Source organism: Enterococcus sp. S183_ASV_20, assembly GCF_018919685.1.
In the GTDB taxonomy this organism is placed as follows: domain Bacteria; phylum Bacillota; class Bacilli; order Lactobacillales; family Enterococcaceae; genus Enterococcus; species Enterococcus faecalis.
Genome location: NZ_JAHLRI010000008.1, coordinates 1 through 85736, shown reverse-complemented (window position 1 = coordinate 85736; position 85736 = coordinate 1). Strand labels below are relative to the sequence as shown.

General features: G+C 39.5%; 94 protein-coding genes, 1 rRNA gene, 1 pseudogene and 1 riboswitch. Of the genes and pseudogenes, 80 read left to right on the top strand and 16 right to left on the bottom strand.

Features of this window, described 5'->3' with window-relative positions; translation table 11 throughout:
• The 4 genes and pseudogenes from KQI94_RS04890 to coaA form a co-directional block, all read right to left on the bottom strand.
• Positions 1 to 950, bottom strand: a pseudogene (locus KQI94_RS04890) (hypothetical protein); the annotation flags it as partial.
• Between the two features lie 102 nt (positions 951 to 1052).
• Positions 1053 to 1382: a hypothetical protein gene (locus tag KQI94_RS16520; RefSeq protein WP_002390241.1), complete on the bottom strand. Its 330-nt coding sequence runs from the start codon at positions 1380 to 1382 to the stop codon at positions 1053 to 1055.
• Positions 1383 to 1519: 137 nt separating this feature from the next.
• Positions 1520 to 3082 (bottom strand): glutamine-hydrolyzing GMP synthase, encoded by a 1563-nt coding sequence (gene guaA / locus KQI94_RS04885; protein ID WP_002368577.1) that lies wholly within the window; start codon positions 3080 to 3082, stop codon positions 1520 to 1522.
• A 311-nt stretch (positions 3083 to 3393) separates the two neighbouring features.
• Positions 3394 to 4317: a type I pantothenate kinase gene (gene coaA / locus KQI94_RS04880; protein ID WP_002356160.1), complete on the bottom strand. Its 924-nt coding sequence runs from the start codon at positions 4315 to 4317 to the stop codon at positions 3394 to 3396.
• 154 nt (positions 4318 to 4471) lie between these two features.
• Between coaA and KQI94_RS04875 the strand changes: the two genes are divergently transcribed.
• Together KQI94_RS04875 and KQI94_RS04870 are read left to right on the top strand one after the other, a co-directional pair.
• Complete coding sequence (locus KQI94_RS04875) at positions 4472 to 5059, top strand: SGNH/GDSL hydrolase family protein (RefSeq protein ID WP_002368575.1); 588 nt, start codon at positions 4472 to 4474, stop codon at positions 5057 to 5059.
• 14 nt (positions 5060 to 5073) lie between these two features.
• Entirely contained in the window at positions 5074 to 5682 is a 609-nt protein-coding gene (locus KQI94_RS04870; RefSeq protein WP_002368574.1) for a class I SAM-dependent methyltransferase, read from the top strand.
• 32 nt (positions 5683 to 5714) lie between these two features.
• Here KQI94_RS04870 and add read toward each other — a convergent pair whose 3' ends face one another.
• The gene (add, locus tag KQI94_RS04865; protein WP_002368573.1) at positions 5715 to 6728 is read right to left on the bottom strand and encodes an adenosine deaminase; all 1014 of its coding nucleotides are present in this window, start codon (positions 6726 to 6728) and stop codon (positions 5715 to 5717) included.
• Positions 6729 to 6886: 158 nt separating this feature from the next.
• Here add and KQI94_RS04860 point away from each other — a divergent pair, with 158 nt between their 5' ends.
• The 13 genes from KQI94_RS04860 (at position 6887) to deoD (ending at position 20517) form a co-directional block, all read left to right on the top strand.
• Positions 6887 to 7894 (top strand): substrate-binding domain-containing protein, encoded by a 1008-nt coding sequence (locus KQI94_RS04860; protein WP_002356164.1) that lies wholly within the window; start codon positions 6887 to 6889, stop codon positions 7892 to 7894.
• A gap of 140 nt (positions 7895 to 8034) precedes the next feature.
• Positions 8035 to 9336 carry a pyrimidine-nucleoside phosphorylase gene (locus KQI94_RS04855; protein ID WP_002368572.1) on the top strand — a complete coding sequence of 434 codons (1302 nt, stop codon included), beginning with the start codon at positions 8035 to 8037 and terminating at the stop codon, positions 9334 to 9336.
• A gap of 27 nt (positions 9337 to 9363) precedes the next feature.
• Positions 9364 to 10026 carry a deoxyribose-phosphate aldolase gene (gene deoC / locus KQI94_RS04850; protein WP_002359333.1) on the top strand — a complete coding sequence of 221 codons (663 nt, stop codon included), beginning with the start codon at positions 9364 to 9366 and terminating at the stop codon, positions 10024 to 10026.
• Positions 9995 to 10459 (top strand): cytidine deaminase, encoded by a 465-nt coding sequence (locus KQI94_RS04845; RefSeq protein WP_002383839.1) that lies wholly within the window; start codon positions 9995 to 9997, stop codon positions 10457 to 10459. Before deoC ends, KQI94_RS04845 begins: the two co-directional genes overlap by 32 nt.
• A gap of 95 nt (positions 10460 to 10554) precedes the next feature.
• Positions 10555 to 11628: a BMP family protein gene (locus KQI94_RS04840; protein WP_002356168.1), complete on the top strand. Its 1074-nt coding sequence runs from the start codon at positions 10555 to 10557 to the stop codon at positions 11626 to 11628.
• 53 nt (positions 11629 to 11681) lie between these two features.
• Positions 11682 to 12767 carry a BMP family protein gene (locus KQI94_RS04835; RefSeq protein WP_002356169.1) on the top strand — a complete coding sequence of 362 codons (1086 nt, stop codon included), beginning with the start codon at positions 11682 to 11684 and terminating at the stop codon, positions 12765 to 12767.
• Between the two features lie 205 nt (positions 12768 to 12972).
• Entirely contained in the window at positions 12973 to 14541 is a 1569-nt protein-coding gene (locus KQI94_RS04830) for an ABC transporter ATP-binding protein (RefSeq protein ID WP_002381361.1), read from the top strand.
• Positions 14534 to 15667, top strand: coding sequence for an ABC transporter permease (locus KQI94_RS04825; RefSeq protein WP_002356171.1), 1134 nt, complete (start codon positions 14534 to 14536; stop codon positions 15665 to 15667). Before KQI94_RS04830 ends, KQI94_RS04825 begins: the two co-directional genes overlap by 8 nt.
• Positions 15667 to 16620 carry an ABC transporter permease gene (locus KQI94_RS04820; RefSeq protein WP_002356172.1) on the top strand — a complete coding sequence of 318 codons (954 nt, stop codon included), beginning with the start codon at positions 15667 to 15669 and terminating at the stop codon, positions 16618 to 16620. Before KQI94_RS04825 ends, KQI94_RS04820 begins: the two co-directional genes overlap by 1 nt.
• Positions 16621 to 16895: 275 nt before the next feature.
• The gene (locus KQI94_RS04815; RefSeq protein ID WP_002359336.1) at positions 16896 to 17489 is read left to right on the top strand and encodes a TMEM175 family protein; all 594 of its coding nucleotides are present in this window, start codon (positions 16896 to 16898) and stop codon (positions 17487 to 17489) included.
• Between the two features lie 301 nt (positions 17490 to 17790).
• Complete coding sequence (gene deoB, locus KQI94_RS04810) at positions 17791 to 18957, top strand: phosphopentomutase (protein WP_002356179.1); 1167 nt, start codon at positions 17791 to 17793, stop codon at positions 18955 to 18957.
• 16 nt (positions 18958 to 18973) lie between these two features.
• On the top strand, positions 18974 to 19792 hold the full coding sequence (locus KQI94_RS04805; protein ID WP_002356180.1) for a purine-nucleoside phosphorylase: 819 nt from the start codon (positions 18974 to 18976) through the stop codon (positions 19790 to 19792).
• Positions 19793 to 19809: 17 nt separating this feature from the next.
• Positions 19810 to 20517: a purine-nucleoside phosphorylase gene (deoD, locus tag KQI94_RS04800; protein ID WP_002359338.1), complete on the top strand. Its 708-nt coding sequence runs from the start codon at positions 19810 to 19812 to the stop codon at positions 20515 to 20517.
• Between the two features lie 39 nt (positions 20518 to 20556).
• On the opposite strand, the gene KQI94_RS04795 is transcribed toward deoD, so the two are convergent.
• Complete coding sequence (locus KQI94_RS04795; RefSeq protein ID WP_002368568.1) at positions 20557 to 21495, bottom strand: iron-hydroxamate ABC transporter substrate-binding protein; 939 nt, start codon at positions 21493 to 21495, stop codon at positions 20557 to 20559.
• A gap of 229 nt (positions 21496 to 21724) precedes the next feature.
• Here KQI94_RS04795 and KQI94_RS04790 point away from each other — a divergent pair, with 229 nt between their 5' ends.
• From KQI94_RS04790 to KQI94_RS04775, 4 genes are all read left to right on the top strand, one after another.
• Positions 21725 to 22531 carry an ABC transporter ATP-binding protein gene (locus KQI94_RS04790; RefSeq protein ID WP_002356183.1) on the top strand — a complete coding sequence of 269 codons (807 nt, stop codon included), beginning with the start codon at positions 21725 to 21727 and terminating at the stop codon, positions 22529 to 22531.
• On the top strand, positions 22528 to 23538 hold the full coding sequence (locus KQI94_RS04785) for an iron ABC transporter permease (RefSeq protein ID WP_002368567.1): 1011 nt from the start codon (positions 22528 to 22530) through the stop codon (positions 23536 to 23538). The genes KQI94_RS04790 and KQI94_RS04785 overlap by 4 nt, the downstream gene beginning before the upstream one ends.
• A complete protein-coding gene (locus KQI94_RS04780) occupies positions 23535 to 24539 on the top strand; it encodes an iron ABC transporter permease (RefSeq protein ID WP_002368566.1) in 1005 nt (334 codons plus the stop codon). Before KQI94_RS04785 ends, KQI94_RS04780 begins: the two co-directional genes overlap by 4 nt.
• 113 nt (positions 24540 to 24652) lie before the next feature.
• On the top strand, positions 24653 to 25855 hold the full coding sequence (locus tag KQI94_RS04775; RefSeq protein ID WP_002390245.1) for an iron-containing alcohol dehydrogenase: 1203 nt from the start codon (positions 24653 to 24655) through the stop codon (positions 25853 to 25855).
• Positions 25856 to 25911: 56 nt separating this feature from the next.
• On the opposite strand, the gene gpmA is transcribed toward KQI94_RS04775, so the two are convergent.
• The 3 genes from gpmA to rpiA form a co-directional block, all read right to left on the bottom strand.
• Complete coding sequence (gpmA, locus tag KQI94_RS04770; protein ID WP_002359343.1) at positions 25912 to 26598, bottom strand: 2,3-diphosphoglycerate-dependent phosphoglycerate mutase; 687 nt, start codon at positions 26596 to 26598, stop codon at positions 25912 to 25914.
• Positions 26599 to 26772: 174 nt separating this feature from the next.
• Positions 26773 to 27348 carry a recombinase family protein gene (locus tag KQI94_RS04765; protein ID WP_002356188.1) on the bottom strand — a complete coding sequence of 192 codons (576 nt, stop codon included), beginning with the start codon at positions 27346 to 27348 and terminating at the stop codon, positions 26773 to 26775.
• A gap of 41 nt (positions 27349 to 27389) precedes the next feature.
• Positions 27390 to 28070, bottom strand: a complete 681-nt coding sequence (gene rpiA / locus KQI94_RS04760; RefSeq protein ID WP_002363468.1) for a ribose-5-phosphate isomerase RpiA — start codon at positions 28068 to 28070, stop codon at positions 27390 to 27392.
• A 344-nt stretch (positions 28071 to 28414) separates the two neighbouring features.
• Here rpiA and rpsL point away from each other — a divergent pair, with 344 nt between their 5' ends.
• From rpsL to truA, 42 genes are all read left to right on the top strand, one after another.
• A complete protein-coding gene (gene rpsL, locus KQI94_RS04755; protein WP_002356190.1) occupies positions 28415 to 28828 on the top strand; it encodes a 30S ribosomal protein S12 in 414 nt (137 codons plus the stop codon).
• Between the two features lie 55 nt (positions 28829 to 28883).
• On the top strand, positions 28884 to 29354 hold the full coding sequence (rpsG, locus tag KQI94_RS04750; RefSeq protein WP_002356191.1) for a 30S ribosomal protein S7: 471 nt from the start codon (positions 28884 to 28886) through the stop codon (positions 29352 to 29354).
• 83 nt (positions 29355 to 29437) lie between these two features.
• On the top strand, positions 29438 to 31519 hold the full coding sequence (fusA, locus tag KQI94_RS04745; protein ID WP_002356192.1) for an elongation factor G: 2082 nt from the start codon (positions 29438 to 29440) through the stop codon (positions 31517 to 31519).
• Positions 31520 to 31669: 150 nt separating this feature from the next.
• On the top strand, positions 31670 to 32857 hold the full coding sequence (gene tuf / locus KQI94_RS04740) for an elongation factor Tu (protein WP_002356194.1): 1188 nt from the start codon (positions 31670 to 31672) through the stop codon (positions 32855 to 32857).
• A 181-nt stretch (positions 32858 to 33038) separates the two neighbouring features.
• Positions 33039 to 33863: a bifunctional hydroxymethylpyrimidine kinase/phosphomethylpyrimidine kinase gene (gene thiD / locus KQI94_RS04735; RefSeq protein WP_002368563.1), complete on the top strand. Its 825-nt coding sequence runs from the start codon at positions 33039 to 33041 to the stop codon at positions 33861 to 33863.
• 271 nt (positions 33864 to 34134) lie between these two features.
• The gene (locus KQI94_RS04730; protein WP_024041516.1) at positions 34135 to 35301 is read left to right on the top strand and encodes a cyclopropane-fatty-acyl-phospholipid synthase family protein; all 1167 of its coding nucleotides are present in this window, start codon (positions 34135 to 34137) and stop codon (positions 35299 to 35301) included.
• Between the two features lie 350 nt (positions 35302 to 35651).
• Positions 35652 to 35960, top strand: a complete 309-nt coding sequence (rpsJ, locus tag KQI94_RS04725) for a 30S ribosomal protein S10 (protein WP_024041515.1) — start codon at positions 35652 to 35654, stop codon at positions 35958 to 35960.
• Between the two features lie 21 nt (positions 35961 to 35981).
• The gene (gene rplC, locus KQI94_RS04720) at positions 35982 to 36611 is read left to right on the top strand and encodes a 50S ribosomal protein L3 (RefSeq protein WP_002356199.1); all 630 of its coding nucleotides are present in this window, start codon (positions 35982 to 35984) and stop codon (positions 36609 to 36611) included.
• 25 nt (positions 36612 to 36636) lie between these two features.
• Entirely contained in the window at positions 36637 to 37260 is a 624-nt protein-coding gene (gene rplD, locus KQI94_RS04715; protein ID WP_002356200.1) for a 50S ribosomal protein L4, read from the top strand.
• Positions 37260 to 37550 carry a 50S ribosomal protein L23 gene (locus tag KQI94_RS04710; protein WP_002356203.1) on the top strand — a complete coding sequence of 97 codons (291 nt, stop codon included), beginning with the start codon at positions 37260 to 37262 and terminating at the stop codon, positions 37548 to 37550. The genes rplD and KQI94_RS04710 overlap by 1 nt, the downstream gene beginning before the upstream one ends.
• 39 nt (positions 37551 to 37589) lie before the next feature.
• The gene (gene rplB / locus KQI94_RS04705; protein ID WP_002356204.1) at positions 37590 to 38420 is read left to right on the top strand and encodes a 50S ribosomal protein L2; all 831 of its coding nucleotides are present in this window, start codon (positions 37590 to 37592) and stop codon (positions 38418 to 38420) included.
• Positions 38421 to 38462: 42 nt separating this feature from the next.
• Complete coding sequence (gene rpsS, locus KQI94_RS04700; protein ID WP_002356205.1) at positions 38463 to 38741, top strand: 30S ribosomal protein S19; 279 nt, start codon at positions 38463 to 38465, stop codon at positions 38739 to 38741.
• 21 nt (positions 38742 to 38762) lie between these two features.
• The gene (rplV, locus tag KQI94_RS04695; RefSeq protein ID WP_002356206.1) at positions 38763 to 39110 is read left to right on the top strand and encodes a 50S ribosomal protein L22; all 348 of its coding nucleotides are present in this window, start codon (positions 38763 to 38765) and stop codon (positions 39108 to 39110) included.
• A gap of 66 nt (positions 39111 to 39176) precedes the next feature.
• On the top strand, positions 39177 to 39833 hold the full coding sequence (gene rpsC, locus KQI94_RS04690; RefSeq protein WP_002356207.1) for a 30S ribosomal protein S3: 657 nt from the start codon (positions 39177 to 39179) through the stop codon (positions 39831 to 39833).
• A gap of 2 nt (positions 39834 to 39835) precedes the next feature.
• Complete coding sequence (rplP, locus tag KQI94_RS04685) at positions 39836 to 40270, top strand: 50S ribosomal protein L16 (protein WP_002356208.1); 435 nt, start codon at positions 39836 to 39838, stop codon at positions 40268 to 40270.
• A complete protein-coding gene (gene rpmC, locus KQI94_RS04680) occupies positions 40260 to 40448 on the top strand; it encodes a 50S ribosomal protein L29 (protein WP_002383858.1) in 189 nt (62 codons plus the stop codon). Before rplP ends, rpmC begins: the two co-directional genes overlap by 11 nt.
• A 23-nt stretch (positions 40449 to 40471) precedes the next feature.
• Positions 40472 to 40738 carry a 30S ribosomal protein S17 gene (gene rpsQ / locus KQI94_RS04675; RefSeq protein ID WP_002359348.1) on the top strand — a complete coding sequence of 89 codons (267 nt, stop codon included), beginning with the start codon at positions 40472 to 40474 and terminating at the stop codon, positions 40736 to 40738.
• Positions 40739 to 40795: 57 nt separating this feature from the next.
• Positions 40796 to 41164 carry a 50S ribosomal protein L14 gene (rplN, locus tag KQI94_RS04670; RefSeq protein WP_002356211.1) on the top strand — a complete coding sequence of 123 codons (369 nt, stop codon included), beginning with the start codon at positions 40796 to 40798 and terminating at the stop codon, positions 41162 to 41164.
• Positions 41165 to 41199: 35 nt separating this feature from the next.
• Complete coding sequence (rplX, locus tag KQI94_RS04665) at positions 41200 to 41511, top strand: 50S ribosomal protein L24 (RefSeq protein WP_002356212.1); 312 nt, start codon at positions 41200 to 41202, stop codon at positions 41509 to 41511.
• Positions 41512 to 41536: 25 nt separating this feature from the next.
• Entirely contained in the window at positions 41537 to 42076 is a 540-nt protein-coding gene (gene rplE / locus KQI94_RS04660; RefSeq protein ID WP_002356213.1) for a 50S ribosomal protein L5, read from the top strand.
• Between the two features lie 18 nt (positions 42077 to 42094).
• Positions 42095 to 42280, top strand: coding sequence for a type Z 30S ribosomal protein S14 (locus KQI94_RS04655; protein WP_002356214.1), 186 nt, complete (start codon positions 42095 to 42097; stop codon positions 42278 to 42280).
• A gap of 35 nt (positions 42281 to 42315) precedes the next feature.
• Positions 42316 to 42714, top strand: a complete 399-nt coding sequence (rpsH, locus tag KQI94_RS04650) for a 30S ribosomal protein S8 (RefSeq protein ID WP_002356215.1) — start codon at positions 42316 to 42318, stop codon at positions 42712 to 42714.
• A gap of 31 nt (positions 42715 to 42745) precedes the next feature.
• The gene (rplF, locus tag KQI94_RS04645) at positions 42746 to 43282 is read left to right on the top strand and encodes a 50S ribosomal protein L6 (protein WP_002356217.1); all 537 of its coding nucleotides are present in this window, start codon (positions 42746 to 42748) and stop codon (positions 43280 to 43282) included.
• A 160-nt stretch (positions 43283 to 43442) separates the two neighbouring features.
• Positions 43443 to 43799, top strand: coding sequence for a 50S ribosomal protein L18 (gene rplR, locus KQI94_RS04640; RefSeq protein WP_002356218.1), 357 nt, complete (start codon positions 43443 to 43445; stop codon positions 43797 to 43799).
• 20 nt (positions 43800 to 43819) lie between these two features.
• Entirely contained in the window at positions 43820 to 44320 is a 501-nt protein-coding gene (gene rpsE, locus KQI94_RS04635; protein ID WP_002356219.1) for a 30S ribosomal protein S5, read from the top strand.
• A gap of 14 nt (positions 44321 to 44334) precedes the next feature.
• On the top strand, positions 44335 to 44514 hold the full coding sequence (gene rpmD / locus KQI94_RS04630) for a 50S ribosomal protein L30 (RefSeq protein ID WP_002356220.1): 180 nt from the start codon (positions 44335 to 44337) through the stop codon (positions 44512 to 44514).
• A 47-nt stretch (positions 44515 to 44561) separates the two neighbouring features.
• Positions 44562 to 45002 carry a 50S ribosomal protein L15 gene (rplO, locus tag KQI94_RS04625; protein WP_216454325.1) on the top strand — a complete coding sequence of 147 codons (441 nt, stop codon included), beginning with the start codon at positions 44562 to 44564 and terminating at the stop codon, positions 45000 to 45002.
• Positions 45003 to 46301, top strand: coding sequence for a preprotein translocase subunit SecY (gene secY / locus KQI94_RS04620; RefSeq protein ID WP_002359350.1), 1299 nt, complete (start codon positions 45003 to 45005; stop codon positions 46299 to 46301).
• An 86-nt stretch (positions 46302 to 46387) separates the two neighbouring features.
• Positions 46388 to 47038 carry an adenylate kinase gene (locus KQI94_RS04615; RefSeq protein WP_002356223.1) on the top strand — a complete coding sequence of 217 codons (651 nt, stop codon included), beginning with the start codon at positions 46388 to 46390 and terminating at the stop codon, positions 47036 to 47038.
• A gap of 210 nt (positions 47039 to 47248) precedes the next feature.
• On the top strand, positions 47249 to 47467 hold the full coding sequence (gene infA, locus KQI94_RS04610) for a translation initiation factor IF-1 (RefSeq protein WP_002356224.1): 219 nt from the start codon (positions 47249 to 47251) through the stop codon (positions 47465 to 47467).
• Between the two features lie 32 nt (positions 47468 to 47499).
• Positions 47500 to 47616, top strand: a complete 117-nt coding sequence (rpmJ, locus tag KQI94_RS04605; protein WP_002288710.1) for a 50S ribosomal protein L36 — start codon at positions 47500 to 47502, stop codon at positions 47614 to 47616.
• A 19-nt stretch (positions 47617 to 47635) separates the two neighbouring features.
• Positions 47636 to 48001 (top strand): 30S ribosomal protein S13, encoded by a 366-nt coding sequence (gene rpsM, locus KQI94_RS04600; protein ID WP_002356225.1) that lies wholly within the window; start codon positions 47636 to 47638, stop codon positions 47999 to 48001.
• Positions 48002 to 48028: 27 nt separating this feature from the next.
• Positions 48029 to 48418: a 30S ribosomal protein S11 gene (gene rpsK, locus KQI94_RS04595; protein WP_002356226.1), complete on the top strand. Its 390-nt coding sequence runs from the start codon at positions 48029 to 48031 to the stop codon at positions 48416 to 48418.
• Between the two features lie 80 nt (positions 48419 to 48498).
• The gene (locus tag KQI94_RS04590; protein WP_002356227.1) at positions 48499 to 49437 is read left to right on the top strand and encodes a DNA-directed RNA polymerase subunit alpha; all 939 of its coding nucleotides are present in this window, start codon (positions 48499 to 48501) and stop codon (positions 49435 to 49437) included.
• 73 nt (positions 49438 to 49510) lie between these two features.
• Entirely contained in the window at positions 49511 to 49894 is a 384-nt protein-coding gene (gene rplQ, locus KQI94_RS04585) for a 50S ribosomal protein L17 (RefSeq protein ID WP_002356228.1), read from the top strand.
• Between the two features lie 45 nt (positions 49895 to 49939).
• On the top strand, positions 49940 to 50200 hold the full coding sequence (locus KQI94_RS16775) for a hypothetical protein (protein WP_002390254.1): 261 nt from the start codon (positions 49940 to 49942) through the stop codon (positions 50198 to 50200).
• Positions 50170 to 51369, top strand: a complete 1200-nt coding sequence (locus KQI94_RS04580; RefSeq protein ID WP_002356229.1) for a DUF819 family protein — start codon at positions 50170 to 50172, stop codon at positions 51367 to 51369. Before KQI94_RS16775 ends, KQI94_RS04580 begins: the two co-directional genes overlap by 31 nt.
• Positions 51370 to 51384: 15 nt before the next feature.
• Positions 51385 to 52560, top strand: coding sequence for an amidohydrolase (locus KQI94_RS04575; protein WP_002368556.1), 1176 nt, complete (start codon positions 51385 to 51387; stop codon positions 52558 to 52560).
• 201 nt (positions 52561 to 52761) lie between these two features.
• Entirely contained in the window at positions 52762 to 53601 is an 840-nt protein-coding gene (locus KQI94_RS04570) for an energy-coupling factor ABC transporter ATP-binding protein (protein ID WP_002359354.1), read from the top strand.
• Positions 53577 to 54446 (top strand): energy-coupling factor ABC transporter ATP-binding protein, encoded by an 870-nt coding sequence (locus KQI94_RS04565; protein ID WP_002381364.1) that lies wholly within the window; start codon positions 53577 to 53579, stop codon positions 54444 to 54446. The genes KQI94_RS04570 and KQI94_RS04565 overlap by 25 nt, the downstream gene beginning before the upstream one ends.
• Positions 54443 to 55240, top strand: coding sequence for an energy-coupling factor transporter transmembrane protein EcfT (locus tag KQI94_RS04560; RefSeq protein ID WP_002373841.1), 798 nt, complete (start codon positions 54443 to 54445; stop codon positions 55238 to 55240). Before KQI94_RS04565 ends, KQI94_RS04560 begins: the two co-directional genes overlap by 4 nt.
• A gap of 18 nt (positions 55241 to 55258) precedes the next feature.
• A complete protein-coding gene (gene truA / locus KQI94_RS04555; protein WP_002368555.1) occupies positions 55259 to 56008 on the top strand; it encodes a tRNA pseudouridine(38-40) synthase TruA in 750 nt (249 codons plus the stop codon).
• A 50-nt stretch (positions 56009 to 56058) separates the two neighbouring features.
• Here the strand turns inward: truA and KQI94_RS04550 are convergent, their stop codons facing one another.
• The 3 genes from KQI94_RS04550 to KQI94_RS04540 all read right to left on the bottom strand — a co-directional run bounded on the left by KQI94_RS04550 (position 56059) and on the right by KQI94_RS04540 (position 58440).
• The gene (locus tag KQI94_RS04550; protein WP_002381365.1) at positions 56059 to 56370 is read right to left on the bottom strand and encodes a heavy metal-binding domain-containing protein; all 312 of its coding nucleotides are present in this window, start codon (positions 56368 to 56370) and stop codon (positions 56059 to 56061) included.
• Positions 56371 to 56502: 132 nt separating this feature from the next.
• Positions 56503 to 57858, bottom strand: coding sequence for a branched-chain amino acid transport system II carrier protein (gene brnQ, locus KQI94_RS04545; protein WP_002356239.1), 1356 nt, complete (start codon positions 57856 to 57858; stop codon positions 56503 to 56505).
• Positions 57859 to 57948: 90 nt separating this feature from the next.
• Positions 57949 to 58440 (bottom strand): GNAT family N-acetyltransferase, encoded by a 492-nt coding sequence (locus KQI94_RS04540; protein WP_002368553.1) that lies wholly within the window; start codon positions 58438 to 58440, stop codon positions 57949 to 57951.
• 173 nt (positions 58441 to 58613) lie between these two features.
• Here KQI94_RS04540 and KQI94_RS04535 point away from each other — a divergent pair, with 173 nt between their 5' ends.
• Entirely contained in the window at positions 58614 to 59198 is a 585-nt protein-coding gene (locus KQI94_RS04535; protein ID WP_002390257.1) for a TIGR00730 family Rossman fold protein, read from the top strand.
• 44 nt (positions 59199 to 59242) lie between these two features.
• Here KQI94_RS04535 and KQI94_RS04530 read toward each other — a convergent pair whose 3' ends face one another.
• From KQI94_RS04530 to KQI94_RS04520, 3 genes are all read right to left on the bottom strand, one after another.
• Positions 59243 to 59983, bottom strand: coding sequence for an amino acid ABC transporter ATP-binding protein (locus KQI94_RS04530; RefSeq protein ID WP_002356242.1), 741 nt, complete (start codon positions 59981 to 59983; stop codon positions 59243 to 59245).
• 11 nt (positions 59984 to 59994) lie between these two features.
• A complete protein-coding gene (locus KQI94_RS04525; protein ID WP_002381368.1) occupies positions 59995 to 61578 on the bottom strand; it encodes an ABC transporter substrate-binding protein/permease in 1584 nt (527 codons plus the stop codon).
• Positions 61579 to 61772: 194 nt separating this feature from the next.
• A riboswitch (Lysine riboswitch) is annotated at positions 61773 to 61947 on the bottom strand.
• A gap of 189 nt (positions 61948 to 62136) precedes the next feature.
• Positions 62137 to 62433 (bottom strand): hypothetical protein, encoded by a 297-nt coding sequence (locus tag KQI94_RS04520; protein ID WP_002356244.1) that lies wholly within the window; start codon positions 62431 to 62433, stop codon positions 62137 to 62139.
• Positions 62434 to 62605: 172 nt separating this feature from the next.
• On the opposite strand from KQI94_RS04520, the gene KQI94_RS04515 reads away from it, so the two are divergent.
• The 5 genes from KQI94_RS04515 to KQI94_RS04495 all read left to right on the top strand — a co-directional run bounded on the left by KQI94_RS04515 (position 62606) and on the right by KQI94_RS04495 (position 68198).
• On the top strand, positions 62606 to 63319 hold the full coding sequence (locus KQI94_RS04515) for an NAD-dependent protein deacylase (RefSeq protein WP_002390258.1): 714 nt from the start codon (positions 62606 to 62608) through the stop codon (positions 63317 to 63319).
• 4 nt (positions 63320 to 63323) lie between these two features.
• Entirely contained in the window at positions 63324 to 64169 is an 846-nt protein-coding gene (locus KQI94_RS04510; protein ID WP_002363448.1) for a chorismate mutase, read from the top strand.
• A gap of 10 nt (positions 64170 to 64179) precedes the next feature.
• A complete protein-coding gene (locus KQI94_RS04505) occupies positions 64180 to 64692 on the top strand; it encodes a transcription repressor NadR (RefSeq protein ID WP_002356248.1) in 513 nt (170 codons plus the stop codon).
• A 227-nt stretch (positions 64693 to 64919) separates the two neighbouring features.
• The gene (locus KQI94_RS04500; protein ID WP_002368549.1) at positions 64920 to 66431 is read left to right on the top strand and encodes a glucosaminidase domain-containing protein; all 1512 of its coding nucleotides are present in this window, start codon (positions 64920 to 64922) and stop codon (positions 66429 to 66431) included.
• A gap of 276 nt (positions 66432 to 66707) precedes the next feature.
• Positions 66708 to 68198, top strand: coding sequence for an aldehyde dehydrogenase family protein (locus KQI94_RS04495; protein ID WP_002361555.1), 1491 nt, complete (start codon positions 66708 to 66710; stop codon positions 68196 to 68198).
• Positions 68199 to 68431: 233 nt separating this feature from the next.
• Here the strand turns inward: KQI94_RS04495 and KQI94_RS04490 are convergent, their stop codons facing one another.
• Positions 68432 to 69415, bottom strand: a complete 984-nt coding sequence (locus KQI94_RS04490) for an L-lactate dehydrogenase (protein WP_002356251.1) — start codon at positions 69413 to 69415, stop codon at positions 68432 to 68434.
• 335 nt (positions 69416 to 69750) lie between these two features.
• On the opposite strand from KQI94_RS04490, the gene pth reads away from it, so the two are divergent.
• The 13 genes from pth to KQI94_RS04425 all read left to right on the top strand — a co-directional run.
• Entirely contained in the window at positions 69751 to 70317 is a 567-nt protein-coding gene (gene pth, locus KQI94_RS04485) for an aminoacyl-tRNA hydrolase (protein WP_002368547.1), read from the top strand.
• A gap of 79 nt (positions 70318 to 70396) precedes the next feature.
• The gene (gene mfd, locus KQI94_RS04480; protein WP_277751191.1) at positions 70397 to 73876 is read left to right on the top strand and encodes a transcription-repair coupling factor; all 3480 of its coding nucleotides are present in this window, start codon (positions 70397 to 70399) and stop codon (positions 73874 to 73876) included.
• A 15-nt stretch (positions 73877 to 73891) separates the two neighbouring features.
• Complete coding sequence (locus KQI94_RS04475; RefSeq protein WP_002368546.1) at positions 73892 to 75481, top strand: polysaccharide biosynthesis protein; 1590 nt, start codon at positions 73892 to 73894, stop codon at positions 75479 to 75481.
• Between the two features lie 14 nt (positions 75482 to 75495).
• A complete protein-coding gene (locus tag KQI94_RS04470) occupies positions 75496 to 75759 on the top strand; it encodes an RNA-binding S4 domain-containing protein (RefSeq protein WP_002356255.1) in 264 nt (87 codons plus the stop codon).
• A 254-nt stretch (positions 75760 to 76013) separates the two neighbouring features.
• Positions 76014 to 76493, top strand: coding sequence for a septum formation initiator family protein (locus KQI94_RS04465; protein ID WP_002356257.1), 480 nt, complete (start codon positions 76014 to 76016; stop codon positions 76491 to 76493).
• A gap of 44 nt (positions 76494 to 76537) precedes the next feature.
• Complete coding sequence (locus KQI94_RS04460; RefSeq protein WP_002356258.1) at positions 76538 to 77017, top strand: S1 domain-containing RNA-binding protein; 480 nt, start codon at positions 76538 to 76540, stop codon at positions 77015 to 77017.
• A gap of 85 nt (positions 77018 to 77102) precedes the next feature.
• Entirely contained in the window at positions 77103 to 78491 is a 1389-nt protein-coding gene (tilS, locus tag KQI94_RS04455; RefSeq protein WP_002367649.1) for a tRNA lysidine(34) synthetase TilS, read from the top strand.
• 18 nt (positions 78492 to 78509) lie between these two features.
• A complete protein-coding gene (gene hpt / locus KQI94_RS04450) occupies positions 78510 to 79055 on the top strand; it encodes a hypoxanthine phosphoribosyltransferase (protein WP_002356260.1) in 546 nt (181 codons plus the stop codon).
• 93 nt (positions 79056 to 79148) lie between these two features.
• The gene (ftsH, locus tag KQI94_RS04445) at positions 79149 to 81305 is read left to right on the top strand and encodes an ATP-dependent zinc metalloprotease FtsH (RefSeq protein WP_002368543.1); all 2157 of its coding nucleotides are present in this window, start codon (positions 79149 to 79151) and stop codon (positions 81303 to 81305) included.
• A gap of 161 nt (positions 81306 to 81466) precedes the next feature.
• Positions 81467 to 82363, top strand: a complete 897-nt coding sequence (hslO, locus tag KQI94_RS04440; protein ID WP_002368542.1) for an Hsp33 family molecular chaperone HslO — start codon at positions 81467 to 81469, stop codon at positions 82361 to 82363.
• 11 nt (positions 82364 to 82374) lie between these two features.
• Positions 82375 to 83373, top strand: coding sequence for a tRNA dihydrouridine synthase DusB (gene dusB / locus KQI94_RS04435; RefSeq protein ID WP_002356263.1), 999 nt, complete (start codon positions 82375 to 82377; stop codon positions 83371 to 83373).
• 93 nt (positions 83374 to 83466) lie between these two features.
• Complete coding sequence (lysS, locus tag KQI94_RS04430; protein ID WP_002359372.1) at positions 83467 to 84963, top strand: lysine--tRNA ligase; 1497 nt, start codon at positions 83467 to 83469, stop codon at positions 84961 to 84963.
• A gap of 651 nt (positions 84964 to 85614) precedes the next feature.
• Positions 85615 to 85736, top strand: a 16S ribosomal RNA gene (locus tag KQI94_RS04425); the annotation flags it as partial.

Below are 85736 nucleotides of genomic sequence, written 5' to 3'. Positions count from 1 at the left end.
TTTTTCCCACTTGTACCAGCTATTTCACCATTCTTGACAACCCCTTGCCAACCAATATTTTGCACGTGTGTTTGATAATTGACAGTTGGTTTGATTTCATCTGGACGTTTTGCTTCATTTCCAATTAAAAAGGCTTTTCCAGATCCTTCAGGTGCCGCTTCGCCCTTCTTCACTAATTTAATTTGAATGGCTTCTAATCTTTTAGCGGCGCTTTGACTACCTGCGGACTCACTGTTTTTTGCCCAATTCAACCAACCTTTATCTTCTATATGCACACGATAATAAACATCATATGCGTTAGCTATTTCTCCAGTTAAGCGAATTTGAATCGCTTCGAGCCGCAAAGACTTTCCGCTTGTACCAGACAATTGATTATCTTTCACATATCCTTGCCACCCAATTTCTTGGACATGTGTTCTATATTCTACAGATCCAGCCAAATCTGAATTTGAAATATTCATTTTAATTCCTTCAAGACGTAAAGAGCGTCTGCTAGTCCCAGAAATTTCCCCGTTTTTGACAACCCCTTGCCATCCGATGTCTTGGATATGTGTCTGATAATTAATATCAGGAACTTTTTCTTCTGCTTTTGCCGGTGCTACAGGTGTGTCCTCATTACTTTGTGATGTTTCCAAAGTAGTTTCAGTATCGTCGCTACTATTTTCTGTATCATTAACAGTTGTTACTTCTGATGTAGAAACTTCAGTGGTGGAATCGGAGGTTGAGGAAGTGGAAGTTGTTTCTGTTTCCTCTTGAGAATTTATGATGCTTGGATTCATTTCTTCAGTGACACCGCTACTCATTTGTTGCTCCGTTAGAGATGTTTCTGAAGCCACCGTTTCTTCAGTAGTTCCCTTAGAGCGTTCCAAAGCGTAAGCAGAAATAGGGGTAACGAGAAATCCCGACAATAAAACCGCTAACATAGAACTAGTTATAACACTTTTTTTCATTAATTTACTCCTTCATAGCTTATTTATTATTTATAGTATACGACAACGTCAAAGGCCAAACAAGAACGTCTTGTTTTTATAAGAACAATAGTGAAAAAGTGTCTATAAAATGACTGAAAAAATTACCAGAAGTAAACCAATCAATAAACTGACAAGACCAGAAAGTTGACCTAATCGTTGTTGGGTAGAAGAAGGTTGATTGGTAACAGTGAGCAAACTTGAGAAAAAGTTCATTTTTTTCACGAGTATTAAATACGCAACAATAAGCAAAAGAATACCCGAAAAAAGGTACGAAAGGGGTTCAGAAATAAATTTTTGGGCACGAAGTAAAAAAATTCCTATGAAGAGGACAACAAAACCATACTTAAGAAAAGTTTCTTTTGACATGTTGAAATCGCTTCCTTTTAATTGATGAATTTTATTAATAGTCACTATTCTTATGATTAAATTATAGGACTTTGAGGGCGGTGGAGCAAAGGAAAAATGGAGAATGGTGGGAGGAAAGTGTGATAACACAAAAGAAAACCCGCTAGAAAACCTAATTTATAGGTTTTCTAGCGGGTTTATTGTTATTCCCACTCCACAGTTGCAGGTGGTTTTGAAGTAATATCGTACACGATACGGTTTACATGTGCGACTTCGTTCACGATGCGCACAGAGATTTTTTGTAAAACATCCCAAGGGATACGGGCAAAGTCAGCGGTCATGCCGTCGATAGAAGTCACAGCACGGATACCGACTGTGTAATCGTAGGTACGGCCATCGCCCATAACGCCTACTGAGCGGATGCCAGGTAAGACAGTAAAGTACTGCCAAATGTCACGATCTAAGCCAGCTGCTGCGATTTCTTCACGTAGGATAGCATCTGAATCACGAACGATTTGTAATTTATCTTCTGTAATTTCACCAAGCACACGAATACCTAATCCTGGTCCTGGGAATGGTTGGCGCCAAACGATTGCATCAGGCATGCCAAGTTCAGTTCCTAAGGCACGAACTTCGTCTTTGAATAATGTATTTAAAGGTTCAATTAATTCAAATTGCATGTCTTCAGGAAGACCACCAACATTGTGATGTGATTTAATTGTTTGCGCAGTTTCTGTACCAGATTCGATGACGTCTGTGTAAAGAGTTCCTTGTGCTAGGAATGAAACGCCTTCTTCCCCAGCAAGTTTAGTTGCTTCGTCATCAAAAACATACACAAATTCGTTACCGATGATTTTACGTTTTTGTTCAGGGTCAGAAACGCCTGCTAATTTGCTTAAGAAGCGTTCTTTTGCATCTACTTTAATAATGTTTAAGCCAAATTTACCGCCTAAACTTTCCATTACTTGCTCTGCTTCACCTTTACGTAATAATCCATGGTCAACGAAGATACAAGTTAATTGGTCGCCAATGGCTTTTTGTAAAAGCACGCCGACAACACTTGAGTCAACGCCACCTGATAAACCAAGTAAGACTTTTTTATCGCCTACTTGTTCACGGATTTTAGCGACTTCCATATCGATGAAGTTTTCCATGCTCCAGTCACCAGTACAGCCACACACCTCAAAAGCAAAGTGACGTAATAAGTCGTTACCATATTCTGAATGACGAACTTCTGGGTGAAATTGTACGCCGTAGAATTTGCGGTTGGCATCTTCGATAGAAGCGATTGGACAATCGTTGCTTGTCCCAACTTTTTCGAATCCAGGAGCGATTTCTGTTACTAAATCACCGTGGCTCATCCAAACGGTTTGTTTCGCAGGTGTTCCTTGGAATAATGTCGCATCACCAAGGATTTCTAATTCTGCTTTTCCGTATTCACGGTTTGCGGCAGGTTCTACTTTTCCGCCTAAGTTATGAGTCATTAATTGCATACCGTAGCAGATGCCAAGAATGGGAATTCCTAACTCATAAATTTCTGGATCAATGCTAAAAGCATCTTTGTCATACACGCTGTTTGGTCCACCTGAGAAGATGATTCCTTTAGGCGCGATTTTGCGAATTTCTTCTGCCGTAGTTCGGTGGCTTAATAACTCAGAGAATACGCCAAATTCACGAATACGACGAGTAATCAATTGGTTAAACTGACTACCAAAGTCTAAAACAATAATTTTTTCGACAGATGTCAAATCGGCAACGTTAGTCACGTCTATTACCCCTTATCCATTTAAATTTATCTAAAGAAAAGGCGGTTAAAAAGTGGTCAGCACCAAGAATTAAGAAAGGATTTTCAAAAATTGTTTTACGATTTTTAGAAAATTTTGGCTTAATTCTGCAGGGGCTACTTTTAAACAGCCGAGAATCAGGCGGTTAAAAAGTGGTTCACTTTTGTTCCGTACTCTTCTTTGTCTAGCTATACTTATTAAAACATTTTACTCCTTGAAAGTCATGCATTCTGCTGAAAATTTTCAAGGATATTTCTACAAAAGATACAGGATATTTCTTAGCTCGTCAACCCTTAATATTTACGTAGATAGATTTGGTCAATCAAATGATTTTCCGTTTTATGCAAAATAATGTCCGCACGTCCGCGCGTTGGCAAGATATATTCCTCCAAGTTCGGCAAGTTCACGGTTTTCCAAACATTCCGTGCCATGGCGAAAGCATCTTCTCGTTTGCCAATTGCATATTGGTAATAATAATTATTAGGATCTAAGAAAGCCGTATCTAATAAGGCCCCAAAACGTTCTAGGTACCATTTTTCAATTAAGGCTGGATCGGCATCCACAAAAATAGAAAAATCAAAAAAATCACTCACATAAATTTGTTGATTGGCGGGTAACTGTAATGTGTTAATGCCTTCAACAATCAGAATATCTGGTTGTTGAATCAACTCATATTCGCCTTCGATAACATCGTAGACACTGTGAGAATAGACGGGTGCTTTAATTTCGTCTTTGCCGCTTTTGACTTCGTTTAAGAAATTAATTAGCTTCTCCATGTCATAACTTTCAGGAAACCCTTTTCGGTCCATAATTCCCTGTTCTTCTAACACTTTATTGGGATACAAAAATCCATCCGTTGTAATGAGTTGAACGTTTCTTCGTTTAAACGTTCGGGCCAGAATTCTTTGCAAAAGACGAGCGGTGGTGCTTTTACCAACGGCGACACTGCCGGCAATTCCAATGATGAATGGTGGTACAGAGACATATTCATGTAGGAATAATCCTTTGCTAAGTGTTAGCGATTCAAATTCTTTCATGTATAAATGAATAAGATGCGTTAAGGGTACATAAATTTCTTGTACATCTTTTAGTGAAATTTGGTCGTTCACACTTTTAATGTTATCCAATTCTGCTTCGGTTAACGGTGCTTTGCCGTCATGATAAAACCCATGCCATTCTTCTCTGGAAATTGGGTAGTAATTCATTTTATCGTCCATTGTTCCTCCACCAAACCCTGTTCAATCTTTGTACATTTTACCATAATTTCACAAGGGAAACACAGGATTTTACAAAAGAATTCCCTTCTTCGCCAATTTATGATGAAAATGGTATCATGAAAAGAGAAAACTGTTAGAAAAGAGGGGAAAAGCCATGAGAAAAATTGTATTATTTGGTGATAGCATTACTGCTAGTTATTTAGACGAAGCCGTCTCACCTGTTCTTGTTGACTTAGTGAAACGGGATATTGCTGCGATGGGTCTAGAAGAAGTGGCTGTCATTAATGCTGGAATGCCTGGCGATACAACAGAAGATGGTTTAAAACGATTAAATAAAGAAGTACTGATTGAGAAACCTGATGAGGTGGTGATTTTCTTTGGCGCCAATGATGCGTCACTGGATCGAAATATAACAGTAGCCACGTTTAGAGAAAACCTTGAAACAATGATTCACGAAATTGGTTCAGAAAAGGTGATTTTAATTACGCCACCATATGCGGATAGTGGCAGACGTCCAGAACGTCCACAGACGCGTATCAAGGAATTGGTCAAGGTTGCACAAGAAGTCGGGGCGGCACATAACTTGCCAGTTATTGATTTGTATAAAGCGATGACTGTTTATCCTGGAACGGATGAATTTTTACAAGCGGATGGTTTGCATTTTTCACAAGTGGGCTATGAATTATTAGGTGCCTTGATTGTTCGAGAAATAAAAGGTAGACTAAAACCAAAACAAGCATAGATAGGAAGAACAAAATGGCGAATCATTATTATACAGAAAATCCAGAATTAGCACATGATTTAGAAAGCTGGTCTTTTCCATTACGTGGTCGGACCTTTCAGTTTACGACCGATAGCGGGGTCTTCTCAAGAGGAACAGTGGATTATGGTTCTCGTGTGTTGATTGATGCCTTTGAATGGGAAAATTTACCATCAGGCCGTTTGTTAGATGTTGGTTGTGGCTATGGACCAATTGGGTTGTCCTTAGCAGCGGCGACTGGTCGACTGGTGGAAATGGTAGATGTCAACCAACGGGCAGTTGGGCTAGCTCAAATGAACGCCCAACGCAACCAAATTACTACTGTGGATATTCATTCTTCCAATGTGTATGAAACCTTAAACGAAACGACCTACGCGGCGATTGTTAGCAATCCGCCCATTCGTGCAGGCAAAAAAGTTGTCCATGGCATTTTAACAGGGGCTTTTCCGTTGTTGAAAGTTGGTGGCACACTAACGGTAGTTATTCAAAAGAAACAAGGTGCACCTAGTGCAGAAAAGAAAATGGCTGAAGTATTTGGCAATGTTGAAATTGTGACAAAAGACAAAGGCTATTATATTTTACGAAGTGTTAAAGAAGCAGAGTAAAAAAGAACCGCCACTTTAGTGGAGGTTCTTTTTTAGAATAGATATGCTTGATCAATTTTTTGGTTCAACAGTTTTTTTTCGTCTGGCGATAAAAAAGCACCTGCAAGCGCATTTTTAGTGAGTTGCTTCATTTCGTCATAACTTAATTGATACCAAGTGGCCAATTTCATGAATTCCTTCGTTAACGTAGTATCTGAAACAGTGCGATTATCGGTATTGATGCAGACGGCTAAGCCAGCCTCTATAAATTGTTGAAAAGGGTATTCAGCCAATGTTTTGACGGTGCCTGTTTGGAAGTTGCTAGTTGGACACATTTCTAAAAGAACCTTTTTTTCTTTTAAGAGCGCCAAGTATTCGGGTGTATCTTTCAAAGCAATACCGTGACCAATCCGAGTAGCACCTAAAGTGACAGCATCAGCGACGTTTTTGCCACAGCCGCATTCCCCAGCGTGGAGTGTTAATGGAATTGACAATTGGTTGGCTAAAGCTAATACGTCTTCAAATGTGTATGGAGGGAAATCGACTTCATTGCCAGCTAAATCAAAGCCGACAACGCCTGTCTCTCTGAAATCATGCGCTAAGTGAACGATTTTTTCTATGGCTTGTTGTTGGTCATGTCGCATGCCGCATAACAGTGCATTGCTTTTTACACCAAAATCTTCTTCGCCTTGTTTTAAGCCAGTTAAAACAGCAGTCACGATTTCAGGTAACCGTAAGCCTTTTTCTGTATGTTGCGAAGGCGCAAAACGCACCTCTATGTAAGCCACGCCATCTTCGGCAGCTTGGCTAATCACGTCATACGCCGCTGCTTGCAAAGCTTCAGCTGTTTGTAGACAGGTTAGCACGAAGTCGAACCGAGTTAAATAATCATTCAAATCGGTGCATTTTTCAGGGGCAACCACTAACTCTTTCAAGGCTTGTTCGTCTTGGGGTAATGGAATGTTTTGTTTTTCAGCAATGGTGCGTAAAGTGGTTGGTCGAATCGACCCATCTAAGTGACAGTGCAGCTCGATTTTTGGTAATTGACGGACACGGGATTCTTCCATGAAAAAATAGCCTCCATTTTCTTTTGTTTTTTAATCTTTTTAGTCTATTTCTTTTGTCTTTTTTTTGTTAAAATGTAAAAGATTCGATAAGTATTTTGAAGACTGTAACACGTCTACAAATGTCTGTCAATGCAAAAGGAGACGTTGGGAGGGGCGCGATGAAACTAACGATTAAAGAAATTGCTGATATGGCTGGTGTTTCTGTCACAACCGTCTCACAAATTCTGAATAATAAAGGGAGTCGTTTCAGTGAAAAAACCCGCAACAAGGTGTTGGCGGTAGTCGCTGAAAATCATTACAAACCAGATTACTTTGCTTCGAATGTAATCAACCGTCATTCCAAAACCATTGGTATGATTGTGCCAGATGTGACGGATTTCTTTTTCTCAAAAGTGATTGAAGGTGTGGAAACATATTTAAATTCGTTAGGCTACATGATTTTGTTATGCAATTCAAAGCATGATTCCGAGCAAGCGATGCAATATGTTAGCGAGTTGATTCATCGGTCGGTGGATGGCATTATTTTTGCCACGCCGAATGTTTTGCCAGAAAATCATATTTTAAAAGACCGACGAGAACATCCGATTCCTGTCATTCTTGTCGATCGTGGGATTAATCCACGAGATAGTGGACGATTAATCGTTAAAGAGTACGAAGGTGCTTATCAAGCGGTCCATCATTTGATTCAACAAGGGCATCAGCATATTGGCATGTTACGTGAAAGTGCCGGCTATTATCGTTTAACGGAACGAGTGACGGCGTATCAGCATGCGTTACAGGACAACAATTTACCTTTTCGTCCGCATTATGTTTGTGCTGGGGAATTGAACTTGCATGGCGGCTATGCTGCGGCGAAAGAAGTTTTGAAAAATGAAGAAATCACAGCAATTTTTTGTGGCAATGATGAAATGGCGATGGGAGCTTATCAAGCCATTGAAGAAGCGGGCAAGAAAATTCCTGACGATATTTCGGTGGTTGGCTTTGATGGCTTGGAAATTTCCGAATATTTGGTGCCGAGTTTAACAACCGTCTATCAGCCGAGTTTTGATATTGGCTATTATGCAGCAAAATTTTTGGTGGAAGCTATTGCAGATCCAACAGGGAAAGTTCCCAATAAAGTTTTTGATGCGACGTTTATTGCTAGAAAAAGCACAAAACCGATTTAAAAAACAGCTTAGAAATAGAATGTTCGTGTTGTTTGCGTTTTCACAAGAAAAAAATAATAGTAAACTGGTTTACTAAATGGTTTAAAGCTGAACGATTTTGTTGTATAATACATTATCGGGAAATCGGAGGGAACGAATTCATGAGAATGGTAGACATTATTGAAAAGAAACGTGACGGGCATCAACTAACAAGCGAAGAAATTCAATTTATTATCAACGGATACACAGATGGTTCAATTCCAGATTATCAGGTAAGTGCCTTTTTAATGGCTGTTTTTTACCAAGATATGACAGACGAAGAAATTACACAAATGACGTTAGCAATGGTCCATTCAGGCGAAATTGTGGATCTTTCTTCTATAGAAGGAATCAAAGTCGACAAGCATTCTACAGGTGGCGTAGGCGACACTACGACGCTTATTTTAGCGCCATTAGTTGCTAGTGTCGGGGTCAATGTAGCAAAAATGTCTGGTCGTGGCTTAGGCTACACGGGCGGTACGTTGGATAAATTAGAAGCGATTCCTGGTTTTAAAGTTGAATTGACAGAAGAACGTTTTATTCAATTGGTGAACGATACAAAAGTGGCAGTGATTGGTCAGTCAGGTGATCTAGCACCAGCAGACAAAAAACTTTATGCGTTACGCGATGTGACCGCCACTGTTGACTCAATTCCATTAATTGCAAGTTCCATTATGAGTAAAAAAATTGCCGCAGGGGCAGATGCGATTGTCTTAGACGTGACTACTGGTGAAGGGGCCTTTATGAAAGACCTAGCAAGTGCTCGTCGATTAGCGGAAACAATGGTTCGCATTGGGAAACTGGCAAATCGCCAAACGATGGCAGTAATTTCAGACATGTCACAACCTTTAGGGGAGGCCATCGGAAATAGTTTAGAAATCGTTGAAGCAATCGAGACCTTGCAAGGAAATGGGCCAGAAGATTTAGTGGAGATGTGCTATGTCTTAGGAAGTCAGATGGTCGTTTTAGCTAAAAAAGCCGAGACGTTAGACGAAGCACGGGCTTTATTAGAAGAAGCATTAACAAGCGGTCGAGCGCTCGCAAAATTTAAAGAAATGATTGAAAATCAAGGCGGCGACAGTTCCGTTGTTGACCAGCCAGAAAAATTATTAACCGCGATTTATCAATTTGATTTACCTGCCAAAGAAACAGGCGTGGTACAAAAAATCGTTGCCAATGAAATTGGCGTTGCCGCAATGTTGCTGGGCGCTGGTCGTGCTACGAAAGAAGATACGATTGATTTTGCAGTTGGCTTGAAACTTCACAAAAAAGTGGGGAGCCCAGTTGAAAAAGGCGAATCATTATTGACCATTTACGCCAATCGTGAAGACGTGACAGAAGTTGAACAATTGCTTTATAAAAACATTGAAATTGGACCAACCGGCGAAGAGCCTATTTTGATTCACGATATTATTACGGAATAAAACAAAAAGAAAAGAGGAATTCTCATCATGGAATTAAACCGCATGATTGACCACACTATTTTGAAACCAGAAGCGACAGAAGCCGCTGTCCAAAAAATTATTGACGAAGCTAAGGAGTACAACTTTTTCTCTGTATGTATCAATCCTTGTTGGGTCGCTTTTGCTAGCGAGCAATTAGCAGATACCGACGTCGCTGTGTGTACCGTTATTGGCTTTCCTTTGGGGGCAAATACACCAGAAGTTAAAGCATACGAAGCAGCTGATGCAATTAAAAATGGTGCGAATGAAGTGGATATGGTGATTAATATTGGTGCATTAAAATCACAACAATACGATCACGTACGTCAAGACATTCAAGGCGTAGTAGATGCAGCCAAAGGAAAAGCGTTAGTCAAAGTGATTATTGAAACAGCATTATTAACAGACGAAGAAAAAGTTAAAGCTTGTGAATTAGCCAAAGAAGCAGGGGCCGATTTCGTTAAAACATCTACTGGCTTCTCAACAGGCGGCGCTAAAGTAGCAGACATTCGTTTAATGCGTGAGACAGTTGGTCCTGACATGGGCGTTAAGGCTTCTGGTGGCGTGCATAATGCAGAAGAAGCGTTAGCAATGATTGAAGCTGGGGCAACACGCATCGGTGCAAGTACGGGTGTAGCAATTGTTTCTGGCGCAACTGGCGAAGGGTATTAATTCGTATTTCAAATTAAACGAAGGTGTGGCGAAAAAGATGACAGTAAAACAAGAATGGCTTGATTGTGCCGTAGAAGCATTGGCACACGCCTATGTACCGTATTCTAACTTTCCTGTGGGCGCTTGCTTAGTGACTACAGACGGGAAAATGTATCAAGGAGTCAACATTGAAAATGCCTCCTTTGGTTTAACAAATTGTGCAGAAAGAACGGCGATTTTTAAAGCCATTTCAGAAGATGAACGGACCTTCCAACATTTAGTTGTAGCAGGTAATACAGAGGCACCCATTTCTCCATGTGGCGCTTGTCGTCAAGTAATGGCTGAATTCTTTGATCCACAAATGCCGGTCACGCTAGTTGGTAAAGATGGCGCGACTAAAACAATGACAGTTGAGGCATTATTGCCCTATTCATTTACAGATAAAGATTTTTAAAAAAAGGACATAAGGTTTCGTTGGGCTCAAAGTAGATTTCAATAGCATAAATGCGAATGAAATAATAGATAAAATAGTAGGGGGCTTTTCGGAAAGTGAAACAAGCAAAATTTTTAGGTCTAGGATTGGCAGCAGTTGCCTTAACCATTGGGTTAGCTGCATGTGGCGGCAATAGCAAAAAGAACGCCAACACAAAAGGTGATCCACAACATAGTGTCGTAATGGTCACAGATACAGCCGGCATTGATGACAAATCTTTTAACCAATCTGCGTGGGAAGGAATGCAAGAGTGGGGCAAAGAGCACAAACTTCCAGAAGGACCTCAAGGGTATGCGTATATTCAATCAAATGAAGCATCTGATTATACATCAAACATTGACCAAGCCATTTCAAGTCAATTTAAAACGATTTTTGGCATTGGCTATTTACTAAAAAATGCAGTAGTAGATGCAGCGGACGCCAACCCAGAAACGAATTTCGTTCTAATCGACGATACAGTTAATGGGAAAAACAACGTCGCTTCTGCAACATTTAGAGATAATGAATCTGCGTATTTAGCAGGTGTGGCAGCAGCTAACACTACGAAAACCAACAAAGTAGGATTTATCGGCGGGGTTGAAGGACCTGTTATTGGCCGTTTCCAAGCTGGTTTTGAAAAAGGTGTAGCAGACGCTGGCAAAAAATTAGGCAAAGATATTCAAATTACGTCTACTTATGCAGGGACATTTGCAGACGCTTCAAAAGGACGGGCCTTAGCTTCTTCTATGTATCAAGCAGGTGCCGACATTATTTATCACGCAGCGGCGACTACAGGACAAGGAATCTTCCAAGAAGCCAAAGCGCTAAATGAAACAGGTTCAAAAGATAAAGTTTGGGTGATTGGTGTTGACCGTGACCAAAACGAAGACGGTAAATATACAACCAAAGATGGCAAGGATGATAACTTAACGTTAGCTTCAACCATTAAAGGTGTAAATATTGCTGTGAAAAAAATCTCTGATCTTGCATTAGAAGATAAATTCCCTGGCGGCGAACATTTAACTTATGGATTGAAAGATGGCGGTGTTGATTTAACAACAGAAGCCCTAAGCGATCAAGCCAAAACGGCAGTTAAAGAAGCCAAAGAACAAATCATCTCTGGTGACGTAAAAGTCCCAGACCAACCTTAGAAACAACTTAGTTGTTTAAATACATTAAACTATTTTTAGGAGGCTTTACAGAAATGAAAAAAGCAAAATTATTCGGTTTTAGTTTGATTGCATTAGGTTTATCAGTTTCACTTGCAGCATGTGGTGGTGGCAAAGGTAAAACCGCTGAAAGCGGCGGTGGCAAAGGGGATGCAGCGCATAGTGCTGTAATCATTACAGATACAGGCGGCGTGGATGACAAGTCGTTTAACCAATCTTCTTGGGAAGGATTGCAAGCTTGGGGTAAAGAACATGATTTACCAGAAGGTTCAAAAGGGTATGCATATATTCAATCGAATGATGCAGCTGACTATACAACGAATATTGACCAAGCGGTATCAAGTAAATTCAACACAATCTTTGGTATTGGCTACTTGCTAAAAGATGCAATTTCTTCTGCAGCAGATGCCAACCCTGATACAAACTTTGTTTTAATCGATGATCAAATCGATGGCAAAAAGAATGTCGTTTCTGCAACATTTAGAGATAATGAAGCAGCTTACTTAGCCGGTGTTGCTGCTGCAAACGAAACAAAAACGAACAAAGTCGGTTTTGTTGGTGGTGAAGAAGGGGTCGTAATTGACCGTTTCCAAGCTGGTTTTGAAAAAGGTGTGGCTGATGCTGCGAAAGAATTAGGTAAAGAAATTACTGTTGATACAAAATATGCGGCTTCATTTGCTGATCCTGCCAAAGGGAAAGCTTTAGCTGCTGCAATGTACCAAAACGGCGTTGATATCATCTTCCATGCTTCTGGTGCGACTGGACAAGGGGTCTTCCAAGAAGCAAAAGACTTGAATGAATCAGGTTCTGGCGACAAAGTTTGGGTAATCGGTGTTGACCGCGATCAAGATGCTGATGGCAAGTACAAAACAAAAGACGGCAAAGAAGACAACTTCACGTTAACTTCAACGCTTAAAGGTGTCGGCACAGCGGTTCAAGATATTGCCAACCGTGCGTTAGAAGACAAATTCCCTGGTGGCGAACATTTAGTTTATGGATTAAAAGATGGTGGCGTTGACTTAACAGACGGCTATTTAAACGACAAAACAAAAGAAGCTGTTAAAACAGCAAAAGATAAAGTAATCTCAGGTGACGTAAAAGTCCCAGAAAAACCAGAATAATTTAAGCTCCTAAATGAAAAAAGAAGGGCTCATTATTGTTCCTTCTAAAAATAAAGTGGTCCTTGGCAGCGACGGCTGCCAAGGAAACCCTTTATGATGTTTGGATTTTTAACTAAATAGTTGAGGTTCTTCAACTACTTAGTTAAGGGTCAAAATTACCCTCTAAAGTATTGCCAATATAATTTTGTTAGGAAGTGAATAGACCTTGTCTCAAGAAGAAAACGTAATTGAGATGCGTAAAATCACCAAAGAATTTGGGACGTTCAAAGCCAACGACCAAATTGATTTACAAGTAAAACCTGGTGAAATCCACGCACTGCTAGGTGAAAATGGTGCAGGCAAGTCGACCTTGATGAATATCTTATCAGGGCTATTGGAACCGACCTCAGGTGAGATTTATATGAATGGCGAAAAAGTCAACATTACAAGTCCTACTGCAGCCAATCGTTTAGGAATCGGAATGGTCCATCAGCATTTTATGTTAGTTGAAGCCTTTACTGTGACTGAAAATATTATCTTAGGTAGTGAACCTACCCATGGCGGTATTTTAGACCGGAAAAAAGCGAAAAAAGAGATTGAAGAAGTGTCTAAGCAATACGGGTTGGATGTAAATCCCAATGCCTATATTCGCGATATTTCTGTGGGTATGCAACAACGGGTTGAAATTTTAAAGACCTTATATCGCGGTGCGAACGTTTTAATTTTTGACGAACCAACCGCAGTATTAACGCCACAAGAAATTGATGAATTAATGATTATTTTGAAAGAACTAACCGATGAAGGCAAATCGATCATTTTAATTACACATAAGTTAGATGAAATTAAAAAAGTGGCGGACCGTTGTACGGTTATTCGCCGGGGGCAAAGTATTGGCACCGTCAATGTGAAAGATGTTTCTTCGCAACAGTTAGCCGATATGATGGTGGGTCGTTCTGTTTCTTTCAAAACAGAGAAAAAGCCAGCGCAACCGAAAGAAACAATTTTATCAATTAAAGATTTAGTAGTGAAAGAAAGCCGCGGCTTAGATGCAGTGAAAAATCTTAGCTTAGATGTCCGAGCAGGGGAAGTTGTTGGGATTGCGGGGATTGATGGCAATGGACAAACAGAATTAATCCAAGCCTTAGCAGGATTAACCAAAGTCGAAAACGGCTCCATTCATTTGAATGAAAAAGAAATTACTAATCGCAAACCTCGGGAAATTACGGAAATGGGTGTCGCCCACGTTCCTGAAGACCGACATAAATATGGCTTGGTATTAGAGATGACATTGGCTGAAAATATTGGCCTACAAACGTATTACCAAAAACCATACAGTTCAACAGGTATTTTAAACTATCGAATGATTAACAAACACGCCCGTGAATTAATTGAAGAATATGATGTACGGACTCCTAATGAATTAGTACCAGCTCGGGCGCTTTCAGGTGGGAATCAGCAAAAAGCGATTATTGCCCGAGAAGTTGACCGCGATCCAGATTTGTTGATTGTTTCTCAACCAACACGCGGTTTAGATGTCGGAGCTATTGAATACATTCATCGTCGACTAATTGAACAAAGAGATAAAAATAAAGCTGTTTTATTAGTAAGTTTTGAATTAGACGAAATTTTGAACGTTTCTGATCGTATCGCTGTTATTCATGCGGGGGAAATCGTCGGAATTGTTGATCCGAAAGAAACGACAGAAAATGAATTGGGCTTGTTAATGGCTGGCTACTCATTGGAAGAAGCCCGTGCTGAGTTATCAAAAGTAGAGGCAGGTGAAACTGTTGAATAATCGTTCTGAAAAAATAAGAAATATTTTAGTCCCTGTGTTATCTGTTATTATGGGTTTCCTCTTAGGGGCAATTATTATGGTTATCTTTGGCTATGACCCAGTGGCTGGGTATCAAGCGATGTTTGAAACAGCTTTCCAAGGAAAGAAAAGTATTGGTGAGATTTTTGTCACCGCAGCACCGTTGATTTTTACCGCTTTAGGATTCTCGGTGGCAAATTCGGCTGGATTCTTTAATATCGGGCTTTCTGGACAAGCCTTATGTGGTTGGGTGGCTAGTATTTGGGTCGCTTTATCCATGCCTGATGCCCCCCGGATGATTGCGTTGCCGGTGGCGATTATTGTTGGGGCAGTTGCAGGAGCTTTAGCAGCAGCCATTCCAGGTTTCTTGCGTGCCTATTTTGGGACGAGTGAAGTTATTGTTACGATTATGTTGAATTATATTTTATTATACACAGGAAATCATATTGCTAATAATGTCATGAAACCAAGTATTATGGCGAACAAAGGGATCACCAAAATGATTGGTGCGAATGCATCATTACGCTCACCGTTTTTAACAAGTATCAGTGATGGCTCTCGTTTGAACATCGGCATTTTCTTGGCCTTCATTTTCCTTATTCTTGTGTGGTTCTTGATGAAAAAAACAACGCTTGGTTTTGAAATTCGGTCGGTGGGGTTAAATCCATTTGCTTCTGAATATGCTGGAATGAGCAGCAAGCGAACGATTATTTTATCCATGATGATTTCAGGAACGCTGGCTGGTTTAGGTGGTGCGGTCCAAGGATTGGGGACTTTCCAAAACTTCTTTATTCAAAACACATCGTTGAGCATTGGGTTCGATGGTATGGCCGTGTCTCTATTAGGAGCAGGTAGCTCAATCGGGATTTTACTTTCCGCATTACTGTTTGGAATGTTAAAACTTGGTGGACAAGGAATGCCGTTGATAGCTGGTGTACCAACCGAATTAGTTGATGTTGTTATTGCAGCAATTATTTTCTTTGTGGGAATTAGTTATTTAATTCGTTTCTTGTTAGCAAAAGCGTCTGGTAGTAAAAAAGAAGTAGCGATTGTAGAAACAATTGAAGCGGCGCCAGACAAAAACAATCAAGAGGGGGGAGACATCTAATGGATTTAGCAACAATTTCCTCAATCATCACGCAAACATTAGTGTATGCAACTCCGCTCATCTTGACAGCATTAGGCGGAACGTTCTCAGAACGAAGTGGTGTGGTTAACGTTGGTTTGGAAGGTATTATGGTAATGGGCGCTTTCAGTTCGGTCGTTTTTAACTTGACGTTTGCTGATACATTTGGCGCGGCGACACCATGGATTGCTTGTTTAGTAGGAGGTGTTGTCGGGATTGTCTTTTCTCTCTTACATGCCGTTGCAACTATTAACTTACGAGCAGATCATATTATCAGTGGTACTGTCATTAACTTGATGGCACCGGCGCTAGGGGTTTTCCTAGTAAAAGTTATTTATCAAAAAGGACAAACAGATATGATTACACAATCATTTGGCTATTTTTCTTTCCCAGGATTGTCAAAAATTCCAGTGATTGGTGAACTATTCTTTGCAAAAACCTCTTTGCCAGCTTTCGTAGCAATTTTGATTGCGATTTTAGCTTGGTTTGTCATTTATAAAACACGTTTTGGCTTACGGTTACGTTCTGTGGGGGAACATCCACAAGCGGCAGATACATTGGGAATTAATGTCTACTTAATGCGTTATTCTGGCGTCTTGCTATCCGGCTTCTTAGGCGGTATGGGCGGAGCTGTCTTTGCTCAAAGTATTGCGGGTCGTTTTGGGATTACCACAATTGCAGGACAAGGGTTTATTTCAATGGCCGCAATGATCTTTGGTAAATGGAATCCACTTGGGGCAATGGGCGCAGCCTTATTCTTTGGCTTTGCACAAAACTTAAGTATTGCTGGGGAAAACCTACCAATTATTTCAGAAATTCCAAAAGTTTATCTACAAGCAGCACCATACGTATTGACCATTTTAGTCCTAGTTGTGTTCTTCGGAAAATCATCGGGACCAAAAGCGAACGGGAAAAATTACGTCAAAACGAAATAATAAAATAAATAGGCCCTCCGTCAAAGCGACGGGGGGCCATTTCTTTTCTTAAGATAATCAGTTGAACACAAGCGACATTAGGCACTGCTTCACTGCAAAAAAGCGAGTTGATAAAGATAACTTTACTTTTTTCTTTTGGCTGTTTTTTACAATTCGAAGGAAGTGTCGAAATTTTGAAAAAAACCAAACAGGTCTAGCAGCTTTTTTTCAAAAATCGTTGGTTTTTCTGCTATACTTTTGTTTGTAGTAAGCATAGGAAAAGTGGAGGACGTTCAATGAATAAAACACGCGTAGAAGCATTTAGTGATGCAGTCATTGCCATCATCATGACCATCATGATTTTAGAAATTAAAACCCCTCAAGTGGGTGTTTTGGCAGGTTTGATAGAAAATATCCCATATTTTTTATCGTTTATTGTCAGTTTTATTTTTATCTGTATCGCTTGGTACAATCATCATTACATAATGTCCGTAACTCATTGGTTTTCTAAAAAAGCGTTTTGGGCAAATAATTTTTGGTTATTCTCCATGGCCTTCATTCCGGTAGCAACTGCTTGGGTGAGTGAATTTTGGTGGATGCGGGCACCCGTTTATTTTTATCTTGTTGTGTATACGGTTTGGGATTTTGCTTACTTCTTGCTAACAAGGATCATTTATGAAGACAATGCAGTGAAAGATCCACAAGGTGCAGCTAAGTTAAGAAAATCGAAATCTTATAGTAAGGCAACAAAAATCATTCATCTTTGTCTTTTCGCAATCGGATATATCGGCATTTATTTTTATCCGCCCATTGGCATTGGTGTGATTTTATCAGAAGCGGTTATCTGGTATTTAAATGTGCCAAAAGAGGGAGACCGCTTGGAGTGTTAAAAGTTTCGATTGGATAAAGAGTCGTGTTCTTTTTAAGGAGCAGGCTATTCGAAAAAAACAATAAAAAAGTTTCCTAATTACGGTGGGAGACTTTTTTTCTTTCAGTTTTTAAGCCCTGCTAAAATCGAAGGAATCAGTGAAAATTTTAATGCTCTTTCAGGCAATAATAGCGGATTCATGGTATAATTGAAGAGCTGAGAATAAATAGATTATTCTGTTTGATTCTCGAGACTATTTAAAAGGCTAGCGTAAAATAATTGTCATTCTTGACGTATTTACGACCTTAGAGGAGGAAGCAAGTGTGTTTAAACGTGTTCATTTAATCGTACTAGATTCAGTCGGTATTGGTGAAGCACCAGATGCTGAAAAATTTGGAGATGTCGGCAGTGATACACTAGGTCATATTGCCAAAGAAGCGGGACTAACCATTCCTCATTTAGAAAAACTTGGATTGGGAACTATTGCTCCTTTAACAGGTGTCAAAGCAGTGGCAGACCACGATGGCTATGCCACCAAATTAGAAGAAATTTCTGTTGGAAAAGATACTATGACCGGTCACTGGGAAATTATGGGCTTGAACATCAAAAAACCTTTTCGAGTATTCCCAAACGGCTTTCCTGAAGAATTGCTGAAACAAATTGAAGATTTTTCTGGGCGAAAAGTTGTTTGTAACAAACCATATAGCGGGACAGCAGTCATTGATGATTACGGCGAACATCAAATGAAAACAGGGGATTTAATCGTTTATACTTCAGCGGACCCTGTTTTACAAATTGCGGCGCATGAAGACATTATTCCATTAGAAGAATTGTATAAAATTTGTCAATATGTTCGTGACATTACGAAAGACGAACCTTATATGATTGGTCGGATTATCGCTCGCCCGTATGTTGGTGAACCAGGTAATTTCACTCGAACCAGTAACCGTCATGACTATGCTCTAGATCCTTTTGGCCATACTGTTTTAGATTCGTTAAAAGAAAACGGCAATGATGTGATCGCTGTTGGGAAAATTAACGACATCTTTAATGGACAAGGAATTACTGAAGCTATCCGCACGAAGAGCAATATGGATGGGGTGGATCAATTATTAACGGTCATGAATAAAGATTTCACAGGTTTAAGTTTTACTAACTTAGTGGATTTCGATGCGCTGTATGGCCACCGTCGTGATGTGAAGGGCTATGCAAAAGCCATCGAAGATTTTGATGGTCGTTTGCCAGAGATTATGGCAGCTATGGCCGAAGATGATTTGCTTTTAATTACAGCAGATCACGGGAATGACCCAACTTTCCCAGGAACAGACCACACACGTGAATATGTGCCTTTATTGGCTTATAGTAAAAAAATGACAAAACAAGGCAGCTTGCCACAAGGATTTTATTCAGATATTTCAGCAACGATTGCTGAAAACTTTGAAGTTCCTGCAACGGAAAACGGTCAAAGCTTTTTAAATCAATTACAATAATTCGAGGAGGCAACACATGACAACGTTAACGAACCATTTAAACGAAACAACTGAGTTTTTGAAAGAAAAAGGGGTGCAACAAGCAGACTTCGGTCTAATCTTAGGTTCAGGGTTAGGTGAATTAGCTAATGAAATAACCGATGCGATTGCTATTCCTTTCTCTGAAATTCCCCATTTTTCTGTTTCAACAGTCGTTGGACATGCTGGACAATTAGTTTACGGAACGCTTTCTGGAAAAAAAGTTTTGGCGATGCAAGGACGTTTTCATTATTATGAAGGACATTCGATGCAAACGGTCACTTATCCCGTTCGTGTGATGGCTGCTTTAGGCATTCATTCAATGATTGTAACCAACGCAGCTGGTGGCGTAAATGAAACATATACACCGGGGAATTTGATGTTAATCAATGACCACATTAATTTTACAGGCGATAATCCGTTAATTGGTGAAAATGATGAAGAAATCGGGCCGCGTTTTCCAGATATGAGTCATGCTTACACGCAAGAATATCGGGAAGTGGCAAAAAAAGTGGCTGCGGAACAAAATATTGACTTAAAAGAAGGCGTGTATATGGGCTTTTCTGGCCCGACATATGAAACGCCTGCAGAAATTCGGATGTCACGGACGATGGGTGCAGATGCAGTTGGCATGTCAACTGTTTCGGAGGTCATTGTAGCTGTGCATAGTGGCATGAAAGTACTAGGCATCTCTTGTATTACGAATTTAGCAGCTGGTATGCAAAGTAGCTTAAATCATGCAGAAGTAGTTGAAACAACTGAACGCGTTAAAGGACAATTCAAAGAGTTAGTGAAAGCAACACTAGCAGCTTTATAAAAAAGGAGTAAACCAGAATGAGTGTGCATATCGAAGCAAAACCAGGTGAAATTGCCGATAAAATTTTACTACCAGGGGATCCCCTCCGAGCAAAATATATTGCGGAAACTTTTTTGGAGAATCCTGTCTGCTATAATCAAGTTCGTGGGATGTTAGGTTACACAGGAACGTATAAGGGACAGCGTGTTTCGGTCCAAGGAACAGGGATGGGGATGCCTTCAGCAGGTATTTATGCCCATGAGTTAATTAACTCTTACGATGTGAAGAAGTTAATTCGTGTTGGTACGTGTGGTTCTATTTCAGAAAAAGTCAACGTTCGTGAATTAGTTATCGCACAAGCAGCAGCGACACCTTCTTCCGCGATTCGCAATGATTTTCCTAAATATGATTTTCCACAAATTGCGAGCTTTGATCTTTTACTCAAATCTTACGAAATTGCTAAAGCAAAAGGCTTTACTACCCATGTTGGTAACGTATTGTCAGATGATGTTTTTTACAAAGATAGCTTAGATGATGTCTTTCGTTTAGGTCGATACGGGGTATTAGCGATTGAAATGGAAGCGGCAATGTTATATTATTTAGCAGCAAAATTTGATGTAGAAGCATTGGCGATTATGACGGTGAGTGATAGCTTGGTGACAGGCGAAGAAACAACGGCAGAAGAACGCCAAACGACGTTTAATGAAATGATTGAAGTTGGTTTAGAAACGGCAATTGCTAATTAAAAAAATGCTTGGATGATTATTTTCATCCAAGCATTTTTTTTAATTTAAGAGCGCTTTTTTTACATCTTCAACAATTTGAGTATTCGCAATAGGTCCATTGTATAACCAACTACTTTTTTTATCATAGGTATGAACTTGGTTATTTTTCACAGCAGGTAAGTTCTTCCAAATTGCTTCTTGGAAAAGAGGTGCTGATTCATCGCTGTTTACAAGGAAAATGTGGTCTGCGTCAAGCTCAGCTAATTTTTCTAAAGAAACTTGATTCCAATCCGCATTGGCGTTTTTAGAAATTTCTTCCACTAATTTTGGAACTTGGAGGCCTAAGTCCTGATAGAGCACGGTTCCGCTTGAGCGATTATCGCTAACCATAAAGACTTGGTTGTTGGTTACCCATAAGACTGCCGCAGATTTGCCAGCATCTTTTTTGCCAAGGTCTTCTTGGACGCCTTTGGTTAAGGTATCATAATCTTCTAACACTTTTTTCGCTTGTTCTTTTTTATCTAAAACAGTAGCAATATCTTCCAATTGATCACGCCAGGTGACATTTTCGCCGTTTTTGACTACATAAGTTGGCGCAATTTTACTGTATTCTTTGTATTTACCGCCTTCAACTAGAGCAGATGAACTGATTAATAATAAGTCAGGTTCAAATTTTAAAACCGCTTCATATGGCAAGTCATAGGAAATAGTGGGGACATCTTTCAATTCTTTCGCTAAATAATCTTGAATGCTGCCTTGTCCAACTGTCCATTGTGCCACTGGTTTTTCTCCTAGTGCAACTAGATAATCTTCTAAATAACTCGCAATAATCCGTTTGGGTTTCGCGGGGACGGTTACTTTATTGCCTAAGGTATCTGTTACTTCATGTGTTTTGTCAGCGTTGTTGGCTTCTTTATTCGTATTACCACAAGCTGCGAGTAAGAATGAACCAAGAAGAAGGGTGGTACCAATTAGGACCGTCTTTTTTAAAAGTTTCATTGTGTAACTCCTTTATTTTTAGTTGATAACGATTCTCATTATCATTTAAAAACGACCGTTTGTCAATCATCGCTTGCTTTTTTGAGCAAATAAGTTGCATTTTTTAGATAATTCGTTTTTTGATTGGAAGAAACATTGCTTTTTAAGGAAGGGTCTTTTATAATCAAGGAACAATGAGTGAGAACGATTATCAATAAATGTAAAATAACGACAGAAAAATTAAAGAGGAATGGTTATGAATTATTTAGAGGCAGAGGACTTAACTACAGGATATGGTCGTCAAGTGATTAGTGAAGCGCTGAACTGTTCATTTGAAGCGGGAACTATTACAAGTATTATTGGACCAAATGGTTGTGGCAAATCGACCTTGTTAAAAACACTTGCGCGTATTTTGCCAGCTGAGAAAGGCAAGGTGTTCATTAAGAACCAAGAACTTCAACATTTTTCTTCAAAAGAAGTGGCGCAAGAACTAGCGATCTTATCACAAACGCCAGAAAATACAATCGATTTATCTGTTTTTGACCTCGTCTCTTTCGGGCGATATCCTTATCAATCGGGCTGGAAAAGTGTCACCACAGAAGATCAAGAGTACATACAATGGGCATTAGAATTAACAGGCTTAACTGAGTTAGCTAGAGAGTCTGTGGCAATTTTATCAGGTGGGCAACGCCAACGGGTTTGGATTGCTATGGCGCTAGTGCAGGATACAGATATTTTAATTTTAGATGAACCGACCACCTATTTGGATCCAGCGCATCAGCTAGAAATTTTAAATGTGTTAAAACGAATTAATCAAGAACATCAGAAAACTATCGTGATGACGATTCATGATATTAATTTAGCTTCTCGTTTTTCTGATCGCGTGATTGCGATGAAAGAGGGAAAGATTATCAATGAGGGAACACCGCAAGAAGTGATTACTGTTACTGGCTTAGCAGATGTTTTCGCTATTCAAGCAGAAATTAGTTATCATAGTCAGACACAGCGGCCACTAGTGCTTTCTTATGAGTTGATGGAAATGGAGCTGGATGGATGAAAGGCATAAGCGGATTTTATAGACACCAATGGCAAGTGTTACTTGTCTGTCTTTTTTTGCTAATTGGGACAATGCTTCTGTCATTGATGTTTGGTGCGACGTCGGTTTCGATTCAAACGATTATTGAATCATTTACGCACTTCGATGCGACCAATCAAGCGCATCAAGTCATCCAAACGGTTCGGTTGCCGCGGATTTTAGGGGCCGCTTTTGTGGGGGCAAGTTTAGCAGTGAGTGGGGCGTTAGCGCAAGGGATTACGCAAAACCCATTGGCAGATTCTGGCTTGCTGGGTATCAATGCTGGGGCTGGCTTGGGCTTAGCGCTTGTTTTTGCTTTCCTCCCTCAGGCAAGTTATTGGTGGCTTTTAGTTGTTTCTTTTCTTGGTGCCGGCGTGAGTGTGGCACTGATTTATTATCTTTCTAATCATTCAATTCGAGGAGCAAGCCCCATGCGTCTGACCTTAGTGGGAGCTGGTATTAGTGCCCTTTTTTTATCATTTAGTCAATTCTTAGCCATTCAGTTCAATTTGAGTCAAGAGTTAACGTTTTGGTTTCTTGGCGGTGTCAGCGTTATTTCTTGGGCACAATTAAAAATAGTCGTCCCGATCTTTCTGGGCGCATTTGCATTAGCAATTCTGATTAGTCCGTCGGTGACTATTTTACGTTTTGGCGATGATGCAACAATTGGTTTAGGGCGAAATCCGCAGCGTATTCGGTTGTTTGCCAGTATAACGATTTTGCTTTTATCAGGATTGTCTGTGGCGCTGGTTGGCTCGGTCAGTTTTGTTGGTTTGGTGGTGCCTCATGTGATGCGAACAGTTTCTGGAGAAAATTACCGTCGCTTGATTCCGTTCTCGGCGTTAGGCGGTGCGCTCCTCGTTTTGGTGGCAGATTTAATCGCTCGAATGGTGAATCCGCCTTTTGAAACACCATTTGGGATTATCACGGCCTTAATTGGCATCCCATTCTTTCTTTATTTATTTCGTAAAGGAGGGCAACTAGGATGACACAGAAAAAAGTGTCTCGTTGGGTGGCTATCTTAATAGTTGGGCTTATCCTAACTGCTTGTATCAGTTTAACGCAAGGGGAATTATCTGTTTCCGTCATGGATTTAAAAGCCCTTCTTTTGGGACAGGGAAGTCAGGCCAAACAACTGTTAGTTTGGGATTTTCGGTTACCACGGATTGTGCTTGCGGTCCTAGCGGGCGCAGCTTTAGGCTTAAGCGGCGCTATTCTTCAAGGGATTACTCGGAATCCGTTAGCAGATACTGGGATTTTAGGCATTAATGCGGGTGCGGGTTTGGCAGTGATTTTGTTTATTAGTTTTGTTGAGACGACAAGTATCACAACGTTTGCACTTCCACTCGTGGCCTTAGTTGGCGGCTTGCTAGCGGCTGTTGGGATTTTAGTAATCGCGTATCATCATCGTTTAGGATTGACGCCAGTTCGAATGGTCTTAGCGGGTGTCATTTTGAGTACGGGTATTTCAGCACTCACCTTATTAATTACATCAAAAATTGACACTGAAAAGTACCGTTTTGTTACAATGTGGCAAGCAGGCAGTATCTGGGGCAGTAATTGGTTCTTTGTGGGCGCTTTGTTGCCTTGGCTAGTCATCGGGTTCTTTTTTGCGATGAAGCGTCATCGTCTGTTGGATATTTTACAATTGGGGGACGAAACAGCTATTTCTGTAGGTATTGCTGTGAAAAAAGAACGAATCGTTTCGTTGCTGTTAGCGGTGATGTTGGCGGCTTCAGCGATTTCCGTTACAGGGGGAATTAATTTTTTAGGTTTACTTGCGCCACATATTGCTCGCAAATGTGGTTTTACGCAACAAAAACAGGTATTGCCATTGGCGGCGTTGTTTGGGAGTTTACTTTTATTGGTTAGTGACACGATTGGTCGGCTATTGCCTGGCAATGGAGAAATGCCTGCAGGGATTATTGTTGCGATCATCGGTGCGCCTTATTTTCTTTATTTGTTAATCAAAACAAGCGATTCGTTATAAAAAAGAATCAAAAGCTGGGTCAAGCGATCGTTGTGAAAGCAACTGTCATTTGCTCGGCTTTTTTATTGGCGGATTTTTGAAAAAATAGTATGATAAATGCGTAAGAGGATTGAATGGAGGATGAAAGAATGGAAAACTTTAATTTTTATGTACCAACAGACATCCGTTTTGGGAAAGATCGTTTAGACGAATTACCTGCTGTGTTAGATCAATTTGGCAAAAATGTCTTACTTGTTTATGGTGGCGGTAGTATCAAACGTAATGGCTTGTACCAACAAATTACTGATTTGGCCCAAAAAAACGGGCATACACTGATTGAGTTGAGCGGTGTCGAACCAAACCCGCGCATTGAAACCGTTAGAAAAGGAATTGAGTTGTGTAAAGAAAACCAAGTCGATGTTATTTTAGCAGTTGGCGGTGGTTCAACCATTGATTGTTCCAAAGCAATTGCTGCGGGCTTTTATTCGGAAGAAGATATCTGGACAGTTATTGCAGCCAGAAAAGGGTATACTGGTCCTGCTTTACCAATCGTGACCATCTTGACTTTAGCAGCGACAGGTAGTGAAATGAACGCAGGTGCTGTCATTTCTAACTTAGAAACCAATCAAAAATTAGGCTTTGGTGGTCCGAATATGATTCCAAAAGTTTCGTTCTTGGATCCAACGAATACTTTTACGGTTCCTAAAAATCAAACAGCAGCTGGCTCAGCGGATATTTTCAGTCATTTGATTGAAAACTATTTTAGTATTTCGACAGGCACGGACGTCCAAGATTTTGTGTCGGAAGGCTTAATGCGAACGGTTATCAAAAATTGTCCCATTGCTTTAGAAAATCCAGAAGATTATGATGCACGTGCTAATTTAATGTGGGCAAGTAGTTTAGCCTTAAATGGTTTAACAGGGCGCGGCAAACAAGGTGTTTGGTCTTGTCACCCCATGGAACATGAATTAAGTGCGTTTTATGACATTACGCATGGGATTGGCTTAGCAATTTTAACGCCTCGTTGGATGAATTACGTTTTGTCTGAACAAACCGTTGGCAAGTTTGCACAGTTTGCTCGAAATGTTTGGGGAATAGTCGAACAAGAAGAGGAAGTAGCAGCGAAAAAAGGTATTCAAGCATTGTATGATTACTTTGTGGCTTGTGGCATTCCAATGACATTACCAGAAGTTGGCATCGAAGCAGATAAATTTGAAGAAATGGCACAACAAGCTGTGGCCCATAGTGCAATTGCTGAAAAGGCTTATGTACCATTGGATGCAGCGGATATAGTAGCGATTTATAAAGATTGTTTAACCGAAAGTCAATTTATTTAATCCATAAAAAAGCGGTTTGCCTTGGCAAACCGCTTTTGTTAATAAGAAACAAGTTCTTATAAGTAGTATTTTTCTTTCACAGTTAAATCATCGTTTAATTCATAAACTAATGGTTTACCTGTTGGGATTTCAAGATCCATAATATCTTCATCAGAAATGCCTTCGATGTGTTTAGCTAAAGCACGTAATGAATTACCATGAGCCGCTACTAAGACAGTTTTGTTGTCTTTTAAAGCTGGCGCAATTTCATCTTGCCAGAATGGTAATGCACGTTCCAAAGTAACTTTCAAGTTTTCGCCACCAGGAATATCGCGTTGGTCTAACATTGCATAACGACGGTCGTTTGCTGCAGAACCTTCATCTGTTGCTTCCATTAATGGAGGAAGAGTATCGTAAGAACGACGCCAGATGTGGACTTGTTCGTCTCCGTATTTTTCAGCAGTTTCTTTTTTGTTTAGTCCTTGTAATTTACCATAGTGACGTTCGTTTAAGCGCCAAGATTTGATTTGAGGTACCCATAATTGATCTGAGTATTCTAGTAAATAGTTACAAGTTTTGATGGCACGAGTTAAAACAGAAGTATAAGCAACGTCGAATTCGATGCCTGCTTCTTTAATTTTACGGCCGCCTTCTTTTGCTTCTTCAACACCTTCAGGTGCTAAATCTACGTCAGCCCATCCAGTAAATTGGTTTAAGGCATTCCATTCGCTAAGTCCATGACGAGAAAAAACTAATTTTGGCATGTATAAGCTCTCCTTTGAGTTTAGTTTTCTGAAAATAAGATTTCCACGTTTATTGTACACCGTTTTGCGCAAGATTTCCAATGGAAAATAGTAAAAAAACGTGAAAGTTGCTGAAAAATTAGAGTGAAATCGAATCAAAAAAGAAGCCCCATCTGAAGGACTTCTTTTTTATTCTTAGGAATACAGCCGCTCGACATCTGTCTCAGGTAAATTGATGTACTTATAACAAGTGCCCACCGAAACGCCGCATTTATTAGAAATAAATTGGATTGTTTCTTTGTTTTCGTAATATAATGCACGTATTTTGCGGACGGTGCGTCCATCGATTTTTGGACGTCCACCTACTTTTCCGTTTTCACGAGCTTTGTGGAGCCCGACGAGTGTTCGTTCTTTAATTAGTGCACATTCCATCGCAGATAAGCTCTCCATTAATTGGAAATAGGCTTCACCTGTTGGAAGGTGAGTATCAATTCCTTCTGAAATGCTGACAAAATCAACTTGTTTTTCCTTTAACATTTTCATAAAGTCTGTTAATTGGCGGGTTGTTTTACCTAAATGGTGCAATTTACAAACAATAAGTGTATCCCCAGCAGAAAGAAGTTTTTCGACTTCGTCTAAGACACTGATCTCCGCTTGAGGATCAAATGTCTCTTGGAAAATATCATCACAACCAAACGATTGGAGAGTGGTTAGTTGATTTTTTAAATCGTCTTCAATAATAGTTGTGCGTGCATAACCAATTCGTTTCATATATTATCCTTCCTATATAAATAATCTTTTTTCACACATTCTTAACGTGCGGGAACATGTAAGGTTTTCGGTCCATCTTCATAACCGACGATTACCATAGAAACCATATTTAAAAATAAGCCGTGTTCAACGACGCCAACCAAGTTGTCTAAATAAGAACCTAAAGCTTCTGGATCTGTAATTTTTTCTAAATGCAAATCGATGATATGGTGGCCTCCATCTGTTATTAATGTTTCGCCAGCAGCGTTTAAACGAAGTGTTGGGTGATAGCCTTTTTCTTCAAATAAATGCACTAGTTGGCGGCTGCCATAAGGAACAACCTCAACTGGAAGTGGGAAAGCCCCTAAATCGTCCACCATTTTTGATTTATCCACAATCCAAATACATTTCTTTGAATAAGTGGCCACAATTTTTTCAAAAAGTAAGGCAGCGCCACCGCCTTTGATTCCTTGAAAATCAGCGCTGATTTCATCGGCGCCATCAATCGTAAGATCCACATACGGAACCTCATCAATACTTTTTAAAGGAATGCCCAAGGCCAAGGCTTGTTTCTCTGTTTCTTTTGAAGTAGTAACCCCTACGATTGACAATCCTTCTTCTTTTACGCGACGACCAATTTCGTCTACCATAAATTTTGCTGTTGAGCCAGTACCCAAACCGACAATCATGCCGTCTTCTACATATTTTGCAGCTTCGATTCCTACCATTTGTTTCAGATTCATCGCTGTTTTCCGCCCCCTTCAATAGTCAAAGATATTGTACCGTTATTTAACTAAAAAAGATAGAAAGTTTTTGAAAAAGTCATAAAAATTTTTAAAGGAAAAGTACGTTTAAATAGAAGGAAAATCTTTTTTTCGAAAGGCGAAAGAAGAGGGTTGACAGCTGATACTTATCGTGGTATCCTAACAAAGGTGCTTTATCTACAGGTTCCTTATAGGGACGTGCTGACTGTCTATCAAAGCATATTTGATAAAGAGTGCAGAGATTGCATTATTTTTTATCGCGAAAAAAGAACCACCTGGATGTGTGGAACTAGAAGCGAAGTAAGGAAGGAGGAGAACAAGGAATGCCTACAATTAACCAATTAGTACGTAAACCTCGTAAATCTAAAGTAGAAAAATCTGATTCACCAGCCTTAAACAAAGGATATAACAGTTTTAAGAAAACTCAAACAAACGTTAACTCTCCGCAAAAACGTGGAGTTTGTACACGTGTGGGTACGATGACACCTAAAAAACCGAACTCAGCTTTACGTAAATATGCCCGTGTTCGTTTGTCAAACTTAATCGAAGTTACAGCTTATATCCCAGGTATCGGTCACAACTTACAAGAACACAGCGTGGTATTATTACGTGGTGGACGTGTAAAAGACTTACCAGGGGTACGTTACCATATCGTTCGTGGTGCGCTTGATACTGCCGGTGTTAACGACCGTAAACAAAGCCGCTCTAAATACGGTACAAAACGTCCTAAAGCTTAATTATAATAAGACAATAACAACTTGAAAAATCATATTTCGGAAGGAGGAGTTACGGATGCCTCGTAAAGGTCCTGTTGCAAAACGTGATGTTTTACCAGATCCAATTTATAACTCAAAATTAGTAACTCGCTTAATCAACCGTGTAATGGTTGACGGTAAACGCGGGATTGCTGCTAACATTATCTATAATTCATTTGATATCATCAAAGAATCTACAGGTAACGATCCATTGGAAGTTTTTGAACAAGCAATGAAAAACGTTATGCCTGTTCTTGAAGTTAAAGCACGTCGTGTTGGGGGTTCTAACTACCAAGTACCAGTTGAAGTTCGTCCAGAACGTCGTACAACTTTAGGTTTACGTTGGGTAGTTAACTACGCACGTCTACGTGGTGAACACACAATGGAAGAACGTCTAGCGAAAGAAATCATGGATGCTGCTAACAACACTGGCGCTTCTGTTAAAAAACGCGAAGACACACACAAAATGGCAGACGCAAACCGCGCATTTGCTCATTATCGTTGGTAAGATCCTCTCTGTCTGTCGCGTAAAGTGGCAGCAGAAAGTCAATTTACAATCGATTTAAATAAAGAGAGGAGTAAACATACAAAATGGCAAGAGAATTTTCACTTGAAAAAACTCGTAACATTGGTATCATGGCCCACGTTGATGCTGGTAAAACAACAACAACTGAGCGTATCTTGTACTACACTGGTAAAATCCATAAAATCGGTGAAACCCATGAAGGTGCTTCACAAATGGACTGGATGGAACAAGAACAAGAACGTGGTATCACGATTACATCCGCTGCGACAACTGCACAGTGGAAAGGCTACCGTGTAAATATCATCGATACTCCAGGACACGTGGACTTCACAATTGAAGTACAACGTTCTCTACGCGTATTAGATGGTGCGGTAACAGTTCTTGACTCTCAATCAGGTGTAGAACCTCAAACAGAAACTGTTTGGCGTCAAGCGACTGAATATAAAGTTCCTCGTATTGTATTCTGTAACAAAATGGATAAAATCGGTGCGGACTTCTTCTATTCAGTAGAATCATTACATGATCGTTTACAAGCAAACGCTCATCCAATTCAAATTCCAATCGGAGCTGAAGAAGACTTCACTGGAATCATTGACTTGATTAAAATGAAAGCTGAAATCTACACAAATGATTTGGGAACAGATATTCAAGAAACTGATATTCCTGAAGATTATTTAGAAAAAGCGCAAGAATGGCGCGAAAAATTAGTTGAAGCTGTTGCTGAAACTGACGAAGACTTAATGATGAAATATCTTGAAGGTGAAGAAATCACTGAAGAAGAATTAGTCGCTGGTATCCGTCAAGCAACAATCAACGTTGAGTTCTTCCCTGTATTAGCTGGTTCAGCATTCAAGAATAAAGGGGTTCAATTAATGTTGGACGCTGTTCTTGATTACTTACCATCTCCATTAGATATCGATGCTATCAAAGGGATCGATACTAAAACAGACGAAGAAACAACTCGTCCAGCTGATGACGAAGCACCTTTCGCTTCATTAGCATTTAAAGTTATGACTGACCCATTCGTAGGTCGTTTAACTTTCTTCCGTGTTTATTCTGGTGTCCTTGAAAGTGGTTCATACGTATTGAACGCTTCAAAAGGCAAAAAAGAACGTATCGGTCGTATCCTACAAATGCACGCCAACACTCGTCAAGAAATTGACAAAGTGTACTCTGGTGATATCGCTGCTGCTGTTGGTCTGAAAGACACAACAACTGGTGATACATTATGTGCATTAGATGCACCAGTTATTCTTGAATCTATTGAATTCCCTGATCCAGTTATCCAAGTCGCTGTTGAACCTAAATCAAAAGCTGACCAAGATAAAATGGGCGTGGCTCTACAAAAACTTGCTGAAGAAGATCCATCATTCCGCGTTGAAACAAACGTTGAAACTGGTGAAACAGTTATCTCTGGTATGGGTGAATTGCACTTAGACGTTTTAGTAGACCGTATGAAACGTGAATTCAAAGTTGAAGCTAACGTAGGTGCTCCTCAAGTATCTTACCGCGAAACATTCCGTGCTGCGACTAAAGCAGAAGGTAAATTCGTTCGTCAGTCTGGTGGTAAAGGACAATACGGTCACGTATGGGTTGAATTTACACCAAATGAAGAAGGTAAAGGCTTCGAGTTTGAAAACGCAATTGTCGGTGGTGTGGTTCCTCGTGAATACATCCCAGCAGTTGAAAAAGGGTTAGAAGATTCTATGAACAACGGTGTTCTTGCTGGTTATCCATTAGTTGATATCAAAGCAAAACTTTACGATGGTTCATACCACGATGTCGATTCAAATGAAACGGCCTTCCGTGTAGCTGCTTCTATGGCATTGAAAGCTGCGGCTAAAAATGCAAACCCAGTTATTTTAGAACCAATGATGAAAGTTACAATTACTGTTCCTGAAGATTACTTAGGTGATATCATGGGACACGTAACAAGTCGTCGTGGACGTGTTGAAGGTATGGAAGCACACGGTAACTCTCAAATCGTTAATGCGATGGTACCTTTAGCTGAAATGTTTGGTTATGCTACAACATTACGTTCAGCAACACAAGGACGCGGTACATTTATGATGGTATTTGACCACTATGAAGACGTACCTAAGTCTGTTCAAGAAGAAATCATCAAGAAAAACGGCGGCAACGCATAATTTTCCTTGAGAATAAAAGGTTTGTTTTTAGAACTATCCTTTTTTCAAGATTTCGTGTAAAATAGCTTATGATGATCAGACGATTTTTAGTAACGTCTATCACATATAAAACAAACAATAAAATTTATATTTTTAGGAGGAACATTCAAAATGGCAAAAGAAAAATTTGACCGTTCTAAATCCCATGTTAACATTGGTACTATCGGACACGTTGACCATGGTAAAACTACATTAACAGCTGCAATTGCTACTGTATTATCAAAACACGGTGGCGGGGAAGCACAAAGCTACGATTCTATCGATAACGCTCCAGAAGAAAAAGAACGTGGAATCACAATCAACACTTCTCATATCGAATATGAAACTGAAACTCGTCACTATGCACACGTTGACTGCCCAGGACACGCGGACTACGTTAAAAACATGATCACTGGTGCTGCTCAAATGGACGGAGCTATCTTAGTAGTTTCTGCTGCTGATGGTCCTATGCCTCAAACACGTGAACATATCTTATTATCACGTAACGTTGGTGTACCATACATCGTTGTATTCTTAAACAAAATGGATATGGTTGATGACGAAGAATTATTAGAATTAGTAGAAATGGAAGTTCGTGACTTATTATCAGAATACGATTTCCCAGGCGATGATGTTCCAGTTATCGCAGGTTCTGCTTTGAAAGCTTTAGAAGGCGACGAGTCTTATGAAGAAAAAATCTTAGAATTAATGGCTGCAGTTGACGAATATATCCCAACTCCAGAACGTGATACTGACAAACCATTCATGATGCCAGTCGAAGACGTATTCTCAATCACTGGACGTGGTACTGTTGCTACAGGCCGTGTTGAACGTGGTGAAGTTCGCGTTGGTGACGAAGTTGAAATCGTTGGTATTAAAGACGAAACATCTAAAACAACTGTTACAGGTGTTGAAATGTTCCGTAAATTATTAGACTACGCTGAAGCAGGCGACAACATCGGTGCTTTATTACGTGGTGTAGCACGTGAAGATATCGAACGTGGACAAGTATTAGCTAAACCAGCTACAATCACTCCACACACAAAATTCAAAGCTGAAGTATACGTATTATCAAAAGAAGAAGGCGGACGTCATACTCCATTCTTCACTAACTACCGTCCTCAATTCTACTTCCGTACAACAGACGTTACTGGTGTTGTAGAATTGCCAGAAGGTACTGAAATGGTAATGCCTGGTGATAACGTTGCTATGGACGTTGAATTAATTCACCCAATCGCTATCGAAGACGGAACTCGTTTCTCTATTCGTGAAGGCGGACGTACTGTAGGTTCAGGCGTTGTTACTGAAATCGTTAAATAATTAACTTTTTAACTATAGCTTTAACCAGCGTAAAAAACTGGGGTATTCGGACGTAAGGCCAGAGAATTTATTCTCTGGTCTTTTTTTTGTTTAGAAATTGGCTGGCTAAAAAATAAGCCAATTGGCTGTTTTAGCAGACTTGTTTCTTCCGTATACTTGGAGAAAAAGGTTAGGTGATTTAATGGAAAAAGTATTGACGATTGCAGGCTCCGATTCAACTGGAGGGGCAGGGATTCAAGCAGATTTAAAAACATTTGAAGAGTATGGAGTTTTTGGGTTTTCAAGTTTAACCTCGATTGTGACGATGGATCCTACGACAGGCTGGTCGCATGAAGTGACTGAATTGCCAGAAACGCTCTTAGAAAAACAATTGATTTCGGTTTTTGCAGGCGGTCCAGTAGCGGCTTTGAAAACAGGGATGATGGGTAATGAACAAAATATTAAAATGGCTAGTAAGTACATTAAACAAGAAAAAATTCAAAAAGTCGTGATTGACCCAGTCATTGCTTGTAAGGGAACGGCGCAAATTCTGCAACCCAAAAGTGTGGAAGGCCTAAAAAACGATTTACTGCCATTAGCATTAGTTGCCACGCCTAATTTAATTGAAGCGGGCATCTTATCTGGTTTAGGCGAAATTTCTTCCGTGGCGGAGATGGAAGAAGCGGCAAAACGAATTGTACAAATGGGAGCCAAACATGTCGTGGTTAAAGGGGGACATCGCTTAGCTGGGGAAAAAGCACTGGACTTATTTTACGATGGTCACACCGCGCATCTTTTGGAAAATGAATTATATCCTACTGATTATAATCATGGTGCAGGTTGTACTTTTTCAGCGGCGATCACAGCTGGCTTGGCGAAAGGTTATTCGGTGTTAGAAGCAGTAACTTTAGCGAAAAAATTTGTAGCGGCGGCGATTAAACACGGTATTCAAGTTAATCCTTATGTGGGGCACGTGTGGCATGGCGCATACACTCATGCGGAACAACGGATGCGTAAGAAAGAATAATATTTAGAACTAGAGGAGTCTGTCAAGGACTGGCTCTAGTTTTTTTGTGATAAAGAATAACAATAGTAGGTATTACGTTAAAAGAATGTTCAAATTTTTAAAAGAGGAGTAGAATAGAACTGTAATTGCAAAAAAAGAAGCGGAACATAGAAGGGGTGTTAACTTTTCTGTGCTTCAGTTTAGAACGGACTGTGGTGTTTGTTTTGACGAACTACCGGAAAGCGACTTCTTTTTGTTTTGGCTTCAAATGGTATTTAATGGAGGGAATGCAATGTTAGAAAAAGAAACGTACAGTCAACTGTTTAAATGGTCTTTTTCAAAAAAGACACAAGTCACATACTGGGATGGTACCGTCAAAGAGTATGGGCAAGGGTCGGGGGATCCGGTTTTTAAAATTGTATTCAATGAAAAAATTCCTGTGAAGGATTTACTGAATAACGCTTCGTTAACTTTAGGGGAAGCCTACATGGATCGCAAAATTGAAATCGAAGGCGATATCCAAGCACTGATTTATGATGTGTATAACCAAAAGGATAGCTTTTTACACAATGCTAAATTTATTAAATGGCTTCCTAAAGAAAGTCATTCAAAAAAACGCTCGCAAGAGGATATTCACAGCCATTACGATCTAGGAAATGATTTTTACAAAAAATGGCTTGACCAAACAATGACGTATTCATGTGCTTATTTTAAAACGCCTGAAGATACATTAGAACAAGCGCAAGTGAATAAAGTTCATCATATTTTAGATAAATTGTTTATCAAAGAGGACGACACTTTACTGGATATTGGCTGCGGCTGGGGCACGTTAATTTTAACTGCGGTGAAAGAATACGGAGCCAAAGCAACTGGGATTACATTAAGTGAAGAGCAATTTCATCATATTCGCCATATTATAGAAAAAGAAGGCCTACAAGATCGAATGACTGTCAAGTTGATGGATTATCGTGATTTAAAAGGAGAGTCTTTTGACCATATTACGAGTGTTGGGATGTTTGAACATGTCGGTGCGGAAAATCTACATGAATATTTTGATGTCGTTCAGCGGAATTTAGCGCCTAAAGGTACGGCGTTGATTCATGGGATCAGTCGCCAACAAGGTGGGGCTAAAAATGCTTGGATTAATCGTTATATTTTCCCAGGTGGCTATATTCCTGGTGTCACTGAGCTAGTCGGCCATATGACAGAAAACGACTTGCAAGTGATTGACTTGGAAAGTTTGCGCAGAGATTATCAATTGACGTTGGAACATTGGACAAAAAACTTCCATAATATAGAAGCAGAAATTGTTGACGAAAAAGGCGAGCGCTTCTATCGAATGTGGGACTTATATTTGCAAGCATGTGCAGCCTCATTCCAAGCAAGCAATATTGATGTTATTCAATATTTATTGGTTCATCCAGATAACAATGATATTCCAATGCGCCGGATTGGTTAATAGAATAAAAAAGAAAGAATTTGAGATTCTGGTAAAAAAGGAATCTCAAATTCTTTTTTTTTTAAAAAATAGAATGAAAAGAATTGAAAAACAAAACAAATGCTTTTCAAAACAAGAAAAAATTCTTTCAAAAAAACGCAGAAAATCCTTGCTAACACTATCCTTTCATAGTATAATCAAAAAGGTGCTGTTTACAGGAGTGTAAAAAGCATTGGTAGATCAACGATTTGATTTGCCGGCTGTGAAGCGAGAGGTTGCGACACGCTCGGACGCTTTGCCATGAACGAGCATGCCGGATAAATTTTCGTGGAGCTATGTCTACTTTTAAAATAGGCGAAGGAGGGAACAAGATGGCAAAACAAAAAATTCGTATCCGTTTAAAAGCGTATGAACACCGTATTTTAGATCAATCAGCGGATAAAATTGTGGAAACAGCAAAAAGAACTGGAGCTGACGTATCAGGTCCGATTCCATTACCAACAGAACGCTCACTTTACACAGTTGTTCGTGCGACTCATAAATACAAAGATTCTCGCGAACAATTCGAAATGCGTACTCACAAACGTCTAATTGACATTGTGAACCCAACACCAAAAACAGTTGACGCTCTAATGAAGCTTGACTTACCGTCTGGTGTTAATATTGAAATCAAACTATAAAATTAAGATGGAGGTGTACTCATGACCAAAGGAATCTTAGGGAAAAAAGTGGGAATGACACAAATCTTTACTGAGTCTGGTGAATTAATTCCAGTAACAGTAGTTGAAGCTACGCCAAACGTAGTTTTACAAGTGAAAACTGTTGAAACTGACGGATACGAAGCTATCCAAGTTGGTTACCAAGACAAACGTGAAGTTTTATCAAACAAACCTGCGAAAGGTCATGTTGCAAAAGCAAACACGGCTCCTAAGCGCTTCATTAAAGAATTCAAGAATGTTGAGCTAGGAGAATATGAAGTAGGTAAAGAAATCAAAGTAGATGTTTTCCAAGCAGGAGACGTTGTTGATGTTACAGGTACTACGAAAGGTAAAGGATTCCAAGGGGCAATCAAACGTCACGGCCAAAGCCGCGGACCTATGTCTCATGGTTCTCGTTATCACCGTCGTCCTGGGTCAATGGGTCCAGTAGCGCCTAACCGTGTATTTAAAAATAAACGACTAGCCGGCCGTATGGGTGGCGACCGCGTAACAATTCAAAACCTTGAAGTTGTTAAAGTGGACGTAGAAAGAAATGTTATCTTAATCAAAGGAAACATTCCTGGAGCGAAAAAATCTTTAATCACAATCAAATCAGCTGTGAAAGCTAAATAAGTGTAGGGAAAGGAGGAACTAAGGAATGCCGAATGTAGCATTATTCAAACAAGATGGAACTCAAAACGGTGAAATCACTTTAAATGAAGAAATCTTCGGAATCGAACCTAATGAAAGTGTTGTCTATGATGCAATCATCATGCAACGTGCTTCATTAAGACAAGGAACACACGCAGTTAAAAACCGTAGCGCTGTTCGTGGCGGTGGCCGCAAACCATGGCGTCAAAAAGGAACTGGTCGTGCTCGTCAAGGTTCAATCCGTTCACCACAATGGCGTGGAGGTGGCGTAGTCTTTGGACCAACACCGCGTTCATACAGCTACAAACTTCCTAAAAAAGTTCGTCGCTTAGCAATGAAATCTGTATTATCAGATAAAGTTGCTGAAAATAACTTGGTAGCAGTAGAAGGTTTAAGCTTCGATGCACCAAAAACAAAAGAATTCAAACAAGTTCTTGCTAACTTGTCTATCGATACTAAAGTATTAGTTGTTTTAGAAAATGGTAACGACTTTGCAGCTTTATCAGCTCGTAACTTACCAAACGTTTCTGTAGTAACTTCTGATAACGTTAGTGTGTTAGATGTTGTGTCAGCTAACAAAGTCTTGGCAACACAAACAGCTCTTACTCAAATTGAGGAGGTGCTTGCATAATGGAATTACTAGACGTAATCAAACGCCCAGTGATCACTGAAAAATCCATGTTAGCTATGGACGAAAAGAAATATACTTTCGAAGTGGACACTCGCGCAAACAAAACTTTAGTAAAACAAGCTGTTGAATCAGCATTCGATGTTAAAGTAGCAAACGTAAACATCTTAAACGTGCGTCCAAAATTCAAACGCATGGGTAAATATGCAGGTTATACAAAAAAACGTCGCAAAGCGATCGTTACATTAACTGAAGATTCAAAAGAAATTCAATTATTCGAAGCTGCTGAATAAGCAGTCCTGAACAATATCAACGTAGGAGGGAAATAAGACGTGGCGATTAAAAAGTACAAACCTACCACAAATGGCCGTCGTAACATGACAAGTTCTGATTTCGCTGAAATCACAACTTCAACACCAGAAAAATCATTGTTACAGCCATTAAAAAACAATGCCGGTCGTAACAACAACGGTCGCATTACGGTTCGTCACCAAGGTGGCGGTCACAAACGTCAATACCGTGTGATTGACTTCAAACGTAATAAAGATAACGTCGCAGCGGTTGTTAAAACGATCGAGTACGATCCAAACCGTTCTGCTAACATCGCGTTAGTTCATTACGAAGACGGGGTTAAGGCATACATCTTAGCACCAAAAGGATTAGAAGTAGGCATGCGCCTAGTATCTGGTCCAGAAGCAGATATTAAAGTAGGTAACGCATTACCATTGGAAAACATTCCAGTTGGTACAGTTATCCACAACATTGAAATGAAACCTGGTAAAGGTGGACAATTAATCCGTTCAGCTGGAACAAGCGCGCAAGTACTTGGTAAAGAAGGCAAATACGTATTAATCCGCTTAAACTCTGGCGAAGTTCGTATGATCTTAGCAACTTGCCGTGCAACAATCGGTTCAGTTGGTAACGAACAACACGAATTAATCAACATTGGTAAAGCTGGCCGCTCTCGTTGGATGCGTAAACGCCCAACTGTTCGTGGTAGCGTAATGAACCCTAACGATCACCCACACGGTGGTGGTGAAGGTAAAACACCAATTGGACGTAAAGCGCCAGTATCTCCATGGGGTCAACCAGCAATTGGATACAAAACACGTAATAAAAAAGCTAAATCAGACAAACTTATCGTTCGTCGTCGTACTAAATAATTTTTTTGACCATGTGTCGTACATTTTGAGAGGAGGTTCACCATGGGTCGTAGTTTAAAAAAAGGACCTTTCGTCGATGATCATTTGATGAAAAAGGTCGAAGCACAACAAGGTGCCGAAAAGAAAAAAGTAATTAAAACTTGGTCTCGCCGCTCTACAATTTTTCCATCATTCGTAGGTTTCACAATCGCTGTATATGATGGACGGAAACATGTCCCTGTTTACATTCAAGAAGACATGGTAGGACATAAATTAGGTGAATTTGCACCAACTAGAACTTATCGTGGCCACGTTGCTGACGATAAAAAAACTAAACGCTAATTTTGAGGGGAGGATATGCAAATGTCAGAACAAATTACATCAGCTAAAGCAACTGCAAAAACAGTTCGCACTTCACCTCGTAAAGCACGTTTAGTAATCGATCTTATCAGAGGGAAAAGCGTTGCGGATGCAATTTCAATCTTGAAATTCACACCGAACAAGTCTGCTGGAATCATTGAAAAAGTTTTAATGTCAGCAGTTGCTAACGCAGAAAACAACTTTGACTTAGACGTTGAAAGCTTAGTCGTATCTGAAGCATTTGTTAACGAAGGACCAACAATGAAACGTTTCCGTCCTCGTGCAAAAGGTTCAGCTTCACCAATCAACAAACGTACTAGTCACATCACAGTAGTTGTAACAGAGAAATAAGTCTCATGAAATAGGCTGTTTTCTTTATGAAAACAGAGCTTAAACATTTAAGAGGAGGGACAATCAGTGGGTCAAAAAGTACATCCAATTGGAATGCGTGTAGGCATCATCCGCGACTGGGATGCGAAATGGTATGCTGAAAAAGAGTATGCTGAATTCTTACACGAAGATTTAAGAATCCGTAAATTTATCGCAACAAAACTTGCTGATGCTGCTGTATCTACAATTGAAATCGAACGCGCTGCAAACCGTGTTAACATTTCAATTCACACAGCTAAACCAGGTATGGTTATCGGTAAAGGCGGATCTGAAGTCGAAAACCTAAGAAAAGAATTAAACAAATTAACTGGCAAACGAGTTCACATCAACATCGTTGAAATCAAAAAACCAGATTTAGATGCAAAATTAGTAGGCGAAGGAATTGCACGTCAATTAGAAAACCGTGTTGCTTTCCGTCGTGCTCAAAAACAAGCCATCCAACGCGCAATGCGTGCTGGCGCTAAAGGAATCAAAACTCAAGTATCAGGTCGTCTAAACGGTGCGGATATCGCTCGTTCAGAAGGATACTCTGAAGGAACTGTACCACTTCACACATTACGTGCGGACATTGATTACGCATGGGAAGAAGCGGACACTACTTACGGAAAACTAGGAGTTAAAGTGTGGATCTATCGTGGAGAAATTCTTCCAACGAAAAAAAACACTGAGAAAGGAGGGAAATAATCATGTTAGTACCTAAACGTGTAAAACACCGTCGTGAATTCCGCGGAAAAATGCGCGGTGAAGCTAAAGGCGGAAAAGAAGTAGCATTTGGTGAATGGGGTTTACAAGCAACTGAATCTCACTGGATTACTAACCGTCAAATCGAAGCAGCCCGTATTGCAATGACTCGTTACATGAAACGTGGCGGGAAAGTATGGATTAAAATTTTCCCTCACAAGTCTTACACAAGTAAAGCTATCGGCGTACGTATGGGTAAAGGTAAAGGGGCACCAGAAGGCTGGGTATCACCAGTTAAACGTGGTAAAATCATGTTTGAAATCGCAGGCGTTCCTGAAGAAGTAGCTCGTGAAGCTCTTCGTCTTGCATCTCACAAATTGCCGGTAAAAACTAAGATCGTAAAACGTGAGGAAATGGGTGGTGAATCGAATGAAGGTTAAAGAAATCAGAGAATTAACCACTGCCGAAATGCTAGATAAAGAAAAACAATTAAAAGAAGAATTGTTCAACTTAAGATTCCAATTAGCAACAGGTCAATTAGAAAACACTGCACGTATTAAAGAAGTACGTCAATCGATTGCACGCATCAAAACAGTATTGCGTGAACAAGCTAACTAATAGTGGAAGGAGGCCAAACGCGTATGACTGAAGAAAGAAATCAACGTAAAGTTTACCAAGGTCGCGTGGTATCAGACAAAATGGATAAAACAATCACAGTTGTCGTTGAAACAAAGAAAAACCACCCTATCTATGGCAAACGTATGAAATATTCTAAAAAATATAAAGCGCATGATGAAAACAACACAGCGAAAGTTGGAGACATCGTAAAAATCATGGAAACTCGTCCATTATCAGCTACAAAACGTTTCCGTTTACTAGAGGTAGTCGAAGAAGCAGTTATTATCTAATAAAACGAGAATTTCCTAATAGATTGAAGCACAAAATCTGAAAGGGGGATACACATCGTGATCCAACAAGAAAGTCGTTTAAGAGTCGCTGACAATTCTGGCGCACGTGAAATTTTAACGATCAAAGTCCTAGGCGGATCTGGTCGTAAAACTGCTAACATCGGTGACGTTATTGTTGCTACTGTCAAACAAGCAACGCCAGGTGGGGTTGTTAAAAAAGGTGAAGTAGTTAAAGCCGTTATCGTTCGTACAAAATCTGGCGCTCGTCGTGCTGACGGTTCTTACATCAAATTTGATGAAAATGCTGCGGTAATTATCCGTGACGATAAAAGCCCACGCGGAACACGTATCTTCGGACCAGTTGCACGTGAATTACGTGAAAACAACTTCATGAAGATCGTTTCTCTAGCACCAGAAGTATTATAATCTCGAGCCCACGTTAAAGGAGGTGCGAAACAGTAATGTTTGTTAAAAAAGGCGATAAAGTAAAAGTTATCACTGGTAAAGATAAAAACAAAGAAGGCGTTGTCTTAGCAGCGTTTCCTAAACAAGATAAAGTTATCGTTGAAGGTGTCAACGTCGTTAAAAAACACCAAAAACCAAACCAAGCAGCCCCACAAGGTGGAATCCTTGAAGTGGAAGCGCCAATTCATGTTTCTAATGTAATGGTGATTGATCCTTCAAACGGAGAAGCTACTAAAGTTGCGTTTAAAGAAGTCGACGGCAAAAAAGTCCGCGTTTCTAAAAAAACAGGTGAAGTTTTAGATAAATAAAAATTGCGGAAGGAGGGCTTACTGAATGAACCGCCTGAAAGAAAAATATATTAAAGAAGTAACACCATCATTGGTGGAAAAATTTAATTACAGCTCAGTTATGCAAACACCTAAAGTTGATAAAATCGTTATCAACATGGGTGTGGGTGATGCAGTATCAAATGCTAAAAACTTAGACAAAGCTGTTGAAGAATTAGCATTAATCACTGGTCAAAAACCACTTATCACAAAAGCTAAAAAATCTATCGCTGGATTCCGTTTACGTGAAGGAATGCCAATCGGTGCGAAAGTAACGCTACGCGGCGAAAGAATGTACGAATTTTTAGATAAATTAGTAACAGTTTCTTTACCTCGTGTACGTGACTTCCACGGTGTCAGCAAAAAAGCTTTCGATGGTCGTGGTAACTATACTTTAGGTATTAAAGAACAATTAATCTTCCCAGAAGTTGATTATGATTTAGTAGATAAAGTACGCGGTATGGACATCGTAATTGTTACAACAGCGAACACTGACGAAGAGTCTCGCGAATTGTTGGCACAATTAGGTATGCCATTCCAAAAATAATATAAGGAGGCGAACTACGTGGCTAAAAAATCAATGATTGCTAAAAACAAACGTCCTGCTAAACATTCAACACAAGCTTATACTCGTTGTGAACGTTGTGGACGTCCACATTCAGTTTATCGTAAATTTCATCTTTGCCGTATTTGCTTCCGCGAACTTGCCTATAAAGGTCAAATTCCCGGCGTGAAGAAAGCTAGCTGGTAAACAAGTAAACTCGCATAAAGGAGGTAAATAGTTCAATGGTCATGACAGATCCAATTGCAGATTTTCTAACTCGCATTCGTAATGCGAACATGGTTAAACATGAAACTTTAGAAGTACCTGCTTCAAAAATCAAACGTGATATCGCAGAAATCCTGAAACGTGAAGGATTTATCCGCGACGTAGAATACATCGAAGATGACAAACAAGGCGTAATCCGTGTTTTCCTAAAATATGGTAAAAACGAAGAACGTGTTATCACAAACTTAAAACGTATTTCTAAACCAGGTTTACGTGCATACGTAAAAGCTGACGAAGTACCAAAAGTATTAAACGGTCTAGGAATTGCAATCATCTCTACATCAGAGGGTGTAATTACTGACAAAGAAGCTAGAGCGAAAAATATCGGCGGCGAAGTAATCGCCTACGTATGGTAATTCTAAAAAATACACAAGGAGGTGTCTCTAAGTGAGCCGTATTGGTAATAAAGTTGTTGTTCTTCCTGCTGGTGTTGAAATCAAGCAAGACGGAAACAACATTACAGTTAAAGGACCTAAAGGTGAATTAACACGCGAATTTTCTTCTGATATCAAAATGAACATCGAAGGAAACGAAGTGACATTCACTCGTCCAAACGATTCAAAAGAAATGAAAACAATCCACGGAACAACTCGTGCAAACTTCAACAACATGGTTGTTGGTGTTTCTGAAGGTTTCCAAAAAGCACTTGAACTTATCGGGGTCGGATACCGTGCCCAAGTACAAGGCAACAAATTAACTTTAAACGTTGGTTATTCTCATCCTGTCGAAATGACAGCACCAGAAGGCGTAACATTTGAAGTACCTGCGAACACACAAGTTATCGTTAAAGGCATCAACAAAGAAGTTGTTGGTGAATTAGCTGCTAACATCCGTGGCGTTCGTCCTCCAGAACCTTATAAAGGCAAAGGGATTCGCTATGTTGGTGAATTTGTACGCCGTAAAGAAGGTAAAACTGGTAAATAATAACAGCTGTGTAGAAAACAGAAGTCAACAACAAGCAACTGTCATTTTATGGGATTTTTCCAATAAAATGCTTTTGTCTTGTCTGCCAGCTTCTCTTTTCCGTAATCTGCTGACTGCTTGAAATATTAGTAGTAAACATTAAATCAAAGAGGTGAAAATTGTGATTACAAAACCAGATAAAAACAAAACACGTCAAAAGAGACATCGTCGTGTACGTAACAAAATCTCTGGTACTGCTGAGTGCCCACGCTTGAACATTTTCCGTTCTAACAAAAACATCTACGCGCAAGTCATTGATGACGTAGCGGGTGTGACGCTAGCAAGTGCCTCTGCCTTGGATAAAGAAATTTCAGGTGGAACAAAAACAGAAACAGCTGCAGCTGTTGGTAAACTAGTTGCTGAACGTGCCGCTGAAAAAGGCATCAAAAAAGTAGTCTTCGACCGTGGTGGATACCTTTACCATGGCCGCGTGCAAGCTTTAGCTGAAGCTGCTCGTGAAAATGGACTAGAATTTTAGGAGAAGGAGGAACACCATTCATGGTTTATATTGATCCAAAACATTTGGAATTAGAAGACCGCGTTGTAGCGATCAACCGTGTAACAAAAGTTGTTAAAGGTGGACGTCGTTTACGTTTCGCAGCTTTAGTTGTTGTCGGTGACAAAAACGGACACGTTGGTTTCGGTACTGGTAAAGCACAAGAAGTACCTGAAGCTATCCGTAAAGCAATCGAAGACGCGAAGAAAAACTTAGTTGAAGTGCCTATGGTTGGTTCTACTATCCCGCACGAAGTAATTGGCGTATTCGGTGGCGGCCGTATCCTTATGAAACCTGCAGTAGAAGGTTCTGGGGTAGCTGCTGGTGGACCAGTTCGTGCCGTATTGGAATTAGCTGGTGTAGCAGATATTACATCTAAATCACTAGGTTCAAACACACCTATTAACGTTGTTCGCGCAACTGTTGAAGGTCTAAAACAATTAAAACGTGCCGAAGAAGTGGCAGCACTTCGCGGTAAATCTGTAGAAGAAATTATCGGTTAAGGAGGACAAAAATAATGGCTGAATTAAAAATTACTTTAAAACGCAGTGTTATCGGACGTCCTCAAAACCAACGTGCTACAGTTAAAGCGTTAGGTTTAGGTAAAGTGAATAGTACTGTTACAAAACCTGCCAATGAAGCAATCAAAGGTATGGTTAACACTATCTCACATTTAGTGGACGTAGAAGAAGTTTAAGATTTATAGATTTGTAATAGAAGATTGCTTAAGGAGGTGCCAAACCTATGAAACTTCATGAATTAAAACCTGCTGAGGGCTCACGCCAAGTACGTAACCGTGTTGGACGTGGTACTTCATCTGGTAATGGTAAAACAGCTGGCCGTGGACAAAAAGGGCAAAAAGCCCGTTCAGGCGGTGGTGTTCGTTTAGGATTTGAAGGGGGTCAAACTCCATTATTCCGTCGTTTACCAAAACGTGGGTTTACAAACATTAATCGTAAAGATTACGCTGTTGTGAACTTAGATACTTTAAACCGTTTTGAAGATGGAACAGAAGTAACTCCTGTTGTCCTAAAAGAAGCAGGAATCGTTAAAAACGAAAAAGCGGGAATCAAAGTTCTTGCAGATGATGAGTTAACGAAAAAATTAACTGTGAAAGCAGCTAAATTCTCGAAATCAGCACAAGAAGCTATCGAAGCTGCTGGTGGTTCAATCGAGGTGATCTAATTGTTCAAGCTATTAAAGAACGCCTTTAAAGTCAAAGACATTAGATCAAAAATCTTATTTACAGTTTTAATCTTGTTTGTATTTCGCCTAGGTGCGCACATTACTGTGCCCGGGGTGAATGCAAAGGGATTGTCTGATTTAAGTAGCTTACCCTTTTTGAATATGTTGAATATGGTGAGTGGTAGTGCCATGCAAAACTTCTCTATCTTCTCGATGGGGGTTTCGCCATACATTACAGCCTCTATTATTATTCAACTATTGCAAATGGATATTGTGCCTAGATTTGTAGAATGGTCAAAACAAGGGGAAGTAGGGCGTAAGAAATTAAATCAAGCAACAAGATATCTAACGATTGTCTTGGGTGTGGCTCAGTCAATGGGGATCACTGCTGGTTTTAATAGCTTAAGTCAAACTGGGATTGTCAACAATCCAACCTTAGGTACCTTTGTGATGATTGCAGTTATTTTAACTGCTGGGACGATGTTTGTGACTTGGATGGGTGAACAAATTACAGAAAAAGGAATCGGAAATGGTGTTTCAATGATTATCTTTGCCGGGATTATTTCTCGTTTGCCAGGAGCAGTCAAAGAAATCTATGAAGATTACTTCGTCAATATCGAGTCTTCTCGTATTTGGCAATCTGTTATTTTCATTGCAATCTTAGTTATTGCTATTTTGGTGATTGTTACAGTCGTAACGTTCTTCCAACAAGCAGAGCGTAAGATTCCAATCCAATATACAAAACGTGTTTCTGGTGCACCAACAAGTAGTTATTTACCGTTAAAAGTAAATGCTGCTGGGGTTATTCCAGTTATCTTTGCCAGCTCGTTAATTGCAACACCAAATGCCATTTTACAAGCTTTCTCATCAAAATTCGCTGGTGAAAATTGGTATGACATTATGACAAAAATCTTCAGTTATAACACAGTTCCAGGGGCAATCATCTATACTGTCCTAATCGTTGCGTTTACGTTCTTCTATGCATTTGTTCAAGTAAACCCTGAGAAATTAGCGGAAAACTTACAAAAACAAGGAAGCTACATTCCAAGCGTGCGACCAGGTAAAGGTACAGAAGAATATGTATCTGGCGTGTTAATGAGATTAAGTGTTGTCGGCTCAATTTTCCTAGGACTTGTTGCTTTACTTCCAATCATTGCGCAAATGGTTTGGAACTTACCTCAATCAATCGGTTTAGGTGGAACAAGTTTACTAATCGTTATCGGGGTTGCATTAGAAACAACGAAACAATTAGAAGGATTAATGATGAAACGTCAATATGTCGGCTTTATCAATAAGTAAGAATCGAGTGTTGAGGTTTTACCTCAGCACCATTCTCACATATGGCTAGCTTCATAAGCCGGTCTTTAAAATTAGGAGGAGAATATATGAACCTCATTTTAATGGGATTACCTGGAGCAGGTAAAGGCACCCAAGCAGAAAAAATCATTGATACGTATGGCATTCCACATATTTCTACTGGAGATATGTTCCGTGCAGCAATGAAAAATGAAACTGCCTTGGGCCTAGAAGCGAAATCTTATATCGATAAAGGTGAACTGGTTCCTGACGAAGTAACAAACGGAATTGTTAAAGAACGCCTTGCTGAACCAGACACAGACAAAGGATTCCTATTAGATGGTTTCCCACGTACACTGGATCAAGCAAAAGCATTAGATACAATGCTTAAAGAATTAAACAAAAAAATTGATGCTGTCATTGACATCCATGTAGAAGAAGATGTATTAATCGAGCGTTTAGCTGGACGATTCATCTGTCGCACATGTGGCGCAACGTATCATAAATTATTCAACCCGCCAAAAGTTGAAGGCACTTGTGATCGCTGTGGCGGACATGAATTCTACCAAAGAGAAGATGATAAGCCCGAAACGGTTAAAAATCGTTTGGCAGTCAACATTGAAAGTAGCGCACCAATCTTAGCTTTCTATAAAGAACAAGGCTTGATGCATACAATCGATGGCAATCGCGAAATCGATACTGTTTTTTCTGATGTGAAAAAAATCATTGACGAAAACTAATTTCCAATTGCCCGCAGTTTAACCCTGTTGTTGTATTCAGTTTCTCTTGCCAAAACATAACTAAATATGGTAGAATATATCAGTCCGACTTCTACAGTTTTGTGACATCAAAATGAATAACGAAGTTAGTTGAGAATTTCTAGGTGGGAGCTGGAGTTTCCGCCGTTTTATCGTGTGAAAACGCGAAACAAGTACAAGGAGGTACTGTGCGTGGCAAAAGAAGATATGATTGAAGTCGAAGGTACAGTCGTCGAAACTTTGCCGAATGCAATGTTTAAAGTCGAACTAGAAAATGGACACCAAGTTCTTGCTACTGTTTCAGGTAAAATCCGTATGCACTACATCCGTATCTTACCTGGTGACAAAGTAACAGTTGAATTATCACCGTATGATTTAACGCGTGGCCGTATTACTTATCGCTTTAAATAATTGTACTCCGTAAAACCACAGGAGGTATTATCATGAAAGTAAGACCATCAGTAAAACCAATGTGTGAACATTGTAAAGTAATTCGCCGTAAAGGACGTGTTATGGTTATTTGCCCAGCAAATCCAAAACATAAACAACGTCAAGGATAATTAGGAGGTGTAACGAATAATGGCTCGTATTGCAGGAGTAGACATCCCTCGTGACAAACGTGTAGTAGTTTCTCTTACTTACATTTATGGTATTGGTAACACTACAGCTAAAAAAGTTTTAGCAAACGTTGGCGTATCTGAAGATGTTCGTGTACGTGATTTAACAAACGAACAAACAGATGCGATTCGTGCGGAAATTGATAAGTTAAAAGTTGAAGGGGATCTTCGTCGTGAAGTGAACTTAAACATCAAACGCTTGATGGAAATCGGTTCATACCGTGGAATCCGTCACCGTCGTGGATTACCAACTCGTGGACAAAACACGAAAAATAATGCACGTACTCGTAAAGGCCCTACTAAAACAGTAGCAGGCAAGAAAAAATAATTCCTAAGTGAAGGAGGTTAGAACTTCATGGCAGCAAAAAAAGTTAGTCGTAAACGCCGTGTCAAAAAGAATATAGAATCAGGTGTAGCACATATCCATTCTACATTCAACAATACAATCGTAATGATTACTGATACACATGGTAATGCATTAGCATGGTCATCAGCAGGATCATTAGGCTTTAAAGGAAGCAAAAAATCAACTCCTTTTGCCGCTCAAATGGCTGCAGAAGCCGCAACTAAAGTGGCAATGGAACATGGACTTAAAACTGTAGACGTAACAGTTAAAGGACCTGGTTCTGGACGTGAAGCAGCAATTCGTTCATTACAAGCAACAGGTTTAGAAGTGACTGCAATTCGTGACGTGACTCCAGTTCCTCATAATGGATGCCGCCCTCCAAAACGCCGTCGTGTTTAATGAGCGCCACTCATTCTGAGTTTGAATTAGGAACGTCATTGAACAAGACACTTTTCGTTTTGAAAGGGGTATAGATAAGAATGATTGAATTTGAAAAACCAAGAATCGAAAAAATTGATGAAAATAGAGATTATGGTAAGTTCGTCGTTGAACCATTAGAACGCGGTTACGGAACTACTTTAGGTAACTCTCTACGTCGTATTTTATTGTCTTCTTTACCAGGAGCTGCAATTACGAATATTCAAATCGATGGTGTTTTACACGAATTCTCAACCATTCCAGGTGTACGAGAAGACGTAACACAAATTATTTTGAATATTAAAGGCTTAGCATTGAAATTATATGCTGAAGAAGAGAAAACCCTTGAGATCGATATTACAGGACCCGCTACCGTGACTGCCGGCGATATTATCGTAGACAGTGATGTTGAGATCCTAAATAAAGATTTAGTTATCTGTAGTGTTGCTGAAGGAGCTACTTTCCATGCTCGCTTAACAGTGAAACCTGGTCGTGGCTATGTTCAAGCAGACGAAAACAAAAAAGAAGATATGCCAATCGGTGTACTTCCAGTTGATTCCATCTACACACCCGTTCGTCGTGTTAACTACCAAGTAGAAAATACACGTGTTGGTCGTCGTGATGATTTCGACAAATTAACAATGGAAATATGGACAGATGGTTCAATCATTCCTCAAGAAGCACTAAGTTTAGCTGCGAAAATCATGACTGAGCATTTAGATATCTTTGTAAACCTTACTGACGAAGCGAAAAACGCTGAAATCATGGTGGAAAAAGAAGAAACTCAAAAAGAGAAAATGCTAGAAATGACGATTGAAGAACTTGATTTATCAGTTCGTTCATATAACTGTTTAAAACGTGCAGGCATTAATACTGTACAAGAACTTACAAACAAATCTGAACCAGAAATGATCAAAGTACGTAATTTAGGTCGTAAATCTCTTGAAGAAGTAAAACTTAAATTGCATGATCTAGGATTAGGATTACGTAAGGACGATTAAGACTTTTACGAAGTTTCCAGTCCTGCTTAACAGCAGTGGCTCGTGAGAACAGAAACGAAGGAGGGAACCCAACGTGAGTTACCGTAAATTAGGACGCACATCAAGCCAACGTAAAGCTATGCTACGTGATATTACAACTGATTTAATCATCAACGAACGCATCGTAACTACTGAAGCTCGTGCGAAAGAAGTACGTTCAACTGTAGAAAAAATGATTACTTTAGGTAAACGTGGAGATCTTCATGCACGTCGTCAAGCAGCTACTTTCGTTCGTAATGAAGTTGCTAGTGTTCGTGAAGAAGATGAGTCTATCGTTGTTGAATCAGCTTTACAAAAGCTATTTAACGATTTAGGACCTCGTTTCGCGGAACGCCAAGGTGGTTACACTCGTATCTTGAAGACAGAACCAAGACGCGGCGATGCAGCACCAATGGTAGTTATCGAATTTGTTAAATAATTAATAAACCGATCACTTTATAGATGTTTCTTTTAGAGTGTTATGATGTTGGAGGCGACTCCGAGTCTAGCTCTGCTTTCCCTGCTAAAGATGGCTTTAGCAGGGGAGCACTCATCATATAAAGGTGATTTTTTTTTGCTTTGGGAAAACGCTGTTTTCTCAAAGCTTTTTTGTTTCTTAAAAGCATTGCAGAAGCTTTTCCGGTTTGTTATACTGATTATTAATTGGAATTTTCAGATAATTAAACAATCTGAGTTAGTAGAAGGGGGAATTATATGTCGCAAATGTTTGCTTTTTCGTTGCTGATGGTTATTTTATACATTGGTGATGTAGTTTCTATCAAAACAAAAGCGTGGATTCCATCCGTTTTTGTTTGTGGTGTTTTATTTATTCTTGGTTATTGGACTATTTTTCCACAAAATATTGTGGAAGTGGCAGGGATTCCTACAGTGGTTGCCACTTTATTAATGTATCTGTTGATTACTAATATGGGCACTCTGCTCTCTGTTAAAGAATTGGTTAATCAATGGAAAACGATTGTGATTGCTTTGTCAGGTATTCTGGGCATTATTGCCTTGTTGTTAGCTGTGGGGACTTTTGTTTTTGATTTAAAAACAGTTTTAGTTGCAATCCCGCCGTTAGTAGGAGGTTTAGTTTCTTCATTAGTAATGTCAGAAGCGGCTCAATCAGCTGGTTTAGCCTCACTTTCGGTTTTGGCAATTTTAATTTATGTCATTCAAGGGTTTGCAGGTTATCCCTTAACTTCAATTGTTCTAAAAAAAGAAGGAAAGCGGAAGCTTCAAGAATATCGAGCAGGGACATGGCAGCCGGTTCATGAACAAGAGGGGCAAGAAACAGGAGCAGAACCAGATGTGCCTAAACTATTTGAAAAAGTACCCAAACGATATCATACAGATTATTCACGAATTTTACGTTTAGCCTTAGTTGCCACACTTGCTTATTATGTTTCTGTGTGGACGGCACCGTTTGTGACGATTAGTCCTTTTGTGCTGTGTTTATGTTTTGGCGTGATTGCAACGTCTTTAGGCTTTTTAGAAAAGCAACCATTGCAGAAAGCAAATAGCTTTGGTTTTGCGATTTTAGGGTTAATGCTTTTTGTCTTTGATGGCTTAAAGCAAGCCACACCTGAAATGTTGATGGATTTATTTTTACCAATGATTGGGATTATTGTGATTGGTGTTATCGGGATGTACATCTTTTCAGCAATTGTTGGTCGTGTATTAGGTGTGAGTAAAGAGATGGCATTCGCTGTTTCGTTGACAGCTTTATATGGCTTTCCAGCCGATTATATTATTACGAATGAAGTGATTCAATCATTGACAGAAGATGAACAAGAACAGGCGGCTTTAACGAGCCATTTAATGCCACCGATGTTAGTGGCAGGTTTCGTAACAGTCACTATTGTTTCGGTTATTTTAGCGGGTATTTTTTCAAGTATTTTATTAAGTTTGTAGAAACGGGGCGTAAGTATGAAAAAAATCAAAGCACTAGTCAAGCAGCATGCACAAGAAATGATTGCTTTTCGACGGGATTTACACCAACATCCAGAATTACAATTTGAAGAATTTCGAACGACAGAAAAAGTCGCGGCAGTTCTTGATCAATTAGGAATTACTTATCGCAAAACAGAACCGACGGGTTTAATTGCTGAAATTGTGGGCGGCAAACCAGGCCGAGTGATTGCGCTGCGGGCGGATATGGATGCCTTACCTGTACAGGAATTAAATGAAGATTTAGCTTATAAATCTTTAGAAGCTGGCAAGATGCATGCATGTGGGCATGATTCCCATACCGCGATGTTAGTAACAGCAGCTAAAGTATTAAAAGAAATCCAAGAAGAACTTCAGGGAACAGTAAGGTTAATTTTTCAACCATCTGAAGAAAATGCGCAAGGTGCTAAAGCAATGGTTGCGCAAGGCGCAATGACCGGTGTTGATGATGTATTTGGCTTACATATCTGGTCACAAATGCCTGTAGGAACCGCTTCGTGTCGAGTGGGCTCAAGTTTCGCATCCGCAGATATTTTTTCTGTTGATTTTACAGGCCGTGGTGGCCATGGTGCCATGCCAAACGCTTGTATTGATGCGGCAGTCATAGCTTCTTCTTTTGTGATGAATTTGCAAACGATTGTTTCTCGGGAGACAGATCCTTTAGATCCAGTAGTTGTCACGATTGGACGGATGGATGTGGGGACCCGTTTTAATGTGATTGCTGAGAATGCACGTTTAGAAGGAACGGTTCGTTGCTTTAGTGTAGCAACGCGTAATCGAGTAGAACAGGCGCTGCAACGCTATGCGGAACAAACAGCCGCTATCTACGGTGGGACGGCTTCGTTAGATTATCAATATGGAACATTGCCAGTGATTAATGATGAGCAAGATGCCTTGTTTGCTCAAACACTAATTAAGGAAAATTTTGGTGAAGCGGCCTTAAGACAAGAAGAGCCGACAACCGGTGGTGAAGACTTCAGTTATTATACTGAACATGCTTCTGGTTGTTTTGCCTTAGTGGGAAGTGGTAATCCAGAGAAAGATACGGAATGGGCACATCACCATGGTCGTTTTAATATTGATGAAGATGCGATGGCAATGGGTGCTGAGTTATATGCCCAATATGCGTTTGAATATTTGAAGACACATTTTTAAAAGAAAATCAGTAACTTCTTGTTTTATGAGAACAAGAAGTTATTTTTATGAAAAATAGACCTGTCAAGACAGATAAGAGCTCCCATAATGACCGTTCTTTTGGTATAATAAAAAATAGTGTGAAGAATCAGAACAGATGATTGAAAAAACGCTACTTTTTTGGTAGTGTTAGAAAGAATAAATAGATTGAGGGAGTACGCGATGCAACCAATCATTGAACTAAATAATATCCAATTTAATTATCAACCAGAAGATGCTTCTCCCGCTTTAAAAGATGTGTCTTTTTCCATTCAACAAGGCGAATGGGTCGCTATTATTGGCCATAATGGTTCTGGTAAATCAACGTTAGCCAAAACGATCAATGGGCTGTTACTGCCAGCTGCTGGGACTATCAAAGTTGGCGGCAAAGAATTAAATGAAGCAAACGTCTGGGATATCCGGCGTATGGTAGGAATGGTCTTTCAGAATCCAGATAACCAATTTGTCGGTTCAACAGTCGAAGACGATGTGGCTTTTGGTTTAGAAAATCAAGGTATTCCGCGTGATGAAATGGTCGAACGTGTTCACGATGCATTAGAACGGGTTCGTATGTTAGATTTTGCCAAGCGAGAACCTGCTCGGCTATCTGGCGGCCAAAAACAACGAGTAGCTATCGCTGGTGTGGTTGCTTTGCGACCAGATATTATTATTTTAGACGAAGCGACAAGTATGTTAGATCCAGAAGGTCGTGCAGAAGTAATTGCTACCATTCAAAAGATTAAAGAGGAAAGCAATTTAACAGTTATTTCTATTACCCACGATATTGATGAAGCGGCTAATGCGAATCGTATTTTAGTGATGCGCCAAGGACAATTGACAAACGAAGGAACACCAGAAAAGATTTTTTCTGCAGGAGAAGCGCTTGTTGAAATGGGCTTGGATTTACCGTTTCCTGAAAAATTAAAAGTAGCTTTGAAAGAGCGCGGCGTTGTTGTGCCAACGAATTATTTAACAGAAGAAGGGATGGTGGATTGGTTATGGACATCCGTTTTAAACAAGTAGATTTTACTTACCAACCCAATACTCCTTTTGAGCAACGGGCATTATTCGATATTAATTTAACGATTCAAGACGGCTCTTATACAGCGATTGTCGGACATACTGGCAGTGGCAAATCAACGTTATTACAACATTTGAATGCTTTGGTGAAACCAACTAAAGGCCAAGTGACAATTGGAGAGCGTGTAATTACGCCAGAAACTGATAATAAGAATTTAAAACCAATTCGTAAAAAAGTTGGGATCGTTTTTCAATTTCCAGAAGCACAATTGTTTGAAGAAACAGTGGAGCGAGACATCGCTTTCGGACCGAAAAACTTTGGTGTTTCAGACGAAGAAGCGAAAAAATTAGCTAAGAAAATGCTTGATTTAGTCGGCTTAGATGAAAAATACTTACAACATTCTCCGTTTGAGTTATCAGGTGGTCAAATGCGCCGTGTCGCAATTGCTGGTGTGCTAGCGATGGAACCAGAAGTCTTAGTATTAGACGAACCGACTGCTGGTTTGGATCCTAAGGGTCGTAAAGAAATGATGGAGATGTTTAGCCGTCTGCATAAAGAACACAATATGACCATCGTTTTAGTAACACATTTGATGGATGACGTGGCTAATTACGCAGATCATGTGATTGTTTTAGAAAAAGGACAAATCGTCCGAGCGGGAGCACCACAAGAAGTATTTCAAGAGACACAATGGTTGAAAGAAAAACAATTAGGTGTGCCAACTGCAGCCGAATTTGCTGAAAAATTAGTGGCAAAAGGCTTTTCTTTTGAGCAATTACCATTAACGGCCGATCAATTAGCCGATCAGCTTCTGAAAAAAATGCAGGAAGCAGGTGAGGCAAAATGATGAATAAATTGATTTTTGGGCGTTATATTCCAGGCGATTCTTTTATCCATCGTTTAGATCCGCGTGCAAAATTATTAGCTAGTTTTTATTTTATTGGGATTATCTTTTTAGCAAATAATTGGCAGAGTTATGTTTTAATAGCAGCCTTTACTGCTTTTGCTATTTCATTATCAAAAATCAGCGCCCGCTTCTTTATCCGCGGTGTTCGGCCATTATTATGGCTAATTCTGTTTACTGTGGCTCTTCAAACCTTGTTTACACAAGGGGGCGAAGTGTACTTTCAGTGGGGAATTATTTCCATTACCCAGTTTGGTGTGACGAATGGGCTGTTTATTTTCTGTCGTTTTGTTTTAATTATTTTCATGTCAACGTTATTAACTTTAACGACGGCACCATTAGAGTTATCAGATGCGATTGAATATTTGTTACGCCCACTTCGTGTGGTGAAATTTCCAGTTCATGAAGTTTCATTGATGTTATCAATTGCCTTACGTTTTGTCCCAACATTAATGGATGAAACGGAAAAGATTATGAATGCCCAACGTGCCCGTGGTGTTGATTTTGGTGAAGGAAACTTACTTCAAAAAATGAAAGCTATTGTTCCACTTTTAATTCCGCTTTTCGTAAGTAGTTTTAATCGTGCGGAAGACTTAGCGACTGCCATGGAAGCAAGAGGTTATCAAGGTGGCGAAGGACGGACAAAATACCGCATTCTTCATTGGCACCTACGAGATACAATAGTAATGTTTGGCTTTGTCTTGTTAACCATTGGCTTATTTGTATTAAGAACTTAGAAAAGGTGAAGAAAAATTATGCCCCGCTATAAAGCAATCATTGCCTATGATGGCACTCATTTTCATGGCTTTCAAAAGCAGCCTAATGAGCGTACCGTTCAAGAAGAAATAGAAAAAACGTTAGCACGCATGAATAACGGACACTCCGTGACGGTTTTTGGTTCAGGACGAACAGATGCAGGTGTTCATGCAATGGGCCAAGTGATTCACTTTGATTATCCGCAGGAACGTCCGTTGGAAAAAATGCGCTTTGCGTTAGACACACAAACACCAGAAGACATTGCTGTGCGCAGCGTGGAACGTGTTTCAGAAGACTTTCATGCACGTTATCACGTGATCGAAAAAACCTATCAATTTAAAGTGGATATTGGCAAACCGCGAAGTCCATTTCGACGTTTTTATGCTAGTTATTTTCCGTATCCCATTGATCTCGAAAAAATCCAACAAGCTTTGCCTGATTTATTAGGCACCCATGATTTTACCTCTTTCTGTGCCTCAGGAAGTTCGGTAGAAGATAAAGTCCGAACTATTCATGAAGCCAGTGTTCATGTCAATAAAACGGGGGATGAATTAACATTCACTTTTCGGGGCGATGGTTTCTTGTACAAAATGATTCGGATTTTAGTTGGTACGCTATTGAAAATCGGCAATGGGCGGCTGGAACCAACCGCGATTCCAGCAATTATCGCAGCCAAAGATCGAAATTTAGCAGGTCCGACTGCTCATCCAGAAGGATTGTATTTAGCAGAAGTGAAATATGAAAACTAAAAAGACGTAGACCTTACAAGAAAAGGTCTGCGTCTTTTTAGTTGCAAAATTTAGATGTATTTAACAGCTGTTCCGTAAGCCACGACAGATTGCATGTCTGTGCCAATTGTGCCAGAATCAAAACGCATCATCACAACGGCATCTGCACCTAATTTAGAGGCTTCTGCTTTTAAACGTTCGATTGCTTGGTCGCGTGCTTCTCGTTGCATATCAGTGTAACCTTTGATTTCACCGCCAACTACGCTTTTTAGTCCAGCACCTAAATCTTTAAACATATTTTTAGAACGTGTGGTTAACCCGAAAACTTCTCCAATAATTTCATATTCTTGACCGCTAATTCTCTCGGTTGTTGTAACTAACATGGGCAATTTCCTCCAGTACTTGTTGGTAACTTCAATTTACCATAGTCAAGAGTTTGGTACAACGAATATACATAAAAACGACACTAGAAAAGATGCGCTTCCGCATTTTTTCTAGTGTCGTTTTGGTAAGAATTAATCAAGGATAGGATCTTTTTTAGAAATCATGACCCAAACCCAACTAATTAGAAAAGCAACCGTTGCTGGAACGACCCAGCCCATGCCAATAGTGAACAATGGTAAGTATTGGCCGGCTTTTTCTAAAAGCGTTGTTACAAACGCCGTATCTTTGATAAAGGCGGGGGAGCTATTTAATGCATCTAAAACAGCAGCAATCAATGTGATATAGGTCGTTGCTTGATAGACTTCCCGTCGATGTTTGAAAATAGGACTGATGATTACCAAAAGCATTAAAGTAATCGCCAATGGATAAAGGAACATCAAGACTGGAACGGCAAATTGAATGATGTTGGTTAAGCCAACATTTGCAAAAATAGCTGGTAAAATAACAACAATTGCCAAGAATTTTTGATAGGAAACTTTCGGAAACATTTCTTCAAAAGTCTCAGAAAAGGCTGTGCTTAAGCCGATACCGGTTTTTAAACAAGCAAGAACTACGATAAAAGCCAGTAAAATACTCCCTGGTAGGCCTAAATAGTAATTAGCAATTTGGGCTAAGGCAATCCCGCCGTTTTCACTGATTGGAAAAGCCCCGATACTCATTGTTCCCATATAAGCAAGTAAGGTATAGATAATCCCCATCAATACAACACTGAAAGCACCTGATTTAATCATTCCTTTAGCGATATCTCCTGGTTTTTCGACGCCCATATTTCGTAAAGTGGAAACGACAACAATCCCAAAAGCTAATGAAGCTAAAGCATCCAACGTATTATAACCTTCTGTAAATCCTTTAAAAAAAGGACTTGAAATATAATTTTCACCAACAGCGGCACTGGCCACATGACCTAATGGTTTTACAAAGGCTAAAACAATCAAAATTCCTAGCAATGCTAAAAATAACGGATTTAAAAATTTACCCACATAATCTAAGATTTTACTTGGCTTTCTAGAGAAGAGCCAAACAGCTAAGAAAAATAATGCGGAAAAGCCAGCAAGAACCAGCCATTGCAAGTCTTTAGGAACAAATGGTGCAAGACCAATCTCAAAAGAAGTAGTTGCTAACCTTGGTAAAGCAAAGAAAGGACCAATCGTTAAATATAATAGTAAGGTAAAAATAAGAGCATAACGACGATTAATCCGAGAAGCTAAGTCAAAAACACCTGAACTTTTAGAAACACCCATAGCAATGACACCAAGAAAAGGTAAGCCAATTCCAGTGGCTAAGAAGCCCAAGTTTGCTAAAAAGACGGAAGCCCCCGCTTCTTGTCCCATATGTACAGGGAAAATTAAATTTCCAGCACCGAAAAACAAACCGAATAACATTGAACCAACGTATAGATAATCACGCCAAACTAACTTTTTTTGCATAGATTCACACTCCTTAATATTGTCTTATTATTTAAAATAACAGAAGAAGAAACAGAGAGCAACCAGTTTTTATAGAAAACATTGGTTTTCTTATTTTTCTATGAAATAAGCATACTGATAATCATCACAATAGTGTCCATTTATATAAAATTCTTCTTTAAAATGTGCTTCTTGCATAAAACCATGTTTTTCATAGAATCGAATGGCTTCTTGATTGGTAGCCATTACTCGCAAACTCAGCTTATGAATCCCGCTTATCTGAGCCATATCTTTGACATACGACAACAAAGAACCACCAATCCCTTGACCTTGGAAATCTGGCGAAACGCCAATACTTAGTAGCCATTGCTTTTGATGAGCTGCTAACGAAGTGGGCGGGTGGACTTCAATAAATCCAGCAAGTTGTTGTCCGCTGATGGCAACGAAAATCGTTTCATCTTTCATTTTTTCTTGATATGCCGCAAGCGAGAGTGGTTGTATCTCGGCAGGGGTATTCTTTTTTGTCCAAATGATTTGGTCCAAGGCATGTAATGCGGGCCAATCTGCTTCGGCAACTAAGCGAATAGTGAGTGAGGTAGACAAGATAATAGGGCTCCTTTTTCTGAAATTTTAAAATATAAAAAGACTATAGCATTTATTGTCTGAAAATTCAAATACTTTTAAAACGAAAAGAAAAATGGCTGCACCTTTTCGATAAAATCAAAATATGCTACCATAGCTACCAGAGGATAGATGGTAAAAAAGAATCTATCTAAATGGAGGGTATGTTTGTGAAAAAAATGGCAGTATATTGTGGCGCCAGTCTGGGGAATGAGCCAATCTATCAGCAAGCTGCAGTAGCGTTAGCCTCTTGGATGAAAGAAAATCACTATGATCTAGTTTATGGCGGCGGCAATGTTGGTCTAATGGGTACGGTGGCTGACACGCTTTTAGCAGAAGGTGGAGAGGTAATTGGTGTTATGCCCACTTTTTTAATGGAGCGGGAGATTGCACATAATGGCATTACAAAGATGCATACAGTTAGCGATATGCATGCGCGTAAGAAAAAGATGATTGAATTGGCAGATGTATATTTAGCTTTACCCGGTGGGCCCGGCACGCTAGAAGAAATTAGCGAGGTGATCTCTTGGGGCCGAGTCGGTGAACATATGAATCCTTGTATTTTATACAACGTGAATGGTTACTATGATTTATTAGCTGCTTTTTTTGATAAAATGGTAGAAACTAATTTCTTAACAGCGGCGGATCGAGCTAAAATTTTCATTTCAGATTCCTTAGAAGAAATTGGTGCATTTATTGATTCCTATGAACCGCCAATGATTCGTCAATACAAAAAATAACAAAAGAGGCAGTCACTCTAACCAGAATGACTGCCTCTTTTTTACTAGTTTTTCGTTAGAATCCGATGTAAGAATTCTTTTGTTCGAGCTTCTTTTGGATGGACAAAAATATCTTCAGCGGTCCCTTCTTCGGCAATGACACCTTTATCCATGAAAATAACACGATCGGATACGTCCCGCGCAAATTCCATTTCATGTGTTACAATCACCATTGTTAGCCCAGTGTGGGCAAGATTTTTCATCGTTTTTAGCACTTCGCCAACCATTTCAGGATCCAATGCAGAAGTTGGTTCATCGAAAAGTAAAACATCTGGATCCATTGATAATGCTCGAGCAATGGCTACCCGTTGCTTTTGTCCACCAGATAATTGAGCAGGTTTGGCATCAATAAAACGAGCCATGCCAACTTTTTCTAAATTTTCTAAGGCAATTTTTTTGGCTTCTTCTTTGTTTCTTTTTAGGACAGTCATCTGACCAGAAGTACAGTTTTCTAAGACATTCATGTTATTAAATAAATTGAATGATTGGAAAACCATGCCTAAATGGGTCCGATATTTGGGCAAACTATAACCACGTTCTAAAACATTTTTACCATTATAGATGATTTTGCCATCTGTTGGTTTTTCTAACAAATTAATACAACGTAGTAACGTTGATTTACCAGAACCAGAAGAACCGATAATGGTGACAACTTCTCCTTTATTGACGTTCATATTGATATCTTTTAATACTTCGTTTTCGCCAAAGCTTTTTCGTAAATGTTCAATTTCAATAATTGCACTCATCTGTTTGCCTCCTAGCTTTCTTTTCCTTCTTCAGTTAATTCTTCTACTTTAACGTAAGCAGAAGGGCCATCCATTTTACGTTCCACAACACGTAAGATTCGTGTAATCACAAAAGTCATTACCAAGTACATGATGCCGACAATTGTAAAGGTTTGGAAGAACTGGAAGTTTGCGCCAGAAGCAGCATTCCCTTGGAAGAATAAATCTGCGACACCGATAACACTTAACACGGCTGTATCTTTGATATTAATGACAAATTCATTCCCTGTTGCAGGTAAAATATTACGTAATACTTGGGGAATAACGACTTTACGCATTGTTTGTCCATGGGTCATCCCAATCGCTTGTGCTGCCTCGAATTGTCCTTTATCTACTGCGAAAATACCTCCGCGAACAATTTCAGACATATAGGCACCAGTATTCACAGAAACGATAAATAATGCGGCCACTGTTCGGTCTAAAGAGATGCCAAAAGCTAGAGCTAAACCATAGAAAATAACCATTGCTTGAACCATCATTGGTGTACCACGGAAAACTTCAATATAAATAGAAAGAATTAAATTTCCTAATTTTTGGAAGAAACGAGCGACTGGGTTTTCAGAATCTGGAATTGTACGGAAGACACCAATTAGTAAACCAAGGGTTGTTCCGACAACTGTCCCAATTAACGCGATAAATAGCGTTAAACCAGCACCACGTAAAAACATGTCGCCATATTGATTCCAAATATTTTTGAAATCGTTAATAAGTCCTGTTTTTTGTTCATCACTATCTGTTGCTGCAGGTTGATCCTTGATTGCTTGGTCCATAATTTTTGTCCGTTCATCTTGAGAAATACCTGCTAAAATTTTGTTTACTTTTTCAATGTCTGGATCGCCTTTACGCATGCCGACTGCTACTTGCGAGTCTTCAGCGCTAGCATCAAAGCCATTTTCTTTTGGAAATTCTAACATTTTTAATTCTTTATTGACACTAGTTGCTGTTATGCCTTCAGGGCGTTCACTAACATACCCATCAATCATGCCAGAAGCAAGTGCTGTTCGCATAGCTGAAAAGTTATCCATTGCTTGCTGTTTATTGACATTTGGAATTTGATCAATTAATCCGTAATGGAATGTATTTAGTTGAGCTGTAATTTTAGCATCAGCTAAATCTTTCAAGCTTTTTGCATTAGCGTATTTGCCATCTTTTTTTACAATTACGACAAATTGTGATTCATAATAAGGGTTTGTAAAAGCAATTTCTTTTTTTCGTTCAGCGGTTGGGCTCATTCCGGCGATAATGGCATCAATTTTTCCAGATTGTAAGGCGGGCGCCAAGCCATCCCATTTGGTTTGGACGATTACTAATTTACGACCTAAACCATCGGCAATTTTTTTAGAAATTTGAACATCATAGCCGCCTGCATAAGAGTTGCCTTGAATAGGCACTGCGCCATGTGCGTCATTTTTCTGTGACCAGTTAAAAGGGGCGTAGCCAGCTTCCATGCCGACACGAAATTCACCATTTTCCTCCGCCGAAGCGTTGGTTGTCATGCCAAGTAACGAAAATAGCGTGACAAGTAGTAGACTGAATGAAAAAACTTTTTTGTTCATCTTTTTCTCTCCTTTAAATTTCTTGTCTGATTGATCGTTTTGTCTTTTTTCAATCAACAAGCTTTGATAATCAGCTGAGCAAAAGCGATTCTGTCTTTTTAAAGGAGAATACTTCTGTCACAACCTATTTTTGAATACAAAAAAACAACCAAACAGATGTAAGGTTGCTAGGTAATGTCGAAAAAAATTCCTCAACGAAACATAGCACAACTTAGCATCACTACTAAGACAGTCCGCAAGCTCTTAACTTACGTCCCAACACACAACAGAAGAGGCTCCGTTATGCATTTCGGCGATTGATCCTAAACTTGCTTCCCAGTGTCCTCTCACTCCACAAGCGTAATAAAAACCGCGACCTCTACCTCTTTTTTGAGGCACTATTCAGTTATTAAATTCAGTTATTAATTTTAGGATAAATCCAGAAGAAAGTCAATATGTTCCAGCAAAGGAATTTATCAAGAGGACACAAACAGCATGAAATTAGCGTAACATTTTCCCTACGAAATAGAAACTAATACGAAAAAAGCAACCATTCCTAAAGGAACAGTTGCTTTTTACTTAAGCTTTGACAGCTTTTGGTTCACGACCTAAAATAGCTTGAAGAACAGTCAATACACCTAAAGAAGCTAAAATTGTATAAATTAGACTTGAGTAAGTTAAGATACCGAAATCCCAAGTTTTGTAAACTAATAAAACAATTGCTAAGGCGATAATAGCGATAACGTTGAAGAACGCAAAAGCCCAAAGATTTCCGTTTTCTTTACGAGAAAGATAAAAAACAGAGAACCAAATGCTTAAAACGCCCCAAGCGATGCAGGCAATAATTGCAGCCCAATAAATAATAAATGCGACCATTGTTGTTTCACCTCACTTTTACTCATGCATATTTTACCACGAGTTGAGAAATTTGTCACAAACTCTTTCAAGATAAATCAATATATAGGTAAGAAGTTTTCAAAAAGTGGAAAAACTTTTGGTGCTAATGTTAAAATACGTTATAATATAGAAGATTAGGAGCTGAATCGATATGCAAGATATCACGCAAGCCGAAGCAATTCATTGGTTGGCAACCCAACAAAAAATCACATTTTTAACAGGTGCGGGTATCTCGACAGCCTCAGGTGTGCCAGATTATCGTTCCTTAAAAGGTGTCTATCAAGGAATCCAGCAACCGGAATACTTATTGAGCCGGACTTGCTTAAAAACAGAGCCAGAAAAGTTTTATCAATTCGTTAAAACGCTCTATCATCCAGACGCACAACCTAATATCATTCACCAGAAAATGGCCCAATTAGAGCAAATGAAACGGGGAAAAATTGTTTCACAAAATATTGATGGGCTTCATCGAAAAGCAGGTAGCCAAGAAGTGGTGGACTTTCACGGTAATTTATATGAATGTTATTGCCAAACTTGTGGTGCAACGGTTCCTTGGCAAGACTATTTGCTTAGTGATCGGCACGCAGACTGTCATGGACAAATCCGTCCAGCTATTACTTTGTATGAAGAAGGATTATCCGAAGAGGCAATCGAAAAAGCCATTCAGGCCGTTGCTTCTGCCGACTTAATCGTGATTGTCGGCACGAGTTTTCAAGTGCATCCATTTTGCGATTTGATTCATTATAAACAACCAACGGCAGCTATTTTAGCCATTAATCAAACGCCGCTATTTTTACAACAACCTTATTATTTTTTAGAAGCGAAAGCCGAAACGATATTTGCAGAATTAACGATAAAGGAGTAACGGAATGGAAGAATTTAAATCAGAAAAAGAAAAAATGATCGCAGGTGCACTATATTTTGCCTCAGATCCTGAATTAGTGGCTGATCGCAAAAAAGCCCGTGAACAAATGGCGTTAATTAACCAACAACCAGACACTTATATTCGTCGTCAATTAATAGAAGAAACATTTGGAAAAGTGGGTGTCGGGACGTACATCGAACCGATGATTCAATTTGATTACGGCTACAACATTTCTGTGGGAAAAAATTTCTATGCCAATTTTAATAACGTTTTTTTAGATGTTTGTCCAATCGAAATTGGCGATAACTGTATGTTTGGACCCAATGTGCAACTTTATACAGCCGAGCATCCATTACAAGCGGCCAAGCGTAATAGCGGAATGGAATCAGGGAAACGAATTATCATTGGCAACAATGTTTGGATTGGCGGTGGAGCGATTGTCCTTCCTGGCGTAACATTAGGCGATAATGTAGTGGTGGCAGCAGGTGCTGTTGTGACCAAATCGTTTCCAGAAAACTGTGTGATCGCAGGTAATCCAGCACGGATAATTAAAGAATTGACTGAAGATGACGCCCCAACAACTTCTTTAGAACAACAACGAGCAAAGATTAACCAAATCGATAAGGAACTGGTCCGTTTATTAGAACAGCGGATGGACGTCGTCGCAGAGATTGCTGCAGTGAAAAAGAAAGCAGGTCATGCGGTTTTTGATTCTGAAAGAGAACAACAAGTATTAGAAACTATTCTGAATCATGTTGAAAATGCCGAGTATGAAGAAACATTATCTGAGACTTTCCAGGGAATTATGGACGCCTCTAAACGTTTCCAAGAAAAACATTTAGGAGAGTGAGGCGAAGGTCGTGGATGGAGAAATCAGAAGAAGAGAGATTGTTAAAAGATTAAGAGAGACCGAAAAGCCAATTAGTGCCACTCGTTTTGCAAAAGCTTTTGATGTCAGTAGACAAATTATTGTAGGAGATGTCGCTCTATTACGGGCGACAGGGGTCGAAATTGTCGCAACAGCTCGAGGGTATATGTTGGAACAACCTTTAGAAGGAATTGAACGGAAAATTGCTTGTCAACATACACCTGAACAAACGAGAGAAGAATTGTCAGTCATTGTTGCCAAAGGTGGAGAAGTGGTAGATGTGAGTATTGCACATCCGCTTTATGGGGAATTAATTGGCAGTTTGCGCATTCAATCAGAGAAAGATATTGATAAATTTATGGACAAGTATCAAAAAGAGCATGCTACATTACTATCAGTTTTAACAGGAGGCGTCCATCTGCATACTATTCGCTGTGCAGACGAAGAAACTTTCCAAGAAATCAAAGAGGCACTTCGAAAAAAAAGTATTTTGTTTGAAGGATAACGAGAAAAAGAGAGGACGTTGATGTTTGTTCAAGCCCTTTCTTTTTTTTCTTAGAAAATTACCAAAAAAAGATAGAAGAATTTGTGAATTTTCTTCTATTTTTTTAACTTTTTGCTAGAAATTTTTTATGAAACAGTATACTATTAAAAAAGGAGCCATTTAAACAATAACTATGTCAATTATTATGTTGGTACATAAAAATAAATGGAGAAAAATAAAAAAGGAGAATGAGTATGAAAAAACAATTTGCCCTGTTCTCTACCTTATTACTTTTAGGTTCATCAATGCCAGTAGGCGCATTTGCAGAAGGTAATAACTTGGTAGCTGAAAATAGTTCTGTCGCAGAAACAACCGCAGAAGCAACGACTGCTGAAGACACTGAAACGACAGCGACTAGTGAAACAACAGAAGCGACAGAAGAATCAACAACTGAAACAGAAAGTTCAACCGAATCAAGTGAATCTGCAACCACGGAGTCCACGGAAACGTCAGGAACCGAAACGACAGATTCCACAACTGATTCAACATCCACAAGTACGACAGAATCGACTACTGACTCCACCTCAACGAGTACAACAGAGTCAACCACAGATTCTACGTCAACAAGTACAACTGAATCAAGTACCACGCCGACGACTACACCAAGTTCTTCTAAAGAACAGCCAAAACCTGGCACGAGTACTTCTGAATCAAAACAGCCGGCGAAACCAGTGACACCAACAGCGCCAGCTGAAAAGCCAGTAGAACAACCAGTAGCGTCAACACCGCAGCCCGAAATAGTCCCACCAGTTACAAATGAAACGGTTGGGTTAGTGGAAGACGATGAGACGTTTACGGTCAGCAAAACGAAGAAGACAGAAGAGTTTATTCAAGAAATCGGTGAATCTGCTCGGAAAGTGGCCAAGGACAAAAACTTATATGCTAGTGTGATGATTGCTCAAGCAATTTTAGAAAGTGGTAGCGGCAATAGTAAATTAAGCCAGAAACCAAACTACAATTTGTTTGGTATTAAAGGCGATTACAAAGGTCAATCTGTTTCTTTTATTACCTATGAAGACAATGGTTTCGGTAACCTATACACAGTAGAAGCAAAATTCCGTCAATATCCAACGTATAAAGAATCAATGGAAGATTATGCGAAATTATTGAAAAATGGTTTAGATTCCAATAAAGATTTCTATCATGGTGTCTGGAAAACGGAAGCCAAATCATACAAAGAAGCGACACGTTTCCTAACAGGAAAATATGCAACGGACAAAGATTACCATAAGAAATTAAATGCGTTAATTAAAACATACGATTTAACTTATTATGATAAAGAAAAAGCAACCGTTGAACCAATGGAATCAAATTTCCCAGCCTATAATGGCAAAAACTATGACACCTTTAATAGTTATGCTTGGGGCAACTGTACACAATATGTCTACAACCGTATTACGCAATTAGGTAAACGTGTGGACTTAACAATGGGGAATGGTCAAGATTGGGGCGAAACAGGTCGTGCACGCGGGTACAAAGTAAGTCGTACACCAAAAGCAGGCGCAGCGGTTTCCTTCCCAGCTGGCGTTTTAGGCGCAGACAATACTTATGGTCATGTCGCATTTGTGGAAAAAGTCTTTAAAGATGGTAGCATCTTAATTTCTGAAATGAACGTGAAGGGATTAAACGTTGTTTCGACACGTACAATCTCAGCCGATGAAACACATTTAATGAACTATATCGTTCCAAAAGATAAATAAAAAAATCAGCTCTTTGTCAATAAGAACGAATGAGTTGGAAAAATCAAAGCTAGCACTGAAGAAGCAATTTTAATTCTTCAGTGCTAGCTTTTTTTGTGGCAAAAGTTTTCTCCAATAAAGTTTAATACATTCAGTTATTGCCAGGAGGCTTCAGGTCGGGATGAGTTAGCAACAGTCGCTGAGAGCTATATTTTTTTTAGGTAGAATCATTTACTTTTAGGTTAAAGATGTCTTATAATTGTAAGCGGATACAAAAATAAAAAAAGAGGTGGGTAAATGAGTAAAAAAGAAATAAATCAAGTAGTTGCCAGTAGCTATCAATTGTATATTAATGGAGAGTGGACAACAGGTAGTGGTAACAAAATGATTGCTAGTTACAATCCTAGTAATGGCGAAAAATTAGCAGAATTTGTTGATGCCACAAATGCAGATGTAGATCGAGCTGTAGAAGCAGCTCAAGAAGCGTTTCAGACATGGAAAGATGTTGACGTTGTAACAAGAAGCAATCTTTTGTTGAAAATTGCTGATTTGATTGAAGAAAATCAAGAACATTTGGCTATGGTGGAGACTTTAGATAATGGAAAACCGCTTCGGGAAACGCAATCGATTGATGTCCCTGCCAGTGCAGACCATTTTCGGTATTTTGCTAGTGTGATTCGTGGAGAAGAAGGATCTGTCAAAGAATTTGATAAGGATACGTTATCCATTGTTGTGAAAGAACCCATCGGTGTTGTGGGTCAAATTATTCCGTGGAATTTCCCCTTATTAATGGGCGCTTGGAAATTAGCGCCAGCGTTGGCAGCAGGTAATACGGTTGTGATTCATCCGTCCTCGAGCACATCATTAAGTCTGTTGGAATTGTTTAAGATTTTTGATCAAGTCTTGCCGAAAGGAGTAGTGAATTTAATCACCGGTCGTGGTTCTGATTCAGGAAATTATATGTTGGCACATCCAGGGTTTGATAAGCTAGCTTTTACAGGCTCAACAGAGGTGGGGTACACTGTCGCTAAAGCGGCGGCCGACCGCCTAATTCCAGCCACTTTAGAACTTGGCGGAAAATCAGCCAACATTATTTTTGAAGATGCCAATTGGGAACGTGCATTAGAAGGCGTGCAGTTAGGGATTTTATTCAATCAAGGGCAAGTTTGTTGTGCTGGGTCGCGTGTGTTCGTTCAGTCAGGTATTTATGATCAATTTGTAGAAGCTTTAAAGGAAAAGTTTGAACAAGTGAACGTTGGTTTCCCGTGGGAAAAAGATGTTGAAATGGGCGCTCAGATCAATGAGCATCAATTGGAAGAAATTTTAAAATATGTCGAAATTGGTGTGAAGGAAGGAGCTACGCTGATTACTGGTGGGCAACGTTTAACAGAAAATGGGCTAGACAAGGGGGCGTTTTTAGCACCTACGTTATTAGCGAACGGCACGAATACAATGTGCGTGGCCCAAGAAGAAATCTTTGGTCCTGTTGCAACAGTGATTAAATTTGAAACGGAAGAAGAAGTCATTCGTTTAGCTAATGATTCTGAATATGGTCTAGGTGGTGCCGTCTTTTCTCAAGATATCAATGTGGCATTACGGGTTGCTCGTGGTGTACGGACAGGTCGGATGTGGGTCAACACATACAATCAATTGCCTGCGGGCGCGCCATTTGGCGGTTATAAAAAATCAGGAATTGGTCGAGAAACGCATAAATCAATGCTAGATGCTTATACGCAAATGAAAAATATTTACATTGTGACAAAAGAAGAAGCAGATGGACTGTATTAAGTAGTGTAGTGAATTTTAGATAACAAACTTATTTTTGGCTATTGTTATTTTTCGAGCTAAACAAAACAATAATTTTTTGAAAAAATTGGGTGATGAGTAAAGTAAAACAAATTAAAAGTAAAGCCTGGTACAAAAATCACTTTGGATTTTTGTACCAGGCTTTAAAGCGGAGTAACAATAGTGTTCACTCTTGGTTGTTTTTAATTTTCGAATATTGAATATTATAGAAGGAGTTATTTTGCTTCTTCTGCTTCAAATTTAGCAAAAGCTGTTTCAATAACTTCTTTTAATGCAGAAGCAGAAGCTTCCATTTTTTCTTGTTCAGCATCTGTTAATGGAATTTCAATGACTTGTTTAACTCCTTGGCGGTTGATGATCGCTGGTGCACCGATATAAATATCGTTTTGACCATATTCACCTTCTAAATAAACAGATAATGGTAACACAGAGTTTTCATCGTTTAGGATAGCTTTAGTGATACGCGCTAGTGCAACCGCGATTCCATAGAAAGTAGCTCCTTTTTTCTCGATGATTGTGTAAGCAGCGTCGCGTACGTTGAAGAATAAATTAACCATTGCTTCTTCATCGACGTCAGGATTATTTTTCACCCATTCGTAAATTTGTAAGCCAGCGACATTCGCATGTGACCAAACTGGGAATTCTGTATCTCCGTGTTCACCTAAGATGTAGGCATGGACATTTCGTGCATCAACGTCAACTAATTCGGCAATTGCTTGACGGAAACGAGCAGAATCTAGTGAAGTTCCTGAACCGATTACTCGTTCTTTCGGGAAGCCAGAGAATTTCCAAGTTGAATAAGTCAAAATGTCGACTGGGTTTGCGGCAACTAAGAAGATACCGTTGAAACCAGAATCAACAATTGTTGTAACGATTTCTTTATTAATTTTCAAGTTTTTATGAACTAAGTCTAAACGAGTTTCGCCTGGTTTTTGAGGCGCTCCAGCTGTTAAGACAACTAAGTCTGCATCATGGCAATCGTCATAAGTAGCAGCATAGATTTTTTTAGGAGAAGTAAATGCTAATGCGTGAGATAAGTCCAACGCGTCTCCTTCAGTTTTTGGTACATTAATATCAATAATCCCAACTTCTTGAGCAATATTCTGAGTTACTAAAGCAAAGGCATAGCTAGAACCTACGGCACCGTCCCCGACTAAAATTACTTTTTGGTGATCTTTATTCCCTGCGGCTGCAGTCATGTGTACCATTCCTTCCTCTACATTCTTTTTCGTGAGCAACGAGTTTTTATTTCCTGTTGCTAAAGTGATAGTAACATGGTTTGTAAAAAATGTCACGAACTTTGATTGTAAAAATGATACAGTTTTCAGACCTGTTTCAAAATGGTAGCTCTTACATGTGCGTAATTTCACTATCTTACGCATATTTAAATTTCTAAAAAATTTTTTTACATCTTTCTTAATCTTCAAAGACTGCGAGTTTTTTTATTTCTATGGTATAATGAATAAAACTGGGTAGCGCATACGCTTCCCAGCCATTTTGTGTTGGCAAGCTTATAATCCAAGGAGAATGAAAGATGAAAGTAATCGTAGGACTGGGAAATCCCGGTAGTAAATACAAAGAAACAAAACACAACATTGGCTTTATTACGCTAGATGAAATTGCGTATCGGCAAAATGTTTCGTTTAATAATAGTAATTTTGAAGCAGATATTGCAGAGTTTTTTATAGGGACTGAGAAAGTATTGTTAGTGAAACCATTAACATTTATGAATGAATCAGGTCGCTCTGTTGGTCCGCTGTTGACCTACTTTGGGGCAGATGAGGAAGACTTGATTGTTATTTATGATGACTTAGACTTAGAGGTCGGTAAAATTCGTTTACGGCAAAAAGGTAGTGCTGGCGGCCACAATGGGATAAAAAGTCTGATTGCCCATTTAGGAACAAATGTCTTTCCTAGAATTAAAATTGGCATTGGTCGGCCCTCAAAAAATGATACAGTTATCCACCATGTACTAAGTACTTTTCCCAAAGAAACACACGAAGAGATGTTACTTGCTGTAAAAAAAGCAGCCGATGCCGCTTTATATGCATGTGAAGGACATACGTTTGTTGAAACAATGAATCAATTTAATGGAAAATAGCAGAAAGGAGGGCCCTTGTTTGAATATTATCGAACGAATTAGCCAAACAGAAATTGCTAAATCATGGCGCAGTCAACTAATGACAACAGGAACGCGCCAACTAATTACTGGGTTATCAGGCTCTGCTAAAACATTACTGATGGCAGGCGCTTTACAAAAGACGCATCAAAAAATTGTTATTGCGGTCCCAAACCTATACTATGCCAATCAATTAGTAGATGATTTTTTAAATATTTTACCTTCAGAACAAGTTCATCTATTTCCAGTAGATGAAGTGTTATCCGCCGAAATGGCCTTTTCTTCACCAGAAGCGCGCGCAGATCGAGTGAGTGCGTTAAATTTCCTGATGACAGCGAATGCAGGAATCGTGGTCGTACCAGTAGCTGGACTACGAAAATATTTGCCAACGAAAGAAACGTGGCAAAATGCGCAACTTCATTGGGAAATCGGGACAGAAGTAGAACCTGAAATCCTCGCGCAACGCTTAGTGTTAATGGGCTATGAACGCCAATCAATGGTCGGGAAGCCCGGCGAATTTAGTATTCGCGGAAGCATTGTTGATGTCTATCCTCTAAATGCCGAATACCCTGTTCGGGTGGAACTGTTTGATGTTGAAATCGACTCAATCCGTTATTTTGAAGCGGATACTCAACGCTCATTAGAAAATCTTGAAGAAGTAACGATTTCACCAATGACTGATTTAGTATTCTCAAAGGCAGATATGAATCATGGCATGACGAGGTTACAAGATGCTCTAGAAAAACGTTTAGCGACAGCTAAAGATCAAACGGAGACCGATTTTTTAGAAGAATATTTTGGTCAGTTGCTGTCTTCTTGGGAACAAGGGATTCCTACAGAAAATGCTCACTATTATACAGATTTTCTGTACCAACAAAAAACTACGCTGTTAGATTATTTACCAGAAAATAGTTTGCTTTTTGTGGATGATTATTCTCGTATGATGGAAACGGAGCGAGAAATCGCTAGAGAGGAAGCGGAATGGCAAACCCTGAAAATTGAAGAAATGCGCGTGTTTTCTGAACAAACTTTTGGCGTAGACTTTCATGATCAATTGCGAAAAACCGCACGAAATACGACCTTCTTTTCACTTTTTCAAAAAGGAATGGGGAATCTTCGTTTCCAAGAAGTCCATAATTTCCAATATCGTTCAATGCAACAATTCTTCGGTCAAATGCCGTTGCTAAAAGCGGAAGTGGACCGTTGGCAAAAGCAAAACCAAACGGTCGTTGTTTTTGTTCCTACGAAAGAACGGATTCAAAAAGTCGAAGAGCTATTTCAGGACTTTGACATACCTAGCGTAGTAAGCAATTGGGATCAGTTGTTAGATGGGCATGTCCAAATTGTCCAAGGGGCATTACAAACAGGGTTTGAATTACCTAAAAACAAGCTCGTGGCGATTACGGAAAAAGAAATTTTTCATACAACGACCAAAAAACGGGCACGTCGTCAAACAATCTCTAATGCGGAACGTTTGAAAAGTTATAGCGACTTAAAAACGGGCGATTATGTCGTTCATGCGAATCACGGGATTGGTAAATATATTGGTATGGAAACCTTAGAAGTTGATGGGGTCCATCAAGATTACATGACTATCTTGTACCAAAATGATGACAAGTTATTTATTCCAGTAACACAATTGAACTTGATTCAAAAGTTCGTTGCTTCCGAGTCTAAAACGCCGAAAATTAACAAGCTAGGCGGCAGTGAATGGACGAAAACTAAACGAAAAGTTGCTTCGAAAATTGAAGATATCGCGGATGATTTAATCTTACTTTATGCGACAAGAGAGTCGGAAAAAGGCTATGCTTTTCCGCCAGATGATGCGTATCAAAAAGAATTTGAAGAGGCTTTTCCGTATTCTGAAACAGATGATCAATTACGTAGTGCTGCCGAAATTAAACACGACATGGAAAAATCTCGACCAATGGATCGTTTGTTAGTTGGTGATGTAGGGTTTGGTAAAACTGAAGTGGCTTTACGAGCGGCCTTCAAAGCTGTTAGCAACAATAAACAGGTCGCCTTTTTAGTGCCAACAACTATTTTAGCGCAACAACATTATGAAACGATTCAAGAGCGGTTTGAGGGCTTTCCTGTAGAAATTGGTTTATTAAGTCGTTTCCGCACGAAAAAACAGCAAAATGAAACAATTGAAAAAATTAAACATGGCCAAGTAGATATTGTGATTGGTACCCATCGTTTATTGTCGCAAGATATTAATTTTAGTGATTTAGGCTTGTTGATTATTGATGAGGAACAACGGTTTGGAGTGAAACATAAAGAACGACTAAAACAATTGCGTTCACAAGTGGATGTCTTGACGTTAACAGCAACACCAATCCCAAGGACCCTTCATATGTCGATGTTAGGTGTCCGTGATTTATCCGTCATCGAAACCCCACCAGAGAATCGTTATCCGATCCAAACGTATGTCATGGAAAATAATCCTGGGGCGATTCGGGAAGCGATTGAGCGAGAAATGGCCCGAGATGGTCAAGTCTTTTATTTATACAATCGAGTAGATACGATTGAACGAAAAGTTGAAGAGTTACAAGCACTAGTTCCAGACGCACGAATTGCGTATGCACATGGGCAAATGACAGAAGTACAACTCGAGAATACTTTGTTTGATTTTATTGAAGGACAATATGATATATTAGTCACTACAACGATTATTGAAACAGGAGTAGATATTCCTAATGCTAATACCTTGTTTGTAGAAAATGCGGACTACATGGGCTTATCTACGTTGTATCAATTACGTGGTCGTGTGGGGCGTAGCAATCGAGTGGCCTATGCTTATTTTATGTACGAACAGCAAAAAATCCTAAACGAAGTTAGTGAGAAACGTTTAGAAGCAATTAAAGATTTTACGGAATTAGGTTCTGGGTTCAAAATTGCGATGCGTGACCTTTCCATTCGAGGGGCCGGAAACCTTCTTGGTGCCCAACAACATGGCTTCATTGATTCGGTTGGGTTTGATATGTACTCACAGATGTTATCTGAGGCAGTTGCTCGTAAACAAGGAAAAAATATCCAAGACCAAAAAACGTCTGTTGAAATTGATTTGGGCATTGATGCTTATATTCCAGGAACGTACATTACAGACGAACGACAAAAAATTGAAATTTATAAACGGATTCGTCAATTAGAAAATATGGATATGTACGAAGAATTAGAAGCGGACTTGTTAGACCGCTTTGGAGAGTATCCTGACGAAGTGGCGCATTTATTAACCACTGGCCGTATCAAAATGGATGGCGACCGTGCCTTGTTAGAAAGTATTCGTAAACGCGACCAAAAAGTCAAGTTTGTGTTAAGTAAAATTGGCACAAAAACATACTCTGTGGAGCAGTTGTTTGAAGCGTTATCGGCCACCAGCTTAAAAGCGGATCTAGCAGTTGAGAAAGAACAAATGACTATTTCCTTGAAGTTGCCGAAAGATTGTAAAGAAGCTGTTTGGATTCAAGAAATTGCTGCTTTTACAACCGCATTACGACAAGAAAAATACAAACATTCGCAAGAAACGGATTCCCTTTAAAAGGAGGCCTAGAAGATGGCACAAAAAGAAATGCAGCGAATGATGCAAGGTGCCGTTGTGTTAACCATTGCTTCCTTCATTGCAAAAGTGTTGAGTGCGTTTTATCGCGTTCCTTTTCAGAACTTTGTAGGGGATGAAGGATTTTACGTGTATCAGCAAGTTTATCCAATCTATGGGATTGCGATGACATTAGCATTGTCAGGCTTACCGCAATTTATTTCCAAAATTGTTGCTGAACAACCAGATATTCGGAGTCAAAAACAAGTGTTGCGCCAACTATATCCCTATGTGTTATGGTTAGCGATTGCTTGTTGGGCCTTCTTTTTCTTTGGTAGTCAAGAAATTGCTATTAGTATGGGGGATGCTGCACTCCAACCATTAATGGAAGTTGTTTCCTTTACCTTTTTACTCGTTCCAATTCTTTCCTTCTATCGTGGAAATTTTCAAGGTCATTTGTTGATGGTGCCTAGTGGTATTTCACAGGTGATGGAACAGTTTGTGCGTGTTGGGGTTATTCTAGTAGCTGCGTTGTCCTATCATTACTTTGGTGGCTCCATTTACCAAACGGGGACGGTGGCCATGAGTGGTGCGTTGGCTGGCGGTGTCTTAGCGGTACTTGTCTTATGGTACTACAATCGAAAAATTCTTAGTGGAAGTACGGAATACTTGCATCAATGGAAGATTATGCCTCAAACCACAGGACTATTTAAACGTTTAATGATTGAGGGTGGTTTGGTCTCTTTATATAGTGCTTTTCTGATTCTATTTCAATTAATTGATTCCTTTAAAGTAAAAAATGCCCTCATGCTTTTCGGGCTCTCTGATTTAGCTGCGAAAGTGGACAAAGGGGTCTATGATAGAGGACAACCACTAGTTCAATTAGGGTTGGTAATTGCTTTAGCTTTAAGCTCAACCTTTTTACCAGGTTTGACAAAATATTTTATGAAAAAAGACCGTCAACAATTTTTACAAGTTGCAAAAATCTTTTTGCGTCTTACCACAACCTTGGCATCGGCGGCTTCGATTGGTCTAATGATGTTATTGCCGTACATGAACTTTACACTTTTTAAAGATTATAAAGGCAATGATGTTTTAGGGGTGTATGTTTTATCCATCGCTTTTATGGCCATTATTCAGGCCTACCAAAGTATTGAACAAAGTCGCAATCGTTTTAAAGGTCCTTTAGTGGCAGCTGGTGTGGGCTTATTAGTGAAATTACTGACAACGGGCTTTTTCACCATTCGTTGGGGAACATTAGGTGCTAGTTGGTCTACCATCCTTGGGTTACTAGCGACGTTATTCGTTTTAGTCCGACAATCGGATGCAGCGATTAATTGTTTTGTTCGAGAACGAAGCTTTTTGAAAAAATTGTTGCTTAGTTTAGCAATCATGATGCTGTCATTACTGGTCTATCAAGGAATTATCTCCATCTTGTTCCAAGGTGTGCATCACCGAAGTCAAGCGTTTTTCGTTACAGTTTTAGGTGTTGCAGTGGGTGGTACAGTTTTTATTAGCACCATCATTAAGTTAGAATTATTTACGATACGTGAATGGTTAAGTTTACCGTATGGCGCAAAAATTTTACGGATGAGACAAAAAAAATAAAAGAGGTGAATGTGATGCGGTTAGATAAATTTTTAAAAGTTTCTCGCATTATTAAAAGAAGAACAGTTGCCAAAGAAGTCGCTGATAAAGGTCGGATTCAAATCAACGGAGTCTTAGCCAAATCTTCTAGTACTGTGAAGATTGGTGACCTTGTCAAAATTCAATTTGGGAACAGAATTTTAGAAGTAGAAGTCCTGCAACTAAATGACTCTACGAAAAAAGAAGATGCCACAAAAATGTATGAGATAAAATCAGAAACACGCGTCTCTGAAGAATAAGCAGGTGAGGATGGAGCGCTTGGCAAGTTCATTGAAAAGATGAATATTCCAAGCGCTTCATCCTTTCAGCTTTTTAATGAAACAGACGCGCCGCTTTTGAAAAAAATTAATAAATCAACCGCTGTTATTTCAAAAGCAAAGAATATTTTAGAAAAAAGCTTGATTTTCTTTAACTTCTCTGAAATTAACATTAGACAAGGTTCTTAGATGTTGGTATAATAAAACGGACAATCCAAAGCGAGTGGAGCGAGACGATGGGAAAGAATGAAAAAAACTCGAAGAAAGTTGCGGCATTGGAAAATGACTACACGAAAGAACAGTATGTCGAATTCCAAAAACAACAGAAACAATTGATTTTTAGACGCAGACGCTTGGCAGCGATTTTTCTCGTGGCCTTCATTATTTTTGCCTTTTCTGGCATCCAATTGATGAAAGATTATCATCGCTTAGGTGCTTTCAAACAAGAACGAGCAGATGCAATTGCTGAATCCGTAGCAGTTGATAAGAAGGTCAAGGATCTAAAAAAAGACGTTGCTTTGTTAAAAGATGATGATTATGTGGCAAAATTAGCACGTAGCCGTTTCCTTCTCTCAAAAGAAGGCGAACAGATTTATCCCACACCAGAACAAATGAAAAAAACACAGACTTCTGGAGCGGAAGAAAGCAAGAGCAGTTCAGAAAAAAATAGTCAATCACAGTCTTCAACTGAAACAACTAAGTCTTCAGCTGAATAAACTGCAATTATAATTAGGGAAAAAATAGGAGGAACAATTTTTTTATGTCAATCGAAGTAGGAGCTAAATTGCCAGGAAAAGTGTCAGGGATTACTAACTTTGGTGCATTTATTGATTTAGGAGAAGGAAAAACTGGGTTAGTACACATCAGTGAAGTGTCTAATGGATTCGTTAAAGATATTCATGATGTATTAACAGTAGGTGACGAAGTAACAGTGAAAGTAACCTCAGTTGGTGACGACGGCAAAATTGGCTTATCGATCCGTAAAGCGCAAGAGCCAGCAGAAGGGCAACAACCAAAACGTGAATTTCAACGTCGTGAAAACAATTATGAGAATCGTGACCGTAATCCACGCGCAGGGGGCAAAAAGCCTTTCAATAAACCACAAGCAAATAACAATAACAATAAACAAGATTTTGACTCATTGATGAGCTCTTTCTTGAAAGATAGTGATGACCGTTTATCTTCATTAAAACGTAATACTGAAGGCAAACGTGGCGGACGTGGCGGACGTCGCGGCTAAGCACAAACAAATAGGGGGACTGGGGATAACGAATGGGTTATTTCTCGGTTCCTCTTTTATTCTAAGGAAGAAAGAAGGGCGAACAATGTTTTGGCAGTTTTATAAACGAGGAAAAGAACAAGGATTTTGGCAACCGCATCAAACAATCGTGGTCGCCGTTTCTGGTGGTGTAGACTCCATGGCCCTTTTGACGTTAATGGAACAGGTGGCAGAAAAAGAACAATTACAATTGGTTGTTGCACACGTCAATCATCAATTGCGAGAAGCGTCGGCACAGGAAGCGCAATATCTCGCTACCTATTGTCAGCAGCGAGAGCTAACGTATTATGAAACACGTTGGGAAGACCCTGAAAAGCAACGGAATTTAGAAGCAAAAGCGCGCACATTTCGTTATGAATTTTTTAAAGAAGTCATGGAAATTGAAGGTGCGGCGGTCTTAATGACGGCACATCATCTAGACGATCAAGCGGAAACGATTTTAATGAAGCTGATTCGAGGAACTAATTTTTCCCATTCCGCGGGCATTAAAGAGAGACGTCCTTTTGCGACAGGAGAATTGATTCGTCCGTTACTCATTTATCCAAAAGAAGAATTGTATCAATTTGCACAGCGCCAAGCATTCGTTTATTTTGAGGACGAAACGAACCAAACCAATGAATATTTGAGAAATCGGCTCCGTAATCAGGTTTTGCCGCTATTAAAGCAGGAAAATCCGCAATTCTTAGATCAGATTGCTTCTTTTAGTAATGAACAACGTTTTGCCCAAGAATTTATTCAAGAACAAATTGAGCCTCAATTATCTGAAGCCGTAGAACCAACCAAACAAGGCTGGCGCATTCCTTTGAAGAGATTATTAAAAGAAACGCCTGCGTACCAGCACTTCTTTTTAACCGCGTTTTTCCAAAAAACATTAGTGCCGTTAGGGGTTTCGTTAAACCAACGCCAGATGACACAAATTTTAAAAGTTTTGAATGATGAACGCCAACCGCAAGGCTCGGTTATGTTAGAACAGCAATGGCAGCTAGCTAAAAGTTACGATTGGCTGTGCTTAGAACAAAAACAGGTTGCACTGCGAGAAGAAGTTACACATTTATTAGTACCTGGCGCGGGGATTTATTTATCGGAAACCGAGTGGCTAGGATTAATTGCGACAGACAAACCGTTTCCTCTTCCTGAAGAGATTAATCAATGGACGGGTCAGTTGTTAGCAATCCCGTTGACAACAGCCACACCTTTGACCGTTCGTCATCGCCAAAGTGGTGATCGGATTACATTAAAACCAGGGTTTACGAAAAAATTAAGCAGAGTTTTTATTGATCAAAAAGTGCCAAATGAAGCGAGAGAGAGTGCTTGGGTCATTACGGATGAGCAAGAGGAAATCATTTGGGTACCAAAATTTGCAAATTCCTATTTGAGTATTCCTTTAGAAACTGATAAAATACACTACAGACTCCTTTTTAAGACAAAGGAGTAATGCTGAAAGGAGCGCACTATGATAGAAAAAGATATTGAGAAAGTCCTAATCTCCAAAGAAGAAATTCTTGCGAAGTCTGCAGAGCTTGGCAAGCAACTGACAGAAGAATATCAAGGGAAAAATCCTTTAGTGGTCGGTATTTTAAAAGGTGCAGTACCATTTATGGCTGATTTGACTCGTGAAATCAATACTTATTTAGAATTGGACTTTATGGATGTATCTAGCTACGGCAACGCGACAGTTTCTTCAGGCGAAGTAAAAATTGTCAAAGACTTAGACACAAATGTCGAAGGTAGACATATTTTAATCGTAGAAGATATCATCGATAGTGGTCGTACATTAGCGTATTTAGTAGATTTGTTTAGATACCGTAAAGCTGCATCTGTGAAAATTGTTACCTTATTAGATAAACCAGAAGGCCGTGTAGTAGACATTAAAGCTGACTACGTAGGGTTTGATGTGCCCAATGAGTTTGTGGTCGGTTACGGATTAGACTATGCAGAAACGTACCGCAACTTGCCTTATATTGGCGTTTTAAAACCTGAAGTTTACGAATCAAATTAATATCTATCAAGGAATTAATTGTGTTACAATGTAAAGGTCAGGATTGATAAAAGAATAACATGAATTGTAATGATGAGCATAAGGAGGACAGGCATGAACAAAAAGAATAATGGCATGAAAAATGGTTTATACTACGTCTTAGTAGTACTTGCCATGGTCATGGTTGTCTATTTCATTTTTGGAAATAACGACCAACAATCGCCAGACATCGATTACTCAACCTTCCAACAACAATTGGAAGACGGAAAAGTCAAAGACATGACCATTCAACCAACCAATGGGGTTTACCGGATTGAAGGTCAGTATAAAGAAAAACAAGAAGTGAAAGACACAGGTGGTCTGTCATTGTGGGGCTCAACGCAAGCGTCGTCAAAAGGCTTCACAACAACCGTTTTACCTAGTGATACAACCTTAGCTGGCATTCAAGATGCGGCACAAAATAACAAGGTGAAGCTAGTTGTCAAAGAACAATCAACAAGTGGTGCTTGGTTGTCACTGTTGTTTAGTTTCTTACCATTAGTGATTATTTTCTTCTTCTTCTACATGATGATGAGCCAACAAGGCGGTGGCGGTGGCGGCGGTGGCCGTGTGATGAACTTCGGTAAATCAAAAGCCAAAGAAGCCGATAAAAAAGCTAACCGTGTCCGCTTCTCAGATGTAGCTGGTGCGGAAGAAGAAAAACAAGAATTAGTTGAAGTAGTGGAATTCTTAAAAGATCCACGTCGTTTCGCTGAATTAGGCGCACGGATTCCTGCGGGCGTACTATTAGAAGGACCTCCAGGGACTGGTAAAACGTTACTTGCTAAAGCCGTAGCAGGTGAAGCAGGTGTGCCATTTTACTCAATCTCAGGTTCAGATTTCGTTGAAATGTTTGTCGGGGTCGGTGCTAGCCGTGTCCGGGATTTATTTGAAACAGCGAAGAAAAACGCGCCTGCGATTATCTTTATCGATGAAATCGATGCAGTTGGTCGTCAACGTGGTGCTGGTATGGGTGGCGGACACGACGAACGTGAACAAACCCTTAACCAATTATTAGTTGAGATGGATGGTTTTGATGGCAATGAAGGAGTTATCGTAATTGCTGCAACGAACCGTTCAGACGTGTTAGACCCAGCGTTGTTACGTCCAGGTCGTTTTGACCGCCAAATCTTGGTAGGACGTCCAGATGTCAAAGGTCGTGAAGCGATTTTACGTGTTCATGCGAAAAACAAACCGTTAGCTGATGACGTTGATTTGAAAGTTGTTGCACAACAAACACCAGGTTTTGCTGGTGCTGATTTAGAAAATGTCTTAAACGAAGCAGCCTTAGTTGCCGCTCGTCGTAACAAGAAAAAAATTGATGCTTCTGATGTGGATGAAGCCGAAGACCGCGTAATTGCTGGTCCAGCTAAAAAAGATCGCGTGATTAATAAAAAAGAACGCGAAATGGTGGCTTACCATGAAGCGGGACACACAATCGTTGGTTTAGTCTTAAGCCGTGCCCGTGTTGTCCATAAAGTAACAATTATCCCTCGTGGTCGCGCAGGCGGTTATATGATTGCTTTACCAAAAGAAGATCAATTCTTAATGACTAAAGAAGATATGTTTGAACAAATCGTTGGCTTACTTGGTGGACGTACAGCAGAAGAAATTATCTTTGGCGTTCAATCAACAGGGGCTTCAAATGACTTTGAACAAGCAACAGGGATTGCCCGTAGCATGGTAACTGAATATGGAATGAGCGACAAATTAGGACCTGTTCAATATGAAGGAAACCATCAAGTCTTTGTCGGTCGTGATTATGGTCAAACAAAAGCTTACTCAGAACAAGTGGCGTTTGAAATCGATCAGGAAGTTCGTCGTATCTTAATGGATGCTCATACAAAAGCGCATGAAATTATCGAAGCGCACCGTGAACAACATAAACTAATCGCTGAAAAACTATTAGAATATGAAACATTAGATGCAAAAGCAATCAAATCATTATTTGAAACAGGTAAAATGCCTGAAGGTGCTGACAGCGACTATCCTAGTGAAAAAGAAGCGCAAACATTCGAAGAAGCAAAACGTGCTTTGGAAGAAAAAGAAGCGCAAAAACAAGTTGAAGAAAAACAAGACTTTGAAGAAGCGAAAAAAGAATTACATGATGAAGCAGAAGAAGTCAAAGTAGAAAGCGAACAAACAGAAAAAGAAGTCCAATCTGAAGAGAAAAAAGATTCAGATTCCAATTCTGAATATGATCGCAATAACTACGAAGATCGTTATAAATAACCAATTAGTAGAAGGTGCAGTATTTGTCGAGTTGACGAATACTGCACCTTCTATAATATTAAGATATTCTATAGAAGGAAGATTATTTGGTTGAAAAAACACCTGATTCCTAGTATTATCTGACTAATGGACAAAAAAGCACCAAGAGAAGAGGAAAAAGAATGGAAGATTATTTAGTAAAAGCCCTTTGTTATAAAGGTTCAATACGAGCATATGCCATCAGTGCCACTGAAACTGTTAGCGAAGCGCAAAGAAGACATGATACATGGAGTTCTTCTACTGCAGCGTTAGGACGCACATTGATTGGAGCCCTTTTACTAGGAGCGACTTTAAAAGGTGACGATAAATTAACTGTAAAAGTACAAGGAAATGGCCCAGCTGGCGCTATTATTGTCGATAGTAATGGCCGTGGAGAAACAAAAGGCTACATTAAAAATCCACATGTCAGCTTAAAGTTGAATGCAACAGGTAAAATTGATGTACGTGGTGCTGTCGGTAACGAAGGAATTTTCACAGTCATTAAAGATTTAGGATTAAAAGAAACCTTTTCTGGACAAACACCTATTGTTTCTGGTGAAATCGGTGAAGACTTTACATATTTTATGGCGGTCTCTGAACAAGTTCCTTCAGCTATCGGTTTAGGTGTATTGGTGGACACGGATGAATCTGTGAAAGCAGCCGGTGGTTTTATGATTCAAGTAATGCCAGGTGCCGATGAAAGTGCCATTGATTTTATTGAACAGCGTCTAGCGGAAGTGCCACCAATTTCACAATTACTAGAAAATGGAGAAACACCTGAACAAGTCTTGTATCGCTTATTGGGAGAAGACGAAGTAGAAATTTTAGAAAAAATGCCTGTACAATTTAAATGTGACTGCTCCAAAGAAAAATTTGCGACCGCTTTGATTGCCGTTGGGATCGATGAATTAAATGCGATGATTGATGAAGATCATGGAGCGGAAGCAGTTTGTCAATTCTGTAACAATAAATATCACTATAGTGAAGAAGAATTAATTGAACTTCGCGATGAAGCGATTCGCAATACGAAACAAAAGTAGGAGGAAAGACTATGTGGAAAATTGGAGACGTTGAAATCCCCAACCGTGTTGTCGTAGCTCCGATGGCGGGTATTAGTAACGCCGCTTTTCGTGTGACTGTAAAAGAATTTGGCGCAGGATTAGTCGTTTGTGAAATGATTAGTGATAAAGGAATTAAATTAAGAAACAAAAAAACCTTAGAAATGCTATATATTGATGAGCGAGAATATCCTTTAAGTGTACAAATTTTTGGTGGAGATAAAGAAACATTAGTGGAAGCTGCTAAGTTTGTGGAAGAAAATACGCAAGCGGCGATTATTGATATTAACATGGGCTGCCCTGTCAATAAAATAATTAAAGCTGAAGCTGGTGCGAAATGGTTGCTGGATCCGAATAAAGTGCATGAGATGGTTCACGCAGTCTCTTCGGCAGTTTCTTTGCCTGTTACTGTAAAAATGCGAACAGGCTGGGATGAAGATCATCTATATGCTGTAGACAACGCTTTGGCTGCCGAACAAGCAGGGGCTTCGGCAATTGCTATGCATGGTCGAACACGTGTCCAAATGTACGAAGGGACAGCCAACTGGGACGTTTTAAAGGAAGTGAAAAAGCATTTAACCATTCCTTTTATGGGAAATGGCGATGTCAAAACGCCTGAAGATGCTAAACGCATGTTAGAATATGTTGGAGCGGATGGTGTGATGATTGGTCGAGCTGCTTTGGGCAATCCTTGGATGATTCAACGGACGAAAGAATACTTGGAAACGGGCGAATTGATGCCTGAGCCTTCACCAGCTGAAAAAATTAACATTGCAAAAGTTCATTTACAACGATTAGTGGATTTAAAAGGTGAAAAAATTGCGGTCCGTGAGTTTCGCCAACATGCTTCTTACTATCTAAAAGGAATTTCGCGAGCAGCCAAAGTGAAAGTTGCGATTAACCAAGTTGAAACACAACAAGCAGTTGTCGATTTACTTGATGCCTTTGTAGAGAAGATTTCCAAAGTTGCTGTAACTACTATAGAAGAATAAAAAATTCAAGCCGAAAGTAAAATTCGGCTTGCTTTTTTTCGAATTACTGTGGCATTATTAGGATAGGTTAAAATCAAGAATGGAGGAACAACAGTGGCAGAAGAACAACAAGCGCATTTAGAGGATTTAAATGATCAAATGCTCGTGCGCCGCGAAAAAATGGAAGCTTTACGTGAAGAAGGGATTGATCCTTTCGGTAAACGTTTCGATCGCACTCATAATTCAGCAGAACTTCATGAACAATATGATAATCATACAAAAGAAGAACTTAGTGAAATGAATACAGAAGTCAGCGTTGCTGGACGTATGATGACAAAACGTGGTAAAGGAAAAGCTGGTTTCGCCCATTTGCAAGACCGTGAAGGCCAAATTCAAATTTATGTTCGGAAGGACCAAGTTGGAGATGAAGCCTATGAACTATTTAAACATGCTGACTTAGGCGACTTCTTTGGTGTGACAGGTCAAGTAATGAAAACCAATACGGGGGAAGTTACTGTTAAAGCTCAAACAATTACGTTATTAACTAAAGCTTTGCGTCCGTTGCCAGATAAATACCATGGATTAACGAATGTGGAACAACGCTATCGTCAACGCTATTTGGATTTAATCAGTAACAAAGAAAGTTTTGATCGTTTCATGAAACGCAGTCAAATTATTAGCGAAATCCGTCGTTATCTAGATGGCAATGGCTATGTCGAAGTAGAAACGCCTGTCTTGCATAACGAAGCAGGAGGAGCTGCTGCTCGTCCATTTATCACACACCATAATGCATTAGATATGGACTTATACTTACGCATTGCCCTAGAGTTACATTTAAAACGTTTAATTGTCGGTGGCATGGAAAAAGTATATGAAATTGGTCGTGTCTTCCGTAATGAAGGAATCGATACCACTCATAACCCAGAATTTACAATGCTAGAAGCTTATACTGCTTATACTGATTATCAAGATGTGATGGATTTAACAGAGGGAATTATTCGTAATGCTGCGGAAAAAGTCTTAGGAACTACTGATATCACGTACGATGGTCAAGCTGTTGACTTAGGAAGTCCTTTCAAACGTCTACACATGGTAGATGCGGTCAAAGAACAAACGGGCGTAGATTTTTGGCAAGAGATGACGATAGAAGAAGCCCGTGCGTTGGCTAAAGAACATAATGTTGAAATTACAGATGCCATGACAGTCGGTCATATCATTAATGAATTTTTCGAAACATTTGTAGAAGATACGTTGCAACAACCAACATTTATTTATGGTCACCCAGTAGCTGTTTCACCATTAGCGAAGAAAAATCCAGAAGATGGTCGTTTCACTGACCGCTTTGAACTGTTTATTATCGGAAAAGAGTTTGCTAATGCATTTACAGAATTAAATGATCCAATTGACCAACGTGAACGTTTTGAAGAACAAGAAAAAGAACGGGAACAAGGAAATGATGAAGCACACGGAGTAGATGAAGATTTCATCGAAGCCTTAGAATATGGCTTACCACCAACCGGAGGATTAGGTATTGGGATTGATCGACTAGTTATGTTATTAACCGATGCACAATCAATTCGTGATGTATTATTATTCCCAACAATGAGATAAAAAAAGATGCCTTAAGGGCATCTTTTTTTGTATTCGCAAAAAATTAAATAAAAAAAGAATAGAAAAACAATTGAAACCAATTCTTTTTTTTTTAAAAAATCGAAGATGGGTAATAAAAAGAATGGGTAATCTGATAAAAAAACGAACTTTATCTAATCGGATAAGAAAGAATAATCGGTATTGAAAAAAAGTTTAAAAAAAGTGAAAATAATGATTGACCAATGCTTGAAATCTTGGTATATTATTACATGTCGCAAGGCGAGTCACACAGCTGAACGATTCAGAAATCAATAATTAAATAACAATTCTTGATTTCAAATATCTCGAAAAAAGTTTGAAAAAACAACAAAAAAGTTGTTGACAAATAACAAACGAGATGATAAGATATAGAAGTTGTCACAACAGACAACAACAACCGAGCAAAACAACTTAAAAAACTTTTTTAAAAAAGTTCTTGACATTCAAACGAAAGTTTGTTATGATATAAAAGTTGCTGCGAGGTAACGTAGACCTTTGAAAACTGAACAAAGAATAGACGAACCAAATGTGTAGGGCGTCTTGATTCAATTCAAGACAGCAAACATTTTTAACAAGCAAGCAATATGCTAGCAAACAAATTGAGCTTAACAATCGCAAGATTGTTCTAACTTTTATTATGAGAGTTTGATCCTGGCTCAGGACGAACGCTGGCGGCGTGCCTAATACATGCAAGTCGAACGCTTCTTTCCTCCCGAGTGCTTGCACTCAATTGGAAAGAGGAGTGGCGGACGGGT

What these genes read in the sequence shown, in the direction of transcription:
- coaA (WP_002356160.1), bottom strand. Translation starts at nt 4,317, where the DNA reads ATGGACGATAAAATGAATTACTACCCAATTTCCAGAGAAGAATGGCAT.
- KQI94_RS04875 (WP_002368575.1), top strand. Translation starts at nt 4,472, where the DNA reads ATGAGAAAAATTGTATTATTTGGTGATAGCATTACTGCTAGTTATTTA.
- KQI94_RS04870 (WP_002368574.1), top strand. Translation starts at nt 5,074, where the DNA reads ATGGCGAATCATTATTATACAGAAAATCCAGAATTAGCACATGATTTA.
- add (WP_002368573.1), bottom strand. Translation starts at nt 6,728, where the DNA reads ATGGAAGAATCCCGTGTCCGTCAATTACCAAAAATCGAGCTGCACTGT.
- KQI94_RS04860 (WP_002356164.1), top strand. Translation starts at nt 6,887, where the DNA reads ATGAAACTAACGATTAAAGAAATTGCTGATATGGCTGGTGTTTCTGTC.
- KQI94_RS04855 (WP_002368572.1), top strand. Translation starts at nt 8,035, where the DNA reads ATGAGAATGGTAGACATTATTGAAAAGAAACGTGACGGGCATCAACTA.
- deoC (WP_002359333.1), top strand. Translation starts at nt 9,364, where the DNA reads ATGGAATTAAACCGCATGATTGACCACACTATTTTGAAACCAGAAGCG.
- KQI94_RS04835 (WP_002356169.1), top strand. Translation starts at nt 11,682, where the DNA reads ATGAAAAAAGCAAAATTATTCGGTTTTAGTTTGATTGCATTAGGTTTA.
- KQI94_RS04820 (WP_002356172.1), top strand. Translation starts at nt 15,667, where the DNA reads ATGGATTTAGCAACAATTTCCTCAATCATCACGCAAACATTAGTGTAT.
- KQI94_RS04815 (WP_002359336.1), top strand. Translation starts at nt 16,896, where the DNA reads ATGAATAAAACACGCGTAGAAGCATTTAGTGATGCAGTCATTGCCATC.
- KQI94_RS04805 (WP_002356180.1), top strand. Translation starts at nt 18,974, where the DNA reads ATGACAACGTTAACGAACCATTTAAACGAAACAACTGAGTTTTTGAAA.
- deoD (WP_002359338.1), top strand. Translation starts at nt 19,810, where the DNA reads ATGAGTGTGCATATCGAAGCAAAACCAGGTGAAATTGCCGATAAAATT.
- KQI94_RS04795 (WP_002368568.1), bottom strand. Translation starts at nt 21,495, where the DNA reads ATGAAACTTTTAAAAAAGACGGTCCTAATTGGTACCACCCTTCTTCTT.
- KQI94_RS04790 (WP_002356183.1), top strand. Translation starts at nt 21,725, where the DNA reads ATGGTTATGAATTATTTAGAGGCAGAGGACTTAACTACAGGATATGGT.
- KQI94_RS04785 (WP_002368567.1), top strand. Translation starts at nt 22,528, where the DNA reads ATGAAAGGCATAAGCGGATTTTATAGACACCAATGGCAAGTGTTACTT.
- KQI94_RS04780 (WP_002368566.1), top strand. Translation starts at nt 23,535, where the DNA reads ATGACACAGAAAAAAGTGTCTCGTTGGGTGGCTATCTTAATAGTTGGG.
- KQI94_RS04775 (WP_002390245.1), top strand. Translation starts at nt 24,653, where the DNA reads ATGGAGGATGAAAGAATGGAAAACTTTAATTTTTATGTACCAACAGAC.
- gpmA (WP_002359343.1), bottom strand. Translation starts at nt 26,598, where the DNA reads ATGCCAAAATTAGTTTTTTCTCGTCATGGACTTAGCGAATGGAATGCC.
- KQI94_RS04765 (WP_002356188.1), bottom strand. Translation starts at nt 27,348, where the DNA reads ATGAAACGAATTGGTTATGCACGCACAACTATTATTGAAGACGATTTA.
- rpiA (WP_002363468.1), bottom strand. Translation starts at nt 28,070, where the DNA reads ATGAATCTGAAACAAATGGTAGGAATCGAAGCTGCAAAATATGTAGAA.
- rpsL (WP_002356190.1), top strand. Translation starts at nt 28,415, where the DNA reads ATGCCTACAATTAACCAATTAGTACGTAAACCTCGTAAATCTAAAGTA.
- rpsG (WP_002356191.1), top strand. Translation starts at nt 28,884, where the DNA reads ATGCCTCGTAAAGGTCCTGTTGCAAAACGTGATGTTTTACCAGATCCA.
- fusA (WP_002356192.1), top strand. Translation starts at nt 29,438, where the DNA reads ATGGCAAGAGAATTTTCACTTGAAAAAACTCGTAACATTGGTATCATG.
- tuf (WP_002356194.1), top strand. Translation starts at nt 31,670, where the DNA reads ATGGCAAAAGAAAAATTTGACCGTTCTAAATCCCATGTTAACATTGGT.
- thiD (WP_002368563.1), top strand. Translation starts at nt 33,039, where the DNA reads ATGGAAAAAGTATTGACGATTGCAGGCTCCGATTCAACTGGAGGGGCA.
- KQI94_RS04730 (WP_024041516.1), top strand. Translation starts at nt 34,135, where the DNA reads ATGTTAGAAAAAGAAACGTACAGTCAACTGTTTAAATGGTCTTTTTCA.
- rpsJ (WP_024041515.1), top strand. Translation starts at nt 35,652, where the DNA reads ATGGCAAAACAAAAAATTCGTATCCGTTTAAAAGCGTATGAACACCGT.
- rplC (WP_002356199.1), top strand. Translation starts at nt 35,982, where the DNA reads ATGACCAAAGGAATCTTAGGGAAAAAAGTGGGAATGACACAAATCTTT.
- rplD (WP_002356200.1), top strand. Translation starts at nt 36,637, where the DNA reads ATGCCGAATGTAGCATTATTCAAACAAGATGGAACTCAAAACGGTGAA.
- KQI94_RS04710 (WP_002356203.1), top strand. Translation starts at nt 37,260, where the DNA reads ATGGAATTACTAGACGTAATCAAACGCCCAGTGATCACTGAAAAATCC.
- rpsS (WP_002356205.1), top strand. Translation starts at nt 38,463, where the DNA reads ATGGGTCGTAGTTTAAAAAAAGGACCTTTCGTCGATGATCATTTGATG.
- rplV (WP_002356206.1), top strand. Translation starts at nt 38,763, where the DNA reads ATGTCAGAACAAATTACATCAGCTAAAGCAACTGCAAAAACAGTTCGC.
- rplP (WP_002356208.1), top strand. Translation starts at nt 39,836, where the DNA reads ATGTTAGTACCTAAACGTGTAAAACACCGTCGTGAATTCCGCGGAAAA.
- rpmC (WP_002383858.1), top strand. Translation starts at nt 40,260, where the DNA reads ATGAAGGTTAAAGAAATCAGAGAATTAACCACTGCCGAAATGCTAGAT.
- rpsQ (WP_002359348.1), top strand. Translation starts at nt 40,472, where the DNA reads ATGACTGAAGAAAGAAATCAACGTAAAGTTTACCAAGGTCGCGTGGTA.
- rplX (WP_002356212.1), top strand. Translation starts at nt 41,200, where the DNA reads ATGTTTGTTAAAAAAGGCGATAAAGTAAAAGTTATCACTGGTAAAGAT.
- rplE (WP_002356213.1), top strand. Translation starts at nt 41,537, where the DNA reads ATGAACCGCCTGAAAGAAAAATATATTAAAGAAGTAACACCATCATTG.
- rpsH (WP_002356215.1), top strand. Translation starts at nt 42,316, where the DNA reads ATGGTCATGACAGATCCAATTGCAGATTTTCTAACTCGCATTCGTAAT.
- rpsE (WP_002356219.1), top strand. Translation starts at nt 43,820, where the DNA reads ATGGTTTATATTGATCCAAAACATTTGGAATTAGAAGACCGCGTTGTA.
- rpmD (WP_002356220.1), top strand. Translation starts at nt 44,335, where the DNA reads ATGGCTGAATTAAAAATTACTTTAAAACGCAGTGTTATCGGACGTCCT.
- rplO (WP_216454325.1), top strand. Translation starts at nt 44,562, where the DNA reads ATGAAACTTCATGAATTAAAACCTGCTGAGGGCTCACGCCAAGTACGT.
- KQI94_RS04615 (WP_002356223.1), top strand. Translation starts at nt 46,388, where the DNA reads ATGAACCTCATTTTAATGGGATTACCTGGAGCAGGTAAAGGCACCCAA.
- rpmJ (WP_002288710.1), top strand. Translation starts at nt 47,500, where the DNA reads ATGAAAGTAAGACCATCAGTAAAACCAATGTGTGAACATTGTAAAGTA.
- rpsM (WP_002356225.1), top strand. Translation starts at nt 47,636, where the DNA reads ATGGCTCGTATTGCAGGAGTAGACATCCCTCGTGACAAACGTGTAGTA.
- rpsK (WP_002356226.1), top strand. Translation starts at nt 48,029, where the DNA reads ATGGCAGCAAAAAAAGTTAGTCGTAAACGCCGTGTCAAAAAGAATATA.
- KQI94_RS04590 (WP_002356227.1), top strand. Translation starts at nt 48,499, where the DNA reads ATGATTGAATTTGAAAAACCAAGAATCGAAAAAATTGATGAAAATAGA.
- KQI94_RS16775 (WP_002390254.1), top strand. Translation starts at nt 49,940, where the DNA reads ATGTTGGAGGCGACTCCGAGTCTAGCTCTGCTTTCCCTGCTAAAGATG.
- KQI94_RS04580 (WP_002356229.1), top strand. Translation starts at nt 50,170, where the DNA reads ATGTCGCAAATGTTTGCTTTTTCGTTGCTGATGGTTATTTTATACATT.
- KQI94_RS04575 (WP_002368556.1), top strand. Translation starts at nt 51,385, where the DNA reads ATGAAAAAAATCAAAGCACTAGTCAAGCAGCATGCACAAGAAATGATT.
- KQI94_RS04570 (WP_002359354.1), top strand. Translation starts at nt 52,762, where the DNA reads ATGCAACCAATCATTGAACTAAATAATATCCAATTTAATTATCAACCA.
- KQI94_RS04565 (WP_002381364.1), top strand. Translation starts at nt 53,577, where the DNA reads ATGGACATCCGTTTTAAACAAGTAGATTTTACTTACCAACCCAATACT.
- KQI94_RS04560 (WP_002373841.1), top strand. Translation starts at nt 54,443, where the DNA reads ATGATGAATAAATTGATTTTTGGGCGTTATATTCCAGGCGATTCTTTT.
- truA (WP_002368555.1), top strand. Translation starts at nt 55,259, where the DNA reads ATGCCCCGCTATAAAGCAATCATTGCCTATGATGGCACTCATTTTCAT.
- KQI94_RS04550 (WP_002381365.1), bottom strand. Translation starts at nt 56,370, where the DNA reads ATGTTAGTTACAACAACCGAGAGAATTAGCGGTCAAGAATATGAAATT.
- brnQ (WP_002356239.1), bottom strand. Translation starts at nt 57,858, where the DNA reads ATGCAAAAAAAGTTAGTTTGGCGTGATTATCTATACGTTGGTTCAATG.
- KQI94_RS04535 (WP_002390257.1), top strand. Translation starts at nt 58,614, where the DNA reads ATGGAGGGTATGTTTGTGAAAAAAATGGCAGTATATTGTGGCGCCAGT.
- KQI94_RS04530 (WP_002356242.1), bottom strand. Translation starts at nt 59,983, where the DNA reads ATGAGTGCAATTATTGAAATTGAACATTTACGAAAAAGCTTTGGCGAA.
- KQI94_RS04525 (WP_002381368.1), bottom strand. Translation starts at nt 61,578, where the DNA reads ATGAACAAAAAAGTTTTTTCATTCAGTCTACTACTTGTCACGCTATTT.
- KQI94_RS04520 (WP_002356244.1), bottom strand. Translation starts at nt 62,433, where the DNA reads ATGGTCGCATTTATTATTTATTGGGCTGCAATTATTGCCTGCATCGCT.
- KQI94_RS04515 (WP_002390258.1), top strand. Translation starts at nt 62,606, where the DNA reads ATGCAAGATATCACGCAAGCCGAAGCAATTCATTGGTTGGCAACCCAA.
- KQI94_RS04510 (WP_002363448.1), top strand. Translation starts at nt 63,324, where the DNA reads ATGGAAGAATTTAAATCAGAAAAAGAAAAAATGATCGCAGGTGCACTA.
- KQI94_RS04500 (WP_002368549.1), top strand. Translation starts at nt 64,920, where the DNA reads ATGAGTATGAAAAAACAATTTGCCCTGTTCTCTACCTTATTACTTTTA.
- KQI94_RS04495 (WP_002361555.1), top strand. Translation starts at nt 66,708, where the DNA reads ATGAGTAAAAAAGAAATAAATCAAGTAGTTGCCAGTAGCTATCAATTG.
- KQI94_RS04490 (WP_002356251.1), bottom strand. Translation starts at nt 69,415, where the DNA reads ATGACTGCAGCCGCAGGGAATAAAGATCACCAAAAAGTAATTTTAGTC.
- pth (WP_002368547.1), top strand. Translation starts at nt 69,751, where the DNA reads ATGAAAGTAATCGTAGGACTGGGAAATCCCGGTAGTAAATACAAAGAA.
- mfd (WP_277751191.1), top strand. Translation starts at nt 70,397, where the DNA reads ATGACAACAGGAACGCGCCAACTAATTACTGGGTTATCAGGCTCTGCT.
- KQI94_RS04475 (WP_002368546.1), top strand. Translation starts at nt 73,892, where the DNA reads ATGGCACAAAAAGAAATGCAGCGAATGATGCAAGGTGCCGTTGTGTTA.
- KQI94_RS04470 (WP_002356255.1), top strand. Translation starts at nt 75,496, where the DNA reads ATGCGGTTAGATAAATTTTTAAAAGTTTCTCGCATTATTAAAAGAAGA.
- KQI94_RS04465 (WP_002356257.1), top strand. Translation starts at nt 76,014, where the DNA reads ATGGGAAAGAATGAAAAAAACTCGAAGAAAGTTGCGGCATTGGAAAAT.
- KQI94_RS04460 (WP_002356258.1), top strand. Translation starts at nt 76,538, where the DNA reads ATGTCAATCGAAGTAGGAGCTAAATTGCCAGGAAAAGTGTCAGGGATT.
- tilS (WP_002367649.1), top strand. Translation starts at nt 77,103, where the DNA reads ATGTTTTGGCAGTTTTATAAACGAGGAAAAGAACAAGGATTTTGGCAA.
- hpt (WP_002356260.1), top strand. Translation starts at nt 78,510, where the DNA reads ATGATAGAAAAAGATATTGAGAAAGTCCTAATCTCCAAAGAAGAAATT.
- ftsH (WP_002368543.1), top strand. Translation starts at nt 79,149, where the DNA reads ATGAACAAAAAGAATAATGGCATGAAAAATGGTTTATACTACGTCTTA.
- hslO (WP_002368542.1), top strand. Translation starts at nt 81,467, where the DNA reads ATGGAAGATTATTTAGTAAAAGCCCTTTGTTATAAAGGTTCAATACGA.
- dusB (WP_002356263.1), top strand. Translation starts at nt 82,375, where the DNA reads ATGTGGAAAATTGGAGACGTTGAAATCCCCAACCGTGTTGTCGTAGCT.